Below are 115,343 nucleotides of genomic sequence, written 5' to 3' on the forward strand. Positions count from 1 at the left end.
ATATTGACACCAATTATTCCCTTTAGGGCTTTAAGTCTTGCTATTTCAATATGTTTTTTTAGAGCTCTAATATTAGCAGCTAAAGGATTAGTTCCAAAATCCTCTTCTTCAAAGCCGATTTGCGCTGCGGATATGATCCCAATGCCTCCACAGGCAGCCACTGCTGATGCCAGTGAAGACAAGGAAACACCTATGCCCATACCTCCTTGAACAATAGGAAGGGAAGCTATTAAATTTTTTATTACAAGTGGTTTAAAATCCATGTATTCATCCTCTTTCATATAGAGTAAAAATACTTTGATTATCAAAGTATTTTATATAATATTAAAATATTGAATTTATAATGTCAAGGTTTTGCTTTACTCTAATAATATCATCTGAGGAGTTTGTAACTAGTTATGGAAATATTATAACTCCATACATCAAATTATAGGTCTAATCCATAAAATGTATTTAATTATTTTTGAATTAATCGCTTTCCTTATTTTAAGTTTTTGTGGTAATATAAACTAAATTAAACTTAAACGAGGGGGATTAAAGGTGGAATTTACAATAAAAGCTTTTAATGAGTTAAATATAAATGAGTTGTATGAAATCCTTTCATTGAGAAGTGAAATTTTTGTGGTGGAGCAAAACTGTGCCTATCAAGATTTAGATTATAAGGATCAAAAATCTATGCATTTATTTGCAACGCAGCAAGGTAAAATAGTTAGCTATGTCAGAATATTGGAAAAAGGGGTATCCTATGAAGAGATGTCCATAGGCAGAGTGGTGGTTCATAAGGACTTTAGGAGGAAGGGATTATCTTCTTTAACTATGAAAAAGGCCATAGAGGTTATAGAAGAGAAATTTGGGCAAAATAAAATAAGAATTTCAGCTCAGGCTCATTTGGAGAATTTCTATGGAGCATTAGGGTTTAAAAAGGTATCAGAGGTATATTTAGAAGATGATATTCCTCATATAGAAATGCTTTATGAGGGACAATAAAAAATAAAGTAGGGATATTTATGAAGAGAGCAGCTATAGAAAGAAATTTTAGGAAGATTAAAAACGTATTATATCAAACGGAAGATATAGTAAAGCATACCAAGGTAAATGCTCTTTGGGAGCATGAAGCAGCCATAAGGAAGAAGATCAAAGCCTTAAAGGAATATGAAAATCAAAATTTAAGTGATTATGATTTTGTAATTCAAAGATACTTAGATTTACTAGAATATATCTCTGAAAAGCTAGTAGCAGATTATAATAATAAAAATGGCACTAATTTTGATCATAGAAAGATCATAAGAGAAGACTATGAAGCTTATTTAAGTTCAGGCATAATGACGGTGCTTATTTCTAAGCATATTCCAGAATTGGTTTCAAAGGAGTTTGACAGGGTCTTCCCATTAAACCCTAAGGATGAATATGAGGAAGCTAGGAATTATGAAAGAAAGTTTTATCTTCATTTAGGGGAAACCAACACAGGTAAAACCTATAATGCCATGCAAAGGCTAAAGCAGGCAAGAAAAGGTATTTATCTATCACCTTTAAGAATACTAGCTCTAGAAAACTATGAGAGATTAAATAATGAAGGTGTGAAGTGCAATCTAATAACAGGTGAAGAAGAAATTCTTGTGGAAGAAGCCACTCATATTTCCTGTACCATTGAAAAACTAGATATAAATGAAGAATATGATATAGCAATTATAGATGAGATTCAAATGATTGATGATTCTAAAAGGGGAGCTGCTTGGACTAGGGCTCTTTTAGGCTTAAAATGCAAAGAAATACATGTGTGCGGGGCCTCTAATGCTAAGGAGCTATTAATAGATATTCTAGAGGATTGTGAGGATGAGTATGAAGTAAAAGAATATAAAAGAAATATACCTCTGGAGATGGAGTATGAGCCCTTTAACTATAAAGCTATAGAAGCTGGAGATGCCCTAGTGGTATTTTCCAAAAAGAGAGTGTTGGAGCTAGCCTTCTATTTCTCTGAGCTAGGCATTAAATCCAGTTTAATCTATGGGGATTTACCTCCAGAAGTTAGAAGAAAGCAATATGAAGAGTTTATAAATAAGAGAAACTCTATTTTAATAACCACAGATGCCATAGGTATGGGGGTGAACCTACCTATAAGAAGAATAATCTTTATGGACACTAAAAAGTTTGATGGCTATGAGGTTAGATTCCTAAACTCTCAAGAGGTTAAGCAGATAGCAGGTAGATCAGGGAGAAAGGGCTTATATGAGGTAGGTTACGTGGCCTCCTATGGAGATACACAAAATTTTATAAAGGATATGCTAGACTGCGAAGATAGAGTTTTAGAAGAAGCGGTGGTAGGACCTAGTGAAGCTATACTTAAAATTAAGAATTTACCTTTAAAAGAAAAACTAGCTTTATGGAGTACTAGAAAAGATAATATTCATTATTATAGAAAGATGGATATCAGTGAATATATATTGATTCTTGACACTATTAAAAGCTACAAATTAGAGGAAAGAATTCAATGGAAGCTTATGAGAATTCCCTTTGATGTTACGAACCCTACAATGATGAGGACTTTTCTAGAGTTTATGGATGAAGCCTTCATAGCAAAAAAAGAGGCTCTTACTAAGCCAGAATGCAGATTCAAGGAATTATATGAATTAGAGATCTATTATCAAAAGATAAATCTATATTATTCTTTCTCTAAAAACTTTAATTTAGATTTAGACCTTAAATGGGTTTATGAAGAAAGAGCTAATACTAGTGAAGATATAAATAAGATACTTAGAAGAATTTAAAAATGAAGAATACGAATAAGCAAAGAACTGTGAGTTGCTAGAGTTAGATTCTAGAAACCACAGTTTTTTATTTATTGGTAGATAGGATTATATATTAAAAAACATTATATTAAACCTTTACAAAGGCAAATTATAGTAATATAATAGTCATATAAACATATAGTTGTATATACAATTTTACATTATTAGGATTTTAAATAATTGAAAGGGATGGAGGTATTAACTATGGCACTACCACAAGTGGTATTTGACTCTAAGGAAATTCAACTTAAAAGATTGTTTGATAACACAGAAAAGATGGGATATAAGAACCCCGGGCTTCCTTGTAAAAAAATAGAGGATGTATATGGAACGCTAAATTTTGGTGAAATACCAGAGAACAGACCTATTACTTACGCATCCTATGTAATGTCAATCGACGGCAAAATTGCCTTTGAAGACGACGAAGTGGGACCACTTATTGCAAAAAATAATTATTTGGACTCAGCAGGAGCTTTTGCAGACTTTTGGGTTTTGAACATGTTAAGAGGTAATTGTGATGGAATTATAATAGGATCTGGTACTCTTATAAAAGAGCCTAGTTACTCAGGCAGCGCCTATGATCCAGATATTATAGAGGCTAGGGTCAAGGCAGGAAAACCTATAGCTCCATGGACAGTAATCGTAACCTCCACGGGGAAAAGTATTCCTTTTGAAAACCCTGTATTTCAATGTGAAGAGGTTCCAGTTTTAATCTCTACCTCACCAAAGGGTTTTGAAAACTTAAAAATGGAGATTAAAAAGGATTATTTCATAGTTCCTGTGGTAGAAAGTGAAGAAGATAAAGAAAAAATAAGGAAGCTGATAAATGGTAATAAGGGAAAGATAGCAATTTCTATCACTGGTTGCGATAAGGAAACAAATCCAGAAGAAATGTTTAAGGTTCTTCGTGCTATGGGAATGGAGAGAGTTTTAGTAGAATCTCCAACCTACTGTCACTACTTAATGCAAAAGGGATTGTTAGATGAAGCATTTATTAACACTTCCAGCGTATTTGTCGGCGGTAAAGCAACAAGCATTGGCAGTCAAAATAATTCATTTTCCTCTATAGATCATCCACATAGTGAGATTGTATCTATACACATTCATAACTCATACTTTTTGTATACCAGATATAAACTTATGTATGGAGTTAAGCCTAACAGATAAAGAATGCTTTTAAGTATAAATAAAAAGGTAAAGGAGATTTTTAAATGAGCAAAATAAGAAGACTTAATCATATCTTTAAAGAAGATGGAAAAGCGTTAATAGTGGCTTTGGACCACGGCACATATAATGGAGCATCACCAGGATTGGAGTGCCCTGGAGAAACTATTGAACAAATTATTGAGGGTGGTGCAGACGCTGCTTTAGTAAACTTCGGTGTAGCAAGAAGGTTTGCAAAAGAATTAGCACCTATTGGATATATAGCGCGTCTAGATTTACCTCCCACATACATGGGACAAGGTCATGACAGCAGACTTACCTTTAATGCAGAATACGCTATGAGAATGGGTGCAGATGCTGTTATGGTAAATGTAGGACAAGGTGTTGGGGTTGAAGAGATTACATACCCTCATTTAGCAGAAACTATAAGCTTCTGCGACAGTATAGGAATGCCAGTGTGTGCTGAGCCGGTGCCAGGTGGCTTTGATGCCGGAAAAGAATTCAAAACTCTTGATAATATCGCAAGAGGTGCTCGTATAGCCTGTGAAATAGGATGTGATTTTATTAAAACAGCGTATGCTCCAGGCTTTGAAAGAGTAGTAAAGGAAACTTTTGTTCCTCTTGTTGTATTAGGCGGAGCAAAGACCAATGACGAAAAAGAATTTTTAGCATCTATTAAAGACGCTATGGATCAAGGAGCAAGCGGGGTTGCTATAGGAAGAAATGTTTGGGGTATAGGAAACACAGTAAATATGACAAGAGCCCTAGCTGCTATTATACATAAGAATGTATCCGTAGAAGAAGCTTATGAAATCCTAAAAAGTGGAAGGTAAACTAAGCTTATTATGAAGAGCGGGAGGTTGTTAATATGAAAGCTGCAATTATGCCCGAGGCTGGCAAAATTGATTTGATTGATGTAGAAATTCCTCAAATGCAGGAGGATGAGATTCTTGTAAAAGTAAAAGCTGTAGGAATATGCACCTTTGAACAAGGATTTTATTATGGAAAATCAAAGGGATTTCCCTTTGCAGGCGGACATGAAATTTGTGGAGTTGTAGAAAAGGTTGGAGCTAAGGTTTCTCAAAAGTTTAAAGAAGGAGATAAGGTAGTAGTTTTAAGCCTTACAAGATGTGGTGAATGCTATTATTGCAGGAAAGGCTATGACAATCAATGTGAAAATGCAAAGGATACTCAAAAGATTAAAGGAATAGATGGTCCAGGAGGCTTTGCTGAGTACTTTGTCGCAAAAGGCTATGAAGTATTTAAAATTGATGAAAGTGTGCCCTATGAAAGAGGGATTTTGGCAGAACCCTTGGCCTGCGTTACACACAGTTTAAATGTGGCTAATGTAAATAGCGGCGATTACGCCCTTGTTTGTGGTGCTGGAGCTATGGGAATTATACACTTATTACTTGCAAAATTAAGAGGAGCAAAGGTAATTGTAAGTGAGCCCAATGAATTAAGAAGAAAAAAAGCTTTAGAATTTGGTGCTGATTACGTAGTGGACCCTATAAATGAAAATTTAGAAGAGGTTGTACATGATATTACTGATGGCAGGGGAGTAGAAAAGGCATTTTTTACTGCAGGCGGAAAGGCAGCTATAGAAGGAGCCATATCAGCTTTAGCCATAAGAGGAGTACTTGTGATTTACGGTGGTACAGGAGCAAACGACTGCTTTACAGTGGATCCTAAGATGTTTCATTACAAAGAGGTTACCATCACTGGTGTGACAAAGCATACTAAGGAAAGCATTAGAGTAGCCACAGAGTTATTAAGTTTAAAGGAATTGCCTCTTGATAAACTTATTACCTCACAATTCCCCTTTGACAAGATAGAAGACGCTATAAAGGAAGCCAAATCAATTACGTCCTATAGACCTATTGTAAAAATGTATTAATGATAATGGGAGATGAGAGAATGAGTACTTATCTTATGGGATTTGATATAGGAACGCAAGGTTCTAAAGCTATACTTACAGATATTGATGGCAATATCATTGCAAAAAAGCAAATGGATCATAAGATTGAAGTTTTAAAAGCTGGTTATCAAGAAGAGGACATGAACATGTGGTGGAAGGAATTTAAAGATTCTGTGAAGTATTTTTTAAATTCAACGGATGTTAAGTCGGAAGAAATAAAGGCTATAGGCATAACAGGCTTAGTACCTGGATTTTGTCCCATCGATAAAGATGGACAAGCAGTTAGAAAGGCCATATTGCATACTGATGTTAGAGCCGTTAAGGAACTTGAATATATAAATAATAAGTTAAATGTTTCTATTTCACATGGCTGTTTGCTTCCTAAGTTAATGTGGGTAAAAAATAACGAAGCTGAAAATTATAAGAAAATACATAAAGTCCTAGTTCCCCACGGATATATAGCCTATAAGCTCACAGGTAAGAGCACCATAGACTATGATACTTCAACAATAATCGGTGGAGTATTCGATGATAAAAAATTACAATGGATAGATGAAAAAATAGAGCTTCTTGATATTGATAAAAATATTTTCCCTGAACCATGCCCAGCAAATCATGTTATTGGCAAGGTTACAGAAGAAGTATCTAAAGAAACTGGGCTGAGCATAGATACAAAAGTAATTGCGGGAACAGGGGATACCTTTTCTTCTATGCTTGGAGGAGGGGCCTATGAGAAAAAGTATTTAATGATATATCTAGGCACTTCTACCACCATAATCTATGCAGATGGATCTCCTGAAAATTATGTGGAACTGCCCCATTTTGCTGATGATAGAGGTAATTTTGTAGGAAGGATTCTGTCCTTTGGTGAATCAGTTTCCCATTTAAAGAACACATTAAGATACTCTGGATGGGAAGAGTTAGATGAGAGTCTTAAAAAAATACCCGCAGGCTCAGAAGGCTTATACTATATACCTCACTATAAGCAGCAAACTGCTAAATCCTTCTTTGGATTAGATGGAGAATATATTTTAGGATATAGAGGAAAGCACCATCAATTTCATTTATATAAAGCATTAATAGAGGGTATTTCCTATAATATAAGATCAAATATTGAAGAGTTCCACAAGGATATTAACCAGGTAAACATCTTTGGAGGCGGAGCTGACTCTATGGAAATATGTCAAATTATAGCTGACGTATTGGGCAGAGAACTGCATTTTTCTAGGAAAAAGTGTACTGTTTTAGGCATTGCCTTCTTAGCTGGTTATGGGGCAGGAGAAATTAAGGACTTTAATGATCTTAAAAACAGCTGGTATAAGGATGATATTATAATCAAGCCAAATGTGCAGGATGTTGAAGTCTATAATGATTTATTTAAAAAGTATAAAAAAATAAAAAACAGTATTTATGAATTAGATAGCCAACTAGAGTAAATTAGGAGGTACACTATGACTTTAGCAACTAAGCCTTTTAATACAGAGGAAATAAAAATAAAAAAACTTTATGAAAGTCCCGAACTTAAGAAATATGATAATATCCCTGTGCCTTCACAAAAGATTAGAGCGGTTTATGAAGATGATTTGAAATTTCCAAGCTATCCAGAGGATAGACCCTATATATTTTCATCCTTTGTGTCCTCTATAGATGGTAAGCTGGCATATGCTGACAAGCCTAGTGCCTTTTATGTAGCAGCGAAGAATATGTTAGCGGGAGGCGGTAAGGATACAGATTTCTGGATTTTAAATGCACTTAGAGGCGTCTGTGATGGTGCCGTTATAGGGGGAAACTCCCTTGGTACGGATGATGACTATTCTATGCATGTTATGGATGCGGATATTCAAGCAGATAGGGAAAAAGCTGGTCTTACAAAGGTACCATTAAACATTGTAATGTCTCTAGATGCAACAGATATTCCCTTAAATCATCACATCCTTACTAACATGGAAGTGCCATCTCTTATTTCCACTTCACTAAAAGGATATGAATTTTTAAAAGAAAATTTTAATGGTGAAATGATTTTAGTAGGTCCATATAATAGTATTTCTGATGTGGAGAAAAACAAAGAAGACATTATTAAAAAATTGAAAAACCTAGGCAATGGAACATTACCTGTTATAGTAACTGGAGCAGATGGCTACCCGAACTCCCAGGTAATAATGAAGATTCTAAAAACTATAGGTATAAATAGACTTCTAATTGAATCACCTGGTTATGGTAACTTTCTTGTAAAGCAAAAGATGATGGATGAATTTTTCTTAAATGTTTCCGCAGTGTATATAGGCGGTGGAGACACCATGACACTAGGCAAGGCGGATAAGGGATTTTTAGCAGATTCTCATCCCCATACAAAATTATTATCGATACACATCTATAACGAGTATTTTACCTACTATAGATATAAATTCAATTATGAGTTTATGTAAGCAAAAGCTATTGGTTAGATTTGTAGAAATTTAACCAATAGTTTAAAAGGAAGATGTAAACGTGTACTTTGGTCATTAAGTATAAAAAGTTAGAGGAGTGGTTGGAATGGGAAATAATAGTAAGTCAAGAAATGTGATACCTTGGCTTAAAGCAGGAGATTTTGATGCAACTATTGGGGTTTTCTTTGATGGGTTCACAAAGATATTAGTTGGTGTAAGTGTAATGATGGGCGTTATGAAGATGCCAAGTAATATTATGTATGGCAAAATCGTATCATCTATCGGATTAGCCGCATTTTTGTTATTAACCTTTAGTACATATTACGCAAGATATGTAGGAAGTAAAACAAATAATCCTGATATTACAGCTCTGCCGGCTGGAATCAGTGGGGGTACGTTCTTTGTTTGGTTAAATGCTATACTCATACCGGTATACTTTTCAACTAATGATCCAATATTTGCTTGGAAAGTAGCTGTTATAGCCAATATTCTCTATTCATCATTTATATTTTTAAGTTCCTTTGTGATTAAATATATATTAAAGTTTGTTCCATCTCAAGCTATGCTTGGAAGCTTAGTTGGAGGTTCTATGGCTTGGCTTTTAATTGCCTCCCTAGGAGAAGGATATGCTCAGCCTATTATTATGATACCTACACTATTTATTTTATTAACCTTCTATTTTGCAAAAATAAATATTAAAAAGTTATCGCCAGCTTTTGTGGCAGTGGGTGCAGGTACTGTGATAGCTTGGGCTATAGGTTTTATGAAGATTAATGCACTTTTAGATTCCTTTAATACCATAGGAATATATATTCCATTACCACAATTTCAATTATTTACAAGTGATGCTTTTAAAACTGCCCTTACCTTTTTACCACTAGTAGTTGCCTTTGCATTTTCAGATATCATTGCTATGATACAATCTGTAGAACAGGCAGCAGCTAGTAATGAAATTTATGATAGAAGGGTGTGCATGCTATCACAAAGCATTGTAAACTTAATTGCAGCACTATTTGGAAATCCATTCCCTGTTAACTATTATTGGGGACATCCAGCTTGGAAAAAAGCTAAAGCCGGTGCATCCTATGCTATGTTCACTGGTATAATATATCTAGTATTATGTGCCAGCGGGTTAGTGGCTATAGCAACATCAAGCATACCAGCTGCTGCTACTTTGGTACTGCTAATATTTGCTGCTATATCAACAGGTACTCAGGCCTTTGAAGTTGTTGAGAAAAAATACTATCCTGCCATGATTGTAGCTGTAGCAATACCTTTATTCGAATTAATATATGGTAAAATTGGAGGAGCTGTAGGTGCCGCTAAAAATGCTATGGGTGTGGCTCTTAAGGGAGCAGGAGTAAACTTTTCAGCAGGTGATGTGGTGGTTTCAGCTTCAGACTTAGCCTCCTCAGGTATTGCTGCCGGATATGAAAGTTTATCTCAAGGTTCCATGTGTATTGCTATTTTATATGCCTGTATATTGATATTTATAATAGATAGGAAATGGAATGCAGTGGCAATCACATTCCTTGTAGCCAGCGGATGTGCTTTTATAGGATTAATTCATTCTAGTGCAATAAAAACTTATGCAGCTCCTCAATATTTTTGGTTATATATAGTGGGCGCAATATTGTTCTTTATACTTTCACTATTAAGCAAATCTGTTAAAGAACTGCAGCCTGAAAAAATAGATAATTAGGAAGGATAGAAGAAATATGAAAACTTTAATTTTAAATGGTTCCCCTCGTAAATCTGGACATACTGTGGCCTTAATAAAAGAAATGACAGCTATACTTAAAGGTGAAATAAAAATCGTAGATTGTTATACAGCCAATATCTCTCCATGTTTAGATTGTAGATATTGTTATAACAAAAAAGGGTGCTCTATAAAAGATGAGATGCAGGATATTTACGAATATCTAGTAGATTGCGATGCTGTTATTATAGCTTCCCCAATGCATTTTGGAACTATTTCCGGAAAGGCTATTTCAGTATGTTCAAGACTTCAATCCTATTGGTCCTCTAGACATATCAGAAAAGTTGACAAGGATAATCTAAAACCTAAATATGGTGCATTAGTAATTACCGCTGGTGGTAATTGGCCTAATATTCAAATACTAGCTGAGGGAGTAGCGGACTATATCTTCGATCATACTGAAACAGAGCAAATAGGTTCAGTATATGCAAAAGAAACAGATAAATACCCAGCAAAAGATAATGTAAAAGCTGTAGACCAAGCTCGCTTCTTGGCACATAGATTAAATGAATTGTGTTCTAAATAGGAAGAAAGTTTAATAATGCATGAGAAGCCATAATTATTTAATGTGATATGAATTTTTACACTTTAAAAATATTATGGCTTCTTCCATTTACCCCTAAGGAATTTTCAAATATTGTATTTTTTTTAGTAGTATGCTAATATTACTATACGTGATTTTAAATTTTTATTAAAAAATAAAAAGAGGTTTCAGCAATGAATAAGAATGATTTTAAGAAATCGCCCTATTATTTGCAAATAAGAGAGGTTATCTATAATAAAATTATAAGTGGAGAATACAAGACTGGAGAAAAATTGCCCTCTGAAGATAAATTAGCTGAAGAATTTGGAGTTAGCAGGATGACTGTATGTAAAGCACTAGCAGAGCTGGTTAACAATGAATATCTTACTAGAATTCAGGGCAGCGGTACCTATGTCAGCAAGATAAGAAAAGAAGGTTCTCACTTAGATATAGTTGGCTTTAATGATTCTATGAATAAGAAAGGATTTAAAGTTAACACTAAGGTATTCTTAAAACAATTAGAAGTGCCATCAAAAGACATTGTAAAGAAATTAAATATTCCCTTTACACAAAAGGTGATACACTTAAAAAGGTTAAGGCTTGTAAACAATGAACCTATAGTTGTTCAGGATACTTATTTAAATGCAAAATTGTGCGAAGAATTATTAGAGGTTGATTTTGAGAATAATGCTCTATATGAATCCATTAGAAATATTTGTGGCAGAAACATCATAAGATCTAAGGACATAATAGAAGCAATTGCGGCAGATGCTGAAACTAGCGAATTGTTGGAAGTTAAGGTAGGTTTTCCAGTACTATTAACTCAAAGAATTGCTTATGTTGATAATAATGTACCAATAGAGCTAACCTATAGTTTATATAGAAGTGATCAATATGTATTAGAAGTTGAGCATAAATAATAAATACAAAATCCAATTGCGTTAATTGCAATTGGATTTTTTAAAGCCAATGAGAATCCAGCCAATTTTTAGCATCTCTTTCGTTTTTAAAAATAATAGGGCTGAATTTTATATTAGAATAAATAGCGCTAATATTCATTTGCATTTCAATAATTTCATTTGCCACGATTATAATAGCTCCAAATAGACCATTTTCAACGCACCAAGCAGTGAATTCATTTATATCCTGGTGTATATCAGAAAAATTATATTCTGTTAAATCAACACACTTAAACCATTCTTTTTTTGATAATACCTTTAGTATTTTATGTGAATATTCATCTTTAAGACGAATTGTATCTTCCTTTGTCCAAGAGCCAATGTCTTTTTCATACACAATGAATCTCTCAGCATCTATCAGAAGTTCATATTTACCTTTAGCATCTTTAATTAGCATAGACTAAACTCCTTTTAAATAGTTAAAAATAAGCACATGGAAATTATATCATATTTTTAATTCAAATATATAATAAATTAAAAAATTAATCTAAATTTGTTGATTTGTGTAAGAATAATGTTCATACAAAGATCAAATTGCTAAAAGATAATAATTATTAAATGATATTGACCTTCCTTTGTGCTTGTGATAAATTTAGAATAAAAAAGTAATTCTTCAAGGTATTTTGTAAAGAAAGCCTTAATGGAGGAGTATATGAAAGAAGAATTTATGAATAGAGCTATTAAATTAGCAAAGAAGGGCATTGGCTTTGTAAATCCACATCCTTTAGCTGGCGCAGTAATAGTAAAAGAACACAGCATAGTAGGAGAAGGGTTCTATAAAGCCTATAGCAGCCACTCAGCAGAAATAGAGGCATTAAACAATGTCCCTGAAGACTTGAGAGATGGTGAAATGTATTTAAACATAGAGCCTTTTAAGGATAAAGATACTTTTTTGAAGGCTATAATAAATAGCGGCATTAAAAGGATATATATAGGAATGTTGGATCCAAATCCTGATAAGGAAGAAGATGTCATAGCCTTAATGAAATCTCATGGCATAGAGGTGAAAATAGGAGTCTTAAGTGAGCAGTGCCAGGAGCTAAATGAAATATATGCACATTATATAACTAAACATATCCCTTTTGTATTTACAAAATGGGCTATGACTTTAGATGGAAAGCTGGCTAGTCGAACTGGGGATTCAAAATGGATCAGCTCTGAGGATAGCTTAAAGTTCGTTCATCACTTAAGACAAAGAGTAGCTGCCATCATGGTAGGAGAGAATACAGTTAGATTGGATGATCCGCTGTTAACCACCAGATTAGAGGGAGTGGAAATATCAAATCCCTTAAGAGTTATACTCTCTAAATACGGTGATTTACCCATCCATTCTAAAGTATTAGAGGTAGATGAAAGAACCAAGACTCTTATCATAGCATCTAAATCTATTCTAAGGGAGAAAGAGGAGCTTCTGCTTAAAAAAGGAGTTCAGCTTTTAAAGCTAGAAGAAAAGGATGGAAGAATAGATTTTAAGGATATTATAAAGGCCTTGGGTGATATGGAAATCGATTCGCTATATATAGAAGGTGGCAGTGCAGTACTAGCGTCAGCCTTTGAAAGTGGAATAGTAAATAAAGTTTATGCCGCCATAGCTCCAAAGATTATTGGGGGAAAAGATGCCGTAACTCCGGTGGGAGGAGTTGGAATTGAAAGAATGAGAGATGCTATTTTATTGAAAAGGGTAACTCATGAAATAGTAGGTAATGATGTGATTTTTAAAGGATATATAGAATATTAGTTTTTAATAAGAATAATCATAATAATATAAATAAGTTAGCTATAATTTAATAAAGCATAATAGCTTATAGCTTATAAGGAGGAAAAGAGAATGTTCTCAAACATTAAAAATGCTATAGAAGATCTTAAAAATGGTAAGATTTTAATAGTTGTAGATGATGATAATTTAGAAAATGGAGGAGCCTTTGTAATGGCTTCAGAGCTAGTAAAAAAAGAAGATGTAAATTTTATGATGAAGCATGGAGCGGGCATAATACATATGGCCTTAATAGAGGAGAGAATAGATGAGTTAAACCTGCCTCAGGTCATAAGCGGAAATAAACAGCTTCAGGCTTCAGGCTATAGCTTTTCTCTAGACCATATAGATTCAGGAAGTGGTGTATCTGCAGAAGATAGAGCTTTCACTATAAGAAAGCTTACAGAGGAAGGTGAAGCTGCAAATAGGTTTAAAATGCCAGGTCATGTATTTCCTATAAAAGCTATTAAAGGTGGAGTGCTTAAGAGAGCCAGCAATACTGAAGCAGCAGTAGACTTAGCTGTTATAGCGGGACTTTATCCTTCAGGAATTTTATCAGAAATATTAAATGAGGATGGCTCCATAGCAAAGCTGCCTCAGCTTATAGAATTCGCTAAGGAACATGGACTAAAGATTATATCTATTGAGGATTTAATCGCTTATAGAAGAGAAGGTGAGTGCTATGTGGTTAGAGAAGCGGAAGCAAACTTACCTACAGCTTATGGAGATTTCAAAATGGTAGGCTTTGTGAATAAGCTAAATGGGGAACATCATGTGGCTTTAGTAAAGGGCGATATTCATCAAGATGATCCTGTATTGGTTAGAGTTCATTCAGAGTGCTTGACAGGGGATGCCTTTCACTCACTAAAATGCGATTGTGGAGAACAATTAGCCGCAGCTTTAAATACCATAGAAAAAGAGGGTAAGGGAATATTACTTTACCTAAGGCAAGAAGGAAGAGGAATAGGACTTATAAATAAGATAAAGGCTTACAAGCTTCAGGAAGAAGGCTTTGATACTGAAGAGGCTAATATAGCCCTTGGATTCCCAGCAGACATGAGAGATTATGGTATAGGTGCTCAAATTTTAAGCGAATTAAATGCAAGAAAGATAAGGCTTATGACTAATAATCCTAAGAAGATAATAGGACTTAAAGGTCATGGCATAGAGATTGTTGAGAGAGTTCCTCTAATAATGGATACTAATCTTCATAATGAAAGATATTTTAAAACTAAAAAAGAGAAGATGGGACACTTATATTAATTCATAATGAACAAAGAAGGTTGATTTTTCTCTGCTATTCTGCAAAAAGTTAAAATTATAAATAAAAGCAAAACTAAGCTGAATATTTAGCCTAGTTTTGCTTTTTAATTTTATATTTTTTTAGACTTTAGCGAAGAATTTCACTTACTATGGATTAGAACTATGAATTAGAAAAGCTGCTTGTATTTATTTGGAGTACAATTTTTATATTGCTTAAACTTTCTTATAAAATAGCTGAAATTATCAAAACCTACCTCAAAACATATATCTGAGATATTTTTATCTTCAGTTTTAATTATTTTAACTGCTTGTTCTATTCTATATTGGTTAATATAGTCTACAGGGGTCTTACCTATATTCTTTTTAAAAAATCTACAGAAATACTGAGGATTCATATTTACCTCATTAGCTAGGTCTTCAATATATATTTTTTTAGTGTAGTTATTTTGTATATAATTTAAGGATTTTTTTATTATATTGATTTTGTAATTTATGGAAGAAGTAGTGCTGCTTTCTTCAATGAGGAATTTATTTTCTCTTGCTATAAAGGAGAGGATTTTATATAAAGAAGCCTTTATGCCTATTTCCCAACCAAGTTCCTTTGAATCGTAGATTTTAATAGCTTCCCTTACTTCTCTAATTACCTCACTGCCCCACTGGGATTTTTCGTCAACTATTAAAGGTAGTCTAAACTGCCCCTTTAATAGGGGAGCTATATATTTGCTATGGCAATAATCAGAGCTTATACCGCTTAAAAAGTTCAAATCAAACAATAATGCATGATGCTGTGAAAATTCATTATTCATGCAATGAGCGGAATGAAGCTGACCGCTATTAACAATTATGCATTGCCCCGCTGATACTTTAATAGGCAGGGTATCCACTGTAAATACTGAAAAACCTTTTTCCATATAGATTATTTCAAACTCATTATGCCAATGTAAATATAGGTTGTACTGGCTCCAATAATGATGATAGATATAAAAAGGTATAACAGCATCCCCTCTGTCTACGGTTTCTCTTAAGGTATTTTTTTCTGTATACATGAAGCAAACTCCTTATATATGTATATGTCAAAATAGTGTTATTTTTAAGCTAAAATAAAGCAAGTTTTATGGTCTGAAGATATATATAATATTAATATAAGGTTTTCAAGTTAAAATAACAAGGAAAATTAATTATAGAAGTTTGGAGGATTATTATGTTTGGTAAGATATTAAGCCATAGTATAGAAAAGAATAAAGTATTCTTTCAATTTGAAGAGGGCCAAGGAAGGGTAGAGATAATAACTCCTTGGATAATAAATATTTTTTCACCCTTAAAATATGATGATCATTATTCCAGAGCTATAGAGGATTTAAAGATAGAGAGCTGCAGCTTTAAGGTTAAAGCAAAGGAGTGCTGCATTGAGATTAAAACAGAGGCTTTAACGGTTAAGGTTTATGAGGATTTTAAGGTGGATTTTTATGATAAACAGGGAAGAGTACTATGTGAAGATTTTAGGGAAGAAAGAGATCCTTTTATTAGAAGAGGAAATGTGAGCATAGCTGAAGAAGAGGGACATAATGTAGAGACAAATAATGAAAAACATAAAATTGAGGTAATTAAAAAGCTCTTTGGGGATGAAAAATTCTATGGCCTTGGTGATAAGACTGGTCATTTAAATAAAAGAGGATATAATTATGAAATGTGGAATACGGATGATCCTAGTCCTCATGTAGAAAGCTACAAAGCATTATATAAGACCATTCCATTTTTCATAACCCTAAGGGATGAAGGGGTATTTGGTATATTCTTTGATAATACTTTTAAATCTTATTTTGATATGGGAAAAGAAAACTCAGCATATTACTATTTTGGGGCTGACGGTGGAAATTTAGATTATTACTTTATAGGTGGTAAAGGCATTCAAGATATATTAATGGGCTATACAAATCTAACAGGAAAAACTCCACTACCTCAAATTTGGTCATTAGGCTATCAGCAAAGCAGATGGGCTTATGCACCAGAGAGCAGGGTAAGGGAGATTGCAAAGAACTTTAGAGAAAAGGATGTTCCTTGTGATGTTATTCACCTAGATATTGAGTATATGGACAATTTTAAAGTGTTCACTTGGCATAAGGAAAGATTCCCAGAGGAAAAGAAAACCCTAAAAGACCTTAAAGAGCAGGGCTTTAAGATAGTTACCATAATCGATCCAGGAGTTAAAAAGGAAAAAGACTATGATATATATGAAACTGGATTAAAAAATGGATATTTTGCAACAGACAAGGATGGCATAACTTATGTAAATAGAGTGTGGCCAGGAGATTCTGTATTCCCAGACTTTTCACAAGAGGAAACTAGAAACTGGTGGTCAGAAAACCAGAAGATAATGCTAGATTCAGGGGTAGCAGGTATATGGAATGATATGAATGAGCCTGCTAGCTTTAATGGAGCTCTTCCTGATGATGTACAATTTGAAAATGAAGGAAGAAACACAGATCATACTGAAATTCACAATGTATATGGACATCTTATGTCCAAGGCTACCTTTGAGGGAATAAAGAAATACAGCGGCAAACGTCCTTTCGTAATAACTAGAGCCGCCTATGCTGGAACACAAAAATATTCTACAGTATGGACCGGGGATAATCAAAGCTTCTGGGAGCATTTAAGAATGTCCATACCAATGCTTTTAAATTTAGGGATCAGCGGCATCAGCTTTTGCGGCACTGATGTAGGAGGTTTCAGCTTTGACTGCACCGGAGAATTACTATCAAGATGGGTACAGGTAGGATGCTTTACACCTTTATTTAGGAATCACTCCTGCATTCACACCAGAGACCAAGAGCCTTGGGCCTTTGATGAAGAAACCTTAAATATAAATAGAAAATATATAAAGCTTAGATATAAATTGCTCCCATACTTATATGACCTAATGTGGAAGGGTGAAAGCACTGGATTACCAGTAATGAGACCACTAGTGCTTCATTATGAGCAAGATGATAGGGTTCATGAGATAAATGATGAGTTCTTATTTGGTGAAAATATTCTTGTAGCTCCTATATTAGAACAAGGGAAAACCTATAGAGCAGTATACTTGCCAGAAGGAACATGGATGGACTACTGGACTAAAGAGGTTATTGAAGGAGCACAGCTAATAGCAAAAGAGGCTCCTCTAGATGTTTGTCCTATTTATGTTAAGGCAGGAAGCATAATTCCAAACTATCCAGTGCAAAGCTATGTGGGAGAAAAGGAAATTAAAGAATTAACTCTTGATATCTATCCAGGTGAAGGAAATTATGTTCACTACATGGATGATGGAGAAAGCTTTAATTACAGAGAAGGAGAATATACTTTATATGAATTTTCTATGGAAGTAAAGGATGAGGCTACTGAAGCTACAGAAGTTGCTATTGATATAAGAAAAACTCATGAAGGCTTTAAAGGCTATGAAAGCTTTAAAGTACTTTACAATAAGACCTCCAATAAGACTTCCAATATGACTTCAGTTAAAGAAGTATATTTTAAGGATAAAAAGGTAGAATTTAAAGAAAATAATAATCATATTGAGTTTATTGTGCCAGCTGAGGAAGGTAGGATAATTATTAAAGAAAAGTAAGGGACGGTTCATTCATTTTTTAGATTAAATAAAATTCATAGATTAAATTAATACTCTAAACGCAAGATCTATAAATAGAGATATAGTTTTAATTATGTTGTAATTATAGAGAAATAACGTAGACTAATAGTTTATGCATTCACCATAATAGTTTAAATAGGATATTTTGGGATATATATAAGTATTATTAGATAAAGTTGTTTCTCTATATTATAACAAATTCTTAAGTAAATATTATATTAAGGAGCTTGTCCAAAATGAATTTGTGTATAAAAATAGAACTTTCCATTATTTTTTAAAATAAAAAGTAAGAAATATATTTAATTTTATTATTTTAGTTAAATTTCTAAAGAAACTTTATATTGGTTTAGAAATTTGAAGATAAGATTTCTATATCTTTCTTCGCTGCTTATTAAATGCACTGCAAAATTACACATTTTAGAGACTGTTGATTGCGTTGTATTGCCGATTATTTTGCATATATCTTTTATTTTATAGTCGCATAATCCTCGCATGAGTAGTGTTGCCAAGGCTCTGGAATCTCTAGACTTCTTATTGTTTTTTATATAAATTAATATTTTATCTATACCAGTTTCTTTTGCTATAAAATCTAATATTTCTTCAGCGTTAAAATTTCTTATCAATATTTCTTTTTCATTCTTATATTCTGATTTCTGATTTTGAAGTTCCATTTCCTTTTCTAGTTTTGCATCATCACATAGATAAACAAATTTCAAATAATTTTCCCTTGTAATCTCTCTATTTATCTCGAATTTTTTTCTTATATCCTCTTCATCCAATAATCCTGTATTGTCTTTTTCAATACCTAAATATACCTTTAAGCTAGAAAATTTATATTTCTCTGGAGATTTTTCATAGCCTTTTATTTTTATTGGATTGTTATGGATATATGCTATCAATGTAGCAAAATAACTAGTAGAATCAACTATTTTACTTTTAAATCTATCTTGAAATAAATGACCATGTCTTTCATAAATTTTATTGTAACTCACTGCATATTTTAAATTTAATCCGTGCATTATCTTTGATATATCTGCGCCCATAGCTTCAATAGCAAAATGAGCATGATTTGACATTATACAATAAGCATGCACTTTAAAATTAAATATCTCTTTATAGTGCTTCATTTGATTTAAGTACCGCTCTTTGTCAATATCTTTTTTAAAGGCGTTAACCTCTGAGATACTCCTAACAATTATATGGTAGATGGCTCTATCATCTTTTATTCTGCTAGATCTTGGCATAAAAAAACCTCATTTCATAAAATTTTATCTATAATTTTTAACATAAAATAAGATAAATAATCAGTCTTTTAGGTTTTTATTTTATTAAACATTGAATGAACCGTCCCCTAACTTGACACTTATTACAACTATTATTATAATAATTATTATAAGTATTATAATAATTATGAAAAGAGGAATGCTGCATGAAACAAATGGTAAGTAATACCGCTCAGGTAAAAAGATATAACGTGGAAATTGTAAAGAATGCATTAAAGGCATTACCCAGTGGAACAAAGACAACCATTGCGCAAATTACAGGTCTTAGTGTGGCTACCTGCAACACCATTTTAAATGAACTAGAGGCTACAGGAGAGATTTTAGAAGTAAATAATGAATATTCTAGCGTGGGAAGACCAGCAAAGGCTTATAGATTTAACGAAAATTATTCTTATATCTGCTGTATTTATATGATCTATGAAAACAAGAAAAAAATACTAAACTATGCAGTGGTTAATCTTTTAGGAAACATCATAAAAGATAAATCTATGGTAAAAGAGCATATTGGCTATGAAGAATTAGAAAAGCTTGTGGAAGAGCTTATAGAAGAATATGAGAATATTGAAGCCATAGGAATTGGTATACCTGGGGTGGTGAACAAGGAAAATGTCATTGATTTTTGTGATATAGAAGAATTAAATCACTGTGCTTTAGCAGAGAAGTTAACAGATAAACTAGGAAGAGATGTGGTGGTTGAAAATGATATGAACTTGATTGCCTATGGTTTTTACCAAGGTGGAGAGTATGAGGAGGACACATCCATAGCAGTGGTTTCCTTTTTTAAAGACAATTGGCCAGGTTCAGGAATTATTGTAGATGGACACATTATCAGAGGAAATACAAATTTTGCAGGAGAGGTTTCTTATTTGCCCTTTGGCTGCAGTCATGATGAACAGAAGGAGCAGCTAAAGGACAGGAATGGAGTCATTCAGCTTGTAGCAAAAACCCTATGCTCTTTGACAGCTATTATCAATCCTCATACCATTGTTATGACTGGAACTAACCTGGCAGAGGATATGCTGGAGGAAATATGTGACTACAGCAGCCAAATTGTACCCAAAGCGCATATGCCAAAAGTTCGATTAGAAAGCAATGTAGAGGAGTATTATTTAAAGGGTTTGAGCTCTATGACCTTAGAACACCTTAATAATCCAACTCGTAGGATAAATTCGTAAAATTTTAAAATAAAATTATGAAGAAAAGGGGAGTTATAATATGGGTTGGTTAGATTTACACATGCACTCTAATATAAGTGATGATGGCGAGTTTTCACCAAAACAATTAATGGAGTTTTGCTTTGATGCTGAGGTGAAAGTAGCTGCTCTTGCAGATCATAATTCCGTGAGAGGAGTGGGGGAAGTAAAACTTTATGCTGATAAATTAGGTATTCAACTGATTCCTGCCATAGAACTGGATTGCAGCTTTAGAGATGTGGATTTACATGTGCTAGGCTATGGTATAGATCCTCAACATGGAGCTTTTGAAAAAATAGAGAAGGGAATTGAAGAACAAGAAAGGGCAGCAGCAAAAAAAAGAATGGATCTTGTGAAAGCTATGGGCATTGACTTTGATTCTGATGAGGTTATGAAGCTGTCTAGAGATGGAGTAGTGACTGGAGAAATCATTGCAGAGGTGGCTCTTAAGGATAGTAGGAATAAGAACAATCCGCTGATGATCCCTTATTATCCTCAAGGAGAGCGAAGCGATAACCCCTATGTAAATTTTTATTGGGATATTTGCTCTAAGGGAAAAAAAGCCTATGTACCTATAAAATTTATTAGTCTTCAGGAAGCTATAGAGCTAATTTATGCAGCAGGAGGTATTCCCGTGTTAGCCCATCCAGGAAACAATGTAAAGGAAGATGAGGAACTGCTGAACCATATTGTAAAAGCTGGAATTGCGGGTATGGAAGTGTATAGCAGCTATCATTCCCAGAGGCAGAGAGAATTTTATAAGGTGCAATCAGAAAAATATGATTTGATTAAAACTGTGGGCAGTGATTTTCATGGCAAAACAAAGCCTGCCATAAAATTAGGTGGTGTTCATTGTGATAATGCAGAGGAAGAAATCTATCAGGCATTAATGAGAAAAATAAAATCCTGACTCTTACTAAGAATTTCAAATAAGTTATAGATATATAACATAAAAATTTATCTATAATTTTTCACATAAAATAAGACAAACGATCAGTTTTTTAGTTTTATTTTATTAAATTTTGAATGAACCGTCCCCATATTTTATTCATAAGGAGAACATTATGATAACATTAATTTTAATTATTATTTATTTGTCATTTATCAGCCTAGGATTACCGGATTCTTTATTAGGATCAGCATGGCCCGTTATACACACTGATTTAGGAGTAGCTTTTTCTAGTGCTGGGATCATATCCATGATTATTTCTGGAGGAACCATTATTTCAAGCTTATTTAGCAGCAAAGCAATAAAAAGCTTTGGTACTGGAAAGGTAACTTTTGTAAGCGTAGCCATGACGGCAGTGGCCTTATTTGGTTTTTCAGCTGCTCCTTCTTTTATATGGTTATGCATAATGGCTATTCCCTTAGGCTTAGGTGCGGGTTCCGTAGATGCAGCCCTAAATAATTTTGTTGCACTACATTATAAGGCTAAGCATATGAGCTGGCTTCACTGCTTTTGGGGAGTTGGTGCAACTTTAGGACCCATTATTATGTCTTTATTTATCGCAAAAAACAATCAATGGCAAAAGGGTTACTTTACCATATCCATGATACAGTTTTCTTTGGTAGCGGTGCTTTTTATAACCCTTCCACTATGGAATAGGATAGGAAAGGACGATAATAAAGCTGAGGAAGAAGAAAAAAGTCATCAAAACACCTCTGCTTTAAAAATTCCTGGGGTAAAATTAGCTTTAGTTTCCTTTGTATGCTATTGCGGCACAGAAGCTACAGCAGGATTATGGGGAAGCAGCTACTTAGTAAATTATAAAGGCCTGTCAGCGGGAGAAGCTGCAAAATGGATTTCTTTATTTTATGCAGGAATTACTATTGGAAGATTTCTATCAGGGTTTCTTACAATAAAATTTAATAATAAAACCTTAATTAGGTCAGGACAAGTGGTTTGCATGATGGGAGCAATTACTTTAATACTGCCTTTACCCACTTATTTTTCAATGGTTGGTTTAATCCTTTTAGGGCTAGGCTGCGCTCCAATTTATCCTTCCATGCTTCATGAAACACCAAACCGTTTTGGTAAGGAAGCATCACAATCTATAATGGGCTTACAAATGGCTTTCGCCTATATGGGCAGTACCTTTATGCCTCCTCTTTTAGGTTTTATTGCTTCTAAAACAAGCATTGCGATTTTTCCATACTTTTTATTATGCTATATTTCAATAATGCTTGTAAATTCAGAGAAGATTAATAAATTTATGAAAAAATCTAAAAAATGTTAAAGGTAAGGGTAACTTTTTCGTTTTATCTTCGTCTTATATTTGAAATAATAAATGGTAAAGACTAGGAGGGATTAATATGAAATTTAAATCGATAATAGCCCTGTCCATAGTGATGCTTTTAAGTGGTACAGGCAATGCTGCCTATGCTTCTACTAATGACAGTGATAGTAAAAAACCTATAAATCCTATTGCGGTAAACAAAGCAAATTTTCAAGTTTTGAAAAATGAAGAGGTTCCCGCGGATTTAAAAAATAAAATCGAAATCAATAAAGAGAAAAAAGGATATATTTCTCTTATGGAAGATAAAACTGGGTATTTATATGTAGCTATTTTATATGGTGCAAGGCCAACGACCGGATATTCTATAGGAGTGAATTATGTGGAAGACAATGAGGGCAGAACTAATATATTTATTTCGGAAAATAAACCCTCACCTGATTACATGCAAGCACAGGTTATAACTTATCCTTATACAGTTATTAAGGTTAAAGGGGTAACTCCTAATGTCACTGTAGTAAATCAGCTCAACGAGAAATATGTAAACCTTTCTGTAAAAGAACAGGAGCCGCCAGTAATAGGTGCAGGTACAATAACTGGTAAAGTGAAAAATTATGAAGAGAAGGATAAGAGAAAATATCTAACCGTTGAGGATGCAAAAGGAAATCTACATTATTTTTATAACGATAGAGGAGACAAGGGTCTGGACAAAAAGCTGCATCTTCTAAAAGGAGATAATGTCATAGTAAAATATTCTCTAGGAACACCTGTAAATTATAAGGGAAATAGCTATTTACCTTTTAAAAATATCATAAAGCTAAAGGACAAGGATAAAGAGAAAAATTGGAAAGACCTTAAGAGCTATTCCCAGGTTCCTAAGGATAAGATATGGAGCATTAAATTTGAAAATAAGATGCTAGATAAAAATGTTAATACTGAAACAGTATATATCTTAAACAGCAAAGGGAATAAATTTCTTATAACAGTTTCATTGTTAGAAGATAAAAAAACCATAAGAATAAAACCCGTAATAAATTATAATCTTGGAGAAACTTATTATTTATATATTTCAAGAAATGTACAGCCAAACGATATAAAAGATAATATAGAAGGTTATAGAATGAAGTTTACAGTTGAGGAAGATGTTGTTATTAATATACATTAGCAAATAGTAAGATTCTAATGAGCTTTAATACTCATAGTTTAGGTGTTTAGAGCTTCAAAAGGAACCGAAGTTATAATAAAACTACGTTGAACACTAGGTTTAACGTAGTTTTATTATTTGGGTTTAAGTTAAATAGTAATAAGGATGGTATCTTTCGCATTACCTACACTATGGCGCTTCAGTAATATCTGCAGGATTATTTAAATTATCATTAAAGTAATCTATATATATCTTCTTATCTTTATCTAAAGTAGCATAATAAACGTCTTTAATATCTTTCACGCCCATCATTTTTAATTGGCTAGTGAGCCATTTCACGGAAATATCTCTCTTCTTTAAATTATCATAAATAATATTGCCAGTAACAATAATATCTGTGTATAGATCTTCTTGGTCTACCTTTAATTTCATGTCTTCTACTTTCACGTTTTCTTTTTCAACTACCTTTAGAACGCTTATTTCTCCTGTGGTTTCTAGGATGGCATATTTAACATCTTGAATATTAAATATATCTTTTTTTCTAAGCAAATGTGTTAAATCATCAAGAGTATAGTGGAATCTGCTTAAATTTTTCTCAAGGATATGTCCATCCTGAATAACAAGTATGGGTTCTCCTTGAATTACTTTGGCTAAACCTCTGTTTTTTTGGGATAGGTATGACATAAACAAAGTTAGGGCTCCAAATAAAAATAATCCCACTATATGCCCTCCAGTTGATTGCCCTAAGTCTGTTGCTACAGTTGCAGCAATGGAACCAAAGGTAATACCATTTATGTACTCATGTACAGTAAGCTGGGCTACTTGCTGACGACCTAATATCCTTGTAATAAATAGTATGGAGAAAAAAGCTATTAGCGTCTGTAATAGAATATCAAATAACTCCTTCATTTTTATCACTCTTTCGCATAAAAGTTTTTTTGTACGCAACACTATATACATTCCCAAAGTTTTAATATATTATTTACTACCTTATGTAATAGCATTGAGCAAATTAAAAAAATTATGCAAGGTAAAGAGATAGATGGACATTAAAGATACCTATCATATCACTAAAAGGAGGGAAATACTATGAAGCTATGGTTAAAGGCTGTATTAACTTTGGTGTTTATAGCTTTTGTATTTATAAGCTTATATTTTTTACACAAGAAGAAAAAGATATAGAGTATAAAGCTTAGGTATATTTTTATCAAACTATGAAGACAATAATGTCAGTTATATATCTAGGGAGTTGATATTAATGACAGTAGCGTCAAATATAAAACAAACATTAGCTAGCTTAAAAGGCATTGAAAGCACCTTAAGAATTTATTCAGTGCAAAGCAGAAGAGAAGAAGAAAAAGAAGTATATAAAAATCAACTGGAAACAGTAGAGTCAGTTATAAAAGACATAGAGGACAGATTAAAAACTTTAGAATTTGAAGAACCACAATATAAAGGGAAGTAGAGGTGAGGTAATATGCAAAACTTCGGTGTGGTACTGCTAAGAGTTATAATTTTATACTTTTTAACTTTAGCAATGATTCGATATATGGGTAGGACTAGTTTATGGAAGATCACAATCTTTAAATTTATAAACTATATGGTAATTGCCATTATGGTTTCATTAATATCCTTAGGATTAGCGCCAAATATGGCCTTTGGTTTTGTTGCTTTAGGTATTTGGTTTTTATTTTCTATAGCCTTGGATTATCTATCTATAAAAAGCAAGTGGGTTCATGACCTTATAAACGGAAAAGAAACTGTATTAATAAAAGAAGGAAAAGTCATGGAAGAAAACCTAAAGGAAGTTAGATATACAGGGGAAGAGCTATTAAGAGAACTAAGATCAAAGAATGCTTTTAACTTGTCTGATGTGGAATTCGCATTAATGGAAGATACAGGGGAGATAAATGTTTTATTAAAGCCAGAGAGAAAGCCTGTTACTCCAAAGGATTTAAATAGAGAGGTGGCTCCAATATCTGAACCTCAAACGGTGATACTAGATGGAACTGTGCTGGATGAATCATTGACATCTATTGGGCTTAATAGAGAGTGGTTAAATACTCAATTATCCAGTGCGGGAGTGTCCCTAGACAATGTATTCATTGGTCAGGTAGATTCTTCCGGGGACTTATTTATAGATTTATTTGATGATTTAATACAAGTTCCAAAGCCTCAAGTTAAAGAGCTCCTTTATGCTACTATTTCAAAAGTACATTCTGATCTTCTTAGCTTTTCCCTAGAAACTAAAAATTCAAAAGCTAAGAAAATGTACTCACGTAATGCTAATAAGATGAAGAAGGTAATAGATAAACTAGAACCATACTTACTAAGGTAGAAGGGGTTGAATTTATGTCGGATAAGAAAAAGAAAAAATTAACGCCTACTCAGCAAGAATATCAGGATTTTGCTAAGGATAGAGAGCCTAAACGTCCAGTGTTTAAAAATTGTATAAGAGCTTTTCTGGTGGGAGGGTTGATATGCTTAATTGGTCAGATTTTGCAGTGGGTTTTTATAAAATACTTAGGTTTTAATGAAAAAACTGCAGGGAATCCTACATCAGCAGTTTTAATAATAGCTTCTGTTTTGCTCACTGGCTTTGGATTATATGACCATATTGGGCAATGGGCTGGAGCGGGTACTGCTGTTCCTGTTACTGGATTTGCCAACACCATAGCCTCTGCCGCTATAGAACATAAAACAGAGGGCTATGTACTTGGGGTTGGAGGTAATATGTTTAAGCTGGCAGGTTCAGTAATCGCCTTTGGAGTTTTCTCTGCTTTTGTTGTTGCCATAGTAAAAATAACTATTAAGTGGTTAGGTGGGATGTAAATGCTTAAGGGTCATCAAACATGGGTTTTTGAATCAAAGCCGGTGATAATTGCCTCAGCTGCTGTGGGAGGCGCCTTTGAAGCTCAGGGAGCCATAGCAGAGGATTTTGACTGTCTTCATGAAGACATATGGTTAGGGCAAGAAAGCTTTGAAAAGGCAGAAAAAAAGTTATTAGAAGAGGCCTGCGAAACAGCTATTAATAAGGCAAAAATGAAAAAAGAAGACGTCCAATTTTTAATAAGTGGAGATTTGATGAACCAAATTATATCCAGCAGCTTTGCAGCTCGTACACTGGGTATGCCTTTCTTAGGGGTTTTTGGAGCTTGCTCAAGTTCTATGGAAGGCCTTGCCCTAGCCTCCTTATTGGTGGATAGTAAGGCTGCAGAGTACGTAGTGACAGGTGCCTCTAGCCATAATGTAGCAGCAGAAAAACAATTTAGATATCCTACAGAATACGGTGGTCAAAAGCCTCCTACAGCCCAATGGACAGTAACAGGAGCTGGAGCAGGTCTCGTAGCTCAAAAGGGAAAGGGACCTAGGGTAACCTCAGCTACCATTGGTAGGGTGGTTGATATGGGAATTTCAGACCCCTTTAATATGGGATCAGCTATGGCTCCAGCAGCAGTGGATACCATAGAGGCACATTTTAGGGATTTAAAAATAGATCCATCTTACTATGATTTAATTGCAACAGGAGATTTAGCAAGTGTTGGACATAAAATTGCAGGAGATTTATTAGCTAAGCATGGCTTAGAAATGCCAAGAGAAATATTTACTGATTGCGGATTATTGATATATAAGAAGGATCAGCCGGTAATGGCTGGTGCAAGCGGATGTGCCTGCTCAGCTACCGTTACCTACGGCCACTTTCTTAACCGCATGAGAAAAGGAGAATTAAAAAGAATATTGGTGGTTGCTACAGGGGCATTGCTATCTCCCTTATCCTATCAGCAAAAGGAAAGCATTCCTTGTATCGCCCATGCAGTATCTATTGAGATATAAAAGAGGTGTATAAAATTGTCAATTTTTATTTGGTCTTTTATAATAGGTGGAGCTATATGTGTAATAGGACAGATCATGATGGACGTTTTTAAGCTTACACCTGCTCATACCATGAGTACATTGGTGGTTGTTGGAGCTATACTAGGAGGATTAGGCTGGTATGATCCATTAGTAAAATTTGCTGGGGCAGGAGCCTCTGTACCCATAAGCAGCTTTGGAAATTCATTAGTAAAGGGTGCTTTAATGGAAGCTGAAGAAGCTGGCATTATTGGAGTACTTACAGGTATATTTGAGATAACTAGTTCTGGAATATCTGCAGCTATAATTTTTGGATTTTTAGCATCCATAGTATTTAAACCTAAGGGATAATAGATAATATTCCTTGAAGGGAGGTGACAATTATGACAGTAGGAACACAGATGCAGCAGGCTATAGCTGGAGTTCAATCAGCAGCAGCTACAATGAAGAGCTTTGCACTACAAACAGAAGACAAAGCAGCTAAAAAAGATTTCCAACACTTGGCTAAAACTTTTGAAGATGCATTAAAAGTTTTAGAAGGAAGACAAAGCTACATTGAAAAACAAGAACCACAATACAAAGAGCAATAGACGTCCTACAGAAAAGGGTTATCAACAAAATCCTAGGACTCTGTACTTATAGTAACATAGAAAAGAGGAGATAGATACGTCTAAATCTCCTCTTTTCATTTTAAATAATATATTAAGTAATATAAAATATAAGTAAATCATGGGTAGTAAAATATAGGTATTTTTAGTATTATAAAGGTAACAGTTCTTTTTGGAGGGCCAAGGCATATATTAAAATTAGTAAGTATAAAAACAAATATAAAAAAATTTTTAAGCTGGGTAAACATCTAAAAATAAGGATTTATGAGAGGGGTATGGTGAAGTGAGTTTTTCAAATTCAAAAACTAGTTCAGAACTAAAGGAGATTGCTCTTGAAAAGCTGAGAGGTAATTGGTTAAAAGCTGTGGTGGTATTGATACTCTTCACGATTATTACCAATGGATTAAATTTTACTGTTACTACCAACGGAATATTCAGAAATGGATTCCGTGGATTAGCTAATGAAAGCACTAGAGTAAATTATGGAAAGTTATTAAATCTAATTTTTGGTGGACCAATGTCTTTAGGTCTTTCGGCTTATTTTTTAAATTTATTCAGATATGGATATTCTAGCGTTGAAGATGTATTTTCCGGATTTAAAGACTTTGGAAAAAGCTTTCTGTTAAATTTTTTGATGGGTATTTTTATTTTTTTGTGGACTTTACTTTTAATAATCCCTGGTATCATTGCTATGATGAGATATTCCATGAGCTTTTACATCATGCATGATAATCCCCACTTTACAGCTTTGGAAGCCCTTGATAGAAGTAAAGAAATGATGGAGGGAGAGCTAGGAAGGCTTTTTATGCTATGGTTAAGCTTTTTGGGATGGTTCATCCTTGGGTTAATATCTTTAGGTATAGGCTTTATATGGATAACGCCTTATTATAAAGCAACTCTTACAGCCTTTTATGAGGATTTAAAAGCTACAAGTGGAATGTAGAAATGTAGTTTGTAACAAGAACCAAGATAGCAATAACAGCGCTATTTTGGTTTTTTTTAATTTTTTCACTACTACTTAATATAAATTGCAATAATATGGTTGACAATTGATTAAACTTTATTAGTTGGGTAAAATAATTATAAATGTCAAGCATAAACATAATCAATTATATGAGTATAGAGGTATAATTACATATAGGTGGAATCTATGACAAGGATTAATAACCAGTAAATTATTAAAGGCTTACGATCTTACAACATAGGATGATTTGAAGGAGATTGGAGATTAAATTGAGTATGGATGTTTTAGATATTATTGATGTAGAAGACAAAAAGAATCCTTTTACTGATGAAGAAATAGCAGAAAAGCTAAATATTCTCAGAGAGGTGGTAACAGAAAAAAGAAAAGAGCTAGGCATTCCTGATTCCAGGGAGCGAAGAAAAAAAGTCATGCTAAAAGATGCAATTGAGATTCTTAAAAGAGATAATAATATATCGGATAGAGCCTTTACAAAGGTGCTGAATGATATGGGCTATAATGTAGCCAGATTTGCTGCTTCAAATATAAAAAGGGAAGCCTTTCAGGCTATATCTTCAGACTTATCTATGCAGCATATTGATGGAGATAAAAATGAAGAAGGTTCTATAGTGAAGAGCAAGAGTGAGAAGAATATTGATGTATTTCAAGATGTAGTTGGATACGAAGGTAGTTTAAAGCTGCAGATAAATCAGGCTAAAGCAGCAATTTCCTATCCTCCTAAGGGCTTACATACGCTGCTTTTAGGGCCTTCAGGGGTAGGGAAGAGCTATCTTGCAGAAAAAATGTATGAGTTTGCAAAGAGCACTGAAAACTTTTCAGAGGAAGCACCATTTATGGTATTTAACTGCGCTGATTATGTAGATAACCCACAGCTTCTATTATCTCAGTTATTTGGATATTCAAAGGGGGCTTTTACAGGGGCTTCTGAAAATAAAAAAGGCATTGTAGAGATATGTAATGGAGGCATATTATTCTTAGATGAAATCCACAGACTTCCTGCGGAAGGACAGGAGATTCTGTTCTATTTATTGGACAGAGGCAAATTTAGAAGACTTGGGGAAACAGAAGTTACAAGGGAAAGTAATTTGATGATAATTGCTGCAACTACTGAAAATCCTGAGAGTTTTCTTCTTTTAACCTTTAGAAGAAGAATACCTATGATCATAGAAATACCAAGTGTAAGTCAAAGGCCTTACGACGAGAGATTTCAAATTATAAAAAATTTCTTTTTTGATGAAAGTGTAAGAATCGGTAAGGATATCTTTGTAAGAAGAGACGTAATAAAAGCCTTTATGACCTATGATTGCCCTGGAAATATAGGACAACTAAAAAGTGATATTCAAGTTTGCTGTGCAAGAGGCTTTTTAAATTCTACCCTTAATAATAGAGACAAGGTAAAGGTTAATTTTCAACACATTCCTGATCATGTAAAGGATCAACTCATTAGCTCTAATAAAAATCATAAAGAGCTTGAGAAGTATACTAAGGAAGACATAATAGTCTCTGCTAAGGGAGTAGAGGTATTACATAGAGATGAGTACAACTCTGTAAGCAAAGCTAATATATATCAATTTATTGAAGATAGATATAAAGAACTTAAGGTGGACGGTTATAGTGATAAGGATATTAACAAAATCGTAGGGCAACAAGTAGAAGGGGAGCTTATGAGATTTGCATCCTATATAAATTTATCCTCAGCCAATGTTCAGGAGATTATAAACATTATAGGACAAGACATGGTAAATATCACCCAGGATGTTTATGAACTGGCAAAAAAATATATAAGCTGCTTACAGAGAAATGTGATTTACCCACTGGCCATTCATTTAAGCTCCACCTATGAAAGGGTTTTAGAACGAAGAGAAATTGTTAACCCAAATTTAGAAATGATCAAAGAAAAGTATTCAACTGAATTCACCATTTCTGAGAAAATAGCTAAATTAATTAATAATAGGCTTAAAATAAAGCTTCCAGAGGACGAAGTTGGTTTTATAGCTCTATATTTAAAAAACTTTCAAAGGGAAAGTGGCAGCGAAGAAGGAAGAGTGGGAGTAATAGTGCTATCTCACGGAAGAGTAGCTTCAGGCATGGCAGAGGTAGCTAACAGGCTGCTAGGAGTAAACCATGCTATAGGACTGGATATGGATCTCAGTGATTCCCCAAATATAATGCTTGAAAAGACAATAAAGCTCGTAAAACAGGTCAATCAGGGAAAAGGCTGCATTTTGCTAGTAGATATGGGATCACTAACAACCTTTGGAGATATTGTAACTGCAAAAACAGGAATACCTACAAGGGCCATCGGAAGGGTGGATACCTTAATGGTTTTAGAGTGTGTAAGAAGAGCACTACTGCCAGAGGATACCTTGGATAGTATTGCTGATGAAGTGGATAGCAAAGGATATTACTATGGAATATCCAAGATGGAAAGTAATGATATGTCTAAGGTTATTATTACACTATGTATAACCGGTGAAGGTTCAGCAATGAAGGTAAAACAATATATAGAAAACTCCTTAGGAGAAAGAATTAAAGAGGTTGAAATAATTCCTCTAGGCTATATGAATAATGAAGATATTACGGTTACACTGGATATAATAACAAGAAGCAAGCAGGTATTAGCTATTGTGGGAACTATAAACCCTGAATTCAAAGATATACCTTTTATTTCTGTAGAAGACCTTATAACAGGTAAATCACTAATAACCCTCAGAAAGATAATAAATAATGAAAAAATATTTAAAAACAATCTTTCAAAAGTAATACCAAAGGAGCTTATATTCCATGAGGAAGATTATAAATACAAAGATGAAGTTATTGATATGATGAGTGACAGCTTGCTCCAGCCAGGGCTAGTTGAGGAAGGGTTCCTGCTAAGTGTATACAGAAGGGAAGCTCTTGGAGGTACATACTTAAAAGGAGGAATAGCTATTCCTCATGGAGATAGTAAATACGTTACAAAACCAACCATTGCAGTTACAAGACTAGCCAATCCTATAAATTGGGATGGAACAAATAATGTAGATTTAATTTTTTTGATAGCTTTAGAAGAAAATTCAAAGGAGTATCTAGAGCAGCTATATAAAATAATATCAAGTAGAGATGCCCTTCAGAGCCTAAGGGATGCTAAAGACAAAGAAGAATTCATGAAGATTTTGTTTAAAAGTACAATAACAGCCAAATGATTTGGCATCATAGTTGCTTTATATAATAGTGAAATTAAGGAGGTGAGATAATGGATATTAAAAACTTCCCTAAGGTCACTATTATTTTACGTGGTTACAATTATAAACAAGCTAAAACCGTTATGAAAGCATTAGCTGAAAGCAGCATAAAATCTGTAGAAATCACTATGAATACAGAAGGAGCTTTAGAAGCTATAAGTAAGCTATCTAGTGAATTTGGCCACACTATGAATATTGGGGCAGGTACGGTTACTACACTAGATCAAGCTAAAGCGGCTATAAAGGCAGGAGCTAAATTTATACTTTCACCAGTAATGCTTTCTAAGGAAATAATAGACCTTTGCAAGGAAAATTCAGTAATATCAGTGCCAGGAGCCATGAGCCCTACAGAAATATATAAATCCTTTGAGGATGGTGCAGACATTGTAAAGGTATTCCCTGCAATAAGCTGTGGAATAAAATATTTTAAAGATGTAAAAGCACCTCTTGGTAATATTCCTTTAATGGCAGTGGGAGGAGTATCAAATGAAAATGCTAGAGAGTTTTTAGATAATGGAGCAGATTTTTTAGGAATAGGTTCAGGCATATTTAACAAAGAAGATATATTAAATAAAAACCTTGAAGGATTAATTAAATCTATAAAAGAATTTGAAGAAAAAATATACTAGGAGATATAAATATGAGCGAAGGAATAGATTTTGTAAGAGATTTAGTTTTTAAGGATTTAGAGTTTTCAAATAGTACGGAAGTATTAAAATTCTTATCCATGAAGCTCCAAGAGAAAGGCTATGTAAAGGATGGTTATCAGAAGGCTATTTTAGACCGAGAAGCAGAGTATCCTACAGGTCTTCCATCAGTAGATATTAAAATAGCTATACCCCACGCAGACCATAATCTTGTAAATAAAGGGGCCTTAGCTATTGGCATACTAAAGAATCCAGTAGAATTTAAATCCATGGAAGACCCGGATAGAATCTTAAATGTAAGCATTGTAATAATGATGGCACTAGATGAACCACATGGACATATAGATATGCTTCAAAGGATAGTTAAGTTGATTCAGGAGCCAGTGATATTAAAAGAAATCATAGAGACAAATTCAACAGAGGAAGTTATAAAAAAATTAGAACCATATTTAATAGCATAAAAAATTAATTTATAGGAGGATACAAAAATGAAAAGAGTACTAGTAGCATGCGGAAACGGAATAGCAACTTCAACAGTAGTAGCAATGAAGATAAGGGAGGCTTGTGATGATAATAATATAGATGTTAATGTTAATCAATGCAAGCTTTTAGAGGTGCCTTCAAAGGTATCAGATTATGATCTTTTAGTTACAACAGGAAAATTCACAGGTGCAGAAGTTAATATCCCAGTTATAGGAGCTATATCATTATTAACAGGTGTAGGGGAAGAAGAAACCATAGAAGAAATTATAAACGCTCTTAAATAGATAAATTAATTTCATAGGAGGAATTATGCATGTTATTTAATTTTTTTAAGATTATATTAAATGATGCAGGCCCAACGGTAATGCTGCCAATAATAATATTAGTTATTGGACTTATATTTGGGGTTAAGGCAGGAAAAGCTTTCAGATCTGGTTTATTAGTAGGTATAGGCTTTGCAGGTATCAAGCTTGTAATTAACCTTATGTCTTCTAATCTTGGACCAGCGGCTCAAGCCATGGTTAAGAACTTTGGAATAAAATTAGATGCTCTTGATGTAGGTTGGGGCGCTATTGCAGCAGTAACCTGGTCATCACCAATAATACCTATATTAATATTCGCTATACTACTTACTAATATTGTAATGCTGGTGCTTAAGAAAACAAATACATTGGATGTTGATATATGGAACTATCACCATATGGCCATAGTGGGTATAATGACTTATTTTGTAACTAAGAATGTAATTCTTGGTATAGCTGCAGCAGTTACTATGGCTATAATTACCTTTAAAATGTCTGACTGGTCAGAACACCTTGTTAAAGACTACTTCGGGCTTCCAGGAGTGTCTTTGCCAACTATGTCAGCATTATCATCCCTAGTAATAGCAGTACCTCTAAACTGGTTATTAGACAGAATACCAGGATTAAATAAAATAAATTTCAGCGTTAAAGATGCTAAAAAATACTTAGGACTATTTGGAGAACCAATGATAATGGGACTTATCCTTGGGGGAGTAATAGGAGCACTAGCTAAATATGATTTAGCAAAGGTTCTAAACGTAGCTGTTAACATGGCGGCAGTAATGGTGCTTATACCTAAGATGACTTCTTTATTTATGGAAGGTTTAATGCCAATATCAGAAGCAGCTAAGAAGTTTACTAAAGCAAAATTCAAGGGAAGAAAGTTCTTAATAGGATTAGATGCTGCAGTTGTAGTAGGAAACCCAGAAGTTATAACAACTTCTTTAATAGTAATACCACTAACAATTGCACTAGCAGTTATACTTCCAGGAAACAGAGTACTTCCGTTTGCTGACCTAGCAGTTGTACCTTTCAGGGTTGCAATGGTGGTTGCACTTACAGAAGGAAACCTATTAAAGAATATAATAATAGGTCTTGCATGTACAGGAGCAATATTACTGGCAGGTTCCAATACAGCACCAGTATTAACTGAGCTTGCTAAGTCCTCGGGAATAGATTTAACCATGGCCGCAGGAGCGCTTATTTCATCCTTTGCAGCTACAAGCTTAACAGTTAGCTTTATAGTATATAAAGTGTTTACAGGTAACTTAATAGTAACACTTCCAGTATTCTTTGCAGCCTTTATAGGAATTTGGATTTATTTTGAAAATGTAAAGAAAAAGCAAGTTAAAAATGGAGAAGTAGAAGAAACAGTTTAATCATAGTAGAGGTGGTATAATTGAAAATTACAGGATTTAAAGTATATAAAATAAAACCGAGATGGATCTTTATAAAAATAAGCACTGATGAAGGTATTGAGGGTTGGGGAGAGTTAATTTCTGGCACTAAGACTGAAACCGTTGTAGCAGGTGCAAATGAGATGTGTAAATACCTTATAGGTAGAAACCCTTTTGAGATAGAGAGGTTATGGCAAGAGCTATACCGTTCCTTCTTTAGAGGCGGCCCCATTAATATGACGGTAATTTCTGGAATAGAGATGGCTCTATGGGATATTAAAGGTAAAGCTTTCAATATACCAGTGTATGAATTCCTTGGAGGAGCAGCCAGAGATAGAATAATGGTGTACTCCTGGATTGGAGGCGACAGGCCAGCAGAAGTAGTTAAAGAAGCTCTAGACAGAAAGGAAAGAGGCTTCCAAGCTGTAAAAATGAATGCAACTGAAGAACTTCATTATGTGGATTCTTTTAAAAAGGTTCAAGGGGTTGTAGACAGAGTAGCATCTATAAGAGAAGCTGTAGGATATGATCTAAACATAGGAGTGGACTTCCACGGAAGAGTCCATAAACCAATGGCTAAGGTGCTTGCAAAGGAATTAGAACCCTATAAATTGATGTTCCTTGAAGAAGTAGTACTTCCAGAGAATGAGGAGGCCTTTGCAGAAGTAGCAAAGCATACTTCAACTCCACTAGCCACTGGAGAAAGACTATATACCAGATGGGAATTCAAAAATATTTTAAAGAGCGGTGTTATAGATATTATTCAGCCTGACTTAGCCTTAACTGGAGGAATCCTTGAGGGGAGAAAAATTGCAGCCATGGCAGAAGCCTTTGACATAGCAGTAGCACCCCATGCACCCTATGGACCAATAGCTCTTGCAGCTACGCTTCAGATGGATGTATGTACACCAAATGTATTTATACAAGAACAAAGCCTTGGAATTCACTACAACAAAGGCTTTGATCTACTAGACTTTGTAAAGAACAAAGAGATGTTCCAATACAAGGACGGTTATGTAGATATTCCAACTAAGCCAGGTCTAGGAATAGAAATAGATGAAGACTTCGTTGAAAAGGTGGCTTTAGAAGGATTAAATTGGACAAACCCTAAGTGGAAAAACTACGATGGTACTATTGCAGAATGGTAAGATAATAAACTTTAGCAAAAATAAAGAATGAAGGGATGTCTTCATTCTTTATTTTTATATATGGAGGATGCAGCATGAATTATAAACTAATCTGTATAGATTTAGATGGTACTCTTTTAGATAATAAATGTGAAATATCAGAGAGAAATAAAAAAGCCTTGAAAGCTGTAGAGAATAAGAGCATAAAAATAGCTTTCACCACAGGTCGATTATTTACCTCTGCAAAGCTCCACGCTAGGAAAGCAGAAGTTAAGGTTTCAATAATTGCCTCTAATGGGGCTTACATAAGAGAATTAAGAGATGAAAAACCTATATACCAGTGTCCGTTAAGTTATGATCAATTTCATAAGGTATGCAATATAATTGAAAAGTATAATCTAGATGTAAACTTCAATAGTTTTGATAGGGTTATAACAGAATATGAGCTGCCCCAAAGTAATAATCATGTTATAGCAAATACAACGGTTACTGAGGATTTAAAGATAAAATTTGGAGTTCATAAGAATATAAGAGAAATATATGATATATACAAAGAAGGAATCTTTAAGGTGTTGCTGTTTTCTAAAAGAGGCATAGACACTATTAAAGAAGCTAAAAGAGAGCTGCTTTATCTAGGTAATCTGGAGGTTGTAAGCTCGGCTCATGATAATATAGAGGTAATGGCATCGGGAATTTCAAAAGGAAGAGGTATAGAACTATTAGCTCAAACTCTAGGCATAACAAAAAAAGAAATACTCTGCATAGGGGACAGTGAAAATGATATTTCCATGTTTAACAATTCAGGCTTTAAGATAGCCATGGGTAACGCTATAGAGGAGCTTAAGGCTATGGCTGATTATATAACGGATAGCAATATAAATTCTGGAGTTGCAAAGGCTTTGGAGAGGATATTAAATAATATATGATGGACAAGCATTATTGGAGAAATAGATAATCTTTTTAGAATGCTTTATATAACAAACTATGAATAATATTCATAGTTTGTTCACAATTTATACTATGAAAACCTTTGATATTTTAAAAAAAGGTGGTAATATATAATTAAGAACTTAATTCGGACTCCGAAATAAGTCAAAAATATAACACAAATAGGTGTCAGTATGAAATTTAAGGCCGGTAGTTTAAAGCTAATGAAAGAAATGAATAAAAATCTAATATTAAGAACTCTAATTGAGAATGGAAAGCTTTCTAGGGCTGAAATTACAGCTAAGGTAAATTTAAGTGCTAGTACAGTTTCATCCTTGGTAAGTGAACTGATTGAAGATGAAATTATTGAAGAAAATAGCATTGGCGAGTCTTCTGGTGGAAGAAAACCCATATACTTAACTATAAAGGGGAATAGCTCATATATTTTTATAATAAGTTTAAATTCTAATGACATAACTTTAAGGGTTCATGATATGAATTTAAATGAGGTATATCATAGCTCGCTAAGTAAAAAAATTATTTATGGTAATGGGCTATTTGCTATAATCTCTGGTGGTATGGAAAAAGCTATGAATAAACTTAATATACAAAGAGAAAAAGCAGCTGGTATAGGTATTTTAATAGATGAAAGCTTGTATGCAGCAAATTTTAATATGCTATTTTCTACTTATGTTTTTCAAGAAAATTTTTCTATTCAAGAGGCTTTAGAATATACTTTTAAAATACCGGTCATATCTGAATACTCTGGAAGAGTAGATATTGAAAAACAAGTGGAAAAATTACTAAGGGAAATACCAGAAAATTATACATATATATCTTTTGATGAGAAGATCACTACTTCCATTTATACCAATGGAAAAGCTTTTGAAAGAAATGGTGAAAGAGTAATTGATATAGGTAAGCTGCTTATATCACCTAATGTAGATATAGAAAAACTCCTCTCACCTAGCAACTTTTATAGAAAAATTTATCATTGCTTAGGAATAGAAAAGACCTATGACACAGAAGAAAAAAACACCTCTTTTATTTTAGAAAACTGGGAGAAGGTATGGAAGGGTGAAATCGAATCCAGCCACAAAGTTAAAGAACATATATATGAAGCCGCAGATTGTATAACCTTAATAATGAAGAACTTATTATTATTTTTTAAAATAGATGTTTTCATATTAGGGGGGACTCTCATGAATGTGCCAGGCTTTGATAATATAGTTAAAAATCAATTTGGAAAGGTTTTTAGCGATACCAAAGAAATAATAATAAAATCCATACCTAAGGTAGAGAAAGATAACACCTTAGCACTGGTGGAAAAAGTGAGAGATAGATACTTTAATGATTTTAGTAATAGGGTATTGGATTAGTTAACAGGCCTATTAAAAGTTATTATCAGTTATCAATAAAATCAATATGAAATTTGATAACTGTTAATTATATAAGTTGCAATAAAAATCTTACATTTCTTAGATACAAAATTTCATGGCTTAATAGGTTTGACCCTAGGAATTTTGAAGCTAAAGAAATGTACTTAGATTTTTGCAACTTATATAAATAATTATTAATTTCTTGAAAGGGGGGATGAAGAAAGAAAAAGGATAAGGTATTAAATTGTGAAGGAGGTTACAAAATGTTATTTAAAAACTTATTGGAGAACAATAAGATGACACTGGTAGTAAGTTTACCTGAAAATAGCTATGAAATGGCTAAGGCTGCTTATGAATCAGGAGCGCAAGCATTGAAGATGCATATAAATGTGCACCATAGGGCTAGTGGAAACGATTTCGGAAATTTCCAAAGTGGAAAAGAACTTTTTAAGAGAATCCTAGAAGAGTTTAATGTACCTTTAGGCATTGTACCTGGAGGAGAAGAGGCTTTTGCTACCAAGGAAGAAATGCAGCAATTAGAGGATATGGGAGTGGATTTTTACTCTGCCTATTATCATCATCTTCCAGCTAATATAGCCAGCACTAAAAAGCTTACAAGAATGGTGGCTATCGATAGCAATTATAATGACATAGTTTTAAGGGGTATAAATAATTCTCCCATGGAGGTTCTTGAAGCATCAATAATGCCAGGAGAAACTTATGGACAGCCATTATACTTTAGAGATTTAATGCAGTATTCAGCTATTGCTGCCTCTATTTCAAAGCCTGTTTTAGTTCCTACACAAAAGAAGATAAAACCAGAAGAAGTAAAACTTCTGCATGAGGTGGGAGCTAAGGCCATAATGATTGGAGCTGTGGTAACTACAAAAGATATAGAAAATTTAAAGAGAGTTACAGCAGAGTTCAGAGAGGCTATAGAAAGATTATAAAAAATGATTCCTTAAGCCACTAAGGAATCCAAGAATAAAATAAATATAAAAATAAATTTTCGTAAAATAAAAAATTAAGGAGCTGATCAACAATGATAGTCCCTATACTTATTATACTATTATTTTTAGTGATTTCAATATTAATGATTACAAGGAAGATGCCTACCCTTTTAGCCCTACCTGTTTTAGCTATCGGAGTTGCTTTAATAGCAGGAGTTCCATTATTAAACCCTATAAAGGATGGAGACAATGGCATTTTAAAACATATTCTTGAAGCAGGATCTATAAGATTAGCCAGTGCTTATGTGGCTGTAATATTTGGTTCTTGGCTTGGTCAAATCATGAACAAAACAAATATTGCAGAAACCATTGTAAAGTATGCAGCAGAGTTAGGCGGAGACAGACCCTTCCTTATCACTATATTATTAACTGCCGCTGTAGCAGTATTATTTACTACCATTGGAGGCTTAGGAGCAGTTATCATGATAGGTTCTATTGTAATACCTATAATGGTTTCTGTGGGAGTATCCTCCATGATTGCGGTTTGTATGTTCCTTTTTGGGTTAGGAATTGGACTTTTATTTAATATATCCAACTGGTCCTTCTATTTAAATGTAATAAAGGTTCCTATGGAAAGCATAAAGCTTTTTGCTATAATACTAGCAGTATTAACTGCATTAACTGGACTTATATTTGCTATAGTAGAATTTAAGAAAAACGGTATTAAATTTGCATGTTCTGCACCAGCTTTAAATAGTAAAAACGGTGAAATTAAATTAGAAAATAAAAAAGCACCTATAATTTCATTATTAACGCCAATTATTCCTATTATACTAGTTATGTTTTTTAAATGGCCTATAGTTCCTGCTTTCCTAGTAGGTATACTATATGCGCTAATCACTACTCAACGTAAATTTAACAAAGCAATTAATATGTTGACAAAGACAGGCTTTGACGGCGTAGCTGATGCCGCTCCAGCAGTTATATTAATGATAGGTATCGGAATGCTTTTAAACTCTTTAATGCACCCAATAGTTGCAGAAAAGATGAAGCCTTTCATCACTGCTGTGGTACCTACAAGTTCCATAGGATATATTCTATTCTTTAGTTTGCTTGCTCCTCTTGCTTTATACAGAGGACCATTAAACCTCTTTGGACTAGGAAGTGGTATTGCCGGACTTATAGTAAGCTTTAATATTCTTCCAGCGGCAACAGTTATGAGCGCATTCTTAGCAGTGGAAAGAGTACAAGCTATTGCGGACCCAACTAACACTCATAATGTATGGCTTTCAAACTATGCAGGGGTAGATGTTAATCAGGTTTTGGCTAAGCTTCTGCCTTATGTATGGGTACTTGCTGCCGCTGGAGTGGTGGTAGGAAGATTCCTTTGGCTTTAAATTAGAACAATACCTGATGGTGTAAGAGATATGGCTTACAGGAGGCTGTGAAAAAAGGTGTTCTATAGGTTTCCCTACACCGCTCATGGAGCTCCATGAGCGGCCCGTGAAAAAGAACACCTATGTTTTTCACATCCTCCTATAGATAGCAGATAGTTTATGAAACAAACGAAGGAGAGGTATATATGAAAGTAAGAATAGGAATAGATGTAGGAGGCACTTTTACAGATGCTGCAGTTATAAATAATGAAACCTTTGAGCTTATTGGTACTTTAAAGGTGCCCACTACCCACTCAGCTGCTAACGGAGTTGCAAAGGGGATAATAGATGTATTAGAAGGAGTAATGAAGAAGTTTAATATAGCTCCTGAGGATGTAACTTTCATAGCTCATGGAACTACTCAAGCTACTAATGCCTTATTAGAAGGTGACGTGGTTAAGGTAGGAGTTTTGTCTATGGGCTCAGGTATGGAAGGCATGAAAACCAAAAGTGACACTGAAATTGGAAATATAGAGCTTGCTCCAGGAAAGTTTTTGAAAACTGAAAATTATCATATTCAGTTTAAAGATGGAGAAAAGGAAGCGGAAGAAGCTGTAAAGGCTTTGATGAATGTAGGAGCTAAATCCATAGTGGCGGCAGAGGCCTTCAGTGTGGATCATCCTGAAAATGAATCACAAGTACAAGGTAAATGCGCCCAAGTGAATATGCCTTGTACAGCTACTCATGAAATATCCAAGCTTTATGGGCTTAAAATAAGAACAAGAACAGCAGTAATCAATGCCAGCATCCTTCCAAAGATGCTGGACACTGCCAATATGACTGACAGCAGTGTAAAAAATGCAGGCATTGAGTCTCCGCTGATGATAATGAGATGTGATGGCGGAGTTATGAGCGTAGATGAGGTTAGAAAGAGACCTATACTAACTGTGCTGTCTGGACCAGCAGCTGGTGTAGCTGGAGCTCTTATGTATGAAAAGCTGACAGATGGAATCTTTCTGGAGGTAGGAGGAACTAGCACAGATATTTCTGCAGTAAAAGATGGTAAGGTTATGATACAGTATGCAGAAATAGGAGGACATAAAACTTATTTAAACTCCTTAGATGTTAGAACTGTGGGCATTGGAGGAGGAAGTATGGTACAAATCTCCAATGGCAAGGCTAGCAATGTAGGCCCTAGAAGTGCTCATATAGCTGGCCTAGGCTATGAAGTATATGCCTCCCCAGAAGACATTGTAGATCCAATGCTAGAAACCATAGTACCCATAGAAGGAGATCCAGCCTATGGATATATTAAATGCAGCAATGGTAAAAAATTTGCTCTTACATTGGCAGGAGCTGCAAATATAGCGGGTTATGTCCATGAAGAGGATTATGCTTACGGAAATATAGAAGCTGCTAAAAAAGCTTATGAGCCCTTAGCTAAAAATATGAATATGACAGTAGAACAGGTGGCAGAAAAAATTATAGAAATGGCAGCTGATAAAAATGGAGAAGTGGTTAAAGCTTTAATTAAAGATTATAACCTGGATCCTCGTACCACTGTATTAATAGGTGGTGGAGGAGGCTGCGCTGCAGTAGTTCCTTCCTTAGGAAAGCATATAGATATGAAGCATAAGTTAGCTAAAAATGCACCAGTTATTTCCACTATAGGAGTAGCGCTGGCCATGGTAAGAGATGTTGTGGAAAGAACTATACCAAATCCTACAGAAGAGGATATAATAAAAACCAGAAAAGAAGCAGAAGAAGCTGTGCTTAAGGCGGGAGCAGCACCGGGTACTGTAGAGGTACAAGTAGAGGTAGATAGTCAAAAGAATATTGTTCGTGCTATTGCCGTAGGCAGTACGGAGTTTAGGGCTAAGGATCTTATGAAAAAAGAGCTTACACAAAAGGAGTTATTGGATATTGCAGCTCATAATTTAGAAACTTCTACAGATAAGCTTAAAATCGAAGGCAGCACCAGCTATATGTATGCTATAACCCATGAATGTATAAGTAAAAAATTATTCGGTTTTATTAAAAAGAAAAATAAAGCTTTAAGAATAATTGATAAAGAGGGAGTTATAAGACTTCAAAAGAATAATGCCCTTTGTCAGCAAACCAATGTAAATAACTTCGAGTCATCCCTACGCAGTATTATGGAAGAGGTAGTAGTCTATGGAGATGGCGGTACGGAGATGCCTAATATATATATAATCTGTGGGAAAAGACTCATTGACCTTTCCGGGCTTCAAAGTGTAGAGCAGATTATATCCTTAGCAAAGGTTGAAATTAATGGACTCGGCAGCAATGAACCTATGATTTTAGTGGTTTCAAAGAGAATGGAAGGATGATTTAAAGTGAAGCATTTGTTTTTGCCAATGGAAGAACTAGCACTTTTTGAACTTAAAAGGGATAGATACTTTGATAAAATTCCTTATGAAGATATAGCAGCAATAATAGAAGACGGTATATCCATTGGTAAAAACTGGGCTAAAACCATAGGAGAGATGTATCCCAAGAAAAGCTTTAGCCATATAGCCAAAGCCTATGGATTAAAAATACTAGAAGAAGATAGAGAATTAATTATTGGAGATGTAATCTTCTATAGTGAGTTCTATAGCGGAAAAAAAGAGATAGTTATATATATAAAGTCTGTGGAAGCTTGGGCGTCAGAGTTAGGTAAGACTTACGAAGAATGCAAAGAATTGTTCATAGCACATGAATTTTTTCATTATTTAGAATGTGAAGAAATAGGGCTTCTATCTAATAGATATAAAGTTACAAATTTTAAACTGGCAGGTTTCAAGTTCCAGTGTGGAATTAAGGCTCTTTCAGAGATAGGAGCCCATAGTTTCGTTAAACATTCATTTAGTATGGAGGAATGATACTTTTGTTAAAAGAGAAATATGATGTAATAATTGTAGGGGGAGGAGTTGCAGGCTCTATAGCTGCTATAGCTTCAGCAAGAGCAGGAGCTAAAACCTTAGTGGTAGAGAGATATGGCTTTATGGGAGGCATGCTTACCATGGCAGGAGTAGGCCCTATGATGACCTTTCATGCTGGAGATACACAGGTGGTTAAAGGAATACCCGATGAAATAATAGAAACTCTAAAGACCTTAGGAGCAAGTCCAGGACATATAAAGGATACCATTGGATATGCTTCCTCCTTAACTCCCTTTGATGCAGAGGCAATGAAGTATGTCCTTGAGCATAAGCATATAGAAGCTGGAGGAGAAATGCTTTATCATAGCTTCTTTACGGATTGTAAGGTAGAAGACCGTAATTTAAAATCAGTTCAGTTTTGGACAAAATCAGGGCTTATAGAATTAGAAGCGGATGTTTTTGTTGATGCTACTGGAGATGCTGACCTTTCAGTAAAAGCTGGAGTGCCTTATGAATATGGAAGAAAGCTAGATGGACTTGCACAGCCAATGACCATGAAGGCCCGAATAGGAAATGTGGATATTGATAAAGTAAGAAAATACATGAAGGATAATCCAGAAGATTTCTTTACTAAGGATTGGAGCTACTTTGATGAAACCCCTAAACTATCGGTTTCAGGTTTTTATAGCAAGCTGAAAGAAGCTAAAGAAAAGGGAGATTTAACCTATCCAAGAGAAACAGTGCTGTTCTTTGAAAATAATAACCCTGGAGAGGTTATCCTTAATATGTCTAGAATCATAAAGCTTAATGCTACGGACAGCTACGAACTCACCAAGGGAGAGATTCAAGGAAGGGAGCAGATTAGACAATCTGTTGATTTCTTAAAGAAATACATTCCTGGCTTTGAGCAATGCTGCCTTGTAAGTACAGGACCACAAATAGGTGTAAGAGAAACCAGAAGAATAAATGGAGTATACACACTAAAGGCTGAAGAGATGATAGATAATGTGATGTTCCATGATGCCATAGCCATGGGAGGATACCCCTTTGATATACATTCTCCAGATGGAAGTTCTAACAACGACAAATTCCTAAGATCTGGTACCTATTATTCTATTCCCTATAGAATCATGGTAAATAACGAAGTGGATAACTTGATAACCACAGGAAGATGCGTCAGCGCAGCTCATGAAGCCGCCAGTTCATTAAGGGTTACGCCTATAGCCATGGCACTAGGACATGCGGCTGGGGCAGCGGCGGCACTAGCTTCAAAGTCTAATAAAGCAGCTAGAGATGTAGATATTCAGGAGCTTAGAAGAATATTATTAAGCCAAAATGCTTTTCTAACCCCATTTAATAAATAATATATGATAAATTATAAAAAGAACTAAGATAGCAATAATGATGCTATTTTGGTTCTTTTTTTGTGCTATGGGATAACAGCATGTTATAATTTAAGTAAAGAACGAGAAATGAGGCTTTAAATATATGAAAAAGAAAATCCTTACCATTATTTTAGTACTTTTTACTATAGGAGCTGCGGCTTGTAATGCAGAAAGCAAAAGCGAACCAAGAATAGATAATAAAAAAACAGAGTTTTCAGAAAAGGAGTTACCTAAGACTCTAAGCTATAAAAATATGAAACCAGAGGAAGCGAAAAAACGACTTGAAAGTGAAAAGGATATAGTATTACTGGATGTGAGGACACAACAGGAATATGATGAAAAGCACATTCCTAATAGCATCCTAATACCTGTAGATGTTATTGAAAAGGAAGCTTCATCAAAGCTTACAGATAAGAATGCAGCAATATTTGTTTATTGCAGAAGTGGAAATCGCAGTGTTACTGCCTCGGAAAGGCTTATAAAAATGGGATACACCAATGTGTATGATATAGGAGGCATAATAAACTGGCCCTATGAGACTGAATCAGTAAAATAAAATATTAAGCAAAGCGATGGATTAAATGACTTTCCATATCTTTGCTTAATCTATGGATGTTGTTTCCTTATAGGAGGCTGTGAAAAAAGGTGTTCTATAGGTTTCCCTATACCGCGCGTTGAGCTCCACGAGCGGCCCGTGAAAAAGAACACCTATGTTTTTCACAGCCTCCTATATTTAAGGAAACGATTTATATCAACTTTTCTGCCTCTTCTTTTAAGGATTGAATTTTGCCTTCGAAATTAAAGAAATCTGAATTATATAATTCGTTAAGCCTTTTGAAATAATCTAGGAAGTCCTTTTGTTTACTAGAACTTATACTGAATTCATTGGCAATATTATTTAAGAGATCAATCTCTCTCTTATCATAAGAGCCATCAGTTAAAGCAAGTCCAAGTAATTCAAAATAAATTATATTTTTTATTCTATCGTTACATTGCTTTAAGCATTCAACTGAATTATTAAAGCTTGTAACCTTAATATCCTCTTTATTAACAGAAAGTTCCTCCATATATTCCATTAAAAGTTCTTCTTCACTTTCAGCAAAAGATTCATCTGCATTAGCTAAAGATTGGAATAAATTAATAAAATGTACAGCTTCTTTTTTATTGAGCTCATTAATAAACATAATAACCCACCCCGCTTTTTTAAGTATTAACATAATATTACTGCATATTAAAGCTATTGTAAATAATAGTTCTTCTTACTTATTAATTTTTTTAACATCTAAATAGTTTGTACCCCATACACCAGTAAGTATCATAATGGAACCTAGTATATGATAATACTCAAAGCTTTCCTTTAAAAACACAACACCAGCTATTATGGAAACTATAGTTGATATATTTGAAATTACAGCAGATTTTGAAGCTTCTATTTTAGAAAGAGTATAATTTATTAAGAAGTAAGCTACTATAGAAGACAAAATCCCTAGATAAACTATTGAAATTACAAAGTCTTTATTATGTAGAGGCTTAAAGAAGGAAAAAATTGTTTTTTTACTCAAGTGATTTATTAGAGACATTATAGTAAATACCACAGCGCCCTGCACCATCATAGAATAAGTAAGCTCTATTGGTGTAAACTGTCTAGAGAGCTTTCTAGATATAATGGTAAAAGCTGCTGCAGAAAGTACTGCTCCTAAAAGTAATATGATTCCAAATAAGCTTCCTTTACCTGAGCCAGAACTTCCCATTAATCCTATAAACATAACTCCACTCACAGAAAGAGCTATGAATATAAGCTGAGGCCTTGAAGGTTTCTCCTTAAGAAAATAAGCGGAAAGTATTACCACAAATATTGGAATTAGTGAAATCATAAGTCCAGCTTGAGAAGAAGTAGAGTATTTAATTCCGTAGGTCTCAAAAATAAAATATATAACAGGTTCCATAAGCCCAAGGGACAGAAGGCCCTTTAAATTCTTACCTTTATAATCAACCTTAATGGCCTTAAAAAGTAGTAAAGCTGTCATTACTAATAGTGCAGTTAAAAATCTAAAAGATATCAGTTCTAGAGGCCCTGCATAATCTAAGGCTTTTTTAGAAAACAAAAAGCTGAGTCCAAATATAATAGCGCTAACAAGGCCAGAAACCATTGGTAAAGTTTTGTTTTTATTGCTCATAACATTCTCCTATCTGATCTCAATCTATGTAAATTGTAATATAAAAGAAAGCTTGTTTCAACCTCGGAAAGGGTTTTAAAATGAGATACACCATATAAATCATGTGAATACATTGCACTGCAATCTTAAAATGTGCCTATCCACAGCATAGTCTCCTTTGTTAACACAAAAATTGAAGCATTTAAAGAAAGAGAAACTAAGCTATATAAGCGTTTTACAATTATTTACAAATTGTTATAGATCGCGCTAAAATATTATATAATTAGTATATAAGCTAAATTATTTGATAATATGTAGATAAATAGTAATTTGGAGGAGAACCTTTATGATAGAAGTATTGTTTGGAGAGAGTGAAGGCGGAGCCATGAAAGTGGCAAAGAATTATCGAAAACCTGATTTTGAAAATGGAGCAACAACTTGGTTTGGGAAGAAACCAAGCAAAGATGAGCTTGAAAAAATGTTTGACGGAAAGGCGGTTGGTGGCAATTCCTCAGAAGTGATTTGTATTCCTTTTATGCTGGATATTGGTGATATTAATGTTTCAATTGAAAGTGAGTATAGAAAAAAGCTTATATTTGATATGTACACCATAAATGGAATGGATGATAATAGTATTTTAGAAGATTTAGAGGATTCGTGGAAAAGATACTTAAATGAAATAGAGCGACTGAAAAATTATGCAACCCAAGGAGAAACTATTCGTTTATGGTATAGTGATTCCCCATATTCTGTGTGCGGATTTTATTATGTATGTAGTATTTTGAGAGAATATAATTGTAAGATATTTGTTATAAAGTTACCACAATATATGAAACTATCAGATACTATAATGCAATCTTATACATCATGGAGTGAAATAGATGCTGGAAAGTTTTATAAATTCTTATCTTTAGAAAAAGAGTTATCTTCTCGTGAAATACAATCTTTTACATCTAATTGGGCTGAACTAAAAGAAGAAAAAAGTACTTTGCGAGCTGTTGTAAATGGTAAATTAATTGGTGTTCCAGAAGATTTCTATGATCATCTTATTAGGAAAGAAATTCCAGATGGCGAGTTCGTTATGGCACGCCTTATTGGAAATATTTTAGGGAAACATCCTCTTGGAGTTGGAGACTGGTGGTATGCTAAAAGAATTAAAAAGATGATAGAAGAGGGAAAATTAATGGTTGTACAAAAAAGAAGGAAATATATGGGCAAGTACTTAAAAAGGTGTAAAAGTTATTTACAAATTCCAATTTATGTTATTGAGATTAAAATTTTTAAATAGAAAAAATTATATAGGTTTATTTTTTATAAATTTTTGGTTGGATGGGTGCTTTTCTATGCCATTAAGTTCCATATGAATACCAAGAAATTTAATCTTGATAATTAACTTAGAGTAGTTACGGAGAGCCGTATTATAAGTAACTGCGGTTTCTTAAATGATATGTTTTCATATACAACACATCTGGAGATAGGATGTTTATTAACATGCTAAGAAGCTTCCCTGGTAACATACCATTGGAAGCTTTTTATTTCAAAAATTAGACTATTATAATTAGCTTTACCATATTACTAGGTTCTGAACCCGCATACAGTGAATAAGTGGATTGTCTTTAAGGTTTAATAGCTCTTTGCTGTCTGCAGAAATAAAGATACCAACATATTCGGCGCCGTTATTTTCAACATGTTTAATCATATCATCAATATTAATATTCTCGAACATATCTTCATAGTACATTACCTGTAGCAGCCTTAGGTTACTCTTTATAAGATTGAGGTTGCCAATTAAAGACTCCTTATGAGCCTGATCGTCCATGTTCTCATATTCATTTTGTTTTAAACTGTTCCCTTCGAGTTGTTTAGCATTATTTTTATGATATGGAAAAACTGGACTAAAGTGGTAATATGAAGGATTTGCTAATACAAACTTTGAACCGATTGCTGCTATAGGTGTAATATCTAAAGGTGCGGTATCTATATTATTTATTTTATTTATAAAATGTTCCTTTATCTGCTGAGATGTTAAAGCTTTATTAAACTCAACAAATATCTTTGCCTTTGTACCTTGAGGTGCATTTTCCAGTACTTTAAAACCTGATATTGGGTCAGGTTCATGAGCAACAAAATGAGGAAAATCTTCGAATATTAATGGAGGCACTACTGTTGTTCCTGATCTGACAGGTTTGCCGAAACTATATCTGACGCTTATTTCGGCTTCATCTATTTTAGTATTTCCAACGGTATTTTCAAGGTAAACTCTGATATTTTGTTGTGCAAAACGTGATGTTTCCACGCCACTTCTATAGGATTTATATTTAGGTTGAAACATCTGTGCGAATTGAATCATTGTTTCTCTCTTTACGTATGATTCCTTATAATCTAATCCAAACCAGGTCGTAGTAATCTTCGATGCTGAAAAATATATAAAGATAAAGACTGCTAAAGCGGAAAAAGCAGAAAATGCCGTTATCATTATAATCCTTAGATTTACTCTGCGTTTTAACAGTTTATCAATTCTATTTTCTTCTCCGTTGCTTGCCGGCATCTGCTGCTTCAGCTCTTTTAAAAATTCCCTTTCATCGTTATTAAGATAATCCGATATGGCAATGAACTTATCGATTTCCGATTCTATTTCTGTGATCTCATCTTGAGTCAATTTGCCTTCTTTATATAGCTGCAGTTTTTCCTGAAACTCATTACTCATTAATACTCCTCCTTAAGGCTCTAAGAGTTTTTCTAGCCCTGTAAATTAAATTCGTAACTGCTGAAACACTGATGCCTAAAATCTCTCCTGCCTGCTGATATGAAAGTTCATTTACCAAGCATAACAGCACTACCTGACGCTGATTTTCGGGAAGCTGCTCAATTAATACAAAAGCTGACCTGGTGCTTTCCTTAAGTATTAGTTCGTCAATAAAGTCCTGTACCTTTATTTGATAGAACTGGCTATCCTCTCGGAAATCCAATCTTCTGTTTTTCTTAACATAATCGACGTAGAGGTTATGGGCAACGGTCAGCAGCCAGGACTTAATACTTTCATTAGGGAATTGAAGAACACATAAGGCCTTAACGAAGGCCTCCTGTGCCAAATCCTCTGCCGTCTGATGATTAAATGTAAGCCCATAAAGGTATCTATAAACGTAAGGGAAATACTCTTTATAGATTTTAATAAATATGTCACCCTCCAAACCTTCACCTCCATCCATCTCTTTAACCAGTGTCATTGTATATACGATTAAGTTGACAAAGTATCGCGCAACTCTATAAAAAGGTATATAAACCTCTATATTGGTACAAATAATTTTATCATCAATTTTTTCATGATGTAAAACATCAAATGTAAAATCATCTGCTAATTCATATCCGGAAATTGGAAGCCACTCACCATAAGCATAAATGATTAGTGAACTATATTCTAAAGCACTAAGCGATCTTTTAGGTGTGAAAACTGCGTATTTCAGTGGAGGAAGAGTTTTGAGTATCATTCCAGAAGGTACATCTGAAGCTGAAACTTGAAAACATGCTAGATGATAAATCTCATCTGTTTCAGGGTTTGTAATTTCAAAGTGTATTGAATTATTAGGGTTAAATTTATTTTTAATTTTATGAGACTGAGGTAAAAATTCATTTTGCCAGAAATTACGGAGTGTGTGCTTTTCAATGATTTCAATAACAGAAGTTTTAATATCCATTCCAACAAGATAAATTTCTTTTTCTTCTAAAACTTTAACATCAATATTTATATCATCTTGTATGTAATTGAACTTTTCTTTAATATATGTACCAAACTCAGTAAATTTTTCATATAAGAAAATTTCATTTCGATTTTTTCGGTATTTTAAAGGAGATATTCCATAGAGAGATGTAAAAGCTCTTGTAAATACTTCATGTGATTGAAAGTTAGCATCCATTGCAATATCTATAACGCGATTATCAGTTTTTACAAGCTTTTTGCAGCCTCATAAAGCCTTTTATTTCTTATATATTCCTTAACTGTAAAACCTGTTATGGATGTAAATAACTTATAAAAGTGTGAAGGAGAATAGCCTGATACATTTGAAATCTCTTCAATAGTTATATCTTTTTCTATATTGCGATTTATATAATCAATTACATCCATGATGTTTTTTTTATAATACATATCTATCATCCTCTAAAAAGTTTTGTTTTGATATATTCAAATAAATTATAATAGATAAATTAATAAAAAACATCAAGAATTTGGATTTGATACTTTTATAATATAAATGTATCAATATTATATAAAAAATAAAATTTATACTTTTAAGGAGGGAAGCTATGAGGATAGACTTTGAATTAGCAAACAGAGATGATACTAAAAAAATTATCAATGTTCAAAATCAGAGCTTCTATGATGATTATAATAAGTATGGAGAATGTCCAGCGTACAATGAAACAGAGCAGGCAATGTTAAAACAAATTGAAGAGGCAAGAGTATATAAAATACTTAAGTATAATGAAATAATAGGAGATATAATTATTAAACAAAGAGAAAACAACAACTTTTATCTTAGGGTTATTAGTATTATTCCGCAATATCAAAATTTAGGTATTGGACAAATGGCTTTAAAGTATATTGAAGAGGTATATCCAGAAGCATCTGAGTGGGAATTAATAACCCCATTTAAAAGTTATCGAAATCATCATTTCTATGAGAAAATGGGCTATGTTAAAGTAGAAGAGTACAAGCATTCAGATATTTTGACAATGTTTAGATACAAGAAAAAAATGTTGAGATAAACCTGGTATATGTCAAAATTAAAGTAATCTGTTTTGAGTTGAAAGATACTTAATCTATTGTAAATCTAAGCAGATAAAAATAGATTTGAACAATTAGAATAAATTAAAAATATGGAAATATTCTACGTTATGCCTGTTACGGAGAACCGTATCACAAGTATTTGCGAAAAGTAGCCTTAATAAAGTAATCATTCTCATATTCAACTACCTCTTAGGCTAATAATATGAATTTAAGGTTTATTTATATAAATAGTAAATTTATCGAGCAGTTTTAACTGCGGATTATTTATATTTTGCATAGGAGGGAAAATATGAAAAATTATACTCAGGTTTATGTGAAAAGTAGTTTTGAAGCGGCAGAAATGTATTGCAAAGCCTTTGGCGCAGAAATTACATTTGAAGTGAAAAATGATACCGAAACTGCTTATGTACACTGTGAATTATCCGTAAATGGTGAAGGTTTTTTAGCATTAGGCGAAGCAGCAAACCCTTGTGACATAAACATAGTTCACAAAATGAAATGGGAAACTATGACTTTTAATGTTTTTGAGATGGGAAGCGAAGAATCGGTTTATAATGCCTTTAATATTTTGAGTAATGGCGGTGTTATTATTAATCCCATTCAGGAAGTTCCATGGAGCAAGTGTTGTGCGACTGTTATAGACAAATTTGGAGTGTGTTGGTGGATTGCAATATGATAAACCCAATAAGCATAATACGAAGCTGACAAATTCTAATTTAAAGTTAAATACTATAAATAGTAATTTGTACAAGAGGAGAAGTATACATGGAGACAATAATAATTAAATTAAGCCCTAAATTATTAGAAAATCCCGATTTAGATTTATGCTATACAGTACCTGATAGAATTGAGGAATTATCAGATAAAAAAATTTTGGATAATGGTTATGATTATTTAGAAGGTCAAAGCAACCCAATTGGTATATGGATGAAAACTGAATCGGCAGAACAAGATTATCCGTTTATAATTGATATACTTAAAAAGGAAATGTTTTTAGAAAATGATTTATCAAAATCAGCAGAAATATATATTTCTAAAGTAGACTGTGATGAATTTGAAAATTGCAAAAAAGTTTATCCTTTATAAATCATTAAGATAAATTCTAATTTAAGGTTGAATAATATAAATAGTAATTTGTTGGTTTGAAAAATAAATTTGTTTTTAACAAGTATCAATTAATATGAGATAGGAGAAAGATGCAATGAAAATTATTGAAGAATATGTAAATAGATTAAAAAAAGCATACTATGATAATGTTGGAAAAGAAAGTTGGGATTATTTTGAAAGAGTTATGCATGGTGCGAGCAAAGAAGATATTAAGAAATTGAAAGAGGAATATCCTAACGTTCCAGATTCCTTAGTAAAACTTCTTGAATATGTTGATGGAACGTATTGGAGGGAATATGAAGGAGAAAAAATTACCTTTTATATTCTTGGTTCTGATGTTAATGAGTATCCATATTATCTACTTTCAGTAAATCAGATTTTGGATAGTAAGAATGAGGCAGTCGACTTCTATGCTGACTACGTTAATCGTGAATATGGTGATGATGTTGAAGTAGATGAAAGAATTACAGATTGCGCAAATAACATGAAATGGTTACATTTTTCAGATTGTATGAATAATGGTGGCACATCACAATTGTTTATTGATTTTTCACCTTCCGTAAAAGGAATTAACGGGCAAGTTGTAAGATTTTTGCATGACCCCGATGAAATTCAAGTGATAGCAGATAGTTTTGATAATTACTTACAAATGTTAATTGAAAATGGGATAGATTTTATTAACGAAGATACAGTCGAGTAAGTAAACTACATAAGTTTTGTTTTAAGACTAGAAAATTCTAAATTTATCAAGATGATTGAAAGTATGTTTTAAAATTCCCATTATGTTTATAACCCTGAACTCACAAATTCCAATTTGTAGCAGGTGTTAAAAAGATAATTTATTACACAATCTTCTTATTAAGCGGTGTAAGCTCAATCTTATGCCGCTTTTGAAGTATATTCTTCGATACATTTAGTGAAAAACTTTTTATTCCGTATTCATGTAATATTTAGTATAATGTTCCTTAAGGAGAATTAAAACAGCTATGTAAAGTATTACATATTTATTATGATTATTAAATCGAAAAGTAAGGTGATTGGTTTGAATAAGATTGTAAAACTTAGAGAGGTTTTATTGAACAGTGAAGAATTCAAATGGAGTGATGCATTGTTCTTAATAAATGGTGAAAAGTGGACATTAGATTCAAAATGTGCTGTTCTTGACCCTGATTATGTAGAAGATGATGCAGATGAAGAACCAAGATTTGCAATTGACAATAATCTGAAATATTCTTTAAATATGCAGGAGATACAAAGTGTTGTCGATAATGCCAATCAACAATGTGACTGCTGTACAGAAAGTGAATTATTACAGGCATTTTTATATTATTATGATAATGATGCTTTTATAACATTTGATGCAACATAGTGTTCTTACAGGATATAATTTGAAGTGTATTATCCTAAAATCTTGAATTTATAGATTGGAGATGGAATGTATGAAAAATATAGTTCATGGCTTTATGCTTGCATTAGCGAATTTTAGTTCAATAATTTTTGGATTTGTAATTTATTATATGATTAAAGGACCAAATCAAATTATAATTCAGGCTCCTATCGCAATAGTATTATCGTGTATAATTTTTAGTACTTACTTGTATATATATTCAAAAACTAAAATAGGAAGAGACATGTATATCAGTGCTACAAACTGTTATATGATTTATATATATTCTTTGGTATGGTCTCCTATAATTTTTATACCTATTCATTATATAACACAGGGATATCTAACTTCATTTGAAAATATTTTATATCAATGGCTATTCCAAATTATAACTAACATAATAGTAATTTTCATTTCAAGATTAGTAGTAAAGCCATTATTTAATAATAAAGCATCTATATAGAAAGCATAAAAGAATTTACATGTCAGTGTCTATCTCATGATTTTACGATATTTCTTTATTTCGGAATATTCATGTATTACAAGCTAGATAAATAGTAATTTGTAGATGAGGTGTAACATATGGATAGAGGTGCAATAAATTATATTTTAAGGGTTATTGTACAACGTATTTTAGGAATAATGTTATTTCTTATTGGTTCATCGTGGGGATACGGAACTCGGGAAATTATATATTTCATATTACACATACTGATTGCAGTAATTTCTGGAATAGTTATGTATAAAGCAAATTCTACGACAATTAATGAAAGAAGAAAGGTAAATACCGATTCTCCTATATGGGATAAAGTACTATTAACGATATATTGGATTTTAGCGTATTTTGGTATATATTTTGTAGCGGGGCAATGCTATGAAACATTGCAACTCGATAATTTCTATTGGATAGGTGTTGCTTTATATATTATTGCGACAATTTTCACATTAAGAGCAATGATAGTGAATACCTTTTTGGAATCTACAGCAAGACTTCAAACCGACAGGAAACAAAGTGTATGCAAAGAAGGTCCGTATTCAATAATTAGACATCCTACATATTTGGCAATTTTGATTTGGTGTGTTTCTATTTCTTTGATATTTCCATCAAAATATGTGATATTAACTGCTGTTGTTATTGGGGTTGTCATTGTTATTCGGACATATCTTGAGGATAATATGCTGAAAACAGGATTAGATGGATATATGGATTATATGAGAGAGGTTAGATATCGCTTAATTCCATTTATTTGGTGATAATAATCAAATTCCAATTTAAGGTTGAGTAATATAAATAGTAATTTAATTTTCAAAATGTAAATGAAATCCGAGAGTAGCATCCTCGGATTTTCTTAAATGTTTCTACAAATTATGAAGGATAATATAACTATATGTAGAATTACAATTTATTCAAGAAACTAATAGGAAATAGTTTATTATGTCTATAATCGAAAGTCGGGAGGATTAGAGTAAGAGTACAAAATTATTAATAGTTTTAGCATGTGATATGGTGAACCGTAGCACAAGTAAATGAGGTTTTTAGCCTTAGGCATTGAAATGACTTGTCTGAGGCTGTTTTTATAAGTTAAAATATCGTACCACAAGTAATATTGTATTTACAAAATATTTTATAATAATAAGAGAGAATAACTTTAAAGTGGAAGGCAACCTGACCGTTCCAATAGATTGAATGCTTGTTTTAAATTATGGCTCTGTTTAAGAATGCTGTTGAAGTAAGCAGCTCATATAATACCGTAGAAAACATTGGAGCGAACATCAATAATCATTAGTCTTATATGTGTAGCGGAACGTTTTCCTAGGTATTATATGAGCTGCGTAATTTCAACATTAGTCTTTAACATAGCCTAAATTATATGTGTTAAAGTAAAAGCATTTTATATTACTTAAAGCTTAAAATCCTAGAGATTCGCCAACCAGGATAACTTTTATTCTTCCTTCTGTTTTGCACATTCTAGTTTCAATAACGTAAGAACAAATACAATCCTTTGATTTACAATTTCCACAAGAACCATTGATAACACAAGGTGTCTTTGTAGGAGAATTTAAAAACGGATCTGTCGAACAGCGTAGAGCATTAATTGGAGCCGCATATGTTCTAGCCCTATCTATAGCATTTTCAATGGTACTGCAAACCTTATTCATCCCAATAACAGCTATAACACTTTTAGGACCAAAAGTAATTGCTGCTACTCGATTGCCTACACTATCTACATTAACCAAAATACCATCTTCACTTATTGCATTGAAGCTCGTCAAAAAGGTATCACATAGCAGTGATTGGCGCATTAAGTCATATCTTTCATCTTTTGTTTTTGCTTTATCACGATCAATTGTAGTGAAATTACCTTGATAGATTTGGTCAATAAGTCCAATGTCTTTAAGTGTAACAGATCCTCCCCATGACACTGATGAGTGTTCTGGGATAAGTGATAGTGCTTTTTTAGTTGCATCTGTAGCATTATCACAGTAATAAGCCTCAAAATTTCTACTTTGTAGATTTCTAATTACTTTTGTTGCCAAAAGCTTATATCTCGCTTTTATCGAATTATCTATTTTTTGCATTTTAGTTCCTCCATTATGATTTGTTATATAAAATAATTAAAGTTATTGTATGTTTATTATAAGTATACTATAATAAATATAAAAAAATATGTTGCATATGCAACGGGGTGTTTCTTATGAAAGAATTAAATTTATTAGCTCAATCTAGTCTGTTTTCAGGCATTGAACTAAATGATATTCAAAAAATGCTTGTGTGTCTATCAGCGACGCGTAAAGAATATGATAAAGATGAAATGGTTGTTTGTGAGGGGGAACCAGTCAATGAAATTGGTATTATACTTCAAGGCATCGCACAAAGCACTAAATTAAGTGTTACAGGTAAAGAAATTATTGTATCTCTTCATTACCCAGGTGGATATACTGCTGTTTTAACTGCAGCTAGCCGTACACGTAAATGTCCTATGTCGGTACAGGCTTTAGAACCTCTTAGTGTTCTTTTTATTCCTATAAAAAATGTGCTAGCCAGTTGTTCGAAGTTGTGTATAGCGCATGAACAATTACTTGGTAATCTTTTTGACAGTATTGCAGAGAGGGCGTTAGAGTTACATGATCGAAATGATTGTCTGATTATGCCAACTATTCGTGATAAGGTTCTAACTTATTTAACTAGACTCAGTCGTGAATCCGAAACACAAGTTGTATCAATTCCTTTTAATAGGGAAGCAATGGCGAAATATTTAAATGTAGATCGTAGTGCCCTATCTAGGGAACTTGCATGTATGAAACGAGAGGGTCTAATCGATTTTTATAAAAATGAATTCAAGTTGAAAGTGACGATGGAGTCAATAAAGATGCATGTAGGCAAATCGGCATTAATTCCATGATCGTAGCGCATCTAATGTAAGAAATGGAGGTCTTTAGATGTATAGATGATTAAAATGAAAAACCTCACTTGCAACTGATACGGTGAACCGTACCATAAGTAACGGAGTTTTTTTTATTTTGAGTAGCTTTTATTTTAAAGATTATAGACTGTGTTTTTGCTAATTTTAAGCTTTGAAAGGTTTGAGAAGTAGAAAAAAGGGTGTGGAGTTTTGCTAATCTTGTTAATCAAGGAGATGAAATAAGAGAATTCCTAAATTTAATTAAATGATGAATAAGTCCTAAAAGAGTCGGTCAAAGAATGGTGTCTAGCTCTTTTTTTTGTTTTATACAAATGTTCAAATAATTATATTTAAGTGTAGAAAAGTATGGCATGGACTTATATTATAAGGTGTTTGTTATCATTTTTAGTATTATTTCAAATCTCATCGGTAAAAATAAAAGCAAAAAAATAAATATACCATATTGACACCACCACTACTGCGTGATACTATATAGTAGTAGTAAGTAATACTGAATATCGGTAATACTAGATAGTGAAGAGGTGAACTATTTGGAAAATATTACAGAAATGTTAAAAGGTGTACTAGAAGGCTGTGTTCTTGAAATCATCAGTCATGAAGAAATATATGGTTACGAGATTACTAGGAGGCTGAATGCCCTCGGATTTTCGGATGTTGTAGACGGGACAGTCTATACCATATTGGTGCGGCTTGAGAAAAACAAGCTGGTGGAAATTACGAAAAAGCCATCCGATATGGGACCGCCGCGAAAGTTCTTCAAGCTCAACGACGCGGGGCGTGAGGAGCTGAGGAGGTTCTGGGAAAGATGGGAATTCGTATCATCAAAAATTAACGAGTTAAAGGAGAAGAAATAATGAATTTTTGGGAAAAAGTTACGGGAAGCGACATGACTAAAGAATTGAAAACTTTTGAATCGCGAGCCAAAAAGCTACCGGCTGATTATCAAGCGGCATGGGAAAAAATCAATGCTAATCTTTGGCCGCACTCAGATTTCACCGGTCGCAACCTCATGCCAATTCTTGACGGTGTGCTTGGCCTGCTCGAAGAAACGGCTGCGGACGGTCAGAGTGTACAAGAGGTTTTGGGTGACGATATCAAAGGCTTCTGTTCAGCGTTGGTCGGCGAAGAAGGGGCAAAGTCTTTTCGCGACAAGTGGCGCAAGCAACTCAACAATAATATCGCTAAAAAATTAGGTAAATAGGAGGTTAAAATGAGAATACAAGAAATCATCGAAGGCAAAAAAGAGTGGCGAGCGCACGTGGCGCGTGTCAAAGCGCTCCCGAAAGATTATCAGATTGTTTATAAAGAGATTCAAAAATATCTCTTTAAGGTCGGCCCTGTTGAGCTAACCGACGGGATAGGTTTACTTTCGGGGATTATGGATCTTTTTGAAGAGGGTGCGGCCTTGGGGAAAGGCGTACTCGAAGTGACGGGCAGTGACGTAGCGGCTTTCTGCGACGATCTAATCAAAGATTCAAAAACTTACGCTGACATCTATCAAGAATCTGTTGACCAAGAAGTTAACAAGGCCATGAAAAAGGTTACGGATAAAACAAAGTAAAAGAGAGATATGGGGATAGAAAAAGCAATTGAAGTGAAAGGTCTGCGCCTCCCGCAAAGGTGGAGTACAATGAAAAGCAGCTTGATGTTTGCAGGCATTAAAATGATAGTGGTCAACAAAAACATCAACTAAAGGGATGATAGAGTGTGTAAATACGAGTGGATATTATGCCCGGTTTGTGGCAACAAAACAAGGGTCAAGATACGTGATGATACGGTGCTTGAAAACTTCCCACTATTTTGTCCCAAGTGTAAACAGGAAACGATAATCAATGTAAAACAACTGAATATATCAGTTATTAAAGAGCCAGACGCTAAGACGCAGAGCCGATAACATGTGAGTGAAATCACAGTTGTCGGCTTTTTTTTTATGATAACTACTCAAGCTGCATTGAAAGGATTAGATGCAGATTTGAGTAAGGTTACTATATTGTATAGGAGGAAAAGAAAATGAAAAAAAATATCATACAAATTAAAGGGGTAAAGAAAGCCTACAAAGATGTAGAAGTACTCAAAGGAGTAGATTTGGAAGTAGAGCAGGGATGTATCTTTGCATTACTAGGTTCCAATGGAGCAGGAAAAACAACGATGATTAGAATCATGGCTACTTTACTTAAAGCAGATGCTGGGAGTGTTATGATAAATGGTTTTGATATTGAAAAAAATCCAGGGTACATTAGAGGTTCAATCAGTCTTACTGGTCAGTTTGCTGCTATTGATGAAATTTTGACTGGTCGTGAAAATCTTCAAATGATAGCAAAACTTAGACATCTTAAAAATCCAAATGGAGTAGCAGATGAGTTAATTAATCGTTTTGGAATGTCAGAGGCTGCAGACCGCAGAGTGGGTACTTACTCTGGAGGTATGAAAAGAAGAATTGATATCGCAATGAGTCTTGTGGGAAATCCAAAGATTATTTTCCTAGATGAGCCAACAACAGGTCTTGATCCAGAAGCACGTTTAGAAGTCTGGAAGATTGTAAAAGAGTTATCAGCTTTAGGAACTACAGTATTCTTAACAACTCAATATTTAGAGGAAGCAGAACAACTTGCAGATAAAATCGCTATTCTTCATGGAGGAAAAATAATTGCTGTAGATACACTAGAAGGATTGAAAAAATTATTTCCACCTGCAAAAGTTGAATATGTTGAAAAACAACCTACATTAGAAGAAATATTTCTAACAATCATAGGTAATAAGGGGGAGAAATAGATGGAATCAACAAAAAAATATTTTTTAAAAGATATGAGTGTTATGTTTGGACGTTCTATGCGTCATATTTTTAGAAGTATGGATACAATTATTACAGTTTGTATCACACCAATTGCGATGATGTTATTATTCGTTTATGTATTTGGTGGTGCAATCCAAACAGGTACAGAAAATTATGTTAATTATCTATTACCAGGTATAATGTTAATGGCTATTGGTAGTGGCATTGCATATGTAGCTTACCGTTTGTTTATAGATAAAGAGCGTGGTATCTTTGAACGTTTTCACTCTATGCCTATCGCTCGTTCTACAGTATTATGGGGGCATGTATTAACCTCATTAATTTCAAATGGAATTTCTGTAGTAGTGATTATACTTGTTGCATTATTAATGGGTTTTCGTTCTTCAGCAGGAATCTTAGAATGGTTAGCGGTGTTTGGAATTCTTGGGATCTTTACACTTGCTTTGACTTGGATTGCTATTATTGCGGGACTTGCTGCTAAAACACCAGATGGCGCAGGCGCATTCTCTTACCCAATCATCTTCTTACCATTTATCAGTTCTGCCTTTGTACCAACAGATACGATGCCTTCAGTAGTACGTGCTTTTGCAGAAAATCAACCTGTAACACCTATCGTGGAAGCTATTCGTAATTTACTAGCAAACCAACCAGTAGGGCATAATATCTGGATTGCCCTTGCTTGGTGTATAGCAATAATAGTTGTTGCTTATATCTTTGCAATGAGGATATATAAAAAAATATAACCGATTTTTATACTAAATATAGTTACTCACCTATAGTGATAGATTTCGCTAGGATTTAATGAAATTTAAACTTACTTATTTTTTATTAATGAAAAATAACTCTTGCACCTCACCTTACGTTAGGTTGTATGATTTATTTACTACCAGTTAGAACCTTACGTAAGATATGAAGAAGTAACTTGGGACATAATTCGTTTAAAAACTGAGATCAAACTAAAACAATTTGGAAAGGACATTAAATTGAGATGAATAACTATATTTTAAAAACATTATCCTATAACAAACAAATACGGATCTTTTTTATGGAAAATACAGATATGATAAAAGAGATTTGTAATCATAAAAACATTAGTAAGACTTTAAAAACTGCATTGGGTGAAACTGTATCAATTGCAACTTTAATGTCAGGAACCTTAAAAGGGAATCAGAGAGTAAGTATAAAGATTAATGCAACCAATCGAAAGTATAAAATTTTTGCAGATGTAGATTCAATGGGAAATATCCGTGGATATATCAATGATGCATTACTAAATGCACCTTTAGACACTATAAATAATTTATATGTTGAAGAATTAATTGGAGATAAAGGATGTATTCAAGTATTGAAAGACCTAGGTATGCATAATATTTTTACAGGCATCACTGATATGCCCTATAGAAATATTATTGATGATTTTTCATATTATTTCAAACAAAGTGAGCAGATTGATACGATTTTCTCAGTAAATATGGTATATAATGAATATAACGAAATTACTTTATGCAGAGGGATAATGGCTCAACTACTTCCCGGTGCTCCTATTAATCTTATTGATACTATCAAAGAAATTATTTCAGAAAATCAGTCTATCCTATCAAGAGAAATCGAGAATTTTAAAGAAATCCCTTTCTTATTATTTAGAGATATTGAAATAGTAGAACAATATCCTGTTCAATTTATTTGCGGATGCTCGAAAGAAGCCTTTTATCCTATGCTATATTCTCTAAATAAGGAAGAGTTGGTTGATGCATATAAAAATGAAAAGCCAATGGAGATTGTATGTAATGTTTGCGGCAAGAAATACTCTTTTAGTCCACAGGAAATAAGAAACCTTACACAATAGATAAAAGATCGAAAGGATGTGATGATAGTGCAGAATAGAACCTGGAAGGTAGGTGAACTATCTAAGCTTACAGGGCTTACAATAAGAACTCTTCATCATTATGATGAAATTGGACTTTTGCGTCCTACTTTTCGTACGAATACAAGTCATCGTTTATACACTGAAGATGATATCATAAAACTTCAGCAAATTATGTCGCTGAAGGAATTGGATTTTTCATTGGAGGAGATTAAAGAGTTTTTTGAAAATCCTGAATATAATCCTAAAGAAGTAATAGAGATGCAGGTTGAGCGGCTAACCCAAGAAATTAAATTGAAAGAAGAATTAAAGCAACAGTTACAGGAGTTATGGGAAGTTTTCTATTCTTGGAAGAAACCAAATTTAGAACAGTTCATTAAATCAATAGAATTGATTAAAGCCCAAAAGGAGTATTTTACTCAAGAGCAAATCAATAGGATGAAAATGCATTATAACAAGCTTAATAATGTTGAAGTAGATGAAATTTCAAAAAACTGGAGACAACTAATCTCTTCAATTCAATCTGAAATGGAGAATGGTACATCTGTAGATAATCCAAGGGTTATAGAACTAGCAGAAAAGTGGAAGAGAGGTATGGATTTTTTTTCAGGTGGAGATATGGGGATTATCTATTCTGCTGAACGTTACTATTCAGAAAATCCATATGCAGCAAAAGGAAGCGGAATGAGTGGAGAGCTTTACAAATACATCAAAGATGCATTATCAAATATTAAATAACGCTGTGTTTTACCCACTCCCATTTTTTTATAGGAGTGCATATAGAAAGATTGACGAGGTACTAACGGAGCACATTGATAAGCTTATCAGTGTGTTTTTTTACTTTTTAGGAAATTATAATTTTAAAATCTAAGGATAACTTTAATCTTTAGTAACACATACTCTGAGAATCAAATTTTTTATTTTTTAGGAAATTACAAAAATCGAATTTGTGGATAGCTTAATCATAATTTATGAAGTGGATTTTTAAGAGGTAAATAATATATTAAAACCCTCCACTATCGTACCAAGGTTTAGCTAGTATGCTATAATGAGAAATACAATTTGGGTAACCAAAGAGGGAGGTGTTCAATGAAAACCTATAGTACTTCTGAAATTGCTAGAATGATGGGGATACATCCAAACACTGTTATGTTATATGAGAAATGGGGTTACATTGCTCCCGTTCCAAGAAAGTAAAATGGGTATAGGGTTTACACTGAAACACATCTTGAACAGATGAAACTGATAAGATTGGCATTAAGAAGCGAAGCAATTAAATGGTATATTAGGTTTGAGGTTAAAAATATTATAAGAAGTGCAGCTCAGGGGGACTTTGAAAAAGCTTTAGAGCTAAGCTAAGTAAAAAGGCAGAAATTTAAGAGGTGTAATTATGAAGAATAAGAAAGAGACTAGTTATATGGGCAATGTAGGAATAATAAAAAAAATTGATGATATTCCTGAGTTAAAAGATGAACTTATTGCTGTGTTTGAAAGCAAAAGCAAAAATGACATTTCACGTTATGGTCTGCTGTTAATACAACATGTGTTAAGCCTCGCCAATGTGCAACCGTGTGATGTGATTAATGAGTGTATAGACGTCAACAGAAGGTGGCAAGAAGGAAAGGCCACATATAAAGATACTAGACAGGCGGCTGCCATGATACCAGATTTAGCACGTACGGAGAAAGACCCAGTGAAAGCTAAGGTATTAAGAGTTATGGGGCAAGTTGCTCTCATTCCCCATGTGAAGAGACATGCTTTAATAGCTTCAGATTATGCAATAACTTTAATTAATTTAATGTATCCTAAAAATTTAGAAGAAGTAGAAAAAGAAAGAAAAATACAAATAGAATTAATGAAGAGTGTTTAACGACATTTTGGAAGGATAATTCACCCATCCTCGTTAGGTGGGAGTCCTTGGCTAAAAAATAGGCTTTGGTGTAACAAAGGCGGCTTTGTTCAAGGAGACGAACGTGATGTAATATTGTTTTCTATTGGCTATGGACCAGATCAGGAAGGAAAAGTGGCACTAAACTTTGGCCCACTTAACAGAGATGGTGGAGCTAGAAGGCTTAATGTAGCGGTTTCTCGTGCAAGAAAGGAAATGATGGTATTTTCAACCCTAAGACCTGAGCAAATAGATTTATCTAAAACTAGATCTGAAGGGGTAGCGCAGTTAAAAGCCTTTTTAGAGTTTGCAAAGAATGGAAAAAGTGCACTGCCTAGCAGAATATCCGCTGCTTCAACAAATAGTGATGGTGTTGAAAGATTAATAGCAGAAAAAATCAAAACCTTAGGTTACGAAGTGCATACCAATATTGGATGCTCGGAATACAAAATTGATATGGCCATAGTGAACCCTGATAAAAAAGGGGAGTATATACTAGGCATAATGTGCGATGGAAATAGGTATAAGGCAGCACATACTTCAAGGGACAGAAACATACTTCAAGGTAATGTATTAAAGTCCTTAGGCTGGAACATTCATCTTTTATGGATTTTAGATTGGTGGGAGAATGAAGATAAAGAGCTTGATAAAATTAAGTCAGCCATTGAGAAGGCAATGAAAGGTGTAGAAAAGGAATCTAAGGAAGAAACAATTAAAGCCCCAACTGTACAAGTTAGTAGTCATAAGAACATAAAACAGAGTCAAAGAATACTACATTCTATTGGAATAGCTCAGAGGAGCATTTAGAGTACTCATTATTCCGTATTCCAGCAGATGATATAACCAGAAGAAACATGGAAGACATATGCCCAGAGGAAATATCCAATGGAATAAAATACATCCTGCAAAATCAAATTAGTCTGCTAAAACCAGATTTAATAAAAGAAGTATGGAAGCTCTTTGGCTTTGCAAGAGGAAGCTCTTCTATGGAGGAGATTATTAATGAAGGAATTCACATGGCGGTTAAAAGGAATTTTGTGAAGGTGAATGACAATGAGAGAATTGTAATAGCTGAGTAGGTGAGAAAGGGTAGCAGAGATGCTGCCCTTTTGGACAATTATCCATATATTTATTATAATATAGAAAGTGACTATAGAGGTTGTATTAGGAGTGTTATATTATGAAATTACCTTTAGTAAAAAAAATTTTAAAAACTGCTTGGGTTAGAGTTCTTTTAAAGGAAAAAGTCTTCACTATTTCGCTTATGCTGGCCATCGCTACTTCCTTGGTGACAATGCCTAAGATAAGCTATATTAATTTTAACGTTATCCTTTGTCTATTTAATCTAATGCTTGTAGTTAGTGCCTTTGAAGATCTTAAATTAATGGATAAAGCAGCTATAACTATATTAAATAAATGTACAAATTTAAGATATATTAGTTTAATAATGATAGCTCTAACCTTTGTAAGTTCTATGTTAGTAACTAATGACGTTGCTCTTATAACCTTTATACCTTTAACCCTGATAATCAGCAGAAAGCTAAATGTTGATCCCGTAGAGATAATAATAATGCAAACCCTTGCAGCAAATATAGGCAGTAGCTTAACTCCTATGGGAAACCCTCAAAATCTGTTTTTGTTTACCTTTTATAAAATTTCCGCAGCCCAATTCTTTAAAATTATGATACCCTTTATTTTTATGGGTGCCTTATGGCTTATTATTCTAAACTTAAAAGTATCCAAGGAAGCTTTTAATCTTCAATTGGATGACATAAGCATAACAGATAAGAGACAAGTTTTATTGTTTGGGGCTTTATTTCTAGTTATAGTTTTATCAATATTTGACATTGTAGACTATAAATTAGCTTTTGGACTTACTTTAGCAGTAGCCTTAAGCACAAATAAAAAGCTTTTTAAAAGAGTGGATTTCTTTTTACTAGCTACCTTCATATGCTTTTTTATATTCATAGGGAATATTTCTCACTTTGAAATAGTAAACAGCTATTTACATAATATTTTAAGTACTAAAAACAAGACCTTTTTTACTTCAATTGCTTTAAGTCAGTTTATTAGCAATGTACCGGCTTCTATTCTAGTGGCTAACTTCACAGATAATTGGAAGCAAGTACTATTGGGCGTTAATATAGGGGGCATGGGAACCCTTATAGCATCTTTAGCCAGTGTTATATCCTATAAATTATATGTAAACAGTGAGCAGGCTAAGAAGTCTTCTGATTATATGACTAAATTTACCTTATACAATATTTTAGGACTTATTATTTTTACGGTTATTAATTTTATCTTATTAAATATATACAAAATTAACCAAATTTTATATAATGGGATTAGGTCATAGTTGTAATTTATGACGAAGTAAGTATTATTTATATAAGGGGGAAAAAATGAAAAAATGGGAAATTAATTATTGTGGAAACACTATTGTAGTTGAAAATAGAATTTCTGGTGAACGATTGTATGTTAATGGTGATTTGCAGGATGAGCAAATCGGTATAGCTGATAGGTCAAGGCTTTGGGGACAGTTGCAAACTGGTGAAACAATAAAGGTTTCTATGGGAGGTCTTTTCGGAATGCATTGTAGAATTTTTATAAATAGTAAACTGGTATTCTCTGAATAATATTATTCATTAGTTTATTAGGATATTTCCAAACTATAACCATTGATTTAAACAAATTAATATGATAATTTTATATGCGTAAGTATAAATTATAAATAAGTATTTAAGTTTTCTAGGGTTCCGCAGTTTGTAACTGGCAGGTCCGAGAGAAAACACACAGTTGACTGTGTACACGGAAGGATAAAAGCCTGGGAGATATTTAATAATATTTCTGTAGGCTTTTTTTATTTTGAAATTTTCTAATCTAGGAGGCTAAAGGATTAATAATCATTTAGTACAGAATAAGGAATACAGGAGGGATTGTAATGAAAAAATTTATCGTTGAAGATTCTTTTTGGAATCTATTTCCTAATGCAAAAATCGGGATTGTTATTTGTCATGGCATAGATAATTCTATAAGAGACAAAGAGCAATATGCGGAAATGATTTTAGAGGCAGAAAAGGAAGCCATGAAACATTTACAGAATGAAGAATTTAGTAGTAACCCTGTAATAAAAATATGGAGAGAAGCCTTCCAAAAATTTAAAACAAAAAAAGGTACAAGGCCATCCATAGAGGCATTACTAAAGAGAGTTCATAATGGAAATCACATAGGAACTATTAATCCACTAGTTGATATTTACAACTCTATTTCGTTAAGATATGCATTACCCTGTGGTGGTGAGGATATAGACAAATTTGCTGGTGATATAAGGTTGACTACGGCTGTTGGAAATGAGGAATTTATTCCACTTGGAACAGATGAGAATTCACCTCCATATGAAGGCGAAATAGTCTACAAAGATGATAAAGGTGCAATTTGCAGATGCTGGAACTGGCGTGAAGCAGTAAGAACAATGCTTACTGAAAATACAACTAATGCTTTTTTATGTATTGAGTTAACTGATGGAAATAGATTAATAGAATTTAAAAATGCATTAAAAGACCTGGCAAAGGCAGTGCAAGAAAACTTAGGTGGAACAAGCAAGATTTCAATTTTGGATATTAATAATAAGGAAGCATCAGTAGATTAATTTTAGGAGGATAAGGGAATGGGTGGTTTTAGCTATAAAGAGATTTATATTGAAGATGGCATAAGGGTACTAGAAGTAAACATATTGCCAGAAAAGCATTGTAATTTTGACTGTATATTCTGTCCTATTGGAAGATCATATAATAAAGTAGATACACAGAAGTCCTTTGATGAAATGGATAATTCAATAAACGAATTAGAAACCATGATAGAAAATAATAATGTTGAATTAGTTTTTATTAATTCAAAAGGAGAGGCTCTTGTAAACAACAAAATTAGTGGTATTATTGACCTAATTAAAAGTAAGGGAGTACCAATAAGGCTGCTGTCTAACGGCTACTTATTGGGGAGAGATGAATACATAGAAATAGCCAATAAGTGTGATGAAGTTATAGGAGAGATAAAAACAATTTCAGAAGAAGATTTTCAAAAAATCCAAAGACCAATTGATGGATATACAATAGAAGAATATATTTCAAACATGGTTTCCTTTAATAAACAATACAAAGGAAAATTTATATTTGAAATTACCATAATTAAGAACTATAACGATGATGACGAATCCATTCAGAAGATAAAAAATATTATTAAGGAAATATCTCCTGGCAAGATAATTATTACAAGAATAGATGATGAAAGGTTCAAGAAAAAACTTGGAATATCTGATGAAAAATTTGAGGAAATATCAAAAGTATTGCTAAACAATTAATAGAGAAAACTGATAAGGGCTGTTTTTGAACTTATTGCTTTATCTATAAACAAATCTAAATATTTTATTGGAAATTTCGATGGAAAATGAAATAAAAATTTTTATATGTTAAAATGATGTATAGATTTTAGCTATTGGAGGAATAGAAATGCAAATAGGTTTTTTTGACTCTGGCATCGGAGGTATTACTGTATTACATGATACATTAAAAATGTTACCTAATGAAGATTATATATATTACGCAGATACATTAAATGTTCCATATGGACCCAAGCCGAAAGATAAGGTTAAAAATTATATTTTTAATGCTGTAGAGTTTATTATCCAACAAGGAGTTGAGGCGATTGTTATTGCGTGTAATACTGCTACAAGCGTAGCAATCGAAGAGTTAAGGGCTAAATACAGTATTCCAATCATTGGTATGGAACCTGCTGTAAAACCTGCCATTGAGAAAAACAAAGATATAAATAGACGAGTTCTGGTAACAGCTACAGCTTTGACTGTAAAGGAAGAAAAACTTCAAAACCTTATTGCCAAATTAGATAACGAGCATGTTGTTGACTTATTGCCTCTTCCAGGATTAGTCCAATTTTCGGAAAAACTTGAGTTTAATGAAGAAATAGTATTGACTTATCTTAAGGAGCAGTTATTTAAATATGATTTAAATAATTATGAGACTCTTGTTTTAGGGTGTACTCATTTTTCTTATTATAAGGATATGTTTAGAAAATTATTACCATCACATGTTAATATAATCGATGGAAATATTGGTACTGCAAAAAATCTAGAAAGAATTTTGAAAGAAATGAATTTATTAAATAAAGGTAATGGTAGTATTACTTTCTTTAATTCTGGATTCAAGGTTGAGGATAAGAATGAATTAGATAAATACAACATATTATTAAAAGGGCTGGATGCCATCAACAAATGAAATTAATTTTGTTAATTCTAATATTAAGATCAAATACTCTTATTAAGCGACGTAAGCTCAATTTTACGCCGCTTTTGTAAAATATTACGACTTAAATTTCAATGGGGAGGTTCTTAGATAATGATGAACATAAGAAGTGCTAAAGCAGTTGAATATAGTATTCTAACTGATATAGCCATTAAATCCGAAGCTTATTGGGGATATGATTCTGATTATATGACCAAGTTTAAGTCTATCTATAATGTAAGTGAAGAATTTATAAATAATAATCCAACTGTTGTTATAGAATAAAATAACAATATTGTTGGATTCTATGGCATAATAAATAAAAGTAATCAATTAATTTATACAATAGAAAAGTAAATTTTTATTGCTTTAAGGTCTTAGTATTTTCTAGTCTGCCAATTTCTTTAATTCCCTCAGTGGCTAACTTTTCAAAAGTTCTAAGCATTATATCATGAATCTTCATCATTTCTCCTATTTCAAAACCTCTAAAGCTATCTTTTAATTTCCACCATTTCTAGAGTTTTTTTATATAGCTTTATTTAAATTATTACAAATAATAATAATTAGCGAATAAATGTGGCATAATAAATACGACAAGATATAACTATTTTTTACATTATAAAAGCTAATGTAATGATTGTTTTTATCAAAATTGCAACTATTAATTTCCAAAAATATAATATCATAAGAATATAAATAAGTTTAATGCAATGATAAGGGGATAACAACATGAGAAGCAACATATTCAGCAGGAAAGCTAATAAAAGGTATAGAATTATATATATATTGTTAGCTATAGCTATAGTTTCAGTTTTTATAGTGCAAGTTGTATTAAATAAAAAAAATAGCACCGAAAAAAGTAAATCCTTTTCAATAAATAACGAAAATGAAAAAATAAATGAAAGTAAACAAGAAGATATTTACGGGAAAAATAAAAAAAATCATGAAGATATAGTTAATGAAGAAAAAAAGGAAGAACCTGTAGAGGAGGTTACGGCTTTAAAGAAAGGATCTAACACTTCTATTGAAGGAGATGCCTATACTTTTAATTCATCAGAAGTAAAAAGGATTTTAGATGGAAGTTATATTAAGGATGGAAAGAAAATAGCATTTTTAACTTTTGATGATGGTCCATCAGTTGTTACTACACCGAAAATATTGGCTACCCTAAAAAAATATAATATAAAGGCTACATTTTTTATATTAGGAATAAATTTAGATAATTATCCTAAAAGTAAAGAATTATTAAAAGCTATACTTCATGATGGACATGCTATCGCTAACCACAGTTATTCTCATGATTACAAATATCTTTATCCAGGTGGGAGAATAAATACAGACAATTTAATCGCAGATTTTGAGAAAAATGAGAATAAGATTAAAGAAGTATTAGGAGCTGATTTTAAAACCTCAGTAGTTAGATTACCTGGTGGAATGATGTCGTGGAAGAATAAAGATAATGCTAAGCAGGCTTTAAGTAATAAGGGATTAAATTATGTTGACTGGAATAGCTTAGATGGAGATGCAGAGGGTAGAAATGAGACACCACAGCAATTATTAAAAAAGGCAAAAAGTACTATTCAAGGTCAAGAGAAAATAATTTTATTGATGCATGATACAAAAAATAATACAGTGAAAGCCTTACCATCAATTATTCAGTATTTAAAGGATCAAGGTTATGAATTTAAAACATTAAAATAGCAACAGGTATAAATATAATTAGTACAAATAAAATAATAAGGGGTAGTTAGTTGTAAAATTGCCCTTTTTATAGTTTATTTTAGCTCGCAACTTGAAAAAAATGAGAATTAACTATTGAAACTGAAACTACGAACAATGTCCTACGAAAATTGAATAATGCAGCGAAAAAATAGTATGAAAATCTTCTTTCATATATGGTCTATCTAGAATTAATTGGTTATACATGATATAATCACTAGTAAAAAATCGGAATGATAATTTTATATGAAATACTATTAAATAAATATTCTTGACTACTAAGTAGGGAATATCCTAGTTATCTGATTAAATAGACCTATTTAGCTATAGTAAGAATTTAATATGTTAAGCTTAAATTTGAGGATGTTTCCTTTAGATAATCGTGAATTACCATTCATTGTTTCATTATTTGATCAAGCCCTCGAAGAAGCTAAGGCATATTCCTTTGCTTAATTTGATATATAATGGGATTAGGTCGTAATTGTAGAATTGTGAAATAATAAATATTTATATTTTTGAAGGCAGGAGGGTAAAAAAATTAGAATGTTTGATTATATTATCATTGGTGCAGGTATGGGGGGCTTAAGTGCCGGAAATTTCCTTACTAAATATAATAAAAAAGTGCTCATACTTGAGAAACACAATATTCCTGGAGGACTTATTACATCTTTCAAAAGGAAGGGAACTCAATTTAATCTAGGTATCGAAAGCCTATACGAACTTAAAGAAGGACAGACAATACCGCAATTCCTTAAATTTTGGGGAGCAACTATTAAGGCACAAAAGAATACTGGAGATATTTGCTGTTTCATTGATGGGGAAAGATATAGTTTCAGACATGATAAGTTAAAAGATGATTTTATAGACGCCTTCCCCAATAACAAAGATGATGTCAATCTCATTTTTGATATTAACGAAAGAATGTATATAGAAATGAATTCCGGAACTGAAGCACCTAAAACACCTTATGAAATGAATTTGCTTGAATTTATGAAATTTGGTATTACTAACTATATAAAGAAACCTACCTTCATGAAATATGGTATGAAAGATGCATGTGTTGTATTGGACAAACTAACACAAAATCCTGTTTTACGCTCTGCGATATACAGCAAAGGGATTTTCCCAATGGTATATATGGCCTATGCTTACCGTTTTAATGTTGTCGGAAAAGATTATTATCCAATAGGTGGAATGCAGGCTATTCCAGATGCTTCGGTAAAGTGTTTTACAGAAAACGGTGAAACTATTAAATTAAACACAGAAGTTTCAGAAATCCTTATGGAGAACAGCAAAGTAATTGGTGTAAAAATTAAAAATGGAGATTGCTATTATGCAAATACCGTTATTAGCAATGCTTCACCACACTTTACATATGATCTGCTTCCTGACAGCCTATTACAAAAAAGAAAAATGAAGAAAAAGATTAAAACTAAGGAAATTTTTCCACCCATATGTGCTTTATTTATGTGTATAAAAAGTGATTATGACTTTGGAAATACAGGTTGTTTTTCTTTTCTAAGCACCACTAACTACAAAGATAGTTACAAAAATTTTACACCCGAAAATTCTCCGATAGAGATGATAGTCTATCCACAGAATCCAAGTGATGTAAACAAGGCTGTAGTTGCACTTTTGCCAATTCCATACGAGTATCATAATTACTGGGAAACTGGTGCAAAAAGAGAACGTGGGGAGGCATATTATAAACTTAAAAATGAAGTAATGAATACAGTTATATCAAGGCTTGATTCATCCCTTGGCAATGGATTTAAGGATAGCTTATTGCTGTCGGAATTATCTACTCCCATAACATTTGAACGGTATACCTACAGTAAAAGTGGCTCGTTTATGGGTTGGGCTATTGATTCTAAAAATTACGGAAAGTTTTTAAAGCAGAAAACTGATGTGCGTAATCTATATCTGTGCGGTCAATGGGTATTCCCAGGCTTCGGTGTAGCAGGTGTTATGGCAAGTGGATATTATCTTGCAAAAGATTTACTAAAGTTGGATGGCATTAATTTAGAAAGAGATTATAAAAACTATTTTATGCTTGGATTATAATCAGAAGTGAAGTCTAAGAGCTTCACTTCTGATTTTTTATGAAATATTTTGTCTACATGTGGTAAAATAATATCATCAAGCAACATATTAAGAGACTCAAAATAGAAGTTGTTTACATATAAGGAGGATGTGAAAAACATAGGTGTTCTTTTCACGGGCCGCTCGTGGAGCTCCACGCGCGGTGTAGGGAAACCTATAGAACACCTTTTTTCACATCCTCCTATAGGATGGTGAAAGATTTATGGAAAATTTGAAAGTATTGATTGTAGAAGATGATGATAATATAAACAATATGATAAAGGAAGCATTACTCAGGGAAGGCTACGAAGTGCAGCAAGCCTTTAATGGATTTGAGGGTGTAGAAAAGTTTGCAAAGGGAAATTATGATATGGTTATTCTTGATATAATGATGCCTGTTATGGATGGAATTGAGGCTATGGGCAGGATTAGAGAGAAGAGCAAAGTTCCCATCATAATACTTTCTGCAAAGGGAGAGGACAGCGATAAAGTCATTGGACTTGGCATGGGAGCAGATGATTATATTGTTAAGCCTTTTTCAGTAGTGGAGCTAATTGCAAGAGTTAAGTCCAATATAAGAAGATCTATTTATTATAATGAAAGTAAAGCTAATGCTCAGAACAAGGTATATAAGTATGGTGATGTGGAATTTGACTTAAATTCTTATATAGTTAGAAAAGGTGGAGAGGAGCTTACTCTTACTGCAAAGGAAATGAAGATTCTTCAGCTTTTCTTTGAAAATCCTAATAAGGTATTTACTAAGGTAAATATATATGACAGTGTATGGGGCGATGAATTTACATCGGATTATAATACTGTAACAGTACATATGAGAAGGCTTAGAAGCAAGATAGAGGATGATCCAAACAATCCAAGCCTTATAGAAACCGTTTGGGGAATAGGTTATAGATTGGCAGGGAACAAGGCATGAACTATTTATTAGTGGCTGTGATTATAATCTTATCCATATTACTGGTTAATGATAAAATAAAAACTAAAAGAATTAGTTTAAAATTAAAAAACATTCTTAAAGAGAGTTCTATGGAAAGAATAAAGCTTAATAATTTAAGTGAGGATAAAAGGGAATTAGCAAAATATATTAATAATCTTCTTGATGAATATGAGAGAATTTCTGTGGATAATAAGAACTATAAAGAGCGGCATAAAAGGATGATGTCAGATATTTCCCATGATATAAGAACTCCTATTACTGCCATTATGGGTTATGTTGATCTTCTTATGGATAATACTTTAGAGGAACATAAGAAAGAGGAATATATCAGCGTTATTCATGAAAGCGGCAGTGCATTAAAAGAACTTATGGAAGAGTTTTTTGAGCTGGCAAAGCTGGAAGGCAATGATAGGGAGATAAAAATAGAGAAGATTAATATATCTGAAATAATAAGGCAGAACTTAATTACTTTTATGAATGAAATAAATAAAAGAGAAATAGTGCCAGAGATAAATATAGGAGAGGAAGAGGTTTTTGTACTTGCTGATAAAAGTGCTTTACATAGAGTTATAACAAATCTTATATCCAATAGTCTAAAGTACGGATATGAAGGAAAGGTTATGGGAATAGAATTAAGTGTTCATGAAAAGCAGGTAAAAATAATTATATGGGATAGAGGAAAAGGTATTGAAAAAAGCCAAATCCCCCATATATTTGAAAGATTATATACGGAAGAAAGGTCAAGAAATAAAAAGCTTCGAGGAAGTGGTCTTGGACTTACTATTGTAAAAAAGTTAGTGGAGGATATGCAAGGAGATATAGCCGTTAGCAGCATTCCTTATGAAAAGACCAGCTTTATGGTTAAGCTTCCTAAAGCAGATTAAATCATCATAGTAGTAAATTAGATTTAATAAATTTGTAATAATTGTGTAGTTTTGATTTAAGGATTGTCCTTTATTATTAATATTAATGAAGGATGATCCTTAAATATTAGAAGGAGGAAAATTAATGGAATATATATTAAAAACCTACAACCTAACAAAACAATATGGTGGAGCAGTAGTAGCTGATAATGTGAATATGAATATTAAAAAGGGTGAGATATATGGATTTTTAGGCAGAAACGGAGCGGGGAAGACCACTACTCTAAGAATGATAATGGGACTTATCACCCCTACAAAAGGAGAATACGAACTTTTTGGCAGGAAAATGGGAGATAGAGAGGTGCTGGGGAGAATAGGAGCTATAATTGAAACTCCAGGATTTTATCCTAATTTAACAGCAAGAGAAAATTTAGATATACACAGGAGGCTCATGGGAATCCCAAATAAGGAGTATATAGATGAAGCCTTAGAAGTTGTAGGACTTAATAATTATGATATTGAAAAGAAAAAGGTGAAGAAATATTCCTTAGGTATGAAGCAGAGGCTTGGTGTGGCAAGAGCAATGCTTCATAAACCAGAACTTCTCATACTGGATGAGCCAACTAATGGATTAGACCCCATAGGCATAAAAGAAATGAGAGAAACCTTAATAGAACTTAATAAAAAGAGAGAGATCACAATGCTCATATCAAGCCATATACTTGGAGAAATACAGCAGCTTGCAACTAATATAGGAATTATTCATAATGGAAAGCTTTTAGAAGAGATTGATTATAACAGTTTGCAAAAAAAGAACAGACACTATATAAATCTAAAGGTTAGCAATGACAAAAGAGCCCTAGCTATTCTAGAGAATGAAATGAATATAAGAGATTATAAGGTTACAGAAGCAAATACCATCAGAATATATGAAATGCTGGATAAATCAAACAATATTGCAAAAGCTTTAATCTCCAAAGGCATAGAAGTCTATGAAGTGAATGTTATGAATGATACTCTTGAAGATTATTTTGTAAAGCTTACTGGAGGAGAAAACAATGCTTGATGGGATATACTCTGAATTTCTAAAGCTTAAAAGAACAGGCTGTTATGTCTGTGTCTTACTCACTAGCTTCATTTGCTTGTATTTTTCTACAATGAATAAGCAGTCAGTGACCTCCTTAAATTGGTATGGATACTTCTTTAACTTTGAATTTCAAGCTTTTTTGATATTTTATGCAATGGTAATTCCAAATATAGTTGCCATGGTATTTCTAAGAGAGTTTAGCTGCAACACAGCTTCCATAGAATTTTCATACCCTAAGGGTAGATTTGGAGCTTTTATAAATAAATTTATTATCAGCATATTAATGATAGCAGTGATTTATATAATAAGCTATATATGCATAGTATTAAGTGGTTTTGTTCTTTTAAAAACTCCATTAACCCTAGCGGTACTTGGAAATCATATTAAAGTGTTTTTGGTTTCCTTTGCTTTTCAGGTGGCCCTGGTACCCTTAGCAGCCATGGTGGCATTATTAGGAAAGAGCATGATTATTTCCTTTGTTTATTCTATAGCATTAATCATAGGAAATGCAAGCTATATGCTAGGAGTAAAATATCAGGAATTTATATTTTCCGTTTTACCAGCAGCCCCTATAGCAAAGTTTCAATCAACTATATGTCAAATTCCTGTGCCACTTAATGCAGTAATAACTAGACTGGATATATATTTAGGAATTTTTGCGTTTCTAATAGGGACTACGGCATGCCTTATATTCTATAGAAAGGCTAATATTCATTAATAGGAGGAAGCTATGTTTAATATTGTAATGTGCGAGATGAAGAAATTTAAAAGAATATGGATTTTGTTAATTATTGGGGTGTTTGTTTTAATCCAAGTGAGTTCTGCTCCTGTAAATATGTCTACTATGAAAAGTGCTGATGATTTATTTACTTGGGTGAATATGATGACATTTTCTTGTGGTTTTCTTACAGCCATAAATATTCTTACAGCCTATGTGTTCCTAGAGGAATATAAAAACAACACCATGGTAACAATGATAACCTATAAGTATGAAAGGTGGAAAATATTTTTAGGAAAGATCTTTGCTATAATCTTAATTTCAGTATTATTATATATTGTAGAATTTACTATGCTTACTTTAATAAGCTTTATATCTTTTAAAAGTACCCTTACATTAGCAGTTATAACAAAGCATCTTATACTAACTGCTAAAGCCTTTATCTTTCAAATGCTTATGATTACAGTAACAGCCTGTGTAGCACTTGTAAGTAAGGATTTTATTGCACCCATAATGTATATAGGTATACAGCTTATTGCAAGCTTTGTATTTCTATCCTACCCAGCGGTAAGAGCATATATACCTTTTCCACTGCCAGTAGTGTCTAATCTTATGCTTATAAGAGATAATTACAAAATTATAAGAGACATCTCCATAATGCCAAGTGCAGTTATTATAGCGGTAATAATGTTTGTGGGAGGCCTTGTATATGGGTGTTGGTATATAAATAGGATGGATGTTTCGTAGGAGTAAGATTAAAATATTCAATAATAAAAATCAGAAGTGAAGTTTAAGGGCTTTACTTCTATTTTTATTTTCATACTTAGGTCAAGTCTCAAAAATATAATAGCAAACATTGATGATAAGAGGAATTTATTGAATTGCTATCAATATAATTTAACATGAGTAATTTTTTGAGGAATATTATGGTAAAGGGAGAGGCTTTAGAGTATTTTGATTTAAACATAGGGCAAAATTATTTGAGTGATTGGAGTGCTTCACTTGCTCTAAGGGAAATTGTTGCAAATGGAATAGATGAAAAAGGGGAAGGAAATTTCGATTTCAACTGGTTAGAAAATGGAACAATTATAATTAAGGATTATGCTGAGGGCTTGAAGCCTGAACAGTTGATTTTTCAAGGGTATGATAAAAGAAATAGAAATGATAAAATCGGAAAGTTTGGATTTGGGTTGAAAGATGCCATAGGAGTTCTATGGTCCGAAAATATAATTGTAGAGATTAGATCTACAGGCTACAAATTTACCTTTGAAATGAAGGAGAAAAGTAAAGGATGTAAATTTAAAACTTTACATGCATGTATTAGGAAATTTGAGGCCGACAACTTCAAGGGAACTGAGTTTACAATTTATAATTGCCCCTTTACTGATTATGAAGAAGCAAGAATGAATTTTATAAGATATGAGAATCCCACAATATTATCCAGGACCACTAAAGGGCAAATACTTGAAAAAGATACAAGCTCTGTTACAAACATATATTTAAATGGAATGAAAATTGCTGAAGATAATAAATTAAGGTTTTCCTATAATATTACCAATCCTAGCAGCAAAATTAAAAATGGATTAAACAGAGAAAGAAAATATGTAAGTAGAATTGTTTATCAGAGTGACCTTGTGAATATGCTTAATAAAAATGAAGAAGAAATTGTGTCAGATATTTTAGTTGAACAGTTGAAAAACTCATATGAAGGGAATAATATGTCAGAGATTACTTGGAAGGATGTTATCATTAAAACATGTAATTATATTTTGAAGAATAATAAAACAATCTTTGTAAGCTCTGAAGATAGAGAAAAAACAATGAATCTTATAAATTATTAGTAGCCAACAGGGGTTTTTTAATACTCAGGATTTCAAATGAAATATCAAGAACAATAAAAAAGTATGCAGGACTGCTCACAGAAACAAAACTTTTTATAGAAGATTTTTCAATAGAACTGCAGCAAACATATTCGATGGATCAGCTTACTGAAAATGAGAAAGAAGTACTAAATAAAGTACTAAAATTATTAAAGAACATCAATGCATTAAAAAGCGAACATTACTTGCTGGAAGATGTTCGCTTTTCAGAACAAAATTTAGCCTATACAGATGAAGAGAAAAGTACAATTGTTATTCCAAGAAGTTGTTTGGGTTCTGTTGAAAGTTGCTCACGAAACCTGATTAATGCATTATCGAGTATAAGACAGGGCTCAAGCCAATTTAAAGATATCATTATTGGTGAATTATGCTCAGAATTTCTTGATAACAGAAAATAGACAAGTAGTTCGGTTGGAATGAATCAAAAAAGTTTCTCCCTAGCTTAGAGAGAATTTAAAAAGCTATCAGAAGTAAAGGTTAACAGCTTTACTTCTATTTTTTATATACATCTGATATCTAAATATAGAAAAGATATAGAAAATCCTAGAGGAGGCATTTATTTTAGGTTTATTTTGAAATATAAGATAAAATCATAAAATAGTATTTTAAAATAAGTTTGAAAAATGAAATAAAGTGATATACTGAAGATAAGATTGCTTTTAGTGGAGGTAATGCTTTGTTTAATGCAGCTGGATCCTTTGAATTTAAGCGGGATAAATCTCTTTTTTATACGGGTTATAAACCAAGTCCACTTTGTACAAATAATTTTGTTAAAATAGATGAAGAATTAGTTTGTTTTCCTAATAATGTTAATAGAGCAATTAGATATATTTTATACAAAATGACACAAACAGTGACGGTTAAATTCAGATCATTTTATTATATTGTAAAGTTTGGAGGCAAGGTAAGTGGAAAATATAGAAGAATTATTAATGGCAGAAACAAATGATATAGAATTTAAGGAAACATTAGAAGTTTCTAAACCTAAAAGTTGGTTAAAGACAGTGGCTGCCTTTGCTAATGGGATTGGTGGTTCTATATTTTGGGGAATAAGTGATGATAGAAATGTTATTGGTATAGACAATTGTCAAAAGGTTATAGAGAAGGTAACAGAAATTATTAAGATAAAAATAGAACCAATGATTTTATTTAAAATTACACCAATTGAGGTAAGCAATAAGACTATACTCAGGTTAGAGGTTAAACCAGGAACAGCGACCCCTTATTATTATGTAAGTGATGGTAATAAAATTGCATTTATAAGACTAGGAAATGAGAGTGTAGTTGCACCATCACATATATTAAATGAATTAATATTAAAAGGGCAAAGATTGAGCTTTGATGCAATGTCATCTAAGCTGAAGTTTAACGAGGTTAGCTTTACTTTGTTTGAAGCCACTTATAAACAAAGGACAAGAAATGGTATTGAAAAACCAAATGACTATTTATCCTTTGGATTAATGGAGGATAATGGGGTGTTAACCAACGCTGGGGTATTATTTTCAGATCAGTGCCCAATCTCTCAGTCAAGGGTATTTTGTACTCGCTGGAATGGACTAGATAAAGGGTCAATATTTGATGATGCAATTGATGATAAAGAGTATGAGGGTAACTTAATAAAGCTTCTTGAGCAAGGAACTGCTTTTATTAAGAACAATTCAAGGGTCAAATGGAGGAAAACTCCAACTGGAAGGGATGAAATGCCAGACTATCCAGAAAGAGCAGTTTTTGAGGCTTTAGTAAATGCTCTAATTCATAGAGATTATATGATTTTAGGTTCGGAAGTTCATATAGATATGTACGATGACAGGCTTGAAATTACTTCTCCAGGTGGTATGTTTAATGGCAAAAGGATTCAGGAAATTGACATACTGCATGTACCATCTTTAAGGAGGAATCCTGTAATTTCAGATGTGTTTCACAGATTGAAGTTTATGGAGCGTAGAGGCAGCGGATTAAAGAAGATTTTAAAGGAATACGAAGAAAAAGAACTACCAGAGTTTTATTCCGAGCAGCAGTTTTTTATTGTTACATTAAAAAACAAAAATTATTTTAATGGTGGAACTACACCAAACACTACACCAAACACTACACCAAACACTACACCAAACATTACAGAAAAAGAAGAGTTAATCATAAAATTAATTAAAGACAACCCACAGATAACTGTAAAAGATATAGCTGAAATGGCAGGGAATATTACAATTGATGGGGTAAAATACAATTTAAAGAGGTTAAAAGAAAAAGGAATAATAAAGAGAATAGGTTCTAATAGAAAAGGCTATTGGGAAGTAGTTGATTTTGATGGATTACAGCGAGCTTTTAGAAAAATATAAATTATTACAAAGTGAAAATGATGTGTTAAGGGCAGAAATAGCAAAGCTCAATGCTAAGCTTATAAAATATTCTCCTGCAGAAAATTGTGCAGAAAAAATATATGAGGCAATTATTAATTATAAAGATAACGATATATCTTTAATAACGAGTACTAGTTCACCTCAAGAAAAAATAGATTTGTTTTTAACTCTTTTCAGAGGAAGAGAAAATGTATGTGCTAAAAGGTGGAAAAATAAACCGGGGTATTCTCCTTTTTGCTTTAATGATTTTAAAACTGGAATTTGTAATAAACCAAGAATAAAGTGCACTGAATGTAAAAATAGTAGATTTGCTCCACTAAATAGTGAGCAATTAAAGAAACATCTTATGGGGGAGGAAGTATTGGGATTATACCCTATGACAGAGAAAGATACTTGTTATCTCTTAGTGATAGATCTTGATGAAGCTAGATGGCAAGATGATAGCAATGTAATAAGAAATGTTTGCGTAGTAAACAAAATACCAGTATATGTTGAGCGTTCAAGGTCGGGTCAAGGATGTCATATATGGTTTTTCTTTGACGCGGAGATTAAAGCATCGATTGCTAGAAGCTTCGGAATGACAATTCTTAATCTTGCAATGCAAGAGTGCGGAGAAATAAAGTTTGACTCTTATGATAGATTATTTCCTAGTCAAGATTTTCTTCAAAAGGATGGATTCGGGAACTTGATTGCCCTACCTTTGCAAAAAGAGGCAAGAGTAAAGAATAATTCGGTTTTTATCGATGAAAATTTTAATGCATTTAAGGATCAATGGGTATATCTTTCACAAATTTAAAAACTATCAGAAGAGTTTGTCCTAAACTTTATAAAAACCCATAAGATTTCTGAAGGCGATAAAGAGAATAAGTTTATAGAACATATGAACAATAAAAAAGAAATTAAAGCTCAAAAAGTTGATTTTTCTGAAAAAATTATTATGAATAGATGTAGTGGAATAACAATATGTAAAGAGGGGATATCCCCAAAAGGATTATTTGTTTTGCGCAAAATGGCATCCTACTTAAATCCAGAATTTTATTCAAAACAAGCAATGAGGCAATCAACCTATAAAATACCGAGGATCACTGTTATGTATGAAGAAAATGAAAGTGATATTACTATACCACGAGGATTAGAAACTAAACTTATTAATTTATTAAGTGAATGTGCTATTAATTATTCTATAATAGATAACAGAATTGATGGAAGGAAAATTAATGTTAGTTTTAAAGGCGAGCTAAATGAAAAACAGCAGCTTGCTTTTGAGGAAATGAATAAATTCGATAATGGTGTATTATCTGCCACAACTGGCTTCGGAAAGACAGTTATTGGGGCTAGAATTATTGCTGAAAAAAAGACATCAGCATTAATACTTGTTCATACTAAAGAATTGGCTGCGCAATGGAAAGAACGTCTTGAACAATTCTTAGAAATAGATGAGGAGGTTCAAGGCAATAAAAGGAAGGCTTCAATTATAGGTCAACTTGGTAGTGGTAAAAATTCTTTAAATGGAGTAATAGATATTGCAATTATGCAGTCGATGTTTGAAAAAGACAAAAGCATAAAGCCATTTGTTAACAAATACGGATTAATTCTAGTTGATGAGTGTCATCATATTTCTGCAACGAATTTTAATAGAATTCTAAGCTATGCTAGCGCAAAATATGTTTACGGATTAACTGCTACGCCTATTCGTAAAGATGGGCATCATCCTATTATTTTCATGCAATGTGGACCTATACGATATAAAGTAGATGCTAAGCAGGAGGCAAAACAAAGAAGTTTTGATCATTTTATTGCACCTAGATTTACATCTACTAGAATGCCAATAAATGAAGAGGATAGAGAATGGTGTATTACTGAAATTTATCAACATATTTGTGAAAGCAATTATAGAAATGATTTAATTGTGAATGATATAGAAGTAGCCATAAACGCTGGTAGGAATCCTTTGGTATTAACAGAAAGAACAAGTCATATTAGTGTTTTAGTAAATATGCTTAGTGGAAAAGATTTTCAAATAATTGTGTTGTCTGGAGAATTATCTACTAAAAAAAGAAAAGAGGCATTAGATAGGATTAAAGCCATAAGCAATGGGGATAGGTATGTAATTGTGGCAACTGGAAAACTTATTGGAGAAGGCTTTGATGAGGCAAGATTAGATACACTGTTTATGACAATGCCTATAGCGTGGAAAGGCACAATTGCTCAATATGCAGGAAGACTTCATAGAAATTATGAAGGTAAGAAGGAAGTTGTTATCTATGACTATGTGGATGTTCACATACCAGTTTTAGAACGGATGTATCACAAGCGATTAACTGCATATCGCTCTGTAGGATATAGCGTTAGGAATAATATTATGGATTCAGATACTGAAAGTGGTATTTATGATGACTCTGATTATTTTGAACATGTATTAAAGGACATTGTAGGTGCTAAGAAAAATATATTAGTATCAAGTCCATTTCTTCAAAAGAAAAAAATAAATTCCATAAAAGAAAGATTAATTGAGAAATATAAATCGGGGATAAAGATAACTTTATGTATTAGAGAGAAGAGTGAGTATTCAGAAAAACAAAAGAGCTACATTGCTGAGTTTATTGAAGAAATGCAAAATCAAGGTATCAATGTAATTCAGATTAAACATAACAGATATAGGTTTATGATTGTTGATCATAAAATAGTGTGGTATGGAGGCATTGATATTTTTGGTGGCAGCTATGATGATAATTCGCTGATTCGAGTGCAAAATGAAGAGTTAGCAAATGAATTAGTTGGAGCTATTATGGAAATAAAAAATATATATTTAGAAAACGATAAAGAAGAGGAGTAAAATTAAGCGAAAAATATTTTTAGGCAAGATATTTGCTGTAATATTAATTTCAGTAATATTATATCATAGAATTTGCTATGCTTACTTTAATAAGCTTTATATCTTTTAAAAGTACCCTTACATTAGCAGTTATAACAAAGCATCTTATACTAACTGTTAAAGCCTTTATCTTTCAAATGCTTATGATTACAGTAACCGCATGTATATCACTTGTAAGCAAGGATTTTATTGCACCCATAATGTATATAGGTATACGGCTTATTGCAAGCTTTGTATTTCTATCCTACCCAGCGGTAAGAGCATATATACCTTTTCCACTGCCAGTAGTGTCTAATCTTATGCTTATAAGAGATAATTACAAAATTATAAGAGACATTTCCATAATGCCAAGTGCAGTTATTATAGCGGTAGTAATGTTTGTGGGAGGCCTTATATATGGGTGTTGGTATATAAATAGGATGGATGTTTCATAGGAAAAAGGTTAAAATATTTGTTGGTAAAAATCAGAAGTGAAGCTTAAGAGCTTTACTTCTGATTTTTTTTATGTAAATTTCAATAATCAATAAAATAAAATATATAAAGATGTAAAATTATATGCTAAAATTATGATATATACTGGAATAATTGGGAAATATGCTAAGAAAGAAATAAAAGAAGCTATGTGTAAATAGTAATTTGACAGGAGGAAGAAAATGAAGAAGTCATATTGTATCATTGCAAACCTATTATTACTCGGATGGTTCTTTTTAGATATGATAGGTGTATATTTTGGAGATAAATATCTTGTTACTCGTTCTTACCATGAAGATGGCATATTTTTTATTTGTTTCTTGACAGCATTACTTTTATTTTTATTCAAAGAACGTATTGGAAAATATGTACTTTCTATATGGTTATTTATGTGGTTGATTACACAATTTTTCAGTCATGAATGGGTTACACTTTTTGGGAATGGCGAAGGAAAAATTAGTTATTTTGAAAATGCAATACACTGGATTGATTCGAGTTCAAGATATATACGAGATGTATATCATACTATTTTGCATCTTTTGATAATTGTTGCATTAGTTGTAACATTACATTATTGCTTCTATAAAAAATCATTAAAAAAAGAAGATATTTCATAAACAAATTCCAATTTAATAGAGGAGGTACGGAAATGAAAAATTTCATAAGAAACTATCCTTTATTTTCTCTATGTGGCTTAAACTGTGGTTTATGTCCAATGTACTTGGATAATTATTGCCCTGGTTGTGGTGGTGGGGCAGGTAATCAGTCATGTAGAATTGCAAGGTGTAGCCTACAGCATGGCGGATTTGAATATTGCTATCTTTGTGATGAATACCCTTGTGAAAAATATGTTGATATAGATATGTTTGACTCTTTTATTACTCATCGCAATCAGTTAATGGATTTAGAGAAGGTCAAAAAAATAGGAATAGACGCTTATCAAATTGAATTGACTGAAAAAATAGAAATATTAAGATACTTATTAGCGAACTATAATGATGGTCGGAAAAAGAATTTTTTCTGCATAGCTGTTAATCTTTTAGAATTGCATGATGTAAAATCTGTAATGGAGCAAATTGCAATTGAAACAAAATCAGATAATCTAACACTAAAAGAGAAGGCTACACTTGCAGCAAAACTGTTTCAATCTATGGCAGTAAAGCAAAATATTGTGTTAAAACTTAATAAGAAAACCAGTAAAAAGTAGTAGTCAAATTCCAATTTAAGGTTGAGTAATATAAATAGTAATTTGAGGAGGAATTTGATATGAATGATTTTGGGCTAAATGAGATGCAAAAAATCCAAAAACAATTACAGGAAAAATATAGGGATAAATGGGGTGGCTTATCACCAGATATAGGGCGTAATCAATTATTGTGGATGATGATTGAAGTCGGTGAAGTTGCGGATATAATCAAGAAAAAAGGGGATAACCACATTATGAATGATGAAGAGACAAGAAATCATTTTGTAGAGGAGTTGTGTGATGTGTTAATGTACTTTAATGATGTAATGCTTTGTTATTCAATTTCACCTGAAGAATTAAAGAAAGTATATTTACAAAAGCATCATAAAAATATAGAACGTTGGTAAACTTCCAATTTGTAGAGGAGATAAACAATGAAAATAAGATGTGTATGGGAGCATAATGGTAGCGATACAATTTTATACTCGGATAATTTTATCGGAGCATTCACAAGGGGAAAAGCTCTTGAGATTGCTTTAGAGAAGATGCAACAAGAGGTTATTTCTTATATAAAATGGTGTGGAGAAGAAATACCGGATGTTTTTACTACAGAAATTATTCAAGAAAAAAGTTCTGAGCTACAAATTTGTGATGCGGATTCTGATATTATTTTTGAAGAGGAAAAGAAACCATTGACAGAGAAAGAATATGCCACTTTAAAAAAGTTAGCGTTGAAATCAGCAGAAGATTTCTTATTACTTTATTCAATGATATCAGACAAAAATAAAAGTAATTTGCCAATGAGAAAAACTTTTTATGGAGATGTACCGAGAACTGCACAAGAAATGTATGAACACACTAAAAATGTGAATTCATACTATTTTGGAGAAATCGGAATTGAGATTGACAATAGCGGTTCTATTTTAGATTGCAGAAGACGTGGTTTTAAAATCTTAGAGAATAAAGAAAGGTATTTAAATAATGATGTTTTTGAGGGGAGTTATAATGAACAGTGGTCGTTACGAAAAATGTTACGAAGATTTATATGGCATGATAGAATACATGCTAAAGCAATGTATAGAATGGCTTTAAAGACATTTGGGGAAAATTCCGTTCCAAACATTTTTATGTTTGATATATAAAATTATAAATTTGTAGGGGAGAGGATATGCATGAAAAAAACAGAAAAATCAGAGAACTTTACAAGCAATGATGATAAAATTGATTGGAGCAAACAGTATGAGGTAGTAGAGAAGATAGGAGTAAAAGGTTATTTACAAAGGCATTTCGAAGAGTGTAAACATATATGGAGAAATATGGTGCCGAAGTCTGGGCAGGCTAATAATCCTCAAGGTGAAATGCTTAGAATGGCAGAAAAATTAAGAAATGAAGCATTAGATAATGGAAATATAAATTGGGATGATAATTTTGAATGGTTCTGTGATTTTCTTAAAGAAAAATTAGCAAGTTGTGGTTTGTTTGATGAAACAAAGAATATGAGAATAAAAATGATTCTGGATTATATAAAGGATAATGGAAATTATGCTCGTAAATATGCTAATGGCGAAATTACTGATGATCAAGTTGATATATGTAAATTAGCATATACAGATGACGATATTTATGACTATTTAGAAGATGCCATTGCAGAGTACTATTTAGTTCATAAGGCTCCCATATCCTATGAAATCAAAGAATTTATTTATAGATAAACTATTAATTTGCTTAGGGGAGTATTGTAACTATAAAGTGAGCAGAACCAGAGTATGCTAAGACAATAACTGATATAAAAAAGAGAGGATAAAGATAATGGAATATGAAATTATACATTTACCAAAAGAGAAATGGAAGGGAACTATAATTCCAATAAAGTATAAAACAGATAAATATTATGATGTTATAGTAAATAAAACAGATAAAGGATTTGCTATTGAGATAGAAAAGAAAGACTTTGCAGAGCCAGTAACTCATACACCAGAAGAATATGATTACCCAGATAAGTTATATGAAGAACACTGGGAGAATGCTTATGCTTGGGGAGTGTTAGTTAATAATGAATTAGTTGCTGCAATTGAAACTGATCAAGAATTATGGTCTAATCGTCTAAGAATTACAGAACTTTGGGTAGCAGAAAAATATCAAAAGCAAGGAATAGGTCATACTTTAATTGAAATGGCAAAGGAACAAGCAAGAAGAGAACGTCGTCGAGCTATTATACTAGAAACACAATCGTGTAATGTTAATGCAGTAGATTTTTATCAGCATGAAGGTTTTAGCTTGATTGGTATGGATACTTGCTGCTACAAGAACAATGATTTACAAAGAAAAGAAGTAAGGTTAGAATTTGGATGGTTTCCAGAAGAAAAGAAAAGATTAAGTCGTGAAGAAATAGAAATTAGAATGGAAACAAAGGATGAGTGGTACAATGTAGAGTTAATGACACAGCATGCATTTTGGAATAAACATCATCTTGGATGTGTCGAACATTACCTTGTGCATAAATTACGCCAAGATAAAGACTATCTTCCAGAGCTAAGCAGAATAGCAGTAAAGGATGGAGAGGTAATAGGATGTATAATGTATTCAAAGGCAAGAGTTGTTGATGGTGCAGATACACATGAAATTATAACCTTTGGACCTCTTTGTGTAGAGCCTAAATGGCAGGGATGTGGAGTTGGTGAGCTGTTATTAAGGGAAACAATGAGCTTAGCTGCAGATAAAGGATATAAAGGTATTGTAATTTTTGGAGAACCAGATTATTATCCTCGAATAGGATTTAAAACCTGCGACAACTTTAATATTACAACTGCTGATGGTAAAAACTTTGATGCATTTATGGGAATTGAATTAGCAGAAGATAGTATGAAAAACATAAAAGGAAAGTTCTACGAATCGGAAGTTTTTGAAAATCTTCCAAAGGAAGAAGTGGAAGAATATAATAAAAAATTCCCACAACTACAGAAATTAAGATTTCCAGGACAATGGGATTAATTAAATATTAAAATCAATTTAAGCAGCTTTACTAATAGTGTAATAGCATAAAGTCTACCATGAAACTCATAAATTCCAATTGCAAAAAGTGATTTAACCCAATATATGGAGGTCAAAATGGGACAATTCAAGTTTGAAAAATGTTTGGATATAGAAGGACTTTATACCATAGAGCCTAAAGTATTTTCAGATGAAAGAGATTATAATTTAGAGACATACAATTCTAAAGATTTTAAAGAAGCTGGACTTGATATGGAATTTGTTCAAGAAAATCAATCAATGTCCAAAAAAGGTGTTCTTAGAGGATTACATTTTCAAAAAACATATCAGCAAGGAAAATTAGTTCGTGTCACAAGTGGTGAAGTTTTTGATGTGGCAGTTGATATTCGTGAAGGATCTAAAACATATAGTAAATGGTTTGGTGTGTTTTATCAGCTGAAAAGAAAAACATGTTATATGTTCCGGAAGGGTTCGCACATGGTTTCTTAGTCCTTTCTGATAGGGCTGAATTTGCTTATAAATTATCTGACTATTATCATCCAGAAGACGAAAGCGGTATTCCTTGGAATGATAAAACAATAGGGGTTAACTGGCCAATTCCTGAAGGAATGAAAATTATAACATCTGAAAGAGATAGTAATCATCCTACTTTTAGTGAAGGAATATCATTAAACCCTAAAAGAAAATAAGAATCAAATTCCAATTTAGGTTGAGTAATATAAATAGTAAATTTGTAGAGGAGATTTTAATGAAAACGAAATATGTAATAGTAGAAGATTATAATCCAGAATGGAAAAATGAATTTGAACGTATAAAAAATGAATTATTAACAGTGAGTATTCGTTTCAGTAGGAGAATTAAAACAAATCTACAGAAAGTTAATATAAAATATGGGGAGCATTATTTTGATAAGAGATAAAAGAGACAGCTGGAAAAATGAATGTATGCTTTCTGAAACCGAGATATTTATGCTTAATAGAATAATTCATCAAGAAGAATTTGAACTTCTAGAATATGGTCGAATTCCAGAGGTAATGGAAGATAAATGGTTTATATATTATGATGGTGGCAAGCTTTATTTCCATAGAAGCTGGACTGGTTTTTTTGTGTGTATTGCTGATATTAATAAATTAGACGATAAATATATTAAGGAGAAAAATAATGAATAATATAAACAGAGATATAAACATTTACATAGCTGGTTTGGGAATTGCATTTTATTCTCCGGGTATGGTAACAGATATTGCTGTCGGAAGTAATTTTTTGATGCAGGAATTTAATCGCCCTGCTGATATTGGAGAACACATCCGAAAAGGTGATATAACTGCTTTCTGCACTGGAACACCCGGACAATTTGACCTGCGCTTTAGAAGTGGGTATCCCGACGAAACCATAAGCAAGGAATATCCTGTGGCTATACGGCTTGGACTTCAAGTGAAAGGCGGTAAAATCCATGTCATAGATTTGTATTGGCTTATGGAATTTGACGGTGAATGCCCGCAGGAGCAAATAGTAGAAGTCCAAGATAGTTTTTATCATATCACAGCACTCACCAGAAAGCCGAATTCTGGAAGATGGGGGGATAATCAAACAATCTATATTTATCTCAATGAACTTCCTGAAATGCCGGAATTAGCATGGAATGGGGCGCCACCATTGTTTGTTGAATAAACAAGATTACGAACATAATATGAATGACAAAACAAGAACTTGCCAGGATAGCTTAACTGGCGATTATTTGGACGGAGGTGTATTTTTGAAAACAGTACAATTGGTATTCCAATATACACAGAGTGAATATGTAAAAGCAGAACGGCAATATTTGATTGCAAATAAAACGATACGTAGATATGACACAATTTTGGTTGCGCTGTTCCTGATATTTTCAATAAGTAACCTTTTTCTTTCTTCTTTCAGCATATTTAGTATTATACTATTGGGGATCGTACTGACTGCAACTGCACTCGGGAGTTTGATATTATTTCCTTATGCCCATTCTTAGATTTAAACAGACAGCAAAATATCATGAAGAATACATAATGGTATTTTTAAAAGGCATCATTAAGTGGAAAACGTCAAACATTGAATCAGAATTGAAGTGGGATATTTACTCTGAACTATGGGAAAGCGATGATTTTTATTTTTTGATTCAAGCTCCACGTATGTATACGTTAATTCCTAAAAGAGTGTTTGAAGATCAAGAGGAAAAACAAACTTTCGAAGAAATCACACTATCAAACTTAAAGTCTATCAAACGTACATTATGAGCATTAATTCCCGTAGCTCGAAATAGAGCAAGGCTATAGGAAATTTATATAACATTGTATGGGAGGAATAATTATGAGTTGGGAACTAAAACAAATCTTTATGCCAAATCCAAATCCGAACAATGACTATACAAACTATGAAAAGAAGTTACAACCTCAAATGCGGTTTGCCGATCCAAAACTGAAAGATCTTTTTGAAAATCATGAAGATGAGATCATGAAGATCGTGGTCGAAGAAATCATAGAGTATTTAGAAGATGAAGGTGCTTGCAACGATGATTTGCATATGTTTCCTCGCAGATGTGAAATGACAGGCGAATGGTATGTTGGTGATATTGCGTTGCACGAAGAAAACGGAAGAATTTGGGGGAGCGTTTTTACATGCTTCTTGGGATATTACCCCGCTCCATCTTTTCGTATGCCAATAGATGATTATCTCGGATTAGAAGTATGGGTAGCGTATGACCCAGAGCATAAAAAATTTATTTTTGATGGAGGACTTGACAGTTCTTCAATTTAAATAAAATGAGCATTAGCTCCTGTAGGAGAATTAAAACAAAGCTACAGGAAATTTATATAATACTTAATGAGATATTTGATGGAGGGTCATATGCGAGTTTTTATATCAATAACACAGGATTTAAAAAAGGCTGTTCCATTCCAAAGGATGCTGCCCTATATATTGGACAAGCTTAAAGAGCAAAGTCTTACACCTGCACGTTACTTATTCGCATTTCAAGATGTGCCGAATACTAAGAATCAATTATTTTCTAAAACTTCTATGGGCAAACTGGTGAAAGCGTTCCCGCGGTTTGAAGATTATCTGTGGCCGCACAGTGAACAAAGACCGTGCGAGACTACAGCCTCTAATTTTCCTGCTGTGAGCGGGCTTACCTATGTGCAGCAGGGAATCCCCAATGCAATAACACCGGAGATGCTGACAGCGGTGGCTGAGAAAATTCCCAAGCCGTATTCCTTCTATAGTAGCACCATCCTATTGGATGCCATTCCGTGGTTTGGAGACAGCAACCCCGAGCCGGCATTATCTTGCGGTATACAGGATGTTCCCTGTGCAACGGACGGTATGAATCTATACAATGCAGAATGCAGTTTCTATCAATCTGACAGTATTGTTTTAGCAAAATGCTTTGATTATGGAACCAACTACAATCCCATGCATCTGCGCTTTGAAGTAACGCCATTTATCGAAACTGATATGCTTGAGCAGATGGATGAGCAAATCGAAAAAATCAGCGCGTTGTTTGGTGGTAAACGCAGAATGAAGCAGATGGTCTGCTGTTTTCCACCTGAAGAAATAGCTCGTTTTGATGCTGCTGCAAAACAGATGGAGTTGTTTTTGCAGAAACGAAGTGAGGCATGGGCACAGTTGCCTATGCCCAGCGGAATTCCATTTGACGGAGGGGCTTACCAATCAGTTGCAAATGCTCCCAAGAATAAGGATTTTCAACATCGAAACACAGCATCTTATTTCAAGAAGATACTCAAAGAAAACGGATTTCTCTGGCATCACCCGAAAATCAACGGATATTGTGACTTTGGGAAAATTGTTCCAGAGGGTAATTACGCGCTGAATATAAGCACAGAGCTTCGTCGCGGAGATTCGTTGCATATCTACTTACGGTGCTCAGGCTACAATTTTTTTATCAGTCATGTGTTGGCTAGCGATCGCCCATGTCATTCAATGTATGAACTGGAGCTGTATACCTCCGATTTGAAGAAAGTCATACAGCTTTGGGAGAGTGAAGTTGTTCCGGAAATTCGACGGCTTTTCGGGGATACCCCAGATTGGTATGCGCATTCCATCCATTATGACAACTATATTGGATGTACTATCCGCAATCAGCCGTAGCCACATTATGAGCATTAGCTCTTGTATGCGAATTAAAACAACGCTATAGGAAATTTATATTTGTTGAGTCTTTGGAGGTTTTTATGCTATGTACGAAAATATATATAAGTGACACTAAGAAACCTATGACAATAGAAAGCACATCTGGTATTTCGGAAAGCCAACATAATGCTATATTAGATAAAATAGGTAAAGACTATATCTATTTAGAATACACTGTAGGTGATATCAGTTTATCAGTTGAGTTTAACAAGGAAAAAGCAGCATTTATTGGATGGGTTGACGAATATAATGATGACATTTCTTATTTTGACAATGGAAGTCAAAATATCTATTCCGTAGATTTAATTATCAATGCTTGCCCTCAAGAAAGAATGATGTGCTATTCATTGAAGGATATTAAAGCTATCATTGTGCATTTTTGTAAGACAGGAGAAAAGCATCCATCTCTTAAATGGATTTCAGATGCTGACATTTGATGTGAAGAGTGCGGCATTTTTTAGTATTAAAATAACGCTACAGGAATTTATCAATTAGGAGGATAAGTATGCCTATCTATCAACCAGAGCAGTATAATTTAATAATAAAGAGAATAAAAGAAAAATGCATGGTCCAAGATATTTTCTTGGGGGAGCAACTATCGGAAGAAGAAATTTGCTTATTTGAAAAGAAGCATGATACCATACTTCCTGAGGTTTATCGAAAATTTTTGCTTGAGGTAGGCGATGGCTGTGATATGATTGGTGGATTCAAAATGAAATCTCTTGATATGATAGACAGATTGATATCAGAAAAATTATCAGCTACTTTTCCCTTTGAAGATCCTTGGATTTGGGAGGATGAAGAATGTCCATCCGAATCTCAGTTATTGGAAGTTGGGAATGGAAACATTGAGCTTATTTATATTGGAGATGCACAATCCTATAATTTAATTGTTACAGGGAAATGTCGTGGGGAAATTTGGTTTTTTTGTGATGTAGGAATACAGCCCTGTTGTCAGCGTCAAGATTTCTTGGGTTGGTTTGAAAAATGGCTCGATTACGGTAATGATGTTTATTATTTTACAGAATATCAGTATGAATAAGATGAGCATTCGCTCCTGTAGGGGAATTAAAAAAGGCTACAGAAAATTTATATTAAGCACGGGAGAATTATATGGAATTTGATAAGCTATACACAAAACTTGAAACAACAGATATACGTGATTTTTATCACGTTGATACTGAGTTCATGTTAGAAATATTTAAGATAATTAAAATGGGAAAATCCGATGTTCCTGATTGTATTCGAATATATAGTACGATATCTCAATGGTTTGGGAACTCCTTAAGAAGTGGGGTATGACCCTTACCCACTTTGGTAGACACGAGGAACTCGTGTTATACTAAAAGTGAAGGGAATGATTTTAATGAATAACCATTATAGTGCAGAATTTAAATTAGAAGCAGTAAAGAGAATAGAGAGAACTAAGGAACCCGTTTCAAAGGTAGCAGCAGATCTAGGGATAAAACCTACAACACTTCAAGGGTGGGTAAAAAAATATAAACAATCTCCTAATGCTCCTTTCCCTGGTAGTGGTAATTTAAGTCCTGAAGATGAAAAACTCAGAAAGCTAGAAAGAGAGAATCGAGAGCTTAAAGAGGAAATTGAGATACTAAAAAAAGCGGCAGCTTTCTTCGCCAAGAACCTAAAGTAAAAAGGTTTGAATTTATCAAAGCTAACTGCAATAAATATCGTATAGCGAAGCTGTGTGAAGTCCTCTGTGTTTCTAGAAGCAGTTACTATGCATGGGATAAAAGACCTCAAAGTAAAAGAGAAATAGAAAATAGAAGTCTATTAAGAAAAATCCAAACTATCCACAATAAAAGCGGCAAGGTTTTTGGGTCTATTAAGATTACTCAAATTATAAATAAAGAAGAACCTAAGCCTATTAACCATAAAAGAGTAGAACGACTAATGAGTGAGAATGGTATAAGATCAAGGGTTTCTAAGAAATTTAGGGCAACCACTAAATCTAATCATAAGCTTCCAGTTGCAGAAAATATCCTTAATCGCGGTTTCTCTGTAGACAAACCTAATGTAAAAATGGTTAGCGATATAACCTACCTGTGGACAGATGAGGGCTGGCTATACATAGCTGGGGTTATGGATTTATGTGGACAGAAGATTGTTGGATTATCAATGAGTGAAAGAATGACTAAAGAACTAGTAATTAATGCCTTAAATGATGCTTATCAACGCGCTGGAAAGCCTAACGGCGTCATTTTACACTCTGATAGAGGGTCTCAGTACTGTTCTTATGACTATCAAAATCTTATAAAAAAGTATGGATTTATATGTAGCATGTCACGCAAAGGTAACTGCTGGGACAACGCTCCTATGGAGTCCTTTTGGGGTAAACTTAAGTGCGAATGGCTCTATGGAAAGCACTTTAAAACCCGTGATGAAGCTAGAGCAGCTGTTTTTGAATATGTTCAGATATTTTATAACAGACAGAGAATCCATGCTTCTAATGGCTATTTAACTCCAGATGAGTTTTATAATAGAGCAAATAAAAAAGTAACTGCAGCTTAAAAATGAAATAACTAGTTATTCTACGAGAAAATGAGATATAACGAGTTTAGTGTGTCTATTTTATTGGGGAAAGGGCAGTATGGACTTATTACGAGATTGCAGATATGCAAGATTTATTATTAACAGCCCAACACTTATCACGTTGTTCATGGAAAGAGTTTCATCATATGTTTTGCCTGGGTATACATAACTATCAGTCTCCTCAATTCATTGGAAATTTCAACTATCCGCAAGAGTGGATTGATGAATCCGAATCCATCGATAAGTGGATTATGAATAATGAGAAAAAAATATACGAGTGGCAAAGAGAATTTTTGCTTGATTATAAGGATGAAGTATGCTCACTATAAAACTACATTTAATTGGCATTCGCTCTTGTAGGCGAATTAAAGCAAAGTTGCAGGGAATGAATATTCTCTATTATTAAAGGAGGTAGTACCTTGACATACGTTTTACAAGACTATTTGAATATATATCAACGCTTTCCTGCACATAGCACATGGAAGAAAAGTGATCGAAAAGAAAGGCATCGCATGCTGACAGAATGGCAAAATTGCCATTATTCAGAAATGCCTGATGTGGAAGAAATCCGTTCTTTTATTAAATATAATCCTGATTTAGTGTATGAACGGCCTTTTTTCCTAAAAGTATTAGTACCTTGCATTTATGCGGATCTTGAAAATAACAGTATTGATGCTATACGTTTTATGTTTGAAAAAAATAATGACCGCAACATTGGTACAACCAGTGATTTCGTGGAAATATTTTGTGAAGCATCGAATTGGACATATACTCCCTTTGATATGGCTGCATTTATATTGAGCAAAGAACCGAATAATAAAACCGTACTACATTATAAGTATAAGTTGATGAGCAGAATCATTGGTTTTACTATACATGAGGTTCCTTGTGGTATTTTGAATGGTATGAATGGTGCCGAAAAATCCGCAATACCAAAAATGTTGGAAAATTTAAACGAATTTGAGCAGGTATGTAGTGTGTTGGGAGAAAATCGGAAAGCATTTATTGACTTATGCCGCAGACTCTATGTGGCTTGGGATGAATATCTTGATAATAAAAGCAGTTACAATAATTTTGTGGACTACCTAGATAAACATCATATTTGTTATAAGGAATAGTATCGTAATACCTGGCTGTTGTGGAGGTGAGTATCATTGATTGAAAAAATCAGTTATTAAAGAAAAAGATAAAGGTACAACAGGTAAAAAACAAACTAAAATTACTTAATGGGATAGAAATCTTAGAGACATTTGAAAATGATGAAAATAGAAGACTCAACGAAATGTTTTCAGATTATTATCCAGTAATGTGTTCAAACAATACACTGCCACATAGTAAATTATCTTTTGAATCTTCCGATTTAGAAATATTTTCTTGGATTTCATCTGAAATGCGATTAGAAAATGGACAAGAATATTTCTTTTTGTGTAATGGTATATGGACAAGAATCAGAATCATTGATTTACAGTGGGCAATCAAAAGTTTATGGGAACATAACAGATACAAACAAGGTAAGCACAAAATAGGGTCTTTCGGTTTTTTGCTTATGGAAGTGAACTTGAATTATATTATGGAAGCAGGTTGCGATTCCAGAGATGAGTACAACTATCTAATTGATATTTGGGCTTGTGCTAAATGAGCATTCGCTCCTGTGGACGAGTTAAAATAAAGCTACAGGAATTTTATATAATATGCAAGGAGAGTACTTAGTGAAGAATATACATGGATTTATTTCCCGTATCAATGAAATAAAATGGTTTTCAAGATGTGGAACGGCTGAAAAACGGTACATTGTTGTTACTTCCATTTTTGAAGCATACGACAGTTACAACTCAAAAATGTTAGCTCTATGGGGACCTAAAATTTCTTCTTTGGAAACTCAAGCCATAGATATTATTACGGATGAGAAAATAGACTGTATTTTTGAGACCGTTTCCAGCGATATACAAAACTCTTTATGGAATGGATACTGCAATTTCATAAAGAGATGTAAACTTGAAAATGAAAGCGGGTTAGAGAACGAAATTATGGATTGCGTGAAAAGGGATATGTCATGGGCAGCAATCGAAATACAGCTTGGACAAAAAGACTTTTTCAACGACCTTTTAAGCATTTACGAACAAGGTCGATGGCCGTGCTCATACGATGGAGTTTATCCACACGGGAAATTCGTTGTTATGTAGACAAATATGAGGCATAGGAAGGAGACTTTATAGTGAAAAACAGGATTCAAAAGCTAATACAATTAGGACCTATCCCATGGAATAAAGAAATTAGTTATGAACTCTTTAAGGTCTATGATGATTTATTGCAGACGGAAGAACCTATTACATTAAAAGAAGCAGGGCAAATTATTATTTTTTTCTCAGAGTTATGATTATGCTGAGATAAGTGCTTTCCCAGATACACAAGAGCAAACGGCGTTTTTTCAAAGATGGGTGGATTCTTTGAACCAAGGGCAATCATGAAAATTATAAGTATTCGTTTATGTGGTGGAGCTAAATCAAAGAATAGGAAATTTATATTTTATTCAAAGTAAGGAATGATTTTAGATGGTCGATAAAGAACAGTATAAAGAAATATGGATATACAACGAAACAGATGAACAAGCATTATGTGCACTAATCAATGGAGAGTATGGCTGGTTAATGTATCTGCGTGAGGAAGGTGATGCAGGGTTCAGTTCCCGAAATCCCGATTATAAAGGTATGGGAGGTGCTACAATGGAATTCTTCTTAAATAGCGGGCAACGTGATGAATATCCTTTGTCTTGGGTATTACCTATTGATAAAGTGAATTCTGCAATTGAATACTTCAAAAAATACCATAAGCCACCTAAGTTTGTTGTATGGCACAACGACTCTGATGATGGTGTGTCTTTGAATCATATCTTAAGTAATAGGTTATGAGCATTCTCTCCTGTAGGAGAATTAAAACAAAGATACAGAAAATTTATATAATGAAAGGTGTGGTGAAAATGGGGTGCGAAAGACCTTACTATGAGGATTTAAATTACCGTCCTTTTTTGTTTTATATAGTATTTGGTACGGATAATGAACATTTAGATATATCAAGGAAACGGCATCGTGTCGATGAGTTTCCCGATGGCTTGGATTTTTTATTCCTCAAAAGGCCGGAAAATGATGAATACATGGATGCACTGATTGGCGGTACTTTAGGAAAAGTGCTTAACGATAACTACTATAATCTATATGAAGCTATACAAAAAACAGATAAATGGGCCGTAATCCGAGGCGAAGTTCAAAAAGACTCCGATCTACACTACATACGAAATGCGATTGGCTTTGTTCAGGCTCTTGTAGAGAAAGGTGCGATCGGCGTGCTTGATTTACAGACTTTTACGTTGTATACGCCATCAGAATGGACAAGTAAGATATTTGACCCGGAATTTGACCCGTATTCTCATGTTGTGATTCTCACTTCTAAAATGGAAGATGGCTCTATTTGGCTTCATACACGGGGAATGCGTAAATTTGGGCGGCCAGATATCAGCATGGAAAAATTATCGGAAAACGAAGTTGATAATGCCGCTCGGGTTATTAACCAAATGATATTTTACAGTGCGCTTGGTGCTTTTTTCTCACGACCTGTAAAACTGCATACGCATAATGGTCTGACGTGCATTGTGAAACCCGAGTTTGTAGAGGATTTAGATAATCCAGATTTCAACAATTCCTATTATCGGATTTTATGGGATGAATGCGAGTTAGAATCAGAAATTGATAAATAGATAATACAAACGTGTTTCCATATTGCGAATAAAATGAGCATTCGCTCCTGTATGCAATACAAAGCTACAGAAAATTTATATAATAGGAGGCAGCATGATACATATTGAAAGAGGAAAAGAAAAAGAAGCATTTATTGCTTTTGCCAATATGGCGGTTGCAAAATTAGCTGAGAGTGACTACTCTTCGTTTTTAGCATTATTTGATAGCAGTCGCTTATCTGAAACAGATTTGATTTTAGCCCTCAAATATTTAGATGATTCTCGGCCAATACTTAAAATTGATGACCCAATAAAAAGTAAATGTGAGAATCGACGAATCGATATAATACCCTATAAAAGTGGACGGGGATATGGTATGGACTATGACTTAACAACAAATGGAGAGATAAATGATTTGACTATTCAATTTGAGTTTTTGGTAGAAGCAGAGGGATATTCTGTTTCACTTGAAGATTTACATACCTTATAGATTGCTCTTAAGATTATGGGTATTCGCTGCTGTAGGTGAGTTGAAACAACGCTACAAGAAATTTATATTTGGCGTGGTAGCTAATATGGTAATAAGACGAACAGTGAAAATCGAAATTTGGAGATGATATGTATGAAAAAAAATCAATTTTGGAAAATAATTAAAATGTTGGATTGGAGCAACGAGGGAAATGATGATAAGGTTTTAGCGCCTGTTATTCAGTATTTATCAGAGCAATCTGATGAAGAAATATTTGAATTTGAAAATATTATGTCCAAGCTATTATATGATATTGATAGTAAGAAAATAGCCATGCAATTATATGGAACATTAGAGCTTTTTTCCAATGATTTATTTCTTTATCAGCGGTGTGTTGCAATCGTAAATGGGCAAGGTTATTATAGTTCTATTTTGTATGGAGGAAGAACATTAGACCCAGATTTAGAGTTTGAGTCAATATTATATGTATCAATCAAAGCATGGGCTAAAAAGCATCAACAGGATACATCCAACTACCCACATATTGCAGAGCCAAGTTATGAATCATGTAGTAATGAAGAGCTTTGGAAAAATTAAATTTGTAATAGATTTTTCGCCCTTTAAATATAATATTGGAGGTTTTTACAATGAGAGCTTATTATAGTGATGGGAGAGGACGATATGGCACTGGAGAAAGCTACGACTGGTTCTATAAATACGAGCATGAAGATGTTGAAATCCTTACAAGCTCGGATAGATTATGGACATATACTCTGATTAGCGGCGGGATAGAGATTTTGCGTTATAACGGCAATAATATTAATATTGTTATTCCGGATGTCATCGATGGGAAAAACGTCGTTTCACTTGACAGTACGTTTGATGGGTTCTATGAGCTAAAAAGAGCGGTTATTCCAGAAGGCGTAATTTCGGTAGCTGGCGTTTTTCATGGCTGCGAGGGTCTTGAAGATGTTACTCTTCCGAAAAGCCTTGTTGATATGACTTATGCATTTAACTGCTGTTATTCTCTGAAAAATATTGATATGCCACCCAGGGTGAGGAATTTTTCATGGGCATTTGAAGGCACCAAGCTTGAAAGTTTAATTTTTCCACAAGGCACCGAAGATATTTCACATGTTTTTTGCGGTTCTGAATACATTAAATATGCTTTTATTCCAAATAGCGTGACAAATTCATACGAGGCTTTTTCCGACTGTGAGGTGCTTACCGAAGTTGTTATTGAGGATGGTGTTACAAGCATTGACGACTGGGCGTTTTTTCATTGTCCCTCGCTTCTTGAACTTACAATTCCAGCAAGTGTTACGGAATTCGGCGAAAAATCTGTTGGGTTTATGGAAATGAGAGAGTACACTAGCCCCGAAGAAATCGGTTTCAAGATAAAAGGTCACCAGGTTGTTCCAGGTTTCAAAATAAAAGGTATTCCGGGTTCAGTCGCCGAAAAGTATGCCAAGGAAAATGGGATTGAGTTTGTATCATTACTACGGTTATAAGTTAAGCGAAAGACAGGGGTGGATGGTGGCAAGGAGAAACCATTATGAATATTGAAAATGAAATAAAGAATATCGGCTGGAGTCAATATGAAACTGCCTACGGAAACGCTAATCAGGACATTTCGGAATATTTGGACCAATCAAAATATATTCCAAAAGTTTCGAGCTTGTTATTAGATTTATTTTCAGAAGATAAAGAATGTGCCATGAGAGCAACACATTACTTATGGTGTGGCTTATGCCATCAGCTTTAATCTATCAATGAAGTTATTGGCGTAAAATTTATATAATTTATTAGAGGGGTTTTGAAGTACAACAAGGAGATGGAGATAATGGAGTATTTTTATGATTTCTTAGTAGATTTTAATTTTAATGGTGACGCTGGTGAAGTTGAAATCATACCTATAAATAGAATCAACTTACCTCAAGATTACATTGAGTTTATGAAAAAATATAATGGTGGGGAAGGTAGTATCGGCAAAGGAGCATGGTTGATATTATTTCCATTAGAAGAATTAGAAGAAATAAACGAGGACTATTGTATAAATGAATTTCTTCCCAATCATTGCATTATAGGTTCTTCCGGCGGTGGTGAATTATTTGGAGTGGATACAAATGAAAATTATTTTGCTGTTCCGGCGGTTTCAATGTCTGATGAAGATAAGATTGTTTTAGGCAATACATTTTTTGAGTTTATTCAGCGTTTAGATACATATTTGGATTGATAGTTCAGAAGTAATAATTTGTAGGAGAATTAAAAAAGGCTACAGGAAATTTATATTTGGTGAAGGAGGAGAATTAAAATGGCATTACAGAAAATTTATGATTATTTCCGTAACTATGACAAAAATACATATCAGGTGGTTGCCTGTATGGGAAATGAACCGTCTGAATCGGATATATCTGCATTCGAAAAAAGTATTGGAAGTATGCTACCGCAGGAGTTTAGAGAGTTTACCATGTCACCGCTAGGCGGACTATATATGAATGTGAGAGAAGAAGTTTGGCCGCAAGCAAAGCAGTTTGATATTGGTCCGTTTTGGTCTTTTTGCCGCGGCATCATTGTTTATGGAATAGCAAAAGAAATACCAGATTTTTTAGATATCCGTGTCAAGACAAAAGAACTACATGAAGCAGGATTTATAGACTACGTTCCTTTCTTATCCATCATTGGAAATGGTGACGAAATATTCTGTTTTGATAAGAACGGTAATATTGTCATATTAGATTACTATCAGACAGGCGAAACAACTTCAATAGAGGGGAGTTTTTCGGATTGTTTGATGAAGCAAATTGAGGAATTGGAAGAACGCAAGAACAAAAAGATCCGTGGAGAAGATAAATAGATATTTTTCTGCTCTTCATAAAACGAGCATAATGTGTTATTCTGATTATTCATATTTGTGGAAAACAGGTATGCAATGGAAATTTGCTTTCTATTGGCTATTTCTATTTTTATACTATAAATAGTAATTTGTAGGTGGTATTTATGAAATCGGAAGGAAGAAATAAATGGAATTTGAGGTTATAAGAAAACTTTTTAATATAAATCATAATGACGACTTTTCAGAAGATGATATACGTAAAGCTTGTAAAAAACATGAGACTTTGCCTTTTGTATTACAAGAGTATTACAGACAATTAGGGAATTACAAGCAGATAAATCAAACACAAAATAATTTATGCCATCCAAGTGAATTGATTGATGCTAAAGAATATCTTATATTTTACAAAGAAAATCAGTATGTTGTTCAATGGGCTATAAAAAAGAGTGATTTGAATAAAGAGAATCCACCTGTTTATTGCTCATGGGATGAAAATGAGTTTGAGCTTGAAAGTAAAAATTTACTTGATTTTTTATATGCAATGGCATTTTTTCAGGCAGTTAGTTGGGGACTGGAATATTGTAGTGAAGAATTATATATTATTAGCAAGGAACAGGCTCAAATTATTAGAAATCGATACAAAAAGATAGATTATGAATTACATCAGTGGATGAATATTTCATATTATGGAAATTGTGATGATGAGGTAATTTGTATGATTGAGAATAATGATTACGATATGCTTTATGCATCTTCTAAACAAGAACAATTTGATGAAATGAAGGAATTTATTGATAAATTAGAGGCTGATTCTTATTAGATTAAAACGCCTAAATTTGTGGATAAGCATCGTCAAATAATGCAAATTCTAATTTAAGGTTGAGTAATATAAATAGTAATTTATCGAGCAGTTTTAACTGCGGATTATTTATATTTTGCATAGGAGGGAAAATATGAAAAATTATACTCAGGTTTATGTGAAAAGTAGTTTTGAAGCGGCAGAAATGTATTGCAAAGCCTTTGGCGCAGAAATTACATTTGAAGTGAAAAATGATACCGAAACTGCTTATGTACACTGTGAATTATCCGTAAATGGTGAAGGTTTTTTAGCATTAGGCGAAGCAGCAAACCCTTGTGACATAAACATAGTTCACAAAATGAAATGGGAAACTATGACTTTTAATGTTTTTGAGATGGGAAGCGAAGAATCGGTTTATAATGCCTTTAATATTTTGAGTAATGGCGGTGTTATTATTAATCCCATTCAGGAAGTTCCATGGAGCAAGTGTTGTGCGACTGTTATAGACAAATTTGGAGTGTGTTGGTGGATTGCAATATGATAAACCCAATAATCATAATACGAAGCTGACAAATTCCAATTTATCTGTATTTGAACGTCAACAAAGGAGGTATAGAATTAAAATAAAAATTGAGATTACTGATGAAATTAAAAAACAAGATGAAGATATTATTTTTCAAGGTTTATTAGAATATAATTTAGCGAGAATTGAAGATAAAAATCAAAAGGATTTAGGCATTTATTTACAAGATGAAACAGGGAAAAAAGTTGCTGGCCTAATTGGAAATACACATGGTAATTGGTTGTTTATAAAATTCCTATGGGTAAGTGAAGAATTAAGGGGACATAGTATTGGAAGTAATATTTTAAATAAGGCAGAACAAACAGCAAAAGAGAGAGGTTGCAAGTATTCATTTTTAGATACTTTTAGTTTTCAAGCACCTGAATTTTATAAAAAGCATGGATACAAGGAAGTGTTTGTATTAGAAAACTATCCTGTCATAGGAAAACGCTATTATTTTACTAAAACTCTTTAAACATAAAGACAAATTCCAATAAACCTGACAATCTCTTTTTATAATAATGTAGATTGACTGTTTAAAAATAAATGAAAAACCTAAGAGGTATTTAAGGGAAAACGACAAATAGAATTGCATAATGAGTCAAAAAAGTTTCCCTAGCTTAGGGAGAATTTAAAAAGTCATCAGAAGTGAAGTTTAGCAGCTTTACTTCTGATTTTTTTATAAAATATTTTGTCTATATGTGATAAAATAATATCAATAAGTAACATATTTGAGGATTCAAAATGGAAAGAAAATATAATTAATATTAATGTAGATAAGAAAAACGAAGGCTGATATAATGTTTTTTATAATGTTTATAAAGGAGTTATTAAATGAAATACTATTTAGCACCAATGGAAGGAATTACAGGATACATATATAGAAATACTTATGAAAAAAAATTTCATAATATTGATAAATATTTTACACCTTTTATTGTTTCAAATAAAAGTACAAGCCTTAAAACTAAAGAATTAAGGGACGTTTTACCTGAAAATAATAAAGGGATGAATATAGTTCCTCAAATACTTACCAACGATTCAGAAGGTTTTATTAATACTTCTAGAAAACTACAACAATTAGGCTATAATGAGGTTAATTTAAATTTAGGATGTCCTGCTGGAACGGTGGTTTCAAAAAATAGGGGCTCAGGGTTTCTAGCCAAAAGAGAAGAACTTGATATATTTTTAGATGAAATATTTAAGATAGATGATATGAAAATTTCTATAAAAACTAGAATAGGAAAAGATAGTCCTGAAGAGTTTTATGAGCTAATAAAAATTTACAATAAGTATCCTTTAGAAGAATTGATTATACATCCCAGAATACAAAAAGATTTTTATGGAAATAAACCTAATTTACAGGTATTTAAAGATGCGTTATCTTTAAGAACTAATCCAGTATGTTATAATGGGGATATTTTCACCGCTCATGATCTTAATAAATTTATGGAAGCTTTTCCAGAAGTAAATACAGTAATGCTAGGAAGAGGAATACTAGCCAATCCAGGATTAATAGATGAGATTAGAAACAATACCTTTGTAGATAAAAAAGTATTAAAAGATTTTCATGATGAAATTTTTAATAAATATATAGAATTATTTAATGAAGATAAAAATGCAATATTTAGAATGAAAGAGCTATGGGGATATATGATTTACATATTCTCAGATAATAAAAAGTATGCTAAGAAAATAAAGAAGTCACAAAATTTAAGTGATTATAATGAAGCTGTCTTAAGTTTATTTAGGGAGCAGGAAATTATAAAAGGGGCTGGATTATTTAGCACTCAATATTAACTTATACATCTTAAAAAACCGTTCTAAATTATTATACAGACAATTGCTGGAAAAAGCCGCATAAAAAACTGGATTCCGTACTTACGAAATCCAGTTAAAGAATTTTATCTTTTCCCTGTGAACTAGACAGTGAGCGGTTCATTACAAGGAATGCTGGAATTTTGTGTTTTCAGGCAGAGGTAGTGCCAAAAATTACACCTTATGCTTTGATTGCCCAGCGTAATTTAGCACAACTAGCACGACTATTGGCACGGCATTCTTCTGCTGATGGACGAATAGGCTCTGGTGCTATTTCGGAATAAACGCCTTCACGGAAAAAATGTTGAAAAGATTTTTTAACGCGACGATCTTCTCCAGAGTGAAATGTAAGTATGGCAACACGACCACCGGGCGCTAAGACATCAGGAAGCTTTTCTAAAAACTCATCCAGCACTTCAAACTCACTATTTACATCAATTCTGAGCGCTTGAAAGGTTCGCTGACAGGATTTTTTAATATCCTTATCGTTTATTCTTGGAACATATTTCAGAGCCTCTTTGATGATATTTCTAAGTTGTGTTGTTGTGGTTATATCCATTCCTTTTTTTATGGTAGAAAGAATAGCACGAGCGATTACTGCGGCATGAGGCTCGTCAGCATTTCCTATCAACATATCTTCTATTTCAAATAGTGTCATTTCTTTTAAACGATCTGATGCAGAGGTACCCATTTTTGGATTAAGTCTTAAGTCCAGTGGCCCTTCAGCCTTAAATGTAAATCCTCTATCAGGATTGTCTATTTGCATAGAAGAAACACCTAAGTCTGCCAATACAAAATTAAAGGGTTCTGATTTGGACGTGACTTGATCTATTTTGGAAAAGTTCATTTGCTTAATCTCTAAAATCTCGGAACCATAACCCAAACGTTCTAAACGATCTTTGGTACGTGGCAATTCAATAGGATCTACGTCAATTGCATACAAGCGCCCCTTTGAATCTAGACATTTAAGCATCTCTAAAGTATGTCCTCCATAACCTAGTGTTGCATCTAAACCGGTTTGGCCAGGTGTAATTTGTAGGAATTCCAATATCTCTTTAACGCAAATTGAAATATGCATACCCGCAGGAGTGTTGCCCTTCTGAATAATCTTTGCAATATCATTTGCATATTTCTCTGGATTCAGTTCTTTGTATTTTTCTTTAAAATTCTTTGGGTGAGTACCTTTATATCTAGTACGTCGCTGATGTTTAGGCTCTTTCTCATCCAATGCATTATCTAGGTTCATTCTCTTCCCCCATTTTTATAATATATTTTTATATTTTTGTTACAAATTTTATGATAGCAGATACAATTTGTTAAAGCAACACCAACAGTTTGGCTTCTAATTTGACTGTTAAATGATAACATTGGATAATCAATTGAATTAAAATATAATTAATATTAAGTAGATAAGAAAAATAAAGGCTGATATAATGTTTTTTAGAATTAATATTATGGAGAAAAGAAATGAATTATATAGCTATAGATTTTGAAACTGCAAATGAAAAAAGAAATAGTCCATGCTCCATTGGTATTGTGGTTGTGAAAAATGGACATGTTATAGAAAAAATACATCATTTAATAAGACCTAAGGAAATGAGATTTATGCCAATTAATATTGGAATCCATGGAATAAGACCAGCTATGGTTAGGAGTGAACCAGAATTTGATAAAGTATGGGAGAAGATTAAGCATCATTTTAATGGAAATTTAGTAATAGCGCACAATGCTTCCTTTGATATATCAGTTTTAAGAAAGAGTGCTGAGCTTTATGAAATAGAACTGCCTAGTTTTGAATATATTTGTACAATGAAACTTGCTAGAAACTTTTATAAAGGCATTGAAAATGCAAAATTAAATACAGTAAATGATTTTTTAGGATATGAGTTTAAACACCATGATGCGTTATATGATGCCCTTGCCTGTAGTAATATATTGCTTAATATATCAGAAGAATTAAAGTGTAAGGATATTAACGAAATATCTAAATTAATAGGTGTAACTGTTGGAACTGTAGCTAATAATGGATATACTCCATCGGGAGCTAAAGGCAGAATTCTCAAAATATCTAATAGAATTAATAATCCTAAAAAAGAAAATAAATTTGAAAGATTAGAATATGATGCATTTAAAAATGAGGTTGTGGTATTTACTGGTAAGTTAAATTCTATGTCCAGAGATGAAGCAATGAGATTAGTCAGAAGACTTGGTGGAACCACAGGAAGTTTTGTTACAAGAAACACAACAATTTTAGTTACTAATATAAAGAATATAAAAGATTTACGTAGAGAAGAAATGAGTAATAAGCTTAAAAAAGCAACAGACTTAAATACGAAAGGACAGAATATAAAGTTTTTAAATGAAGAGGACTTTTTGAAAATAAGAAAATAGCTTAAGGAGAATTTAAAAAGTTATCAGAAGTGAAGTTTAATGGCTTTACTTCTATTTTTTATGAAATATTTTGTCTATATGTGGTAAAATAATATCAATAAATAACATATTGGAGGTCTTAAAATGGATTGTATATTTTGCAATTATAATAAATCAGAAATCATAGCAGAAAACAAATTAGCCTATGCTATACTAGATAAATTCCCAGTAAACGAAGGTCACGCATTAATCATTCCTAAAAGGCATTTTCAAAGTTTTTTTGAAGCTTAAGAGGAAGAGATAAAGGCTATTTATAGTTTACTGCATGAAGTGAAGGAAATGCTGGATGTGCAATATGAGCCACAGGGCTATAATGTAGGAACAAATGTAGGCTACCATGCAGGGCAAACTATAATGCATCTTCATATACATTTGATACCTAGATATAGAAATGATGTAGATAACCCAAGAGGGGGCATTAGAAATATTAAAAGTCCTTTGGTTAGGTATGATGGGTAAGGACTATGTATTAAAAAGTATATAAATAGACTTGAAGATAAATAAAATGAAGGCTTTGAGAGGATAAGTAATATGAAAGTATACAACAAACTAGTAAGAGATAAAATTCCACAAGTAATAGAAGCAGAGGGCAAAAGGTATGATATAAAAATAGCATCGAAAGAGGAACATTTAGAGTTATTAGAAAAAAAGCTTCATGAAGAAGTAGCAGAATTTATAGAAGCTAAGAATACAAAAGACAAGAATCTAGAAGAACTTGCAGATGTAATGGAAGTTCTGTTTGGGCTAGCTAAAAGTTTGGAATACAGTGAAGAAGAATTGATGAAAAAAAGATATGAAAAGAAAAAAGAAAGAGGAGGATTTGATGAGGGGATTGTGCTAGAGAGTGTGTATTAAATAGAATTACATATAGATAGATTTTAATAGAAATTGATTTAAAGAGGTAAATATGGACATAGAATTATTTGAGCAAACAAGTTTAGTAACTAATAAAGAAATTTGTTATGGTTTGCCGCATGGTACTGGAATAGATTCAAGAGTTTTTTCAAGAGTCCTTGATGATAAAAACGTTGTAGCAAGTTATAAGATGTATTGGTTACTTGGGATACTAGATGAAGTAAGTTTGGGGAGAAATGTAATAGAATTTAAAAGAATAATTTCAAGAATGATAACCTATGGATGGTATCCATTGCTGAAGTACAAGCTGAGTTTTGGATACTCGGATAATCTAAAAAAACCAATAAATTATATAGCTGAAAAATATGGGTTACCTTCAAATTATAGTTCGGATAAGCTATTGGACTTTTTAGATAAAAATGATGATAAAGAATTACTAAAAATGATGAATGAGTTAACCTATTTTGTTCCATATAGGTTACTAACTCCGTTTTATGTAAGTGAACTAAAAGGAGTAAAAGACAGTTCTAAAAATAAACTTATAGAGTATCTATCACAAAATACAAGTCATGGATTATATAAAATTATAAATGGCAATACCATTGTTATAAATGAAGGCTGGGATGATTATTTAAAAAATAATTATAAAATAATAAAAGCTTGGATTTATTATAAATTAGTAATGTTCCTTCAAAAAAAGAATCCAAATGTTCCAGCTATTGCACTTAAATTAGAAGCACCCATCAAAAGAGAGCTTGAAGCAGCGAAGAAATTATGGAAACAGGTTATTTCATCGAAAAATATAAAAGACATATATACAGGAAATGAATTTAACGATACCAACTATGCAAAATACGGCCTTTTAAGTATAGATCACTTTATTCCTTGGAGCTTTGTTTTACATGATAAAATGTGGAACTTAACTCCCACTTTTAAAAATATAAATAGCTCTAAGAGTGATAATCTGTTAGATTATGATTTGTATATAGATTCATTTTGTAATATTCAATATGAGGCATTCTCTTATATATGTGATAATAAGAGAAATAAAGATTTGGAAGAATACATTGATATTTTACAACTAGAAAATCCTTATGAATATTACATAAGTTCAAATAGAAATGACTTTAATTCAAAATTAAAACAAAATATAGCACCACTTTTTCAAATAGCGGTAAATCAAGGGTTTAATGTAGTCAAAGAATTGTAATGTGATAAAGTACTTTTTCTCTATAATGAGAACTTAGATGATTGAAATTAATCTATCTTAGTTCTTTTTATTTTAATTTAAATTACAATAATTAATAAAAGAAAATATACAAATATGTAAAATTATGTGGTAAAATCATACTATATAATGATGCAATAATATAAAGAAAAAAGTAAAGCAAAGCAAAGCAACTTTTCAAATTCAACCAAACGTTTTGAAAACATGATATTTATAAAAAATATAGAAACATAGAATATTTAAGATTTAATCTAATTTAATTACATGAATAAAAGATTAGCAAAGATATAGAAAACAGATAGGGAAGAGTTGCAGGTAGAGAATTGAAGAGAAGTATGGGAAATAAGTGATTTATTAATTTCATGAAGATGTATATCTGAGGAAAAATATAGGATTATTATGTCTATAATCGGAAGCTGAGATGATTTATAATATAAAAAGCACATTCTTTAGTGAAGAGGTTCAATAATAATTTTGTAATTCTGAAAATTATGCTTTTGAAGGGAATAAAGCTTCTTGCATTAATAATATTATTTAACAAAATATTATTAATGCAAGAAGTGTAGGTTAAATATTGTACAAGAGAGGTAAAAATGAAAAGTAAATTTTATGTGAGTAAATTAAGGATGTATAAACTTAAGTTAGATTTAGAAGAATTAAATCATCATAAAATAATTCAATATCTAGAGGTTCATGCCATAGAAACTATAACATAAAACTTAAAATGTAACATATTTTTTAGATTCATAGAGGGGATGCGTTAGGGTTATGATAGACAATTTGCGCAAATGGGTACGTAAAGAAAAAAACAACTTAATATTGGGAGTTTTTTTCATTGTTGTAATGTTAATAAGTGTATCGTTAGAAAGGAAATTTAATATTTATTATAAATTTCTTTATGCTTTTTCTTTTACAATAATCGTAATATATATTTTGCTGAATTATAAAATAAATTATAGTAAGAATAAGAGAATCAATGGATTTTTAGTATTTATTTTAAATATAATAATTATGCTTGATTTATACAGATATACTAGAGCAAGTGTTATTGATTGGTTTTTATGTATTGAAGTCTTATTATATTTAGTAGTGGTTAGTGTAGGTGTACATATGGTCTATATAGCAAAAAAGGAATTTCGAAAAAATTTTATTAAATATTTGCTATTAAGTATTTTTACAGTAGTTATTAGTTTTGCAGGGATATATTTATCTTTATATGATATGTATTTTCCATATGGATATGAGAATTTCAAAATAGATCAAAAAATGAACTATTCACGAGTAGTTATGCCTACTGATTTTATTTATTATAGTGCAGATTGCTTTTTTGGGAGAAGTGTTAGCTATGTTAAAATCTCTACTCCAGACTATACTGATGTACAAGATGATAAGAAGGTTGCTCATAATTATCCTGAAATGTATCATAATGTAGAATTAGTATATACAGCAGTACGAATTTTTTCAATGCTAGAAGCTATACTTTTTGTAGTATACATTTCCATAATAGTTGTAATAATGCCTTCAAAGGATGATGAAGAAATCGAAAAAACAACGAAAAAGAAACAAAATGAAATGTATGAAAAAATTATTAAAATCGACTCTGATATTGAAGGGTTGAAGAATATGGTTAGAAATTATGATTTTAGACCAAAAGGATCAAAAGGATTGGAGCCTTTAAAAAAATTGATTCAGTACTTTTTAAATTAACATATTTCTATTTTAAAAAAATTAAAATTTAATCAATATTTACCATAAAATTTAGCATATGAAATTATCTTTGAAGTTATAATTGTAAAGATATGGATGGACGACAGAAAAAGTTATATTCTTGCTTAACATGATGATGCTATAATTGGAATTGAAGCAGGCTGGATTGTTTTTTTAAAGGACTGATGCACCTTTTAGCAGAAACATTATACAATTTAGCGATATTAGAATCACTATCTACAATGAAAAAGTCACTAAATTGTATCAGAATTATAGTTGTTAGACAATGAAATCCACGAATACAGAACAGCCGTATTGGAGGAATTTAATGTGTTTTTAAATTTTTTATGCATTAGGATTATGAAAGGTGAACTGTAGCATAGATAAGATGTGATATTGAATCAAAATTGAACTTCCTATTAACCATATAATTGGGTGTTATAAAAGTTTTACACTTATAGGTTAAAATAAAGGGGTAAAGTATAACTCTGCATAAAAAGTGAGATGGCTTAACGTCAAGGCTTATAAGTATTTTAAGAAACTTTAAATTGATATTGTACGAATCAGTTAGTCGGGGGAGAATCCTCTCCGTAGCACCATATGGAAGATTTTCCGAGCTTCGGGAGGTCTTTTTTTATCTTCAATAACTCAATAATGAAAAATACATCATTAAAGTAAGTTTGTAGTTAATGATGTATCTCCTTTGTTATGGAGTATTTTGTGTAGAATGTAAAACAAGATGATAGACTGAGAAAAGACTATAAGAGTTATTCTTATAGCCTTTAAAAGTTTACTCAAAGTATAGAGTTTTCACAAAATCACCAAGTCTTGATGCTTCAGACTGTGTCATATCTTTAGGAATCGAAAGTTTCACTAATACACCAGGACGAATAGGATATTCTACGTTAATAAATACTTCTTCAGTAGCAGGGAGGTTAATGCTTGTTATATCAGTACCTTCGGATAAAGCTTTTATTGCATAATAATGTTTACTCAAGTCAGCAGTTGTTCTTTGAACCTTAAGTGATGTTCTCAGCTCATCAGGGAGTTGAGTACGAGATATGGGACCATATAACCATTTGATTTTGCGCTGATGTGGGTAGCCCTCAGCATCGGAATCTTTTGAATTATCATAAATATAATCACTCTCAATTTTTCCAAAGTAAATATCATCATTATTTGGAACAAGTATTAGATCTCCTTTAGACATTTGATTAACAAGTATGTCTATCGTTGCGTAAGCACTACCTAGTTTAAGGCTTGAATAAGTGTAAGGTGGACCCTGTAAAATTGCTTTAATGTCAGATCTGACTTTACCGGTAAGATCACCGATCAATGGCCAACCAACTGCGATAATATTATCTGTTTTAAAGACTTCCATTCTGTTTCTACCATGCGGAATTGGACGAACGAGCCATGCTTTTGACATATTAAAACCTCCAAAATTTATTTATATTAAAATAGTAACACGAGAGAAACTTGTTGTCAACAACTAGATAACAACTAGATAATATAATTATAAAGTTAAGCAACTAGTAGATATAATTAATGAACTCTCTATTTCTTATATCTAGAAGCAGAATAAGTAGTTTACAAAAGAGTAATAGACATCTTTATAAACAACCGGACACTGGACATATGAGAAAATATTTAAGATAAATAGTATTTTAAGGCTAAGGAGGGCTGGAATATGGTGGGATTAGCAAAACAAACTGTAGTCAAAGTTTATTCATCATATCAGAGGATATTGTAAAAATTGAAAATTTCACCTGATTACTAGGAGAAATTTTCAATGAGTAAAGTAACACAAATAACACATCCATTAATACTCCATAAATTAGATTTTATAAGAGATAAGAATACAGGCTCAAAGGATTTTAGAGAATTAGTAGAAGAAGTTGCTATGTTAATGGATTATGAGGTAACTAGAGACTTACAAATGGAAGAAGTAGAAATAGAAACGCCTATATGTATAACTAAGTGTAAAATGCTATCAGGAAAGAAGATGGCTATAGTGCCTATTCTAAGAGCTGGATTAGGTATGGTAGATGAAATGCTAAGATTGATTCCAGCAGCTAAGGTTGGTCATATTGGCTTATATAGAGATGAAGAAACCCTTCAACCTGTTGAATATTTCTGTAAATTACCTCAAGGCATAGGAGAAAGGGATGTTATAGTTACAGATCCAATGCTAGCTACTGGCGGTTCTGCAGTGGATGCTATAATCTTATTAAAGAAAAGAGGAGCAAGAAATATCAGATTAATGTGTTTAATAGATGCTCCAAAAGAAATAAAGGCTGTAGTAGATGCCCATCCAGATATAGATATATATTGCATCTATAGAAGAGAAGCTTAATGAAAAAGGATATATAGTTCCTGGATTAGGTGATGCAGGAGATAGATTATTTGGAACTAAATAAGCCTATTTTTTAAAGAGAATTTAATGTATATTTGAACCAACTATGAAATAAATATAAAATTTTATAGTTGGTTTTTTTATAGAGATATATTGTTGTGTATATATTTGCTTTTATTTACTTTAAAAATTATTTAAGGTATAATTGTTATAGTTTATATTTAAAATATGAAAAACTTTAATTATCAAGGAGAATAATAGAACTATGGAAAGAAGAGATAAGAATAATTATTATCTTGATATAGCGGAAACTGCATTGATTTAGGTTTTTACATAAGAGAAGAGCTAAATGTACCTAAAGGTACCCATTATGAGTTATGTAGAA

Annotated in this window: 129 protein-coding genes, 4 pseudogenes and 1 riboswitch (2 of these 134 cut by a window edge); of the genes and pseudogenes, 120 read left to right on the forward strand and 13 right to left on the reverse strand. The window is 32.8% G+C overall.

Going from position 1 to position 115,343, the window contains the following annotated elements; genetic code table 11:
• Window positions 1–263, reverse strand: partial view of an NAD(P)H-dependent flavin oxidoreductase gene (locus BN2665_RS24120; RefSeq protein ID WP_055669637.1) — the 5' portion only. Its footprint begins 808 nt before the window's first position; only the first 263 of its 1,071 coding nucleotides appear in the window; it begins with the start codon at window positions 261–263; its stop codon lies off the left edge, out of view.
• A 277-nt stretch (window positions 264–540) separates the two neighbouring features.
• On the opposite strand from BN2665_RS24120, the gene BN2665_RS24125 reads away from it, so the two are divergent.
• From BN2665_RS24125 to BN2665_RS24170, 10 genes are all read left to right on the forward strand, one after another.
• Window positions 541–987 (forward strand): GNAT family N-acetyltransferase, encoded by a 447-nt coding sequence (locus BN2665_RS24125; RefSeq protein WP_055669638.1) that lies wholly within the window; start codon window positions 541–543, stop codon window positions 985–987.
• A 20-nt stretch (window positions 988–1,007) separates the two neighbouring features.
• On the forward strand, window positions 1,008–2,765 hold the full coding sequence (locus BN2665_RS24130) for a helicase-related protein (RefSeq protein WP_055669639.1): 1,758 nt from the start codon (window positions 1,008–1,010) through the stop codon (window positions 2,763–2,765).
• A 225-nt stretch (window positions 2,766–2,990) separates the two neighbouring features.
• On the forward strand, window positions 2,991–3,953 hold the full coding sequence (locus BN2665_RS24135) for a RibD family protein (RefSeq protein ID WP_055669640.1): 963 nt from the start codon (window positions 2,991–2,993) through the stop codon (window positions 3,951–3,953).
• A 44-nt stretch (window positions 3,954–3,997) separates the two neighbouring features.
• Window positions 3,998–4,783 (forward strand): class I fructose-bisphosphate aldolase, encoded by a 786-nt coding sequence (locus BN2665_RS24140; RefSeq protein WP_055669641.1) that lies wholly within the window; start codon window positions 3,998–4,000, stop codon window positions 4,781–4,783.
• Between the two features lie 35 nt (window positions 4,784–4,818).
• Window positions 4,819–5,847 carry a zinc-dependent alcohol dehydrogenase gene (locus tag BN2665_RS24145; RefSeq protein WP_055669642.1) on the forward strand — a complete coding sequence of 343 codons (1,029 nt, stop codon included), beginning with the start codon at window positions 4,819–4,821 and terminating at the stop codon, window positions 5,845–5,847.
• Window positions 5,848–5,867: 20 nt separating this feature from the next.
• Entirely contained in the window at window positions 5,868–7,304 is a 1,437-nt protein-coding gene (locus tag BN2665_RS24150) for an FGGY family carbohydrate kinase (RefSeq protein WP_055669643.1), read from the forward strand.
• 15 nt (window positions 7,305–7,319) lie between these two features.
• Window positions 7,320–8,294: a dihydrofolate reductase family protein gene (locus BN2665_RS24155; RefSeq protein ID WP_055669644.1), complete on the forward strand. Its 975-nt coding sequence runs from the start codon at window positions 7,320–7,322 to the stop codon at window positions 8,292–8,294.
• Window positions 8,295–8,400: 106 nt separating this feature from the next.
• Window positions 8,401–9,996: a hypothetical protein gene (locus BN2665_RS24160; RefSeq protein WP_055669645.1), complete on the forward strand. Its 1,596-nt coding sequence runs from the start codon at window positions 8,401–8,403 to the stop codon at window positions 9,994–9,996.
• Window positions 9,997–10,012: 16 nt separating this feature from the next.
• Window positions 10,013–10,579 carry a flavodoxin family protein gene (locus BN2665_RS24165; protein WP_055669646.1) on the forward strand — a complete coding sequence of 189 codons (567 nt, stop codon included), beginning with the start codon at window positions 10,013–10,015 and terminating at the stop codon, window positions 10,577–10,579.
• 191 nt (window positions 10,580–10,770) lie between these two features.
• Window positions 10,771–11,496: a GntR family transcriptional regulator gene (locus BN2665_RS24170; protein WP_055669647.1), complete on the forward strand. Its 726-nt coding sequence runs from the start codon at window positions 10,771–10,773 to the stop codon at window positions 11,494–11,496.
• 40 nt (window positions 11,497–11,536) lie between these two features.
• On the opposite strand, the gene BN2665_RS24175 is transcribed toward BN2665_RS24170, so the two are convergent.
• Window positions 11,537–11,932, reverse strand: coding sequence for a hypothetical protein (locus BN2665_RS24175; RefSeq protein WP_055669648.1), 396 nt, complete (start codon window positions 11,930–11,932; stop codon window positions 11,537–11,539).
• A 255-nt stretch (window positions 11,933–12,187) separates the two neighbouring features.
• Between BN2665_RS24175 and ribD the strand changes: the two genes are divergently transcribed.
• Both ribD and ribA read left to right on the forward strand, forming a co-directional pair.
• Entirely contained in the window at window positions 12,188–13,273 is a 1,086-nt protein-coding gene (gene ribD, locus BN2665_RS24180; protein ID WP_055669649.1) for a bifunctional diaminohydroxyphosphoribosylaminopyrimidine deaminase/5-amino-6-(5-phosphoribosylamino)uracil reductase RibD, read from the forward strand.
• Window positions 13,274–13,363: 90 nt separating this feature from the next.
• Entirely contained in the window at window positions 13,364–14,551 is a 1,188-nt protein-coding gene (ribA, locus tag BN2665_RS24185; RefSeq protein ID WP_055669650.1) for a GTP cyclohydrolase II, read from the forward strand.
• A 167-nt stretch (window positions 14,552–14,718) separates the two neighbouring features.
• Here the strand turns inward: ribA and BN2665_RS24190 are convergent, their stop codons facing one another.
• Entirely contained in the window at window positions 14,719–15,597 is an 879-nt protein-coding gene (locus tag BN2665_RS24190) for an AraC family transcriptional regulator (RefSeq protein WP_055669651.1), read from the reverse strand.
• A gap of 155 nt (window positions 15,598–15,752) precedes the next feature.
• On the opposite strand from BN2665_RS24190, the gene BN2665_RS24195 reads away from it, so the two are divergent.
• Complete coding sequence (locus BN2665_RS24195; RefSeq protein WP_055669652.1) at window positions 15,753–18,155, forward strand: glycoside hydrolase family 31 protein; 2,403 nt, start codon at window positions 15,753–15,755, stop codon at window positions 18,153–18,155.
• 338 nt (window positions 18,156–18,493) lie between these two features.
• On the opposite strand, the gene BN2665_RS24200 is transcribed toward BN2665_RS24195, so the two are convergent.
• Window positions 18,494–19,420 carry a transposase gene (locus BN2665_RS24200; protein ID WP_055669653.1) on the reverse strand — a complete coding sequence of 309 codons (927 nt, stop codon included), beginning with the start codon at window positions 19,418–19,420 and terminating at the stop codon, window positions 18,494–18,496.
• A gap of 185 nt (window positions 19,421–19,605) precedes the next feature.
• On the opposite strand from BN2665_RS24200, the gene BN2665_RS24205 reads away from it, so the two are divergent.
• From BN2665_RS24205 to BN2665_RS24220, 4 genes are all read left to right on the forward strand, one after another.
• A complete protein-coding gene (locus tag BN2665_RS24205) occupies window positions 19,606–20,634 on the forward strand; it encodes an ROK family protein (RefSeq protein ID WP_055669654.1) in 1,029 nt (342 codons plus the stop codon).
• 40 nt (window positions 20,635–20,674) lie between these two features.
• The gene (locus tag BN2665_RS24210; protein WP_055669655.1) at window positions 20,675–21,562 is read left to right on the forward strand and encodes a PHP domain-containing protein; all 888 of its coding nucleotides are present in this window, start codon (window positions 20,675–20,677) and stop codon (window positions 21,560–21,562) included.
• 154 nt (window positions 21,563–21,716) lie between these two features.
• A complete protein-coding gene (locus BN2665_RS24215) occupies window positions 21,717–22,889 on the forward strand; it encodes an MFS transporter (protein WP_055669656.1) in 1,173 nt (390 codons plus the stop codon).
• A gap of 76 nt (window positions 22,890–22,965) precedes the next feature.
• Entirely contained in the window at window positions 22,966–24,051 is a 1,086-nt protein-coding gene (locus BN2665_RS24220) for a protease complex subunit PrcB family protein (RefSeq protein ID WP_055669657.1), read from the forward strand.
• A gap of 168 nt (window positions 24,052–24,219) precedes the next feature.
• On the opposite strand, the gene BN2665_RS24225 is transcribed toward BN2665_RS24220, so the two are convergent.
• Complete coding sequence (locus BN2665_RS24225; RefSeq protein ID WP_055669658.1) at window positions 24,220–24,939, reverse strand: YetF domain-containing protein; 720 nt, start codon at window positions 24,937–24,939, stop codon at window positions 24,220–24,222.
• Window positions 24,940–25,288: 349 nt separating this feature from the next.
• Here BN2665_RS24225 and BN2665_RS24230 point away from each other — a divergent pair, with 349 nt between their 5' ends.
• From BN2665_RS24230 to BN2665_RS24330, 21 genes are all read left to right on the forward strand, one after another.
• Entirely contained in the window at window positions 25,289–25,495 is a 207-nt protein-coding gene (locus BN2665_RS24230) for a DUF1657 domain-containing protein (RefSeq protein ID WP_055669659.1), read from the forward strand.
• A gap of 12 nt (window positions 25,496–25,507) precedes the next feature.
• Window positions 25,508–26,368 (forward strand): DUF421 domain-containing protein, encoded by an 861-nt coding sequence (locus tag BN2665_RS24235; RefSeq protein ID WP_055669660.1) that lies wholly within the window; start codon window positions 25,508–25,510, stop codon window positions 26,366–26,368.
• Between the two features lie 14 nt (window positions 26,369–26,382).
• Window positions 26,383–26,862: a stage V sporulation protein AC gene (gene spoVAC, locus BN2665_RS24240; RefSeq protein WP_055669661.1), complete on the forward strand. Its 480-nt coding sequence runs from the start codon at window positions 26,383–26,385 to the stop codon at window positions 26,860–26,862.
• Entirely contained in the window at window positions 26,863–27,864 is a 1,002-nt protein-coding gene (gene spoVAD / locus BN2665_RS24245; protein ID WP_055669662.1) for a stage V sporulation protein AD, read from the forward strand.
• A gap of 15 nt (window positions 27,865–27,879) precedes the next feature.
• The gene (gene spoVAE / locus BN2665_RS24250; protein WP_074042396.1) at window positions 27,880–28,233 is read left to right on the forward strand and encodes a stage V sporulation protein AE; all 354 of its coding nucleotides are present in this window, start codon (window positions 27,880–27,882) and stop codon (window positions 28,231–28,233) included.
• Between the two features lie 32 nt (window positions 28,234–28,265).
• Window positions 28,266–28,472, forward strand: a complete 207-nt coding sequence (locus tag BN2665_RS24255) for a DUF1657 domain-containing protein (protein WP_055669663.1) — start codon at window positions 28,266–28,268, stop codon at window positions 28,470–28,472.
• 301 nt (window positions 28,473–28,773) lie between these two features.
• Complete coding sequence (locus BN2665_RS24260; protein WP_055669664.1) at window positions 28,774–29,433, forward strand: DUF975 family protein; 660 nt, start codon at window positions 28,774–28,776, stop codon at window positions 29,431–29,433.
• A gap of 296 nt (window positions 29,434–29,729) precedes the next feature.
• A complete protein-coding gene (locus BN2665_RS24265; RefSeq protein WP_055669665.1) occupies window positions 29,730–32,657 on the forward strand; it encodes a sigma 54-interacting transcriptional regulator in 2,928 nt (975 codons plus the stop codon).
• A gap of 50 nt (window positions 32,658–32,707) precedes the next feature.
• Entirely contained in the window at window positions 32,708–33,325 is a 618-nt protein-coding gene (locus BN2665_RS24270) for a bifunctional 4-hydroxy-2-oxoglutarate aldolase/2-dehydro-3-deoxy-phosphogluconate aldolase (RefSeq protein WP_055669666.1), read from the forward strand.
• Between the two features lie 11 nt (window positions 33,326–33,336).
• Window positions 33,337–33,804 (forward strand): PTS sugar transporter subunit IIA, encoded by a 468-nt coding sequence (locus BN2665_RS24275; protein ID WP_055669667.1) that lies wholly within the window; start codon window positions 33,337–33,339, stop codon window positions 33,802–33,804.
• A gap of 27 nt (window positions 33,805–33,831) precedes the next feature.
• Window positions 33,832–34,110, forward strand: coding sequence for a PTS sugar transporter subunit IIB (locus BN2665_RS24280; protein WP_055669668.1), 279 nt, complete (start codon window positions 33,832–33,834; stop codon window positions 34,108–34,110).
• A gap of 29 nt (window positions 34,111–34,139) precedes the next feature.
• Entirely contained in the window at window positions 34,140–35,507 is a 1,368-nt protein-coding gene (locus BN2665_RS24285; RefSeq protein ID WP_055669669.1) for a PTS galactitol transporter subunit IIC, read from the forward strand.
• Between the two features lie 20 nt (window positions 35,508–35,527).
• Complete coding sequence (gene dgoD / locus BN2665_RS24290; protein ID WP_055669670.1) at window positions 35,528–36,673, forward strand: galactonate dehydratase; 1,146 nt, start codon at window positions 35,528–35,530, stop codon at window positions 36,671–36,673.
• Between the two features lie 74 nt (window positions 36,674–36,747).
• Window positions 36,748–37,578 carry a Cof-type HAD-IIB family hydrolase gene (locus BN2665_RS24295; protein WP_055669671.1) on the forward strand — a complete coding sequence of 277 codons (831 nt, stop codon included), beginning with the start codon at window positions 36,748–36,750 and terminating at the stop codon, window positions 37,576–37,578.
• 195 nt (window positions 37,579–37,773) lie between these two features.
• Window positions 37,774–38,958, forward strand: a complete 1,185-nt coding sequence (locus BN2665_RS24300; protein ID WP_055669672.1) for an AsnC family protein — start codon at window positions 37,774–37,776, stop codon at window positions 38,956–38,958.
• Between the two features lie 263 nt (window positions 38,959–39,221).
• Complete coding sequence (locus BN2665_RS24305; RefSeq protein WP_055669673.1) at window positions 39,222–39,908, forward strand: hypothetical protein; 687 nt, start codon at window positions 39,222–39,224, stop codon at window positions 39,906–39,908.
• Between the two features lie 92 nt (window positions 39,909–40,000).
• Entirely contained in the window at window positions 40,001–41,305 is a 1,305-nt protein-coding gene (locus BN2665_RS24310; protein WP_055669674.1) for a transporter permease, read from the forward strand.
• Window positions 41,306–41,490: 185 nt separating this feature from the next.
• Entirely contained in the window at window positions 41,491–43,635 is a 2,145-nt protein-coding gene (locus BN2665_RS24315) for a hydantoinase/oxoprolinase family protein (protein ID WP_055669675.1), read from the forward strand.
• A 6-nt stretch (window positions 43,636–43,641) separates the two neighbouring features.
• Window positions 43,642–44,169: a hypothetical protein gene (locus BN2665_RS24320; protein ID WP_055669676.1), complete on the forward strand. Its 528-nt coding sequence runs from the start codon at window positions 43,642–43,644 to the stop codon at window positions 44,167–44,169.
• A 5-nt stretch (window positions 44,170–44,174) separates the two neighbouring features.
• A complete protein-coding gene (locus BN2665_RS24325; RefSeq protein WP_242866008.1) occupies window positions 44,175–45,533 on the forward strand; it encodes an FAD-dependent oxidoreductase in 1,359 nt (452 codons plus the stop codon).
• Between the two features lie 124 nt (window positions 45,534–45,657).
• A complete protein-coding gene (locus BN2665_RS24330) occupies window positions 45,658–46,110 on the forward strand; it encodes a rhodanese-like domain-containing protein (protein WP_074042397.1) in 453 nt (150 codons plus the stop codon).
• A 190-nt stretch (window positions 46,111–46,300) separates the two neighbouring features.
• Here the strand turns inward: BN2665_RS24330 and BN2665_RS24335 are convergent, their stop codons facing one another.
• On the reverse strand, window positions 46,301–46,738 hold the full coding sequence (locus BN2665_RS24335) for a hypothetical protein (protein ID WP_055669678.1): 438 nt from the start codon (window positions 46,736–46,738) through the stop codon (window positions 46,301–46,303).
• Window positions 46,739–46,813: 75 nt separating this feature from the next.
• Window positions 46,814–47,731, reverse strand: coding sequence for a DMT family transporter (locus tag BN2665_RS24340; protein ID WP_055669679.1), 918 nt, complete (start codon window positions 47,729–47,731; stop codon window positions 46,814–46,816).
• A 325-nt stretch (window positions 47,732–48,056) separates the two neighbouring features.
• Between BN2665_RS24340 and BN2665_RS24345 the strand changes: the two genes are divergently transcribed.
• Window positions 48,057–48,998 carry a DUF3658 domain-containing protein gene (locus BN2665_RS24345; protein WP_055669680.1) on the forward strand — a complete coding sequence of 314 codons (942 nt, stop codon included), beginning with the start codon at window positions 48,057–48,059 and terminating at the stop codon, window positions 48,996–48,998.
• A gap of 276 nt (window positions 48,999–49,274) precedes the next feature.
• On the opposite strand, the gene BN2665_RS24350 is transcribed toward BN2665_RS24345, so the two are convergent.
• The 3 genes from BN2665_RS24350 to BN2665_RS24360 are packed head-to-tail and all read right to left on the reverse strand — an operon-like array spanning window position 49,275 to window position 51,854.
• The gene (locus tag BN2665_RS24350) at window positions 49,275–50,417 is read right to left on the reverse strand and encodes an anti sigma factor C-terminal domain-containing protein (RefSeq protein ID WP_055669681.1); all 1,143 of its coding nucleotides are present in this window, start codon (window positions 50,415–50,417) and stop codon (window positions 49,275–49,277) included.
• Window positions 50,410–51,624: a sigma-70 family RNA polymerase sigma factor gene (locus tag BN2665_RS26785; protein WP_055669682.1), complete on the reverse strand. Its 1,215-nt coding sequence runs from the start codon at window positions 51,622–51,624 to the stop codon at window positions 50,410–50,412. Before BN2665_RS26785 ends, BN2665_RS24350 begins: the two co-directional genes overlap by 8 nt.
• Before the next feature lie 29 nt (window positions 51,625–51,653).
• Window positions 51,654–51,854, reverse strand: a complete 201-nt coding sequence (locus tag BN2665_RS24360; RefSeq protein ID WP_055669683.1) for an AraC family transcriptional regulator — start codon at window positions 51,852–51,854, stop codon at window positions 51,654–51,656.
• Between the two features lie 158 nt (window positions 51,855–52,012).
• Here BN2665_RS24360 and BN2665_RS24365 point away from each other — a divergent pair, with 158 nt between their 5' ends.
• From BN2665_RS24365 to BN2665_RS24395, 6 genes are all read left to right on the forward strand, one after another.
• A complete protein-coding gene (locus BN2665_RS24365) occupies window positions 52,013–52,474 on the forward strand; it encodes a GNAT family N-acetyltransferase (RefSeq protein WP_055669684.1) in 462 nt (153 codons plus the stop codon).
• 311 nt (window positions 52,475–52,785) lie between these two features.
• A complete protein-coding gene (locus BN2665_RS24370; protein WP_055669685.1) occupies window positions 52,786–53,172 on the forward strand; it encodes a VOC family protein in 387 nt (128 codons plus the stop codon).
• 89 nt (window positions 53,173–53,261) lie between these two features.
• Entirely contained in the window at window positions 53,262–53,582 is a 321-nt protein-coding gene (locus tag BN2665_RS24375) for a hypothetical protein (RefSeq protein ID WP_055669686.1), read from the forward strand.
• Window positions 53,583–53,697: 115 nt separating this feature from the next.
• Complete coding sequence (locus BN2665_RS24380) at window positions 53,698–54,303, forward strand: SMI1/KNR4 family protein (protein ID WP_055669687.1); 606 nt, start codon at window positions 53,698–53,700, stop codon at window positions 54,301–54,303.
• Window positions 54,304–54,645: 342 nt separating this feature from the next.
• Window positions 54,646–54,972, forward strand: coding sequence for a DUF7716 domain-containing protein (locus tag BN2665_RS24385; RefSeq protein ID WP_055669688.1), 327 nt, complete (start codon window positions 54,646–54,648; stop codon window positions 54,970–54,972).
• 600 nt (window positions 54,973–55,572) lie between these two features.
• Window positions 55,573–56,244 (forward strand): methyltransferase family protein, encoded by a 672-nt coding sequence (locus BN2665_RS24395; RefSeq protein WP_055669690.1) that lies wholly within the window; start codon window positions 55,573–55,575, stop codon window positions 56,242–56,244.
• A 654-nt stretch (window positions 56,245–56,898) separates the two neighbouring features.
• Here BN2665_RS24395 and BN2665_RS24400 read toward each other — a convergent pair.
• Window positions 56,899–57,570 carry a lactate utilization protein gene (locus BN2665_RS24400; RefSeq protein ID WP_055669691.1) on the reverse strand — a complete coding sequence of 224 codons (672 nt, stop codon included), beginning with the start codon at window positions 57,568–57,570 and terminating at the stop codon, window positions 56,899–56,901.
• Window positions 57,571–57,686: 116 nt separating this feature from the next.
• On the opposite strand from BN2665_RS24400, the gene BN2665_RS24405 reads away from it, so the two are divergent.
• From BN2665_RS24405 to BN2665_RS24720, 67 genes and pseudogenes are all read left to right on the forward strand, one after another.
• Window positions 57,687–58,394 carry a Crp/Fnr family transcriptional regulator gene (locus BN2665_RS24405; protein ID WP_055669692.1) on the forward strand — a complete coding sequence of 236 codons (708 nt, stop codon included), beginning with the start codon at window positions 57,687–57,689 and terminating at the stop codon, window positions 58,392–58,394.
• Between the two features lie 551 nt (window positions 58,395–58,945).
• Window positions 58,946–59,269 carry a PadR family transcriptional regulator gene (locus BN2665_RS24410; protein ID WP_055669693.1) on the forward strand — a complete coding sequence of 108 codons (324 nt, stop codon included), beginning with the start codon at window positions 58,946–58,948 and terminating at the stop codon, window positions 59,267–59,269.
• Window positions 59,269–59,616 carry a DUF1048 domain-containing protein gene (locus BN2665_RS24415; RefSeq protein WP_055669694.1) on the forward strand — a complete coding sequence of 116 codons (348 nt, stop codon included), beginning with the start codon at window positions 59,269–59,271 and terminating at the stop codon, window positions 59,614–59,616. The genes BN2665_RS24410 and BN2665_RS24415 overlap by 1 nt, the downstream gene beginning before the upstream one ends.
• 9 nt (window positions 59,617–59,625) lie before the next feature.
• Window positions 59,626–59,976: a DUF1048 domain-containing protein gene (locus BN2665_RS24420; RefSeq protein WP_055669695.1), complete on the forward strand. Its 351-nt coding sequence runs from the start codon at window positions 59,626–59,628 to the stop codon at window positions 59,974–59,976.
• Between the two features lie 144 nt (window positions 59,977–60,120).
• Window positions 60,121–60,309, forward strand: a complete 189-nt coding sequence (locus BN2665_RS26575; protein WP_074042399.1) for a cysteine-rich KTR domain-containing protein — start codon at window positions 60,121–60,123, stop codon at window positions 60,307–60,309.
• 116 nt (window positions 60,310–60,425) lie between these two features.
• Window positions 60,426–61,187, forward strand: a complete 762-nt coding sequence (locus tag BN2665_RS24425; protein ID WP_055669696.1) for an ABC transporter ATP-binding protein — start codon at window positions 60,426–60,428, stop codon at window positions 61,185–61,187.
• Window positions 61,188–61,952, forward strand: a complete 765-nt coding sequence (locus BN2665_RS24430) for an ABC transporter permease (protein WP_055669697.1) — start codon at window positions 61,188–61,190, stop codon at window positions 61,950–61,952.
• Window positions 61,953–62,197: 245 nt separating this feature from the next.
• Window positions 62,198–63,055, forward strand: a complete 858-nt coding sequence (locus BN2665_RS24435; RefSeq protein WP_074042400.1) for an Hsp33 family molecular chaperone HslO — start codon at window positions 62,198–62,200, stop codon at window positions 63,053–63,055.
• A 27-nt stretch (window positions 63,056–63,082) separates the two neighbouring features.
• Window positions 63,083–63,811, forward strand: a complete 729-nt coding sequence (locus BN2665_RS24440; protein ID WP_055669699.1) for a MerR family transcriptional regulator — start codon at window positions 63,083–63,085, stop codon at window positions 63,809–63,811.
• 351 nt (window positions 63,812–64,162) lie between these two features.
• Window positions 64,163–64,270, forward strand: a complete 108-nt coding sequence (locus BN2665_RS27845; protein WP_341452761.1) for a terminase gpP N-terminus-related DNA-binding protein — start codon at window positions 64,163–64,165, stop codon at window positions 64,268–64,270.
• 193 nt (window positions 64,271–64,463) lie between these two features.
• Entirely contained in the window at window positions 64,464–64,943 is a 480-nt protein-coding gene (locus BN2665_RS24445; RefSeq protein WP_055669700.1) for a putative immunity protein, read from the forward strand.
• A gap of 153 nt (window positions 64,944–65,096) precedes the next feature.
• On the forward strand, window positions 65,097–65,768 hold the full coding sequence (locus tag BN2665_RS24450) for a hypothetical protein (protein ID WP_195892738.1): 672 nt from the start codon (window positions 65,097–65,099) through the stop codon (window positions 65,766–65,768).
• Window positions 65,769–65,815: 47 nt separating this feature from the next.
• Window positions 65,816–66,040, forward strand: a complete 225-nt coding sequence (locus BN2665_RS24455; protein ID WP_055669702.1) for a hypothetical protein — start codon at window positions 65,816–65,818, stop codon at window positions 66,038–66,040.
• Window positions 66,041–66,141: 101 nt separating this feature from the next.
• Window positions 66,142–67,317, forward strand: a complete 1,176-nt coding sequence (locus BN2665_RS24460; protein WP_055669703.1) for an SLC13 family permease — start codon at window positions 66,142–66,144, stop codon at window positions 67,315–67,317.
• Window positions 67,318–67,363: 46 nt separating this feature from the next.
• Window positions 67,364–67,597 carry a hypothetical protein gene (locus tag BN2665_RS24465; protein ID WP_055669704.1) on the forward strand — a complete coding sequence of 78 codons (234 nt, stop codon included), beginning with the start codon at window positions 67,364–67,366 and terminating at the stop codon, window positions 67,595–67,597.
• A gap of 101 nt (window positions 67,598–67,698) precedes the next feature.
• A riboswitch (guanidine-I (ykkC/yxkD leader) is annotated at window positions 67,699–67,794 on the forward strand.
• Window positions 67,795–67,902: 108 nt separating this feature from the next.
• Window positions 67,903–68,610, forward strand: coding sequence for a B3/B4 domain-containing protein (locus BN2665_RS24470; protein WP_055669705.1), 708 nt, complete (start codon window positions 67,903–67,905; stop codon window positions 68,608–68,610).
• Between the two features lie 18 nt (window positions 68,611–68,628).
• Complete coding sequence (locus tag BN2665_RS24475) at window positions 68,629–69,318, forward strand: radical SAM protein (RefSeq protein ID WP_055669706.1); 690 nt, start codon at window positions 68,629–68,631, stop codon at window positions 69,316–69,318.
• A gap of 148 nt (window positions 69,319–69,466) precedes the next feature.
• Entirely contained in the window at window positions 69,467–70,249 is a 783-nt protein-coding gene (gene murI / locus BN2665_RS24480; RefSeq protein ID WP_055669707.1) for a glutamate racemase, read from the forward strand.
• 120 nt (window positions 70,250–70,369) lie between these two features.
• Window positions 70,370–70,540: a hypothetical protein gene (locus BN2665_RS27200; RefSeq protein WP_195892739.1), complete on the forward strand. Its 171-nt coding sequence runs from the start codon at window positions 70,370–70,372 to the stop codon at window positions 70,538–70,540.
• Between the two features lie 444 nt (window positions 70,541–70,984).
• Window positions 70,985–71,956: a polysaccharide deacetylase family protein gene (locus tag BN2665_RS24485; RefSeq protein ID WP_055669708.1), complete on the forward strand. Its 972-nt coding sequence runs from the start codon at window positions 70,985–70,987 to the stop codon at window positions 71,954–71,956.
• 561 nt (window positions 71,957–72,517) lie between these two features.
• Window positions 72,518–74,038 (forward strand): phytoene desaturase family protein, encoded by a 1,521-nt coding sequence (locus BN2665_RS24490; protein ID WP_055669709.1) that lies wholly within the window; start codon window positions 72,518–72,520, stop codon window positions 74,036–74,038.
• A 241-nt stretch (window positions 74,039–74,279) separates the two neighbouring features.
• Window positions 74,280–74,987: a response regulator transcription factor gene (locus BN2665_RS24495; RefSeq protein ID WP_055669710.1), complete on the forward strand. Its 708-nt coding sequence runs from the start codon at window positions 74,280–74,282 to the stop codon at window positions 74,985–74,987.
• Complete coding sequence (locus BN2665_RS24500) at window positions 74,984–75,892, forward strand: sensor histidine kinase (protein ID WP_055669711.1); 909 nt, start codon at window positions 74,984–74,986, stop codon at window positions 75,890–75,892. The genes BN2665_RS24495 and BN2665_RS24500 overlap by 4 nt, the downstream gene beginning before the upstream one ends.
• A gap of 124 nt (window positions 75,893–76,016) precedes the next feature.
• Entirely contained in the window at window positions 76,017–76,937 is a 921-nt protein-coding gene (locus BN2665_RS24505) for an ABC transporter ATP-binding protein (RefSeq protein ID WP_055669712.1), read from the forward strand.
• Window positions 76,930–77,676, forward strand: a complete 747-nt coding sequence (locus BN2665_RS24510; RefSeq protein ID WP_055669713.1) for an ABC transporter permease — start codon at window positions 76,930–76,932, stop codon at window positions 77,674–77,676. Before BN2665_RS24505 ends, BN2665_RS24510 begins: the two co-directional genes overlap by 8 nt.
• A 12-nt stretch (window positions 77,677–77,688) precedes the next feature.
• Window positions 77,689–78,423, forward strand: coding sequence for an ABC transporter permease (locus tag BN2665_RS24515; protein WP_055669714.1), 735 nt, complete (start codon window positions 77,689–77,691; stop codon window positions 78,421–78,423).
• 179 nt (window positions 78,424–78,602) lie between these two features.
• Window positions 78,603–79,517, forward strand: coding sequence for an ATP-binding protein (locus BN2665_RS24520; protein WP_055669715.1), 915 nt, complete (start codon window positions 78,603–78,605; stop codon window positions 79,515–79,517).
• A 134-nt stretch (window positions 79,518–79,651) separates the two neighbouring features.
• A complete protein-coding gene (locus BN2665_RS24525) occupies window positions 79,652–79,954 on the forward strand; it encodes a hypothetical protein (protein ID WP_055669716.1) in 303 nt (100 codons plus the stop codon).
• A 278-nt stretch (window positions 79,955–80,232) separates the two neighbouring features.
• The gene (locus BN2665_RS24530) at window positions 80,233–80,505 is read left to right on the forward strand and encodes a hypothetical protein (protein WP_055669717.1); all 273 of its coding nucleotides are present in this window, start codon (window positions 80,233–80,235) and stop codon (window positions 80,503–80,505) included.
• Window positions 80,465–81,892 carry an ATP-binding protein gene (locus BN2665_RS24535; protein ID WP_055669718.1) on the forward strand — a complete coding sequence of 476 codons (1,428 nt, stop codon included), beginning with the start codon at window positions 80,465–80,467 and terminating at the stop codon, window positions 81,890–81,892. Before BN2665_RS24530 ends, BN2665_RS24535 begins: the two co-directional genes overlap by 41 nt.
• On the forward strand, window positions 81,861–82,709 hold the full coding sequence (locus tag BN2665_RS26790; RefSeq protein ID WP_055669719.1) for a TOTE conflict system archaeo-eukaryotic primase domain-containing protein: 849 nt from the start codon (window positions 81,861–81,863) through the stop codon (window positions 82,707–82,709). The genes BN2665_RS24535 and BN2665_RS26790 overlap by 32 nt, the downstream gene beginning before the upstream one ends.
• Window positions 82,710–82,793: 84 nt before the next feature.
• Window positions 82,794–84,749 (forward strand): DEAD/DEAH box helicase family protein, encoded by a 1,956-nt coding sequence (locus tag BN2665_RS24545; RefSeq protein WP_055669720.1) that lies wholly within the window; start codon window positions 82,794–82,796, stop codon window positions 84,747–84,749.
• A 77-nt stretch (window positions 84,750–84,826) separates the two neighbouring features.
• Window positions 84,827–85,222, forward strand: coding sequence for a hypothetical protein (locus BN2665_RS24550; RefSeq protein WP_055669721.1), 396 nt, complete (start codon window positions 84,827–84,829; stop codon window positions 85,220–85,222).
• 219 nt (window positions 85,223–85,441) lie between these two features.
• Complete coding sequence (locus tag BN2665_RS24555; protein ID WP_055669722.1) at window positions 85,442–85,876, forward strand: hypothetical protein; 435 nt, start codon at window positions 85,442–85,444, stop codon at window positions 85,874–85,876.
• A gap of 32 nt (window positions 85,877–85,908) precedes the next feature.
• Window positions 85,909–86,466, forward strand: coding sequence for a DUF3795 domain-containing protein (locus BN2665_RS24560; protein ID WP_055669723.1), 558 nt, complete (start codon window positions 85,909–85,911; stop codon window positions 86,464–86,466).
• Window positions 86,467–86,525: 59 nt separating this feature from the next.
• Window positions 86,526–86,852, forward strand: a complete 327-nt coding sequence (locus BN2665_RS24565) for a MazG nucleotide pyrophosphohydrolase domain-containing protein (protein WP_055669724.1) — start codon at window positions 86,526–86,528, stop codon at window positions 86,850–86,852.
• 27 nt (window positions 86,853–86,879) lie between these two features.
• Window positions 86,880–87,587 carry a hypothetical protein gene (locus tag BN2665_RS24570; protein WP_055669725.1) on the forward strand — a complete coding sequence of 236 codons (708 nt, stop codon included), beginning with the start codon at window positions 86,880–86,882 and terminating at the stop codon, window positions 87,585–87,587.
• Between the two features lie 30 nt (window positions 87,588–87,617).
• The gene (locus BN2665_RS24575; RefSeq protein WP_055669726.1) at window positions 87,618–88,157 is read left to right on the forward strand and encodes a hypothetical protein; all 540 of its coding nucleotides are present in this window, start codon (window positions 87,618–87,620) and stop codon (window positions 88,155–88,157) included.
• Between the two features lie 97 nt (window positions 88,158–88,254).
• Window positions 88,255–89,436 (forward strand): GNAT family N-acetyltransferase, encoded by a 1,182-nt coding sequence (locus tag BN2665_RS27660; RefSeq protein WP_242866009.1) that lies wholly within the window; start codon window positions 88,255–88,257, stop codon window positions 89,434–89,436.
• A 117-nt stretch (window positions 89,437–89,553) separates the two neighbouring features.
• Window positions 89,554–90,125 (forward strand): annotated as a pseudogene (gene rfbC / locus BN2665_RS24590) (dTDP-4-dehydrorhamnose 3,5-epimerase).
• 59 nt (window positions 90,126–90,184) lie between these two features.
• Window positions 90,185–90,355: a hypothetical protein gene (locus BN2665_RS27205; RefSeq protein ID WP_154675023.1), complete on the forward strand. Its 171-nt coding sequence runs from the start codon at window positions 90,185–90,187 to the stop codon at window positions 90,353–90,355.
• Window positions 90,342–90,605 (forward strand): hypothetical protein, encoded by a 264-nt coding sequence (locus BN2665_RS24595; RefSeq protein ID WP_055669727.1) that lies wholly within the window; start codon window positions 90,342–90,344, stop codon window positions 90,603–90,605. The genes BN2665_RS27205 and BN2665_RS24595 overlap by 14 nt, the downstream gene beginning before the upstream one ends.
• Window positions 90,598–91,107, forward strand: coding sequence for a hypothetical protein (locus tag BN2665_RS24600; protein WP_055669728.1), 510 nt, complete (start codon window positions 90,598–90,600; stop codon window positions 91,105–91,107). The genes BN2665_RS24595 and BN2665_RS24600 overlap by 8 nt, the downstream gene beginning before the upstream one ends.
• A gap of 368 nt (window positions 91,108–91,475) precedes the next feature.
• Complete coding sequence (locus tag BN2665_RS27665) at window positions 91,476–91,703, forward strand: YcxB family protein (RefSeq protein ID WP_242866010.1); 228 nt, start codon at window positions 91,476–91,478, stop codon at window positions 91,701–91,703.
• A 73-nt stretch (window positions 91,704–91,776) separates the two neighbouring features.
• A complete protein-coding gene (locus BN2665_RS24610) occupies window positions 91,777–92,223 on the forward strand; it encodes a hypothetical protein (RefSeq protein WP_055669729.1) in 447 nt (148 codons plus the stop codon).
• A 90-nt stretch (window positions 92,224–92,313) separates the two neighbouring features.
• Window positions 92,314–93,573, forward strand: a complete 1,260-nt coding sequence (locus tag BN2665_RS24615) for a hypothetical protein (protein ID WP_055669730.1) — start codon at window positions 92,314–92,316, stop codon at window positions 93,571–93,573.
• Window positions 93,574–93,656: 83 nt separating this feature from the next.
• Window positions 93,657–94,052 (forward strand): hypothetical protein, encoded by a 396-nt coding sequence (locus BN2665_RS24620; RefSeq protein ID WP_055669731.1) that lies wholly within the window; start codon window positions 93,657–93,659, stop codon window positions 94,050–94,052.
• A gap of 68 nt (window positions 94,053–94,120) precedes the next feature.
• Entirely contained in the window at window positions 94,121–94,657 is a 537-nt protein-coding gene (locus BN2665_RS24625; protein ID WP_055669732.1) for an SMI1/KNR4 family protein, read from the forward strand.
• 71 nt (window positions 94,658–94,728) lie between these two features.
• Entirely contained in the window at window positions 94,729–94,917 is a 189-nt protein-coding gene (locus BN2665_RS24630; RefSeq protein WP_242866011.1) for a hypothetical protein, read from the forward strand.
• 55 nt (window positions 94,918–94,972) lie between these two features.
• Window positions 94,973–96,147 (forward strand): IS3 family transposase gene (locus BN2665_RS24640; RefSeq protein WP_154674979.1). Its coding sequence is split into 2 segments (ribosomal slippage): window positions 94,973–95,240 and window positions 95,240–96,147, totalling 1,176 coding nucleotides; the frame shifts between segments, so codons are not numbered across the junction.
• A 104-nt stretch (window positions 96,148–96,251) separates the two neighbouring features.
• On the forward strand, window positions 96,252–96,497 hold the full coding sequence (locus BN2665_RS24645) for a hypothetical protein (protein WP_242866012.1): 246 nt from the start codon (window positions 96,252–96,254) through the stop codon (window positions 96,495–96,497).
• 90 nt (window positions 96,498–96,587) lie between these two features.
• Window positions 96,588–97,286, forward strand: coding sequence for a hypothetical protein (locus tag BN2665_RS24650; protein ID WP_055669733.1), 699 nt, complete (start codon window positions 96,588–96,590; stop codon window positions 97,284–97,286).
• A gap of 272 nt (window positions 97,287–97,558) precedes the next feature.
• Window positions 97,559–97,807, forward strand: coding sequence for a hypothetical protein (locus BN2665_RS27670; RefSeq protein WP_242866013.1), 249 nt, complete (start codon window positions 97,559–97,561; stop codon window positions 97,805–97,807).
• Between the two features lie 70 nt (window positions 97,808–97,877).
• Window positions 97,878–98,351, forward strand: coding sequence for a hypothetical protein (locus BN2665_RS24660; RefSeq protein WP_055669735.1), 474 nt, complete (start codon window positions 97,878–97,880; stop codon window positions 98,349–98,351).
• Window positions 98,352–98,383: 32 nt separating this feature from the next.
• Window positions 98,384–98,545, forward strand: a complete 162-nt coding sequence (locus tag BN2665_RS27210; protein ID WP_154675024.1) for a hypothetical protein — start codon at window positions 98,384–98,386, stop codon at window positions 98,543–98,545.
• A 175-nt stretch (window positions 98,546–98,720) separates the two neighbouring features.
• Window positions 98,721–99,077 (forward strand): hypothetical protein, encoded by a 357-nt coding sequence (locus BN2665_RS24665; RefSeq protein ID WP_055669736.1) that lies wholly within the window; start codon window positions 98,721–98,723, stop codon window positions 99,075–99,077.
• A gap of 68 nt (window positions 99,078–99,145) precedes the next feature.
• Window positions 99,146–99,919, forward strand: coding sequence for a hypothetical protein (locus tag BN2665_RS24670; protein ID WP_074042435.1), 774 nt, complete (start codon window positions 99,146–99,148; stop codon window positions 99,917–99,919).
• Window positions 99,920–100,013: 94 nt separating this feature from the next.
• Window positions 100,014–100,388, forward strand: coding sequence for a DUF7668 domain-containing protein (locus tag BN2665_RS24675; RefSeq protein WP_055669738.1), 375 nt, complete (start codon window positions 100,014–100,016; stop codon window positions 100,386–100,388).
• A gap of 132 nt (window positions 100,389–100,520) precedes the next feature.
• A complete protein-coding gene (locus tag BN2665_RS24680) occupies window positions 100,521–100,964 on the forward strand; it encodes a DUF4240 domain-containing protein (protein ID WP_055669739.1) in 444 nt (147 codons plus the stop codon).
• A gap of 50 nt (window positions 100,965–101,014) precedes the next feature.
• Window positions 101,015–101,878 carry a leucine-rich repeat domain-containing protein gene (locus BN2665_RS24685; RefSeq protein WP_055669740.1) on the forward strand — a complete coding sequence of 288 codons (864 nt, stop codon included), beginning with the start codon at window positions 101,015–101,017 and terminating at the stop codon, window positions 101,876–101,878.
• Between the two features lie 44 nt (window positions 101,879–101,922).
• Window positions 101,923–102,132, forward strand: coding sequence for a hypothetical protein (locus BN2665_RS24690; protein ID WP_055669741.1), 210 nt, complete (start codon window positions 101,923–101,925; stop codon window positions 102,130–102,132).
• A gap of 51 nt (window positions 102,133–102,183) precedes the next feature.
• Entirely contained in the window at window positions 102,184–102,603 is a 420-nt protein-coding gene (locus tag BN2665_RS24695; RefSeq protein ID WP_242866014.1) for an SMI1/KNR4 family protein, read from the forward strand.
• 78 nt (window positions 102,604–102,681) lie between these two features.
• Window positions 102,682–103,224: an SMI1/KNR4 family protein gene (locus BN2665_RS24700; RefSeq protein ID WP_055669743.1), complete on the forward strand. Its 543-nt coding sequence runs from the start codon at window positions 102,682–102,684 to the stop codon at window positions 103,222–103,224.
• 166 nt (window positions 103,225–103,390) lie between these two features.
• Window positions 103,391–104,023: a hypothetical protein gene (locus tag BN2665_RS24705; protein ID WP_055669744.1), complete on the forward strand. Its 633-nt coding sequence runs from the start codon at window positions 103,391–103,393 to the stop codon at window positions 104,021–104,023.
• Between the two features lie 133 nt (window positions 104,024–104,156).
• Complete coding sequence (locus BN2665_RS24710) at window positions 104,157–104,543, forward strand: VOC family protein (protein WP_055669685.1); 387 nt, start codon at window positions 104,157–104,159, stop codon at window positions 104,541–104,543.
• Window positions 104,544–104,625: 82 nt separating this feature from the next.
• The gene (locus BN2665_RS24715) at window positions 104,626–105,039 is read left to right on the forward strand and encodes a GNAT family N-acetyltransferase (protein WP_055670058.1); all 414 of its coding nucleotides are present in this window, start codon (window positions 104,626–104,628) and stop codon (window positions 105,037–105,039) included.
• Window positions 105,040–105,398: 359 nt separating this feature from the next.
• Window positions 105,399–106,364, forward strand: coding sequence for a tRNA dihydrouridine synthase (locus BN2665_RS24720; RefSeq protein WP_055669745.1), 966 nt, complete (start codon window positions 105,399–105,401; stop codon window positions 106,362–106,364).
• A gap of 199 nt (window positions 106,365–106,563) precedes the next feature.
• Here the strand turns inward: BN2665_RS24720 and rsmH are convergent, their stop codons facing one another.
• A complete protein-coding gene (rsmH, locus tag BN2665_RS24725) occupies window positions 106,564–107,628 on the reverse strand; it encodes a 16S rRNA (cytosine(1402)-N(4))-methyltransferase RsmH (protein ID WP_055669746.1) in 1,065 nt (354 codons plus the stop codon).
• 221 nt (window positions 107,629–107,849) lie between these two features.
• Between rsmH and BN2665_RS24730 the strand changes: the two genes are divergently transcribed.
• From BN2665_RS24730 to BN2665_RS24750, 6 genes and pseudogenes are all read left to right on the forward strand, one after another.
• Entirely contained in the window at window positions 107,850–108,773 is a 924-nt protein-coding gene (locus tag BN2665_RS24730) for an exonuclease domain-containing protein (RefSeq protein ID WP_055669747.1), read from the forward strand.
• Between the two features lie 123 nt (window positions 108,774–108,896).
• Window positions 108,897–109,271: pseudogene (locus BN2665_RS24735) on the forward strand (HIT family protein).
• A gap of 72 nt (window positions 109,272–109,343) precedes the next feature.
• The gene (locus BN2665_RS24740) at window positions 109,344–109,667 is read left to right on the forward strand and encodes a nucleoside triphosphate pyrophosphohydrolase (RefSeq protein WP_055669748.1); all 324 of its coding nucleotides are present in this window, start codon (window positions 109,344–109,346) and stop codon (window positions 109,665–109,667) included.
• A 52-nt stretch (window positions 109,668–109,719) separates the two neighbouring features.
• The gene (locus BN2665_RS24745; RefSeq protein ID WP_055669749.1) at window positions 109,720–110,877 is read left to right on the forward strand and encodes an HNH endonuclease domain-containing protein; all 1,158 of its coding nucleotides are present in this window, start codon (window positions 109,720–109,722) and stop codon (window positions 110,875–110,877) included.
• A 611-nt stretch (window positions 110,878–111,488) separates the two neighbouring features.
• Complete coding sequence (locus tag BN2665_RS27800) at window positions 111,489–111,611, forward strand: hypothetical protein (RefSeq protein ID WP_278335925.1); 123 nt, start codon at window positions 111,489–111,491, stop codon at window positions 111,609–111,611.
• A gap of 52 nt (window positions 111,612–111,663) precedes the next feature.
• Window positions 111,664–112,602 (forward strand): hypothetical protein, encoded by a 939-nt coding sequence (locus BN2665_RS24750; protein WP_055669750.1) that lies wholly within the window; start codon window positions 111,664–111,666, stop codon window positions 112,600–112,602.
• A 790-nt stretch (window positions 112,603–113,392) separates the two neighbouring features.
• On the opposite strand, the gene BN2665_RS24755 is transcribed toward BN2665_RS24750, so the two are convergent.
• Complete coding sequence (locus BN2665_RS24755; RefSeq protein WP_055669751.1) at window positions 113,393–114,031, reverse strand: restriction endonuclease; 639 nt, start codon at window positions 114,029–114,031, stop codon at window positions 113,393–113,395.
• A 363-nt stretch (window positions 114,032–114,394) separates the two neighbouring features.
• Here BN2665_RS24755 and upp point away from each other — a divergent pair.
• Both upp and BN2665_RS27675 read left to right on the forward strand, forming a co-directional pair.
• A pseudogene (gene upp, locus BN2665_RS24760) lies at window positions 114,395–115,022 on the forward strand (uracil phosphoribosyltransferase).
• 245 nt (window positions 115,023–115,267) lie between these two features.
• Window positions 115,268–115,343 (forward strand): annotated as a pseudogene (locus tag BN2665_RS27675) (cytidine deaminase); its annotated part runs 14 nt beyond the window's last position; the annotation flags it as partial.

This window comes from Desnuesiella massiliensis, assembly GCF_001403615.1.
GTDB classification, from domain to species: Bacteria; Bacillota; Clostridia; order Clostridiales; family Clostridiaceae; genus Desnuesiella; species Desnuesiella massiliensis.

What these genes read in the sequence shown, in the direction of transcription:
- BN2665_RS24130 (WP_055669639.1), top strand. Translation starts at nt 1,008, where the DNA reads ATGAAGAGAGCAGCTATAGAAAGAAATTTTAGGAAGATTAAAAACGTA.
- BN2665_RS24135 (WP_055669640.1), top strand. Translation starts at nt 2,991, where the DNA reads ATGGCACTACCACAAGTGGTATTTGACTCTAAGGAAATTCAACTTAAA.
- BN2665_RS24140 (WP_055669641.1), top strand. Translation starts at nt 3,998, where the DNA reads ATGAGCAAAATAAGAAGACTTAATCATATCTTTAAAGAAGATGGAAAA.
- BN2665_RS24145 (WP_055669642.1), top strand. Translation starts at nt 4,819, where the DNA reads ATGAAAGCTGCAATTATGCCCGAGGCTGGCAAAATTGATTTGATTGAT.
- BN2665_RS24150 (WP_055669643.1), top strand. Translation starts at nt 5,868, where the DNA reads ATGAGTACTTATCTTATGGGATTTGATATAGGAACGCAAGGTTCTAAA.
- BN2665_RS24155 (WP_055669644.1), top strand. Translation starts at nt 7,320, where the DNA reads ATGACTTTAGCAACTAAGCCTTTTAATACAGAGGAAATAAAAATAAAA.
- BN2665_RS24160 (WP_055669645.1), top strand. Translation starts at nt 8,401, where the DNA reads ATGGGAAATAATAGTAAGTCAAGAAATGTGATACCTTGGCTTAAAGCA.
- BN2665_RS24165 (WP_055669646.1), top strand. Translation starts at nt 10,013, where the DNA reads ATGAAAACTTTAATTTTAAATGGTTCCCCTCGTAAATCTGGACATACT.
- BN2665_RS24170 (WP_055669647.1), top strand. Translation starts at nt 10,771, where the DNA reads ATGAATAAGAATGATTTTAAGAAATCGCCCTATTATTTGCAAATAAGA.
- BN2665_RS24175 (WP_055669648.1), bottom strand. Translation starts at nt 11,932, where the DNA reads ATGCTAATTAAAGATGCTAAAGGTAAATATGAACTTCTGATAGATGCT.
- ribD (WP_055669649.1), top strand. Translation starts at nt 12,188, where the DNA reads ATGAAAGAAGAATTTATGAATAGAGCTATTAAATTAGCAAAGAAGGGC.
- ribA (WP_055669650.1), top strand. Translation starts at nt 13,364, where the DNA reads ATGTTCTCAAACATTAAAAATGCTATAGAAGATCTTAAAAATGGTAAG.
- BN2665_RS24190 (WP_055669651.1), bottom strand. Translation starts at nt 15,597, where the DNA reads ATGTATACAGAAAAAAATACCTTAAGAGAAACCGTAGACAGAGGGGAT.
- BN2665_RS24195 (WP_055669652.1), top strand. Translation starts at nt 15,753, where the DNA reads ATGTTTGGTAAGATATTAAGCCATAGTATAGAAAAGAATAAAGTATTC.
- BN2665_RS24200 (WP_055669653.1), bottom strand. Translation starts at nt 19,420, where the DNA reads ATGCCAAGATCTAGCAGAATAAAAGATGATAGAGCCATCTACCATATA.
- BN2665_RS24205 (WP_055669654.1), top strand. Translation starts at nt 19,606, where the DNA reads ATGAAACAAATGGTAAGTAATACCGCTCAGGTAAAAAGATATAACGTG.
- BN2665_RS24210 (WP_055669655.1), top strand. Translation starts at nt 20,675, where the DNA reads ATGGGTTGGTTAGATTTACACATGCACTCTAATATAAGTGATGATGGC.
- BN2665_RS24215 (WP_055669656.1), top strand. Translation starts at nt 21,717, where the DNA reads ATGATAACATTAATTTTAATTATTATTTATTTGTCATTTATCAGCCTA.
- BN2665_RS24220 (WP_055669657.1), top strand. Translation starts at nt 22,966, where the DNA reads ATGAAATTTAAATCGATAATAGCCCTGTCCATAGTGATGCTTTTAAGT.
- BN2665_RS24225 (WP_055669658.1), bottom strand. Translation starts at nt 24,939, where the DNA reads ATGAAGGAGTTATTTGATATTCTATTACAGACGCTAATAGCTTTTTTC.
- BN2665_RS24230 (WP_055669659.1), top strand. Translation starts at nt 25,289, where the DNA reads ATGACAGTAGCGTCAAATATAAAACAAACATTAGCTAGCTTAAAAGGC.
- BN2665_RS24235 (WP_055669660.1), top strand. Translation starts at nt 25,508, where the DNA reads ATGCAAAACTTCGGTGTGGTACTGCTAAGAGTTATAATTTTATACTTT.
- spoVAC (WP_055669661.1), top strand. Translation starts at nt 26,383, where the DNA reads ATGTCGGATAAGAAAAAGAAAAAATTAACGCCTACTCAGCAAGAATAT.
- spoVAD (WP_055669662.1), top strand. Translation starts at nt 26,863, where the DNA reads ATGCTTAAGGGTCATCAAACATGGGTTTTTGAATCAAAGCCGGTGATA.
- BN2665_RS24255 (WP_055669663.1), top strand. Translation starts at nt 28,266, where the DNA reads ATGACAGTAGGAACACAGATGCAGCAGGCTATAGCTGGAGTTCAATCA.
- BN2665_RS24265 (WP_055669665.1), top strand. Translation starts at nt 29,730, where the DNA reads ATGGATGTTTTAGATATTATTGATGTAGAAGACAAAAAGAATCCTTTT.
- BN2665_RS24270 (WP_055669666.1), top strand. Translation starts at nt 32,708, where the DNA reads ATGGATATTAAAAACTTCCCTAAGGTCACTATTATTTTACGTGGTTAC.
- BN2665_RS24275 (WP_055669667.1), top strand. Translation starts at nt 33,337, where the DNA reads ATGAGCGAAGGAATAGATTTTGTAAGAGATTTAGTTTTTAAGGATTTA.
- BN2665_RS24280 (WP_055669668.1), top strand. Translation starts at nt 33,832, where the DNA reads ATGAAAAGAGTACTAGTAGCATGCGGAAACGGAATAGCAACTTCAACA.
- BN2665_RS24285 (WP_055669669.1), top strand. Translation starts at nt 34,140, where the DNA reads ATGTTATTTAATTTTTTTAAGATTATATTAAATGATGCAGGCCCAACG.
- BN2665_RS24295 (WP_055669671.1), top strand. Translation starts at nt 36,748, where the DNA reads ATGAATTATAAACTAATCTGTATAGATTTAGATGGTACTCTTTTAGAT.
- BN2665_RS24300 (WP_055669672.1), top strand. Translation starts at nt 37,774, where the DNA reads ATGAAATTTAAGGCCGGTAGTTTAAAGCTAATGAAAGAAATGAATAAA.
- BN2665_RS24305 (WP_055669673.1), top strand. Translation starts at nt 39,222, where the DNA reads ATGTTATTTAAAAACTTATTGGAGAACAATAAGATGACACTGGTAGTA.
- BN2665_RS24310 (WP_055669674.1), top strand. Translation starts at nt 40,001, where the DNA reads ATGATAGTCCCTATACTTATTATACTATTATTTTTAGTGATTTCAATA.
- BN2665_RS24315 (WP_055669675.1), top strand. Translation starts at nt 41,491, where the DNA reads ATGAAAGTAAGAATAGGAATAGATGTAGGAGGCACTTTTACAGATGCT.
- BN2665_RS24330 (WP_074042397.1), top strand. Translation starts at nt 45,658, where the DNA reads ATGAAAAAGAAAATCCTTACCATTATTTTAGTACTTTTTACTATAGGA.
- BN2665_RS24335 (WP_055669678.1), bottom strand. Translation starts at nt 46,738, where the DNA reads ATGTTTATTAATGAGCTCAATAAAAAAGAAGCTGTACATTTTATTAAT.
- BN2665_RS24340 (WP_055669679.1), bottom strand. Translation starts at nt 47,731, where the DNA reads ATGAGCAATAAAAACAAAACTTTACCAATGGTTTCTGGCCTTGTTAGC.
- BN2665_RS24345 (WP_055669680.1), top strand. Translation starts at nt 48,057, where the DNA reads ATGATAGAAGTATTGTTTGGAGAGAGTGAAGGCGGAGCCATGAAAGTG.
- BN2665_RS24350 (WP_055669681.1), bottom strand. Translation starts at nt 50,417, where the DNA reads ATGAGTAATGAGTTTCAGGAAAAACTGCAGCTATATAAAGAAGGCAAA.
- BN2665_RS26785 (WP_055669682.1), bottom strand. Translation starts at nt 51,624, where the DNA reads ATGGATGCTAACTTTCAATCACATGAAGTATTTACAAGAGCTTTTACA.
- BN2665_RS24360 (WP_055669683.1), bottom strand. Translation starts at nt 51,854, where the DNA reads ATGTATTATAAAAAAAACATCATGGATGTAATTGATTATATAAATCGC.
- BN2665_RS24365 (WP_055669684.1), top strand. Translation starts at nt 52,013, where the DNA reads ATGAGGATAGACTTTGAATTAGCAAACAGAGATGATACTAAAAAAATT.
- BN2665_RS24370 (WP_055669685.1), top strand. Translation starts at nt 52,786, where the DNA reads ATGAAAAATTATACTCAGGTTTATGTGAAAAGTAGTTTTGAAGCGGCA.
- BN2665_RS24375 (WP_055669686.1), top strand. Translation starts at nt 53,262, where the DNA reads ATGGAGACAATAATAATTAAATTAAGCCCTAAATTATTAGAAAATCCC.
- BN2665_RS24380 (WP_055669687.1), top strand. Translation starts at nt 53,698, where the DNA reads ATGAAAATTATTGAAGAATATGTAAATAGATTAAAAAAAGCATACTAT.
- BN2665_RS24395 (WP_055669690.1), top strand. Translation starts at nt 55,573, where the DNA reads ATGGATAGAGGTGCAATAAATTATATTTTAAGGGTTATTGTACAACGT.
- BN2665_RS24400 (WP_055669691.1), bottom strand. Translation starts at nt 57,570, where the DNA reads ATGCAAAAAATAGATAATTCGATAAAAGCGAGATATAAGCTTTTGGCA.
- BN2665_RS24405 (WP_055669692.1), top strand. Translation starts at nt 57,687, where the DNA reads ATGAAAGAATTAAATTTATTAGCTCAATCTAGTCTGTTTTCAGGCATT.
- BN2665_RS24415 (WP_055669694.1), top strand. Translation starts at nt 59,269, where the DNA reads ATGAATTTTTGGGAAAAAGTTACGGGAAGCGACATGACTAAAGAATTG.
- BN2665_RS24420 (WP_055669695.1), top strand. Translation starts at nt 59,626, where the DNA reads ATGAGAATACAAGAAATCATCGAAGGCAAAAAAGAGTGGCGAGCGCAC.
- BN2665_RS24425 (WP_055669696.1), top strand. Translation starts at nt 60,426, where the DNA reads ATGAAAAAAAATATCATACAAATTAAAGGGGTAAAGAAAGCCTACAAA.
- BN2665_RS24430 (WP_055669697.1), top strand. Translation starts at nt 61,188, where the DNA reads ATGGAATCAACAAAAAAATATTTTTTAAAAGATATGAGTGTTATGTTT.
- BN2665_RS24435 (WP_074042400.1), top strand. Translation starts at nt 62,198, where the DNA reads ATGAATAACTATATTTTAAAAACATTATCCTATAACAAACAAATACGG.
- BN2665_RS27845 (WP_341452761.1), top strand. Translation starts at nt 64,163, where the DNA reads ATGAAAACCTATAGTACTTCTGAAATTGCTAGAATGATGGGGATACAT.
- BN2665_RS24445 (WP_055669700.1), top strand. Translation starts at nt 64,464, where the DNA reads ATGAAGAATAAGAAAGAGACTAGTTATATGGGCAATGTAGGAATAATA.
- BN2665_RS24455 (WP_055669702.1), top strand. Translation starts at nt 65,816, where the DNA reads ATGGAAGACATATGCCCAGAGGAAATATCCAATGGAATAAAATACATC.
- BN2665_RS24460 (WP_055669703.1), top strand. Translation starts at nt 66,142, where the DNA reads ATGAAATTACCTTTAGTAAAAAAAATTTTAAAAACTGCTTGGGTTAGA.
- BN2665_RS24465 (WP_055669704.1), top strand. Translation starts at nt 67,364, where the DNA reads ATGAAAAAATGGGAAATTAATTATTGTGGAAACACTATTGTAGTTGAA.
- BN2665_RS24470 (WP_055669705.1), top strand. Translation starts at nt 67,903, where the DNA reads ATGAAAAAATTTATCGTTGAAGATTCTTTTTGGAATCTATTTCCTAAT.
- BN2665_RS24475 (WP_055669706.1), top strand. Translation starts at nt 68,629, where the DNA reads ATGGGTGGTTTTAGCTATAAAGAGATTTATATTGAAGATGGCATAAGG.
- murI (WP_055669707.1), top strand. Translation starts at nt 69,467, where the DNA reads ATGCAAATAGGTTTTTTTGACTCTGGCATCGGAGGTATTACTGTATTA.
- BN2665_RS27200 (WP_195892739.1), top strand. Translation starts at nt 70,370, where the DNA reads ATGATGAACATAAGAAGTGCTAAAGCAGTTGAATATAGTATTCTAACT.
- BN2665_RS24485 (WP_055669708.1), top strand. Translation starts at nt 70,985, where the DNA reads ATGAGAAGCAACATATTCAGCAGGAAAGCTAATAAAAGGTATAGAATT.
- BN2665_RS24490 (WP_055669709.1), top strand. Translation starts at nt 72,518, where the DNA reads ATGTTTGATTATATTATCATTGGTGCAGGTATGGGGGGCTTAAGTGCC.
- BN2665_RS24495 (WP_055669710.1), top strand. Translation starts at nt 74,280, where the DNA reads ATGGAAAATTTGAAAGTATTGATTGTAGAAGATGATGATAATATAAAC.
- BN2665_RS24500 (WP_055669711.1), top strand. Translation starts at nt 74,984, where the DNA reads ATGAACTATTTATTAGTGGCTGTGATTATAATCTTATCCATATTACTG.
- BN2665_RS24505 (WP_055669712.1), top strand. Translation starts at nt 76,017, where the DNA reads ATGGAATATATATTAAAAACCTACAACCTAACAAAACAATATGGTGGA.
- BN2665_RS24510 (WP_055669713.1), top strand. Translation starts at nt 76,930, where the DNA reads ATGCTTGATGGGATATACTCTGAATTTCTAAAGCTTAAAAGAACAGGC.
- BN2665_RS24515 (WP_055669714.1), top strand. Translation starts at nt 77,689, where the DNA reads ATGTTTAATATTGTAATGTGCGAGATGAAGAAATTTAAAAGAATATGG.
- BN2665_RS24520 (WP_055669715.1), top strand. Translation starts at nt 78,603, where the DNA reads ATGGTAAAGGGAGAGGCTTTAGAGTATTTTGATTTAAACATAGGGCAA.
- BN2665_RS24525 (WP_055669716.1), top strand. Translation starts at nt 79,652, where the DNA reads ATGGATCAGCTTACTGAAAATGAGAAAGAAGTACTAAATAAAGTACTA.
- BN2665_RS26790 (WP_055669719.1), top strand. Translation starts at nt 81,861, where the DNA reads ATGGATTACAGCGAGCTTTTAGAAAAATATAAATTATTACAAAGTGAA.
- BN2665_RS24545 (WP_055669720.1), top strand. Translation starts at nt 82,794, where the DNA reads ATGAACAATAAAAAAGAAATTAAAGCTCAAAAAGTTGATTTTTCTGAA.
- BN2665_RS24550 (WP_055669721.1), top strand. Translation starts at nt 84,827, where the DNA reads ATGCTTACTTTAATAAGCTTTATATCTTTTAAAAGTACCCTTACATTA.
- BN2665_RS24555 (WP_055669722.1), top strand. Translation starts at nt 85,442, where the DNA reads ATGAAGAAGTCATATTGTATCATTGCAAACCTATTATTACTCGGATGG.
- BN2665_RS24560 (WP_055669723.1), top strand. Translation starts at nt 85,909, where the DNA reads ATGAAAAATTTCATAAGAAACTATCCTTTATTTTCTCTATGTGGCTTA.
- BN2665_RS24565 (WP_055669724.1), top strand. Translation starts at nt 86,526, where the DNA reads ATGAATGATTTTGGGCTAAATGAGATGCAAAAAATCCAAAAACAATTA.
- BN2665_RS24570 (WP_055669725.1), top strand. Translation starts at nt 86,880, where the DNA reads ATGAAAATAAGATGTGTATGGGAGCATAATGGTAGCGATACAATTTTA.
- BN2665_RS24575 (WP_055669726.1), top strand. Translation starts at nt 87,618, where the DNA reads ATGAAAAAAACAGAAAAATCAGAGAACTTTACAAGCAATGATGATAAA.
- BN2665_RS27660 (WP_242866009.1), top strand. Translation starts at nt 88,255, where the DNA reads ATGGAATATGAAATTATACATTTACCAAAAGAGAAATGGAAGGGAACT.
- BN2665_RS27205 (WP_154675023.1), top strand. Translation starts at nt 90,185, where the DNA reads ATGAAAACGAAATATGTAATAGTAGAAGATTATAATCCAGAATGGAAA.
- BN2665_RS24600 (WP_055669728.1), top strand. Translation starts at nt 90,598, where the DNA reads ATGAATAATATAAACAGAGATATAAACATTTACATAGCTGGTTTGGGA.
- BN2665_RS27665 (WP_242866010.1), top strand. Translation starts at nt 91,476, where the DNA reads ATGGTATTTTTAAAAGGCATCATTAAGTGGAAAACGTCAAACATTGAA.
- BN2665_RS24610 (WP_055669729.1), top strand. Translation starts at nt 91,777, where the DNA reads ATGAGTTGGGAACTAAAACAAATCTTTATGCCAAATCCAAATCCGAAC.
- BN2665_RS24615 (WP_055669730.1), top strand. Translation starts at nt 92,314, where the DNA reads ATGCGAGTTTTTATATCAATAACACAGGATTTAAAAAAGGCTGTTCCA.
- BN2665_RS24620 (WP_055669731.1), top strand. Translation starts at nt 93,657, where the DNA reads ATGCTATGTACGAAAATATATATAAGTGACACTAAGAAACCTATGACA.
- BN2665_RS24625 (WP_055669732.1), top strand. Translation starts at nt 94,121, where the DNA reads ATGCCTATCTATCAACCAGAGCAGTATAATTTAATAATAAAGAGAATA.
- BN2665_RS24630 (WP_242866011.1), top strand. Translation starts at nt 94,729, where the DNA reads ATGGAATTTGATAAGCTATACACAAAACTTGAAACAACAGATATACGT.
- BN2665_RS24645 (WP_242866012.1), top strand. Translation starts at nt 96,252, where the DNA reads ATGCAAGATTTATTATTAACAGCCCAACACTTATCACGTTGTTCATGG.
- BN2665_RS27670 (WP_242866013.1), top strand. Translation starts at nt 97,559, where the DNA reads ATGCGATTAGAAAATGGACAAGAATATTTCTTTTTGTGTAATGGTATA.
- BN2665_RS24665 (WP_055669736.1), top strand. Translation starts at nt 98,721, where the DNA reads ATGGTCGATAAAGAACAGTATAAAGAAATATGGATATACAACGAAACA.
- BN2665_RS24670 (WP_074042435.1), top strand. Translation starts at nt 99,146, where the DNA reads ATGGGGTGCGAAAGACCTTACTATGAGGATTTAAATTACCGTCCTTTT.
- BN2665_RS24675 (WP_055669738.1), top strand. Translation starts at nt 100,014, where the DNA reads ATGATACATATTGAAAGAGGAAAAGAAAAAGAAGCATTTATTGCTTTT.
- BN2665_RS24680 (WP_055669739.1), top strand. Translation starts at nt 100,521, where the DNA reads ATGAAAAAAAATCAATTTTGGAAAATAATTAAAATGTTGGATTGGAGC.
- BN2665_RS24685 (WP_055669740.1), top strand. Translation starts at nt 101,015, where the DNA reads ATGAGAGCTTATTATAGTGATGGGAGAGGACGATATGGCACTGGAGAA.
- BN2665_RS24690 (WP_055669741.1), top strand. Translation starts at nt 101,923, where the DNA reads ATGAATATTGAAAATGAAATAAAGAATATCGGCTGGAGTCAATATGAA.
- BN2665_RS24700 (WP_055669743.1), top strand. Translation starts at nt 102,682, where the DNA reads ATGGCATTACAGAAAATTTATGATTATTTCCGTAACTATGACAAAAAT.
- BN2665_RS24705 (WP_055669744.1), top strand. Translation starts at nt 103,391, where the DNA reads ATGGAATTTGAGGTTATAAGAAAACTTTTTAATATAAATCATAATGAC.
- BN2665_RS24710 (WP_055669685.1), top strand. Translation starts at nt 104,157, where the DNA reads ATGAAAAATTATACTCAGGTTTATGTGAAAAGTAGTTTTGAAGCGGCA.
- BN2665_RS24720 (WP_055669745.1), top strand. Translation starts at nt 105,399, where the DNA reads ATGAAATACTATTTAGCACCAATGGAAGGAATTACAGGATACATATAT.
- rsmH (WP_055669746.1), bottom strand. Translation starts at nt 107,628, where the DNA reads ATGAACCTAGATAATGCATTGGATGAGAAAGAGCCTAAACATCAGCGA.
- BN2665_RS24730 (WP_055669747.1), top strand. Translation starts at nt 107,850, where the DNA reads ATGAATTATATAGCTATAGATTTTGAAACTGCAAATGAAAAAAGAAAT.
- BN2665_RS24740 (WP_055669748.1), top strand. Translation starts at nt 109,344, where the DNA reads ATGAAAGTATACAACAAACTAGTAAGAGATAAAATTCCACAAGTAATA.
- BN2665_RS24745 (WP_055669749.1), top strand. Translation starts at nt 109,720, where the DNA reads ATGGACATAGAATTATTTGAGCAAACAAGTTTAGTAACTAATAAAGAA.
- BN2665_RS27800 (WP_278335925.1), top strand. Translation starts at nt 111,489, where the DNA reads ATGAAAAGTAAATTTTATGTGAGTAAATTAAGGATGTATAAACTTAAG.
- BN2665_RS24750 (WP_055669750.1), top strand. Translation starts at nt 111,664, where the DNA reads ATGATAGACAATTTGCGCAAATGGGTACGTAAAGAAAAAAACAACTTA.
- BN2665_RS24755 (WP_055669751.1), bottom strand. Translation starts at nt 114,031, where the DNA reads ATGTCAAAAGCATGGCTCGTTCGTCCAATTCCGCATGGTAGAAACAGA.